The sequence below is a fragment of the Burkholderia sp. HI2714 genome (genome assembly GCF_002223085.1).
GTDB classification, from domain to species: Bacteria; Pseudomonadota; Gammaproteobacteria; order Burkholderiales; family Burkholderiaceae; genus Burkholderia; species Burkholderia lata_D.
Window position 1 is genome coordinate 169,902 of record NZ_NKFM01000055.1, and the last position, 95,487, is coordinate 265,388.

General features: G+C 68.6%; 90 protein-coding genes and 2 pseudogenes (1 of these 92 cut by a window edge). 43 read left to right on the forward strand and 49 right to left on the reverse strand.

Annotation, left to right across the window (positions count from 1 at the left end; genetic code table 11):
* Together CFB82_RS30150 and CFB82_RS30155 are read left to right on the forward strand one after the other, a co-directional pair.
* Positions 1-98, forward strand: partial view of an aromatic-ring-hydroxylating dioxygenase subunit beta gene (locus CFB82_RS30150; protein ID WP_089486499.1) — the final stretch only. It extends 406 nt beyond the left edge of the window; 98 of the gene's 504 nt are visible here — the last part of the coding sequence; the start codon falls outside the window, past its left edge; it ends in the stop codon at positions 96-98.
* A gap of 294 nt (positions 99-392) precedes the next feature.
* Positions 393-779, forward strand: coding sequence for a tautomerase family protein (locus tag CFB82_RS30155; RefSeq protein ID WP_089486429.1), 387 nt, complete (start codon positions 393-395; stop codon positions 777-779).
* Between the two features lie 77 nt (positions 780-856).
* Here CFB82_RS30155 and CFB82_RS30160 read toward each other — a convergent pair whose 3' ends face one another.
* Positions 857-2,422 carry a sensor histidine kinase gene (locus CFB82_RS30160; RefSeq protein ID WP_089486430.1) on the reverse strand — a complete coding sequence of 522 codons (1,566 nt, stop codon included), beginning with the start codon at positions 2,420-2,422 and terminating at the stop codon, positions 857-859.
* 145 nt (positions 2,423-2,567) lie between these two features.
* Here CFB82_RS30160 and CFB82_RS30165 point away from each other — a divergent pair, with 145 nt between their 5' ends.
* The 5 genes from CFB82_RS30165 to CFB82_RS30185 all read left to right on the forward strand — a co-directional run bounded on the left by CFB82_RS30165 (position 2,568) and on the right by CFB82_RS30185 (position 6,730).
* On the forward strand, positions 2,568-3,761 hold the full coding sequence (locus CFB82_RS30165; protein ID WP_089486431.1) for an acyl-CoA dehydrogenase family protein: 1,194 nt from the start codon (positions 2,568-2,570) through the stop codon (positions 3,759-3,761).
* 95 nt (positions 3,762-3,856) lie between these two features.
* Complete coding sequence (locus tag CFB82_RS30170) at positions 3,857-4,234, forward strand: hypothetical protein (RefSeq protein WP_011356094.1); 378 nt, start codon at positions 3,857-3,859, stop codon at positions 4,232-4,234.
* A gap of 8 nt (positions 4,235-4,242) precedes the next feature.
* On the forward strand, positions 4,243-4,764 hold the full coding sequence (locus CFB82_RS30175; protein WP_089486432.1) for a nuclear transport factor 2 family protein: 522 nt from the start codon (positions 4,243-4,245) through the stop codon (positions 4,762-4,764).
* 38 nt (positions 4,765-4,802) lie between these two features.
* Entirely contained in the window at positions 4,803-5,927 is a 1,125-nt protein-coding gene (locus CFB82_RS30180; RefSeq protein ID WP_089486433.1) for an amidase, read from the forward strand.
* A 59-nt stretch (positions 5,928-5,986) separates the two neighbouring features.
* Positions 5,987-6,730 carry an SDR family NAD(P)-dependent oxidoreductase gene (locus CFB82_RS30185; RefSeq protein ID WP_089486500.1) on the forward strand — a complete coding sequence of 248 codons (744 nt, stop codon included), beginning with the start codon at positions 5,987-5,989 and terminating at the stop codon, positions 6,728-6,730.
* A gap of 52 nt (positions 6,731-6,782) precedes the next feature.
* Here CFB82_RS30185 and CFB82_RS30190 read toward each other — a convergent pair whose 3' ends face one another.
* Positions 6,783-7,415: a response regulator transcription factor gene (locus CFB82_RS30190; RefSeq protein WP_043178278.1), complete on the reverse strand. Its 633-nt coding sequence runs from the start codon at positions 7,413-7,415 to the stop codon at positions 6,783-6,785.
* A 353-nt stretch (positions 7,416-7,768) separates the two neighbouring features.
* Here CFB82_RS30190 and hpaC point away from each other — a divergent pair, with 353 nt between their 5' ends.
* The gene (gene hpaC, locus CFB82_RS30195; protein ID WP_069252858.1) at positions 7,769-8,314 is read left to right on the forward strand and encodes a 4-hydroxyphenylacetate 3-monooxygenase, reductase component; all 546 of its coding nucleotides are present in this window, start codon (positions 7,769-7,771) and stop codon (positions 8,312-8,314) included.
* A gap of 20 nt (positions 8,315-8,334) precedes the next feature.
* Here hpaC and CFB82_RS30200 read toward each other — a convergent pair whose 3' ends face one another.
* Positions 8,335-9,603, reverse strand: coding sequence for a YbfB/YjiJ family MFS transporter (locus tag CFB82_RS30200; protein ID WP_089486434.1), 1,269 nt, complete (start codon positions 9,601-9,603; stop codon positions 8,335-8,337).
* Between the two features lie 225 nt (positions 9,604-9,828).
* Positions 9,829-10,374: an RBBP9/YdeN family alpha/beta hydrolase gene (locus tag CFB82_RS30205; protein WP_089486435.1), complete on the reverse strand. Its 546-nt coding sequence runs from the start codon at positions 10,372-10,374 to the stop codon at positions 9,829-9,831.
* Between the two features lie 117 nt (positions 10,375-10,491).
* Between CFB82_RS30205 and CFB82_RS30210 the strand changes: the two genes are divergently transcribed.
* From CFB82_RS30210 to CFB82_RS30215, 3 genes are all read left to right on the forward strand, one after another.
* On the forward strand, positions 10,492-10,947 hold the full coding sequence (locus CFB82_RS30210) for an Lrp/AsnC family transcriptional regulator (RefSeq protein WP_011356102.1): 456 nt from the start codon (positions 10,492-10,494) through the stop codon (positions 10,945-10,947).
* Positions 10,948-11,332: 385 nt separating this feature from the next.
* Entirely contained in the window at positions 11,333-11,455 is a 123-nt protein-coding gene (locus CFB82_RS44155; RefSeq protein ID WP_006766865.1) for a hypothetical protein, read from the forward strand.
* Between the two features lie 58 nt (positions 11,456-11,513).
* On the forward strand, positions 11,514-12,467 hold the full coding sequence (locus tag CFB82_RS30215; protein WP_089486436.1) for a leucyl aminopeptidase: 954 nt from the start codon (positions 11,514-11,516) through the stop codon (positions 12,465-12,467).
* 16 nt (positions 12,468-12,483) lie between these two features.
* Here CFB82_RS30215 and CFB82_RS30220 read toward each other — a convergent pair whose 3' ends face one another.
* Together CFB82_RS30220 and CFB82_RS30225 are read right to left on the reverse strand one after the other, a co-directional pair.
* A complete protein-coding gene (locus tag CFB82_RS30220; RefSeq protein WP_089447162.1) occupies positions 12,484-12,993 on the reverse strand; it encodes a GNAT family N-acetyltransferase in 510 nt (169 codons plus the stop codon).
* A gap of 43 nt (positions 12,994-13,036) precedes the next feature.
* Positions 13,037-14,068 carry an AraC family transcriptional regulator gene (locus CFB82_RS30225; protein WP_089486437.1) on the reverse strand — a complete coding sequence of 344 codons (1,032 nt, stop codon included), beginning with the start codon at positions 14,066-14,068 and terminating at the stop codon, positions 13,037-13,039.
* 327 nt (positions 14,069-14,395) lie between these two features.
* Here CFB82_RS30225 and CFB82_RS30230 point away from each other — a divergent pair, with 327 nt between their 5' ends.
* From CFB82_RS30230 to CFB82_RS30250, 5 genes are all read left to right on the forward strand, one after another.
* Positions 14,396-16,111: a GMC family oxidoreductase gene (locus CFB82_RS30230; protein WP_089486438.1), complete on the forward strand. Its 1,716-nt coding sequence runs from the start codon at positions 14,396-14,398 to the stop codon at positions 16,109-16,111.
* Positions 16,098-18,548, forward strand: coding sequence for a flavin-containing monooxygenase (locus CFB82_RS30235; RefSeq protein ID WP_089486439.1), 2,451 nt, complete (start codon positions 16,098-16,100; stop codon positions 18,546-18,548). The genes CFB82_RS30230 and CFB82_RS30235 overlap by 14 nt, the downstream gene beginning before the upstream one ends.
* A gap of 209 nt (positions 18,549-18,757) precedes the next feature.
* Positions 18,758-19,312: an arsenate reductase/protein-tyrosine-phosphatase family protein gene (locus CFB82_RS30240; RefSeq protein WP_089474233.1), complete on the forward strand. Its 555-nt coding sequence runs from the start codon at positions 18,758-18,760 to the stop codon at positions 19,310-19,312.
* A 353-nt stretch (positions 19,313-19,665) separates the two neighbouring features.
* Positions 19,666-19,998 (forward strand): type II toxin-antitoxin system RelE/ParE family toxin, encoded by a 333-nt coding sequence (locus CFB82_RS30245; RefSeq protein ID WP_089486440.1) that lies wholly within the window; start codon positions 19,666-19,668, stop codon positions 19,996-19,998.
* Positions 19,995-20,324 carry a helix-turn-helix domain-containing transcriptional regulator gene (locus CFB82_RS30250; RefSeq protein WP_089486441.1) on the forward strand — a complete coding sequence of 110 codons (330 nt, stop codon included), beginning with the start codon at positions 19,995-19,997 and terminating at the stop codon, positions 20,322-20,324. The genes CFB82_RS30245 and CFB82_RS30250 overlap by 4 nt, the downstream gene beginning before the upstream one ends.
* A 16-nt stretch (positions 20,325-20,340) precedes the next feature.
* On the opposite strand, the gene CFB82_RS30255 is transcribed toward CFB82_RS30250, so the two are convergent.
* Positions 20,341-22,359: a VTT domain-containing protein gene (locus CFB82_RS30255; protein WP_089486442.1), complete on the reverse strand. Its 2,019-nt coding sequence runs from the start codon at positions 22,357-22,359 to the stop codon at positions 20,341-20,343.
* Between the two features lie 102 nt (positions 22,360-22,461).
* Positions 22,462-22,914, reverse strand: a complete 453-nt coding sequence (locus CFB82_RS30260) for a hypothetical protein (RefSeq protein WP_069250854.1) — start codon at positions 22,912-22,914, stop codon at positions 22,462-22,464.
* A 323-nt stretch (positions 22,915-23,237) separates the two neighbouring features.
* On the opposite strand from CFB82_RS30260, the gene CFB82_RS30270 reads away from it, so the two are divergent.
* From CFB82_RS30270 to CFB82_RS30280, 3 genes are all read left to right on the forward strand, one after another.
* Entirely contained in the window at positions 23,238-23,882 is a 645-nt protein-coding gene (locus tag CFB82_RS30270; protein WP_089486443.1) for a response regulator, read from the forward strand.
* Positions 23,879-25,663: a sensor histidine kinase gene (locus CFB82_RS30275; RefSeq protein ID WP_089486444.1), complete on the forward strand. Its 1,785-nt coding sequence runs from the start codon at positions 23,879-23,881 to the stop codon at positions 25,661-25,663. The genes CFB82_RS30270 and CFB82_RS30275 overlap by 4 nt, the downstream gene beginning before the upstream one ends.
* 273 nt (positions 25,664-25,936) lie before the next feature.
* Positions 25,937-26,614, forward strand: coding sequence for a hypothetical protein (locus CFB82_RS30280; RefSeq protein WP_089486445.1), 678 nt, complete (start codon positions 25,937-25,939; stop codon positions 26,612-26,614).
* Between the two features lie 12 nt (positions 26,615-26,626).
* Here the strand turns inward: CFB82_RS30280 and CFB82_RS30285 are convergent, their stop codons facing one another.
* From CFB82_RS30285 to CFB82_RS42510, 3 genes are all read right to left on the reverse strand, one after another.
* Positions 26,627-27,937, reverse strand: a complete 1,311-nt coding sequence (locus CFB82_RS30285; protein ID WP_089486446.1) for an MFS transporter — start codon at positions 27,935-27,937, stop codon at positions 26,627-26,629.
* Positions 27,938-28,037: 100 nt separating this feature from the next.
* The gene (locus tag CFB82_RS30290) at positions 28,038-29,054 is read right to left on the reverse strand and encodes an ABC transporter substrate-binding protein (RefSeq protein WP_089486447.1); all 1,017 of its coding nucleotides are present in this window, start codon (positions 29,052-29,054) and stop codon (positions 28,038-28,040) included.
* Positions 29,051-29,245, reverse strand: a complete 195-nt coding sequence (locus CFB82_RS42510; protein ID WP_143750982.1) for a hypothetical protein — start codon at positions 29,243-29,245, stop codon at positions 29,051-29,053. The genes CFB82_RS30290 and CFB82_RS42510 overlap by 4 nt, the downstream gene beginning before the upstream one ends.
* Before the next feature lie 47 nt (positions 29,246-29,292).
* Here CFB82_RS42510 and CFB82_RS30295 point away from each other — a divergent pair, with 47 nt between their 5' ends.
* Positions 29,293-29,958: a response regulator transcription factor gene (locus CFB82_RS30295; RefSeq protein ID WP_089486448.1), complete on the forward strand. Its 666-nt coding sequence runs from the start codon at positions 29,293-29,295 to the stop codon at positions 29,956-29,958.
* A complete protein-coding gene (locus CFB82_RS30300) occupies positions 29,945-31,366 on the forward strand; it encodes a sensor histidine kinase (protein WP_089486449.1) in 1,422 nt (473 codons plus the stop codon). Before CFB82_RS30295 ends, CFB82_RS30300 begins: the two co-directional genes overlap by 14 nt.
* Before the next feature lie 20 nt (positions 31,367-31,386).
* Here CFB82_RS30300 and CFB82_RS30305 read toward each other — a convergent pair whose 3' ends face one another.
* The 4 genes from CFB82_RS30305 to CFB82_RS30320 are packed head-to-tail and all read right to left on the reverse strand — an operon-like array spanning position 31,387 to position 36,060.
* Complete coding sequence (locus tag CFB82_RS30305; protein WP_089486450.1) at positions 31,387-32,151, reverse strand: ABC transporter ATP-binding protein; 765 nt, start codon at positions 32,149-32,151, stop codon at positions 31,387-31,389.
* Complete coding sequence (locus CFB82_RS30310; protein WP_089486451.1) at positions 32,148-33,005, reverse strand: ABC transporter ATP-binding protein; 858 nt, start codon at positions 33,003-33,005, stop codon at positions 32,148-32,150. Before CFB82_RS30310 ends, CFB82_RS30305 begins: the two co-directional genes overlap by 4 nt.
* Before the next feature lie 11 nt (positions 33,006-33,016).
* A complete protein-coding gene (locus CFB82_RS30315; RefSeq protein ID WP_089486452.1) occupies positions 33,017-34,828 on the reverse strand; it encodes an ABC transporter permease in 1,812 nt (603 codons plus the stop codon).
* A 38-nt stretch (positions 34,829-34,866) separates the two neighbouring features.
* On the reverse strand, positions 34,867-36,060 hold the full coding sequence (locus CFB82_RS30320) for an ABC transporter substrate-binding protein (protein WP_089486453.1): 1,194 nt from the start codon (positions 36,058-36,060) through the stop codon (positions 34,867-34,869).
* Between the two features lie 355 nt (positions 36,061-36,415).
* On the opposite strand from CFB82_RS30320, the gene CFB82_RS30325 reads away from it, so the two are divergent.
* Genes CFB82_RS30325 through CFB82_RS30340 form a run of 4 tightly spaced genes read left to right on the forward strand, consistent with a single transcriptional unit; the run spans position 36,416 to position 40,028 of the window.
* Positions 36,416-37,432, forward strand: coding sequence for a LysR family transcriptional regulator (locus CFB82_RS30325; protein ID WP_089486454.1), 1,017 nt, complete (start codon positions 36,416-36,418; stop codon positions 37,430-37,432).
* Positions 37,429-38,862, forward strand: a complete 1,434-nt coding sequence (locus CFB82_RS30330; RefSeq protein ID WP_089486455.1) for an NAD(P)-binding domain-containing protein — start codon at positions 37,429-37,431, stop codon at positions 38,860-38,862. Before CFB82_RS30325 ends, CFB82_RS30330 begins: the two co-directional genes overlap by 4 nt.
* A 45-nt stretch (positions 38,863-38,907) precedes the next feature.
* Positions 38,908-39,438 carry a CMD domain-containing protein gene (locus CFB82_RS30335; protein ID WP_089486456.1) on the forward strand — a complete coding sequence of 177 codons (531 nt, stop codon included), beginning with the start codon at positions 38,908-38,910 and terminating at the stop codon, positions 39,436-39,438.
* On the forward strand, positions 39,435-40,028 hold the full coding sequence (locus CFB82_RS30340; RefSeq protein ID WP_089486457.1) for a peroxidase-related enzyme: 594 nt from the start codon (positions 39,435-39,437) through the stop codon (positions 40,026-40,028). Before CFB82_RS30335 ends, CFB82_RS30340 begins: the two co-directional genes overlap by 4 nt.
* A gap of 45 nt (positions 40,029-40,073) precedes the next feature.
* On the opposite strand, the gene CFB82_RS30345 is transcribed toward CFB82_RS30340, so the two are convergent.
* Entirely contained in the window at positions 40,074-40,505 is a 432-nt protein-coding gene (locus CFB82_RS30345; protein WP_089486458.1) for an Lrp/AsnC family transcriptional regulator, read from the reverse strand.
* 298 nt (positions 40,506-40,803) lie between these two features.
* Between CFB82_RS30345 and CFB82_RS30350 the strand changes: the two genes are divergently transcribed.
* Together CFB82_RS30350 and ctlX are read left to right on the forward strand one after the other, a co-directional pair.
* Positions 40,804-41,883 (forward strand): ornithine cyclodeaminase, encoded by a 1,080-nt coding sequence (locus tag CFB82_RS30350; RefSeq protein ID WP_089486459.1) that lies wholly within the window; start codon positions 40,804-40,806, stop codon positions 41,881-41,883.
* Positions 41,884-41,942: 59 nt separating this feature from the next.
* Positions 41,943-42,953: a citrulline utilization hydrolase CtlX gene (gene ctlX / locus CFB82_RS30355; RefSeq protein ID WP_089486460.1), complete on the forward strand. Its 1,011-nt coding sequence runs from the start codon at positions 41,943-41,945 to the stop codon at positions 42,951-42,953.
* A gap of 250 nt (positions 42,954-43,203) precedes the next feature.
* On the opposite strand, the gene CFB82_RS30360 is transcribed toward ctlX, so the two are convergent.
* From CFB82_RS30360 to CFB82_RS30385, 6 genes are all read right to left on the reverse strand, one after another.
* A complete protein-coding gene (locus CFB82_RS30360; RefSeq protein ID WP_089486461.1) occupies positions 43,204-43,710 on the reverse strand; it encodes a GNAT family N-acetyltransferase in 507 nt (168 codons plus the stop codon).
* Positions 43,707-44,012 (reverse strand): type II toxin-antitoxin system TacA family antitoxin, encoded by a 306-nt coding sequence (locus CFB82_RS30365; protein ID WP_069250837.1) that lies wholly within the window; start codon positions 44,010-44,012, stop codon positions 43,707-43,709. Before CFB82_RS30365 ends, CFB82_RS30360 begins: the two co-directional genes overlap by 4 nt.
* Positions 44,013-44,340: 328 nt before the next feature.
* Positions 44,341-47,085: an Hsp70 family protein gene (locus CFB82_RS30370; RefSeq protein ID WP_089486462.1), complete on the reverse strand. Its 2,745-nt coding sequence runs from the start codon at positions 47,083-47,085 to the stop codon at positions 44,341-44,343.
* 5 nt (positions 47,086-47,090) lie between these two features.
* The gene (locus CFB82_RS30375) at positions 47,091-48,932 is read right to left on the reverse strand and encodes an Hsp70 family protein (RefSeq protein WP_089486463.1); all 1,842 of its coding nucleotides are present in this window, start codon (positions 48,930-48,932) and stop codon (positions 47,091-47,093) included.
* Entirely contained in the window at positions 48,929-49,516 is a 588-nt protein-coding gene (locus tag CFB82_RS30380; RefSeq protein WP_069250834.1) for a DUF2760 domain-containing protein, read from the reverse strand. The genes CFB82_RS30375 and CFB82_RS30380 overlap by 4 nt, the downstream gene beginning before the upstream one ends.
* Before the next feature lie 251 nt (positions 49,517-49,767).
* Positions 49,768-50,208 (reverse strand): Rrf2 family transcriptional regulator, encoded by a 441-nt coding sequence (locus tag CFB82_RS30385; protein WP_089486464.1) that lies wholly within the window; start codon positions 50,206-50,208, stop codon positions 49,768-49,770.
* A 156-nt stretch (positions 50,209-50,364) separates the two neighbouring features.
* Here CFB82_RS30385 and CFB82_RS30390 point away from each other — a divergent pair, with 156 nt between their 5' ends.
* The 5 genes from CFB82_RS30390 to CFB82_RS30410 all read left to right on the forward strand — a co-directional run bounded on the left by CFB82_RS30390 (position 50,365) and on the right by CFB82_RS30410 (position 55,438).
* Positions 50,365-51,279, forward strand: a complete 915-nt coding sequence (locus CFB82_RS30390; protein ID WP_089486465.1) for an NAD(P)/FAD-dependent oxidoreductase — start codon at positions 50,365-50,367, stop codon at positions 51,277-51,279.
* A gap of 114 nt (positions 51,280-51,393) precedes the next feature.
* Positions 51,394-52,353 carry a LysR family transcriptional regulator gene (locus CFB82_RS30395; protein WP_089486501.1) on the forward strand — a complete coding sequence of 320 codons (960 nt, stop codon included), beginning with the start codon at positions 51,394-51,396 and terminating at the stop codon, positions 52,351-52,353.
* Between the two features lie 128 nt (positions 52,354-52,481).
* Entirely contained in the window at positions 52,482-53,612 is a 1,131-nt protein-coding gene (locus CFB82_RS30400) for a DSD1 family PLP-dependent enzyme (RefSeq protein WP_089486466.1), read from the forward strand.
* A gap of 109 nt (positions 53,613-53,721) precedes the next feature.
* Positions 53,722-54,693: an ornithine cyclodeaminase family protein gene (locus CFB82_RS30405; RefSeq protein ID WP_069250830.1), complete on the forward strand. Its 972-nt coding sequence runs from the start codon at positions 53,722-53,724 to the stop codon at positions 54,691-54,693.
* Positions 54,694-54,715: 22 nt separating this feature from the next.
* Positions 54,716-55,438, forward strand: coding sequence for an HAD family hydrolase (locus tag CFB82_RS30410; protein ID WP_089486467.1), 723 nt, complete (start codon positions 54,716-54,718; stop codon positions 55,436-55,438).
* 130 nt (positions 55,439-55,568) lie between these two features.
* Here CFB82_RS30410 and CFB82_RS30415 read toward each other — a convergent pair whose 3' ends face one another.
* Positions 55,569-56,186, reverse strand: a complete 618-nt coding sequence (locus CFB82_RS30415; protein ID WP_089486468.1) for a glutathione S-transferase family protein — start codon at positions 56,184-56,186, stop codon at positions 55,569-55,571.
* Between the two features lie 88 nt (positions 56,187-56,274).
* Complete coding sequence (locus tag CFB82_RS30420; protein WP_089486469.1) at positions 56,275-56,643, reverse strand: hypothetical protein; 369 nt, start codon at positions 56,641-56,643, stop codon at positions 56,275-56,277.
* Positions 56,644-56,724: 81 nt separating this feature from the next.
* Between CFB82_RS30420 and CFB82_RS30425 the strand changes: the two genes are divergently transcribed.
* Complete coding sequence (locus CFB82_RS30425) at positions 56,725-57,192, forward strand: MarR family winged helix-turn-helix transcriptional regulator (protein WP_089486470.1); 468 nt, start codon at positions 56,725-56,727, stop codon at positions 57,190-57,192.
* A gap of 36 nt (positions 57,193-57,228) precedes the next feature.
* On the opposite strand, the gene CFB82_RS30430 is transcribed toward CFB82_RS30425, so the two are convergent.
* The gene (locus tag CFB82_RS30430) at positions 57,229-57,822 is read right to left on the reverse strand and encodes a TetR/AcrR family transcriptional regulator (RefSeq protein WP_069250827.1); all 594 of its coding nucleotides are present in this window, start codon (positions 57,820-57,822) and stop codon (positions 57,229-57,231) included.
* A gap of 117 nt (positions 57,823-57,939) precedes the next feature.
* On the opposite strand from CFB82_RS30430, the gene CFB82_RS30435 reads away from it, so the two are divergent.
* Entirely contained in the window at positions 57,940-58,992 is a 1,053-nt protein-coding gene (locus CFB82_RS30435; protein WP_089486471.1) for a saccharopine dehydrogenase family protein, read from the forward strand.
* Positions 58,989-59,750: an isocitrate lyase/PEP mutase family protein gene (locus CFB82_RS30440; protein ID WP_089447130.1), complete on the forward strand. Its 762-nt coding sequence runs from the start codon at positions 58,989-58,991 to the stop codon at positions 59,748-59,750. The genes CFB82_RS30435 and CFB82_RS30440 overlap by 4 nt, the downstream gene beginning before the upstream one ends.
* Positions 59,751-59,815: 65 nt before the next feature.
* Here CFB82_RS30440 and CFB82_RS30445 read toward each other — a convergent pair whose 3' ends face one another.
* Together CFB82_RS30445 and CFB82_RS30450 are read right to left on the reverse strand one after the other, a co-directional pair.
* Positions 59,816-60,157 carry a hypothetical protein gene (locus tag CFB82_RS30445; protein ID WP_218829078.1) on the reverse strand — a complete coding sequence of 114 codons (342 nt, stop codon included), beginning with the start codon at positions 60,155-60,157 and terminating at the stop codon, positions 59,816-59,818.
* A 15-nt stretch (positions 60,158-60,172) separates the two neighbouring features.
* The gene (locus CFB82_RS30450; RefSeq protein ID WP_143750983.1) at positions 60,173-60,751 is read right to left on the reverse strand and encodes a hypothetical protein; all 579 of its coding nucleotides are present in this window, start codon (positions 60,749-60,751) and stop codon (positions 60,173-60,175) included.
* Positions 60,752-60,929: 178 nt separating this feature from the next.
* Between CFB82_RS30450 and CFB82_RS30455 the strand changes: the two genes are divergently transcribed.
* Positions 60,930-61,487 carry a carboxymuconolactone decarboxylase family protein gene (locus CFB82_RS30455; protein ID WP_089486473.1) on the forward strand — a complete coding sequence of 186 codons (558 nt, stop codon included), beginning with the start codon at positions 60,930-60,932 and terminating at the stop codon, positions 61,485-61,487.
* A 48-nt stretch (positions 61,488-61,535) separates the two neighbouring features.
* Complete coding sequence (locus tag CFB82_RS30460; protein WP_089486474.1) at positions 61,536-62,381, forward strand: helix-turn-helix domain-containing protein; 846 nt, start codon at positions 61,536-61,538, stop codon at positions 62,379-62,381.
* A 30-nt stretch (positions 62,382-62,411) separates the two neighbouring features.
* Here CFB82_RS30460 and CFB82_RS30465 read toward each other — a convergent pair whose 3' ends face one another.
* Complete coding sequence (locus CFB82_RS30465) at positions 62,412-63,623, reverse strand: MFS transporter (RefSeq protein WP_089486475.1); 1,212 nt, start codon at positions 63,621-63,623, stop codon at positions 62,412-62,414.
* Between the two features lie 70 nt (positions 63,624-63,693).
* Here CFB82_RS30465 and CFB82_RS30470 point away from each other — a divergent pair, with 70 nt between their 5' ends.
* Positions 63,694-64,743 (forward strand): AraC family transcriptional regulator, encoded by a 1,050-nt coding sequence (locus CFB82_RS30470; RefSeq protein ID WP_069250821.1) that lies wholly within the window; start codon positions 63,694-63,696, stop codon positions 64,741-64,743.
* A gap of 84 nt (positions 64,744-64,827) precedes the next feature.
* Here the strand turns inward: CFB82_RS30470 and CFB82_RS43440 are convergent, their stop codons facing one another.
* The gene (locus CFB82_RS43440) at positions 64,828-64,995 is read right to left on the reverse strand and encodes a hypothetical protein (protein ID WP_174944989.1); all 168 of its coding nucleotides are present in this window, start codon (positions 64,993-64,995) and stop codon (positions 64,828-64,830) included.
* Positions 64,996-65,051: 56 nt separating this feature from the next.
* Positions 65,052-66,953 carry a DUF3857 domain-containing transglutaminase family protein gene (locus CFB82_RS30475; protein ID WP_373558860.1) on the reverse strand — a complete coding sequence of 634 codons (1,902 nt, stop codon included), beginning with the start codon at positions 66,951-66,953 and terminating at the stop codon, positions 65,052-65,054.
* 288 nt (positions 66,954-67,241) lie between these two features.
* Between CFB82_RS30475 and CFB82_RS30480 the strand changes: the two genes are divergently transcribed.
* Complete coding sequence (locus CFB82_RS30480; protein ID WP_069250820.1) at positions 67,242-67,430, forward strand: hypothetical protein; 189 nt, start codon at positions 67,242-67,244, stop codon at positions 67,428-67,430.
* Positions 67,431-67,619: 189 nt separating this feature from the next.
* Positions 67,620-67,778, forward strand: a complete 159-nt coding sequence (locus CFB82_RS43445; protein ID WP_156814615.1) for a hypothetical protein — start codon at positions 67,620-67,622, stop codon at positions 67,776-67,778.
* 136 nt (positions 67,779-67,914) lie between these two features.
* On the opposite strand, the gene CFB82_RS30485 is transcribed toward CFB82_RS43445, so the two are convergent.
* Entirely contained in the window at positions 67,915-69,885 is a 1,971-nt protein-coding gene (locus CFB82_RS30485; RefSeq protein ID WP_089486477.1) for an APC family permease, read from the reverse strand.
* Positions 69,886-70,374: 489 nt separating this feature from the next.
* Here CFB82_RS30485 and CFB82_RS30490 point away from each other — a divergent pair, with 489 nt between their 5' ends.
* A complete protein-coding gene (locus tag CFB82_RS30490; protein WP_069250818.1) occupies positions 70,375-71,238 on the forward strand; it encodes a crotonase/enoyl-CoA hydratase family protein in 864 nt (287 codons plus the stop codon).
* Between the two features lie 48 nt (positions 71,239-71,286).
* On the opposite strand, the gene pdeR is transcribed toward CFB82_RS30490, so the two are convergent.
* The 4 genes from pdeR to CFB82_RS30510 all read right to left on the reverse strand — a co-directional run bounded on the left by pdeR (position 71,287) and on the right by CFB82_RS30510 (position 79,784).
* Entirely contained in the window at positions 71,287-73,290 is a 2,004-nt protein-coding gene (gene pdeR / locus CFB82_RS30495) for a cyclic di-GMP phosphodiesterase (protein ID WP_089447123.1), read from the reverse strand.
* Between the two features lie 566 nt (positions 73,291-73,856).
* Complete coding sequence (locus CFB82_RS30500) at positions 73,857-77,507, reverse strand: hydantoinase B/oxoprolinase family protein (RefSeq protein ID WP_089486478.1); 3,651 nt, start codon at positions 77,505-77,507, stop codon at positions 73,857-73,859.
* Positions 77,508-77,628: 121 nt separating this feature from the next.
* The gene (locus tag CFB82_RS30505) at positions 77,629-78,927 is read right to left on the reverse strand and encodes an MFS transporter (protein ID WP_069250815.1); all 1,299 of its coding nucleotides are present in this window, start codon (positions 78,925-78,927) and stop codon (positions 77,629-77,631) included.
* A gap of 83 nt (positions 78,928-79,010) precedes the next feature.
* Positions 79,011-79,784: a putative hydro-lyase gene (locus CFB82_RS30510; RefSeq protein ID WP_089486479.1), complete on the reverse strand. Its 774-nt coding sequence runs from the start codon at positions 79,782-79,784 to the stop codon at positions 79,011-79,013.
* Positions 79,785-79,989: 205 nt separating this feature from the next.
* Between CFB82_RS30510 and CFB82_RS30520 the strand changes: the two genes are divergently transcribed.
* Positions 79,990-80,922: a LysR family transcriptional regulator gene (locus CFB82_RS30520; RefSeq protein ID WP_011356169.1), complete on the forward strand. Its 933-nt coding sequence runs from the start codon at positions 79,990-79,992 to the stop codon at positions 80,920-80,922.
* A 243-nt stretch (positions 80,923-81,165) separates the two neighbouring features.
* On the opposite strand, the gene CFB82_RS30525 is transcribed toward CFB82_RS30520, so the two are convergent.
* The 10 genes from CFB82_RS30525 to CFB82_RS30570 form a co-directional block, all read right to left on the reverse strand.
* A complete protein-coding gene (locus CFB82_RS30525) occupies positions 81,166-81,480 on the reverse strand; it encodes a hypothetical protein (protein ID WP_235986538.1) in 315 nt (104 codons plus the stop codon).
* A gap of 33 nt (positions 81,481-81,513) precedes the next feature.
* Positions 81,514-81,840: an antibiotic biosynthesis monooxygenase family protein gene (locus tag CFB82_RS30530; RefSeq protein ID WP_069250811.1), complete on the reverse strand. Its 327-nt coding sequence runs from the start codon at positions 81,838-81,840 to the stop codon at positions 81,514-81,516.
* A gap of 65 nt (positions 81,841-81,905) precedes the next feature.
* Entirely contained in the window at positions 81,906-82,892 is a 987-nt protein-coding gene (locus CFB82_RS30535; protein ID WP_089486480.1) for a flagellin N-methylase, read from the reverse strand.
* On the reverse strand, positions 82,886-83,695 hold the full coding sequence (locus tag CFB82_RS30540; RefSeq protein WP_089486481.1) for a MetQ/NlpA family lipoprotein: 810 nt from the start codon (positions 83,693-83,695) through the stop codon (positions 82,886-82,888). The genes CFB82_RS30535 and CFB82_RS30540 overlap by 7 nt, the downstream gene beginning before the upstream one ends.
* Positions 83,692-84,741: a formylglycine-generating enzyme family protein gene (locus tag CFB82_RS30545; protein ID WP_089486482.1), complete on the reverse strand. Its 1,050-nt coding sequence runs from the start codon at positions 84,739-84,741 to the stop codon at positions 83,692-83,694. Before CFB82_RS30545 ends, CFB82_RS30540 begins: the two co-directional genes overlap by 4 nt.
* A 16-nt stretch (positions 84,742-84,757) precedes the next feature.
* Complete coding sequence (locus tag CFB82_RS30550) at positions 84,758-86,716, reverse strand: arylsulfatase (protein WP_089486483.1); 1,959 nt, start codon at positions 86,714-86,716, stop codon at positions 84,758-84,760.
* A 211-nt stretch (positions 86,717-86,927) separates the two neighbouring features.
* Entirely contained in the window at positions 86,928-87,647 is a 720-nt protein-coding gene (locus tag CFB82_RS30555; protein ID WP_089486484.1) for an SDR family oxidoreductase, read from the reverse strand.
* A 135-nt stretch (positions 87,648-87,782) separates the two neighbouring features.
* Positions 87,783-89,090 carry an MFS transporter gene (locus CFB82_RS30560; RefSeq protein ID WP_089486485.1) on the reverse strand — a complete coding sequence of 436 codons (1,308 nt, stop codon included), beginning with the start codon at positions 89,088-89,090 and terminating at the stop codon, positions 87,783-87,785.
* A 155-nt stretch (positions 89,091-89,245) separates the two neighbouring features.
* Entirely contained in the window at positions 89,246-90,139 is an 894-nt protein-coding gene (locus CFB82_RS30565; RefSeq protein WP_089486486.1) for a DMT family transporter, read from the reverse strand.
* 241 nt (positions 90,140-90,380) lie between these two features.
* Positions 90,381-91,292 (reverse strand): LysR family transcriptional regulator, encoded by a 912-nt coding sequence (locus CFB82_RS30570; protein WP_089486487.1) that lies wholly within the window; start codon positions 91,290-91,292, stop codon positions 90,381-90,383.
* Between the two features lie 127 nt (positions 91,293-91,419).
* Here CFB82_RS30570 and CFB82_RS30575 point away from each other — a divergent pair, with 127 nt between their 5' ends.
* Entirely contained in the window at positions 91,420-92,439 is a 1,020-nt protein-coding gene (locus tag CFB82_RS30575; protein WP_089486488.1) for a zinc-dependent alcohol dehydrogenase family protein, read from the forward strand.
* A 53-nt stretch (positions 92,440-92,492) separates the two neighbouring features.
* On the opposite strand, the gene CFB82_RS30580 is transcribed toward CFB82_RS30575, so the two are convergent.
* The 4 genes and pseudogenes from CFB82_RS30580 to CFB82_RS30595 form a co-directional block, all read right to left on the reverse strand.
* The gene (locus CFB82_RS30580) at positions 92,493-93,683 is read right to left on the reverse strand and encodes a porin (protein WP_089486489.1); all 1,191 of its coding nucleotides are present in this window, start codon (positions 93,681-93,683) and stop codon (positions 92,493-92,495) included.
* 51 nt (positions 93,684-93,734) lie between these two features.
* The gene (locus CFB82_RS30585) at positions 93,735-94,523 is read right to left on the reverse strand and encodes an ABC transporter substrate-binding protein (protein ID WP_089486490.1); all 789 of its coding nucleotides are present in this window, start codon (positions 94,521-94,523) and stop codon (positions 93,735-93,737) included.
* 50 nt (positions 94,524-94,573) lie between these two features.
* A pseudogene (locus tag CFB82_RS30590) lies at positions 94,574-94,720 on the reverse strand (amidohydrolase); the annotation flags it as partial.
* Positions 94,721-94,920: 200 nt separating this feature from the next.
* A pseudogene (locus tag CFB82_RS30595) lies at positions 94,921-95,487 on the reverse strand (transposase); the annotation flags it as partial.

The following is a 95,487-nucleotide window of genomic DNA, read 5'->3' on the forward strand; positions in this document are numbered from 1 at the left end:
TGCATGTCGATGCGGAAGGCGAGATGCGGATCGCCGAGAAGGTCGTGCGCCTGATCGATTCGACCGAAACGCTCAGCGCGATCGGCTTCCTGCTGTAAGCGGCCGCCGGTTCGCCGTCGCCAACGCAACGGTGAGCCGGTCACCTTCACCTGTGAGCGGCCACCGGTTCGCCATCGCCAACGCGAAGGTGAGTCGGCCACCTTCACCTGTAAGCGGCCGCCGGTTCGCCATCGCCAACGCAAAGGTGAGTCGGCCACCTTCACCTGTAAGCGGCCACCGGTTCGCCATCGCCAGTGCAACGGTGAGTCGGCCACCTTCACCTGTAAGCGGCCACCGGTTCGCCCATCGCCAACGCAACGGTGAGCCGGTCACCTTCACCTTTCCGGACGACCATGCCCACACTCGAAGTTTTCCTGCCCGCCGGCCATGACGAAGCCCGCAAGGCCGAACTGATCGCACGGCTGACCGGCGCGACCGTCGATTCGATCGGTGCGCCGATCGAATCGGTGCGCGTGCTGCTGACCGAATTGCCCGCGACGCACATCGGCCTGGGCGGGCGCAGCGCCGCGGACGGCGCGCCGCCGTCGCTGCCGGTGATCGTCGCGATCCTGATCGCGGGCCGCACGGATGAACAGAAACGCGCGCTGATCGCCGCACTATCGGAGACGAGCGCCAGCGTGCTCGACGCACCGCTGCAAGCCACCCGCGTGATGATCAAGGACATTCCGAACACCGACTTCGGCATCGGCGGCCAGACCGCGCGGGCGCTGGGGCGCTGACCATGCGCGGCGTGCGAGCCTGCCCGCTCATGCGCGACGACCGCCGGGTGGCGGCGGCATCGCGCACGCCCCCGCGACTATGCGCTTGCATCCGCCTTCATCCCGGCGAGCGGCAGCGTCACGCGGCAGTCGAGCCCGCCGCCCTCGGCCGGGCTGGCAGCGATCCGGCCGCCGTGGCGCGTCACGATGCTCTTGCACAGCGACAGCCCGATTCCGTTCCCGCCGGCCTTCGACGACGAGAAACCGTCGAACAGCCGGTCGTGCGCGCCGGCCGCGATACCGGGGCCGTTGTCGATCGCGCGCAACTCGGCATGCCCGCCGACGTTCGCGGTGCCGAGCGTCAGCGTGCGCGGCACACGTTCGCAACCGGCGAACGCCTCGATCGCGTTGAACGCGAGATTCAGGATCACCTGACCGATCAGCACGCGCTCGCAGCGGATCGGCAGCGGTGCATCGGCCTGCACGATCGTCACCGTCACACCGGCCTCCTTCGCGCGCAGCTCGATGAAATACGCGACGTCCGCGAGAATGTCGCGCAGGTCGGCGAGGGCGACGACCGGCTCGCGCTTCACGATGAACTCGCGCACGCTCTTGATGATCAGCGCCGCATGCTCGGCCTGCCGGTCCGCGCTGCGCAGCCCCCAGATCGCGTCGTCGATGGCGCCGCGCGCGTTCAGCCGCTGCACCGCGCCTTCGATGAAGTTGCGCACGGCCGCGAGCGGCTGGCTCAGCTCGTGCGCGATCACGCTCGCCATCTCACCCATCGCGTTGTAACGGCCCGCGTGTTCAAGCGTGCGCGCTTCCGCGCGGCGGGCGTCCTCGATCGCGACTTCATCGCTCACGTCGCGAAACTGCACCAGCAGCCCGTCGAGATCGCCCTCGATCTCGACCTGCCGGCACAGGATGCGCAGCCAGCACGTCGAGCCGTCGCGCCGCACGATCCGGTAGCGCTGCGGCGCGGACGGGTACGCGGACGGCGCATCGCGCAGTTGCGCGACGAGCCGGTCGCGGTCGGCCTCGGAGCAGTAATCGAGCACCTCGCCGAGCGCTTCGTCGGGTGCGAGCCCGAGCACGCGGCGGCCCGACTCGCTGATGAACTGCACGCCGCCGTGCGGCGTGACGACCGCGATGCCTTCGTCGAGGTCCTGCATGAATTCGCGCAGCCGCGCCTCGTAGCGGCGCAGTTGCTGGCGCACCGCCTCTTCCGCGCTGATGTCGCGGAACTGCACCATCACGACGTCGCGCCCGCGCAGCGGCACGTAGGTGGCGGTCGCCTCGGACAACATGTCGACGCCCGTGCGCGACCGGTAGCACCACTCGTACACCTGCGGCCCGTCGACGAGCGCGCGATCCCACGCGCTCACGGCGATCTCGCGCTGGTATTTCGGCTCGGGACGCGTCATGTCCGGCGCCTTCAGCGGCAACAGCTCCTCGACGGAAAAACCGAGCGCGATGCACGCGGCGCGGTTCGCCCACACGATCGCCTTGGTGTGCGCGTCGTGCAGCAGCACGCAGGTCGTCAGCGCGTCGAGCAGCCGGTGGAAATCGTCTTCGTCGGGGAAACTCATGATCGGCTTCGGATGAGGTCGCGCGGCATCGCGCGACCGGAAACCCAACATAGCACCGGCGCGCGCCGCCCGCATCTGAAGATTTCTTTAGTGCGGCACGGAACGTCACCAGTCGCACGGCCCAACGCACCAATTGCTGCGCGTTTTCGGCGTTTCTAGACTGGCTGCATCGTCGTGACCACCCCGCATTCGAACCCCCATCCGCCCCCAGGAGACAGCCATGCCCCACGCCGCCCTCGCCCTCGACACCGCACCGAGCGCTCCCCACGCGGCCAGCGAACCGGCCGCCCGGCTGTCGCCGCTCGACGCCGTGATCGAGACCGTCGCCGCGCGCCGCGAAGAATTCGACCGCCTGTCGCACGTACCGCGCGACGTGATCGCGCTGTTCAAGCAGGCCGGCATCTATCGCGCGGGCACGCCGCGCCGGTTCGGCGGCGATGCGCTCGCGCCGACCGCGTTCCTCGACATGATCGAGCGGATCGCGACCGCCGACGGCTCGGCCGCGTGGGTCGCGAGCTTCGGCTCCGCGAACGTGTATCTCGCCGCGCTGCCGCTCGACACCCAGGCCGAGCTGTATGCGAGCGGCCCCGACCAGGTGTTCGCGGGCGGCCTGTTCCCGGTGCAGCCGGCCCAGCCCGCAGCAGGCGGCTGGCGCGTGAACGGCACGTGGAAATTCGCGAGCGGCTGCAAGGGGGCCGACTGGCTCGGCGTCGGCATCGCCGTGCCGGGTGCGCAGGACGCCGCGCCGAACAAGCCGCGCACGGCCGTGTTCCGCGCCGACCAGGTCGAGATCGTCGAGAACTGGAACGTGGTCGGCATGCAGGGCACCGGCAGCCACGACCTGCGCGTCGACGACCGCTTCGTGCCCGAAGCGTGGACCTTCATGCGCGGCGGCGAGCCGACCGTCGACGAGCCGCTGTATCGCTATCCGACCGTCGCGTATGCGGCGCAGGTGCTGGCCGTCGTGAACCTCGGCCTCGCACGCGCCGCACTCGACGTCGTGAACCGCATGTCGGGTGGCCGGCAGACGACGACCGGCGCGCCGCGCCTCGCCGATCGCGCGTACTACCGCATCGAACTCGCGAAGGCCGAAGCGCAACTGCGCTCGGCGCGCGCATTCTTCTACGACGCGACCGACGGCGTGTGGCAATCGATCCTCGCCGGCAATCCGGTGACGCCCGACCAGGTCAGCCTGTTGCGGCTCGCGGCCACGCAGATCGCACGCGAAGGCGCGAGCGTCGTCGAACGCGCGTACCGCCTCGGCGGCACGGCGGCGATCTATCGCACGCACCCGCTGCAGCGGCTGCTGCGCGACGCGATGGTCGTCACGCAGCACGCGTTTCTCGGCGAAGGCAACTTCGACGGCGCCGGCGCGGTGTTCACCGGCGTCACGCCGTTTCCCGGCTATCTGTAACCCGCATCGACCGAATTGTTTTTGAACACGCATGAAGCCGAAGCGCCGTCGCCGGCCGGTTCATGCGCACCACCGATTCCTCTGGAGAACCTGATATGTCCGATTCGAATCCGCTGCCGCTGCGCGTCCTGTTCTGCTGCGGCGTGTCGCAAAACTTCTTCGACCTGCCGCGCGAGAAGATCGGCGAAGTGTGGCAGGCGTACGGCGCGATGCTCGCCGCCGTCGAAGCGATGCCCGGCGTGCGCGTGCTCGGCGTGATGGATGACGACCGCCTCGTGGTCGGCCAGGCCGACGGCGCACCGTGGACCTTCTACATCATGGCCGACGTCGCCGACTTCGACACGACGGTCGCCGTATGCAACCTGTATCGCACGACGCCGGTCGGCGAATACAACCTGTGGCGCTACGGCAAGATCGAAGCGCGCGTCGGCCGTGCGCTGACGGTGCCGCCGGCTGCGAAGCCCGCGGCGTGAGGCGCGCGATGACCGACCTGTCCCCCGGCCTGATCGATGCGCTCGCGCAGCGCCTGGCGGCGCTCGACGCCGAGCGCGCGGTGCGCGCGACGATCACGCGCTACATGGCGCTGTGCGACGTGCCCGAGGATGCCGGCGACGGCCCGTCGCTCGCCGGTCTGTTCACGCCCGATGCCGTGTGGGAAGGCGTCGGCCCGCAGTATGCGCAAAAGTTCGGCCGCCTCGAAGGCACGGACGCGATCGTCGCGATGCTGGGTCGCTACCTGCCGCCCGATCCGCACTTCTCGGCGAACCTGCACTTCCTGACGTCGGAGTCGATCGAGATCGGCGCCGGCAACACAAGCGCGCGCGGCCGCTGGATCATGCTGCAGGCGTCGCGCTACGCGGACGGCTCGGCCGAGTTGATCGCCGCGCGGCTGACCGTCGATTTCGCGCCGGCCGCTAACGGTTCTGCGTGGCTGATCCGCCATTTCCGCACCGAACGCGTGCTCGACGGCCCGTGGCCGCTCGCAACCGCGCCACGGTCCTGATTCCTGCTCCTTTCCACCGCTTGCTCACGATACCGACCATGACAGGCTTCATCGACACCTTCACGCTCGGCGGCCCCGGCCCCACGATCGCGATCAAGGACACGATCGACATCGCAGGCTATCCGACCCGGGCGGCGAGCCGTGCGCTCGCCGACGCACCTCCCGCCACGCAACACGCGGACGTCGTCCGCCTGCTGCTCGACGCGGGCTGGCAGATCGCCGGCAAGGCGAACATGCACGAGCTTGCGTTCGGCATGACCGGCATCAACGACTACACGGGCACGCCAATCAATCCGCAGGACGCGACGCGCATTCCGGGCGGCTCGTCGAGCGGCTCCGCTTCGCTCGTCGGGCTCGGTACGGTCGATGCGGCGCTCGGCACCGACACGGGCGGCTCGATTCGCGGGCCGGCTGCCTGCTGCGGCGTGGCCGGGCTGAAGCCGACGTTCGGCCGCGTGTCGCGGCGCGGCGTCGCGCCCGTCGACACCACGCTCGATTGCGTCGGGCCGTTCGCGCGCGACATCCGCACGCTGGTTGCGGTGATGGCCGCGATTGCACCGGGTTTCGATCGTACGCAAGCGACAGCCTCTGCCGCAGGCTGCACGATCGCGCGCATCACGGTCGATGCCGATCCGGCCATCGCCGCCGCGCTCGACGCGGCCGTACGCGCGTCGGGCCTGCACTCACACGCGGCCGTGCTCGACGACATGCCGGCGTCGTTCGCCGCCGGGCTCACCGTGATCAACGCGGAAACGTCGCGCGCGTTCGGCCATCTCGTCGAAACCGGCAAGCTCGGCGCCGACCTCGATGCGCGATTGCGTGCGGCCGCAACGACTGCGCCTGCGGCATTGAAAGAAGCCGAAGCCGTACGCGCCCGCTTCACCGCACAGGTCGACGCCGCGCTCGAACACGCGGACGTGCTCGTGCTGCCGACGCTGCCCGCGCTGCCGATCACGCTGCAGCAGGCGCGCGATGGCGTATCGGTGATCGCGATGTCGTCGCTGATCCGGCCGTTCAACCTGAGCGGCCATCCGGCACTCAGCCTGCCGCTGCCGCTCGCCGGTTCGCCGCTGAAGGCCGGTCTGCAGATCGTCGGGCGCACGGGTGCGGACGAGCAGGTCTGCGCGATCGCGGCACACTTCGAAGCGGCACTCGCCGCATGAACCACGATGCGGGCGCGGCGGCATCCGGCACGCGCTCGCGAACCACGGAAGCACACACCATGTCAGACCGAGTCGTCCTCGTCACCGGTGCCGCGCGCGGGCTCGGCGCCGTCATCGCCGAACGTTTTCATGCGGCCGGCTACCGCGTCGCGCTGGCCGATATCGCCGCCGACGCCATTCAGGCGCACGCACGCGAGCTCGACCCGAGCGGCGAACGGGCGATCGCGCTGCCGCTCGACGTCACGTCGAAACGCGATTTCGAAGCCGCGCGCGATGCGCTCGTCGCACGCTGGGGCACGATCGACGTGCTCGTGAACAACGCGGGCGCATCGAAGGTCGTGCCCGCGATGGAGATCACGGCCGAGCAGTTCGACCAGGTGATCGACGTGAACCTGCGCAGCGTGCTGTTCGGCTGCCAGGTGTTCGGCCAGTACTTCGCGACGCGCGGCGCGGGCCGTATCGTCAACATCGCGTCGCTCGCCGGACAGAACGGCGGCTCGGCGACGGGCGCGCACTACGCGGCCGCGAAGGGCGGCACGCTGACGCTGACCAAGGTGTTCGCACGCGATCTCGCCGCCCAGGGCGTGACCGTCAACGCGATCTCGCCGGGCCCGCTCGACTTGCCGATCGTGTATGAAAGCGTCGCGCCGGAGAAGCTGCGCCAGGTGCTCGCGAGCCTGCCGGGCGGCAAGCTCGGGTCGGCCGGCTTCGTCGCGGAGGCGGCCGTGCTGCTCGCATCGGGCGACGCGCATTTCGCGAACGGCGCGTGCTGGGACATCAACGGCGGGTTGTACATGCGCTGAGCGCCAAGCACCGAGCACTGCATGCAACGCCTCGCCGCACCCCGGCAAGGCCCTATCGCGACGACTCCCCGTCGTCGCCCCACACGACCATTACGTCGCGCACAAGCGCGGCGATCGACGTCGCGCCGAGCTTCTCCTTGATGCTCGCGCGATGCACGTCGACGGTCTTCACGCTGATCGACAGATCCGACGCGATCTGCTTGCTGCCCTTGCCGTCCACCACGCCGCGCAGCACTTCCTTCTCGCGCGCGGTCAGCGCATCGAGCCGCTGGCGCAGCTCGCGGTGACGCTGGCTCACCGCATGCCGCTGCTGCGCGAGCCGCAGCGCGCGTTGCACGCGCTCGAGCATCTGCTGCGAGTTGTACGGCTTCTCGACGAAATCGATCGCGCCGTTCTGCAGCGCGCGCACGGACATCGGGATATCGCCGTGCCCGCTGACGAAGATCACCGGCAGCGTCGCGCCGCGCGCGTTCAGTTCCGCCTGCACGTCGAAGCCGCTCTTCTCCGGCATCCGCACGTCGAGCACCAGGCACGCGGGCAGGTTCACGTCGAAGCGCGCGAGAAAATCCGTGGCGTTCGCGAATCCTTCGGACGCGATGCCGACCGATTCGAGCAGCCACGCGAGCGACGTCCGCATGCCGTTGTCGTCGTCGACGATGTATACGATCGGTGCGGGTGACGTCATCGCGGGTGTCTCACTGAATATCGGTATCGGTATCGCACGCGCCGCGTACGGGGCCGGGTGCCGGCGCGTCGCGCGCGTCGTTCGCAGGGAATGTGCGGCACATCATAACGAGCCGAAAACCCGCTGAAAACCCCTTCACGTGCCGCATGACCGCGCAATCCCGATTTTTTTCGCGCGGTGCGCCGCGCATCTAGGTAGAACCTTTAGACGTGTTGGCGAGAACGCCATCTCCATCGTCAATCGTGCGAATGGTCGCCGGCATTTTCGCGTCGTACGCTTGGGTCATCGTCGGCGATCCGGCGCTGCACCGGCAGCGCTACGCGATCGCCGCTTTCGTCCAACCAGGAGCGCCCATGTCTTCCACGACCGATATCCAGCGACCGGCACGCGTCGAGCCGAGCGACGCGCAGAAGGCCTTCCGGCAAGCGATGGCCCACCTCGGCGCGGCCGTCAACGTGATCACCACCGCCGGGCCGCACGGCCGCTGCGGCATCACCGCGAGCGCCGTGTGCTCCGTCACCGACACGCCGCCGACGCTGCTCGTGTGCCTCAACCGGTCGAGCGCGATGCGCGCGACGTTCGAACGCAACCGCCACGTCTGCATCAACGTGCTGCCGGCCGAACACGAGCAACTCGCACGGCATTTCGCGGGGCTCACCGACCTGCCGATGGAGCGGCGCTTCGACCTGCCCGTGTGGGATCGCGGCGAGCAGGACGTGCCCGTGCTGCGCGACGCGCTCGCGAGCCTGCAGGGCACGATCGCCGACATGAAGGAGGTCGGCTCGCATTCGGTGATGTTCATTGAGGCGACGTCGATCCGCGTGCGCGACGACGGCGACAGCCTGATCTACTTCAGCCGTGCGTTTCATCGCGTGTCGCGCACGGCGTGCGTGCGGTGACTGGCGCGTTTGGCGCGTGACTACGCGGCGGCTCGCAACGCACGCTGCCCGGCCGCGAGCGCGGCGCCCGCGAACAGCGTCAGCGCCGAATACACGAGCCCGCGCGCGAGCCCTGCACTATCCGACACCCAGCCGATCGCGACCGGCCCGGCGATCTGCCCGAACGCAAAGACCGTCGTGAACGCGCTGATCCCCTTCGCCCATCCGTCCGGCGGCAGGTTGTGGCGCACGAACGCCGTCGTCGATGCGACGGCCGACAGGAACGTCGCGCCGAACAGCACGCCCGACGCGAACGCGGCCGCCGGATGCACGAACATCGCCGGCATCAGCGTCGCGATGCCGAGCAGCGCGTTGAGCACGGCGAGCGCCTGGCCGCCGCGCATCCGGTCGAGCAGCCCCGACCACAGCCGCGCCGACACGACGGTCGCGACGCCGAGCATCACGTAGAACGCGGCGACCACCGTGCCGCTCATCCCGGCGCCGCGCAGCAGCGCGACGATGAAGGTCATGTAGCCGATATAGCCGACGCCGAACAGGCCGTAGCCGGCCAGCGCGAGTGCGAAGCGCACGGGGCTCGCGGTCGCGGCCGCCGTCGCATCGCCGCGCGGCGCAGTCGGTGCCGCGTGCACGCGCTCGATGCGGCGTGCGGCCGACACGGCCACCGCCGAGAACAGCACGCACGCGAACGCGAGCGCGAACCACGCGGGTTGCCAGCCATGGACACCCTGCGTAAGCGTGGCCGGCACGAGCAGTGACGAAGCGACGATGCCCCACCCCGTGCCGCCGTAGTAGAGCCCGAGCAGCAGCCCCGCATCGCGCGGCGACGCCGATGCGAGCCGCGCGGCCAGCACGCCGCCGCTGATGAAGATCAGCGCGCTGCCGACACCGGTCGCGAGCCGCTGCACGAGCAGCGCATGCATGCCGGACGTGAGCCCGCACGCGGCCATCAGCAATGCGGTCAGCACGCATCCGGCCGCCAGCAGCGAGCCTGCTCGCCAGCGCCGCGACAGCAACGGAAACGCGAGTGCACCGACCAGGTAGCCGGCCGCGTTCGCCGTGTTCAGCGCGCCGGCCTGCGCGAACGTCCAGCCGAGATCGGCCTTCATCGGCGGCAGCAGCAGCGCATACGAAAAGCGCGCGAGGCCGAGCGCGATCGCGCTGCCGAGCGACAGGCGGATCGCGAGCCGCCACGCGGCGATGCGATCGGGATCACGTTCCGGGAAGGTGCCGGTCACGCCGGTGTCCGGCCGCGACGGGCCGGCCTGCTCCGGTTGCGGCGCTGCGCGCATCGCGTGTCTCCTTGGTCGTTCGAAGCCGCGGCAAGTCGTGACGGCGGAACCGGTGTTCCGCACGCGCCAACCCCGACTGTCGAGGCTTCCGATTCTGTCGACGATCATACTTGAGCCGTCGCGGGCCGGCATGCGTTGGCGGCAGGAACCCGGCCGCGGCAGCCGGATCGTCGATGCATCGCGCGCCGCAAGCCATCGCGGGCGCACGTCGGCCGCCTGCCCGCGCTACCCCCGCAATCCCGCGATGAAGGCGGTGAACAACGCGCGTCCCTCGGGCCATTCCGCCAATCCCGCTTCCGTATTCAGATGGCCGCGCGGGCCGAGCAGCAACGGCGTCGCACCCCGCTCGCTTGCCCATGCAATGCCGCGCCCGGCCGGGTCGTACCCATCATCCGAACTGGCGATCGCCAGCACCGGCAAGCCGCCGAAATCGCCCTGCGGCACATGCGCGAACGCCCTGGCCGCAGCCGGAAAGCGCGGGCCGCCCGGATCGGGCACCGCAACGAGCCACGCAGCGCGCACGACGCGCGTCGACGCCGCACGCCAGTGCGCGAACAGCAGGCACCCCAGCGAATGACAGACCACCACCGGCGGCGTCGCGGCTTGCGCAACGGCTTCATCGAGCGCCGCCATCCAGTCGCGCAGGTCGGGCGCATCCCATGACGCCGGCGCCATGCGCGCGGCGCCCGGAAGCGCGGCCTCCCAGTGGCTCTGCCAATGATCCGGTCCCGAGTTGCCGATCCCCGGCACGATCACGATCGTCTGGTCCATCTCCGTCTCCATGAATAAGCGAGTTCGCAGTCTGGCCTGCCGGAAACCGGCCGGGAATGGTAAATCATCGGATATTGAGACAATATGCCGATGAATTAACGGAGCGGGAAAGCGGACATGTCGAACGGAGAGCTCGATCGCCTGGATCTGTCGATCCTCGAGGCGCTTCAGGAAAATGCGCGGATGCCGCTGTCCGAAGTGGGCCGCCGCATCGGCCTGTCGCAGCCGGCCACGTCGGAGCGCGTCAAGCGGCTGGAAGAACGCGGCATCATCGCGGGCTACGGCGCACGGATCGACCCGGCCGCGCTGGGGTTGGGAATGATGGCCATCATCCGGCTGAAGACGACGCACGAACACATCAAGCCCGCGCTGCGCGCGTTCGCGGAGATGCCGCACGTCATCGAGGTCCACCGGATGACCGGCGAGGATTGCTTCCTGCTGAAGGTCCTGGTGCCGACGCCGGGACAACTCGAAACCATCATCGATGCGATTGCCCGCTTCGGCGCGGTCACGACGTCGCTGGTGCTGCGATCCGAGCCGGCCAAACCGCTCGGCAAGGCGCTGCTCGGTTGACACGGGCATCGGGGCCGCTGACGCGCCGCCGATGACCGGCGACGCGTTCGCGCGCATGCAAGGTCACCGCCAACACCACTGGTCGCGGCGATTGAATTCCTGATGAAAAATCGCCGAATGCAATGCACCGCATGAGATTCCGGTCATTGAAAAAAAGCCATCGAATCCGTCATTCGCTTTATCCGTGTTTTAGCGCACGCGACCCGCAAATCCCCCGTGTTTAGCACGTCTCGGCTAAAAACCTTGCAACGCATTGCATTCGTAAATTCCTCAGACTAATATCAACGCCACTCGTCGCGCATTCACGAAATGCGTGATGAGGAGTGGCAACTTTTTAGCCGCGCTTTCATGTTGAATCACTCATGTTCACCACAGGAGAATTGACATGCAGGACACCCAGCAGATCGAATTGCTTGACTGGATGCAGGAAGACACGCACCCCGAGGCCGTCGACATGATGGTCGAGGACGCCGTTGTGCCGTTCGGCACCGCGCTCTGGCCGGTCTGAGCGGGCCACCCGTTCTCGCGGAAGGGCCTCGGCCCTTCCGCCGTTTCCGGAGACACGCATGCTGAACCTGCACCGCGCACTGGGCTTCCACCCCGCGCTGCGCGACAAGCTGGCGCGCGGCGAGTCGGGAAAACTGCTGGTCGGCCATGACACCCGCAACCGCGACATCGCGTTGCGCGCGTTTTCCGCCCTGCCCGATTCGCTCGACGCGACCACACTCTGCCTCGAAAGCACCCCGCCCGCCGATATCGCCGCCGCGCTCGATCGCGCCGATCTGTTCGTGCTGCTGTACGACTCGTCGTGCCTGCCGACACCGTCGCCGAGCGGGCCGCCGTTCCTCGCCGCGATCCGCCCCGCGATCGTCGAGCACTGGAGCAAGTCGGTCCTGTTCAAGGATTACGGCCCGCATCTCGACGAGGCATTCGCCGAATCGCTCGACGACATCGCGGCGCGCAACGGCCGGCTGATCGCCGCGGCCGCGCGCGCATCGCAGATCCGCTTCATCGATGAAGCGGGCAACACGCTGACGGGCTCGCTCGCGCCGGACCAGAAATGGACGAGCGTGGACGGAATGGGCAACCTCGACGTCGTGCCCGGCGAGATCGCGACGCACGTCACCGATCTCAACGGCTCGGTCGTCTTCAGCGGCACGTTTCTCGGCACCGTGCCGTTCGCGATCAAGTACAAGGTGGCCGAGCAGCTCGCCACGTTGCGGGTCGAGAACAGCATGATCGTCGGATTCGACACGGACAACGATGGCTTCCGCCGCGATTTCGCCGCCTATCTCGACCGGCATCCGAATCACCGGCGGATCGAGGAATTCGGCATCGGCACGAACCTCGGAATTCGCGGGCTGTACGGCCGCAACGCGGGGTTCGAGGAACGCCATCCGGGCCTGCACCTCGGGCTCGGCGGCGGCGAAAACGGCAGCCATCATCTCGACCTGATCTTCGCGCGCGGCACGCTCGCGCTCGACGACCGGATCGTGTTCGACGGCGCGTTCGCCGTCTGACGAAGCGGCCGCGTGCTCAGGCTTCGGCGGCCGCCGTGTCGCCGAGCCACTTGTACATCACGAGGCTGTCGACGAAGCCGAGCCGTGCATGACGATACGCACGCGGCAGGCGCCCGACGATTTCAAACCCGAGCTTCTGCCACAGCGCGACCGCCACCTCGTTCGTCGACACCACCGAGTTGAACTGCATCGCGAGGAAACCGCGCTCGCGCGCGACCTGCTGCGAGTGCTCGCACATCAGGCGCGCGACGCCGCGGCCGCGCGCGGCCTCGCTCACCATGTAACCGCAGTTGCTCACGTGATTGCCGGGGCCGCCCGCGTTCGCCTTCAGGTAGTACGAGCCCAGGACCACGCCGTCCTCTTCGGCGATCCACGTGCACAGCGGCGCATCGAGCCACAGTGCGCGCGCCGCTTCCTGTGTCGGCGCCGCATCGAATGCATAGGTTTCCTGAGCGGCGACGATGGCGCGGTAAGTCGGCCAGAAGCGCGGGAAATCGTCGTCGGTCATCGGGCGAATCGTGATCATGCGGAGGCTCTCGTGATGGGAATGTCGGCGATCGTACCGTGATTCAGGAACGGCCGCTGTCCCGTTGCGCCGCGCTGCGATACGCGCCCGGCGGCACGCCGTACCAGCGCTTGAACGCCTGCGAGAAGCTCGACAGGTCGCTGAAGCCGAGCCGCTCCGCGACTTCCGCGAGCGACAGGCGCGCGTCGCCGAGCAGCGTCTCGGCCATCGCGCCGCGCGCCTGCGCGAGCAGTGCGCGGAACGTCGTGCCCTCCTCCTGCAGCCGGCGCTTGAGCGTGCGCGGGCTCGTGTTCATCAGCCGCGCCATGTCCTCGAGCGAGAACGGCGCGTGGCCGGGCGTCGCGCTCAGGTACTGGCGCACCATCTCCGACGTGCCCACGCGCGCGCGCCGCGCTTCGAGCAGCTGGCCGCACATCTGTTCGCACATCGACACCGTCAGCGGATTCGCATGCGGCAGCAGCCGGTCGAGAAACACGCGGTCGAACGCGAGGCTGTTCGCGCGCGCCGAGAAGGCAGGCTCGACGCCGGCGATGCGCGGCACCGGCATGGTCGGCGTGCGCGCCGCCTGCACCGAGAAGCGCGACAACGCGAATGTGTCGTCGCCGATTTCCTGCAGCAGCACGGCCGCGGCCGTCATGTCGCGCTCGACGAGAAAGCGGCTCAGCGTGCCATCGAGTTCCGGCGCGCCGAAATTGAGCATGCACGTGCCGCCTTCCTCGCGGTACGTGATCATCGTGAACGCAAAGGTGAGCGGCAGGAAGCGCAGCGCCAGCGCGAGCGCGTCGCGTGCGGTCGCGCTGGCGATCAGCCCGTAGCCCCACACCCCGTACGCGGAGAAGTGATAACGCTGGCCGACCTCGAACCCGAGGCCCGGCGCGCGCCCGAGCGCACGCAGCAGGTTGCCGGTCAGCCGCAGTTCCTGCGCGGCCGTCACCTCGACCTTCGGATCGTCGAGCTGCGCGTCCGCGAGGCCCGTGCCGGCCAGCAGCGTCGTGTGCGGCACGCCGCGTTCGTCGCCGAAATCGACCAGCAACCGGGCGCTGGCCGGACTCCGGGTGAAATCCCAGAAGCTCATGCGGAGAAACCCTCGAAGCGCCGATTTGGCCCAAATACTAAAGCAATTGTCCCGAAGCAGCATTGGTGTTTTCCCATGCGGCCAGCACCATCGGCGTCATCCAGTCGTCATCCGAACGACGCCATCGCCCTCCGGAGGAGACACCATGCGACCGAGTCGCCCGACCGATCCCGCAGCCCGCTTCGCATGCCGGCGCGACGCTTTCGCCGCGTTCGCCGCGTTCGCCCGCGACCCCGCCTCGCCACTCGCGCCCCGCCTGCCGCGCACCGGCCGCTCGTGCACGCTGCCGCGCCCCGCTTGACCCATCGACCCTCGGAGGACGAATCCATGAGCAAGACTTTCGACTACATCGTCGTTGGCGGCGGTTCGGGCGGCAGCGTCGTCGCCGGGCGGCTGACCGAGGACCCGGCCGTGACCGTCTGCGTGCTCGAGGCCGGCGGCCGCGGCGACGGCACGCTCGTCAACGTGCCGACCGGCGCGGTCGCGATGATGCCGACCCGCATCAACAACTGGGCCTTCGACACGGTGCCGCAGCCGGGCCTCGGCGGGCGCATCGGCTACCAGCCGCGCGGCAAGGTGCTGGGCGGGTCGTCGGCCATCAACGCGATGGTCTATATCCGCGGCCATCGCGTCGACTACGACGGCTGGGCCGCGCTCGGCAACGAAGGCTGGAGCTACGACGACGTACTGCCGTACTTCCGCCTGAGCGAGCACAACGAGCGCTTCGACGATGCGTGGCACGGCCGCGACGGCCCGCTGTGGGTGAGCGACCTGCGCACCGGCAACCCGTTCCATGCGCGCTACCTGGAAGCCGCGCGGCAGGCCGGCCTGCCGCTCACCAACGATTTCAACGGCGCGCAGCAGGAAGGCATCGGCATCTACCAGGTCACGCAGAAGCACGGCGAACGGTGGAGCGCGGCGCGCGCGTACCTGCTGCCGCACGTCGGCCGCCGCGACAACCTGACGGTCGAGACGCATGCGCAGGTACTGCGCATCCTGTTCGACGGCACGCGCGCGATCGGTGTCGAGGTGCGGCAGCGTGGCGAGGTCCGCACGCTGCGCGCGCGGCGTGAAGTCGTGCTCGCGGCCGGTGCGCTGCAAACACCGCAGTTGCTGATGCTGTCGGGCGTCGGCCCGGGCCGCGAACTTCGGCAACAGGGCATCGCCGTGCACGCCGACCTGCCCGGCGTCGGCCGCAACCTGCAGGATCATCCGGATTTCATCTTCGGCTACCGCACGCGCAGCGTCGACACGATGGGCGTGTCCGCGGGCGGCGGCCTGCGCATGCTGCGCGAGCTGGCGCGTTTTCGCCGCGAACGGCGCGGCATGCTGACGTCGAATTTCGCGGAAGGCGGCGGCTTCCTGAAGACGCGCGCCGGGCTCGATGCGCCGGACATCCAGCTGCACTTCGTCGTCGCGCTCGTCGACGATCATGCGCGCAAGCTGCACACCGGCCACGGGCTGTCGTGCCACGTGTGCCTGCTGCGGCCGCGCAGCCGCGGCTCGGTCACGCTGAACAGCGCCGATCCGCTCGCGGCGCCGCGCATCGATCCCGCGTTCTTCGACGACCCGCGCGACCTCGACGACATGGTCGCGGGCTTCCGCCTCACACGACGGCTGATGGAAGCGCCGGCACTCGCCGGCTGGACCACGCGCGACCTGTTCACCGCGAACGTCAACACCGACGATGAAATCCGCGACGTGCTGCGGCGGCGCACCGACACCGTGTATCACCCGGTCGGCACATGCCGGATGGGGCACGACGCGCTCGCCGTCGTCGATCCGCAACTGCGCGTGCGCGGCCTGCAGGGGTTGCGCATCGTCGATGCGTCGGTGATGCCGACACTCATCGGCGGCAACACCAACGCACCGACGATCATGATCGCCGAGAAGGCCATCGACCTGATTCGCGGCGTGTGCCGCACGTCCGCACAACCGCAAGGCGAAACCGTCAGGACAGCGACGGATCTCAATACCGTTCCTGCCCCGTGCGCCGCGCACGATACCATCCAGCCCGAGGAAACCCGCCATGTTGTCGCCTGATACCTCTCGCGCCGCCGAATCCGCCGCACCGCTTGCGGCGATCATCATCGGCGCCGGCTTCGCCGGCATCGGCATGGCGATCGCGCTGCAACGTGCCGGCATCCACGATTTCGCGATCGTCGAACGCTCGCACGACGTCGGCGGCGTGTGGCGCGACAACCGCTACCCGGGTGCCGCCTGCGACGTGCCCTCGCACCTGTACTCGTTCTCGTTCGAGCCCAATCCCGCGTGGTCGCGCGTGTTCGCGCCGCAGCCGGAAATCCATGCGTACCTGCAGCATTGCGCGCGCAAGTACGGCCTCGCACGCTACCTGCGCTTCGGCGCCGAAGTCGCGCACGCACGCTACGACGAAACCGCCGCGCTGTGGCGCGTCACGCTCGCCGACGGCACGACGCTCAGCGCCGCCGTGCTCGTCAGCGGCACCGGGCAGCTGAGCCGCCCCGCGATGCCCGACTTGCCCGGCATCGACACGTTTCGCGGCCGCGCGTTCCACTCCGCGCACTGGGATCACGACTATTCGCTTACGGCCAAGCGCGTGGCGGTCGTGGGCACCGGCGCGTCGGCGATCCAGTTCGTCCCGGCGATTGCTGGCGACGTGAAGCAGCTGGTCGTATTCCAGCGTTCGCCGGCCTATGTGATGCCGCGCCCCGACCGCGCGTACCGCCCGTGGGAGAAGGCGCTGTTCCGCCGGCTGCCGTGGGCGATGAAACTGCATCGCGCATCGATCTACCTGCGCTACGAATCGCGCGCGATCGCGTTCACGCGTCTGCACAAGCTGATGAAGGTCGCGGTCGGCCGGCCGTTCCACACACTGCTTGCACGCGATGTGCCGGACCCGGCGTTGCGCGCGCAACTCACGCCCGACTACCCGATCGGCTGCAAGCGCATCTTGCTGTCGAGCGACTACCTTGCCGCGATGAGCCGCGACAACGTCGAGCTCGTCACGCAGCGCATTCGGCGCGTGACGGAGGACGGCATCGAGACCGTCGACGGCGTGCACCATCCGGTCGACGCGATCGTGTACGGCACGGGGTTCGCGGCGACCGAGTTCCTGTCGCCGATGCACATCACGGGCCGCGACGGGCTCGACCTGAACGACGCATGGCGGCGCGGCGCGCAGGCGTATCTCGGGCTCACCGTGCCCGGCTTTCCGAACTTCTTCATGCTGTACGGCCCGAACACCAACCTCGGCCACAACTCGATCGTCTACATGCTCGAAAGCCAGATCGCGCACGTGATGCGCTGCCTGCGCACGATGCGGTGCGACGGTGCGCGCGAGATCGACGTCGACGCGCGCCGCTACCGGCGCTTCAACGTCCATGTGCAGCAGCGGCTCGAAGGATCGGTGTGGAGCAACTGCAAGAGCTGGTACGTCGACGCGTCGGGACACAACAGCACGAACTGGCCGGGCTTCACGCTGACCTACCGGTGGATCACGCGCTTCACCGGGATGTCCGCCTACCGCTTCACGCATCCGTTGCCCGAGTCGGTCGCACCGGCGCGCGACGTGGTGATCGCGCCGCCCGCCGGCCGGCTGGAGGCACTGACCGCCGCATCGCTGCGCGGCTTCCTGCGGCTGGCCTTCCGGCCGCTGATCGGGCCGCCGTTCGGCGCGCGCATGCAACGCCGCGTCGTCGCGCTGCTGTCGCCGCTGATGCCGGGTACGGGCGGCACGCTGCGCTACCGCACGTCCGCGCATCGCGTGCCGGTCGAAGTCGTGGCGCCGAAACGCGGCGACGCGGGCGGCGCGATCCTCTATCTGCACGGTGGGGCATTCTGTCTCGGCGGCCCACATACGCATCGCGGCGTGACGACGCGGCTCGCAAATGATGCGGGCCTGCCGGTGTGGGTGCCCGACTACCGGCTGGCCCCCGAGCATCCGAGCCCGGCCGCGCTCGACGATGCGCTGGCCGTCTACGACGCGATGCGCGCGCAGGGCCACGCGCCGCACCGGATCGTGATCGCCGGCGATTCGGCCGGCGGTGCGCTGGCGCTGGCACTGGCCATCGCGCTGCGCGAGCGCGGCGAGCCGGCCGCCGCCGCGCTGCTGCTGATCTCGCCCGTGACCGATCCCGCGCTCGGCGGCGAGACGCTGGCTTCGCGCCGTCATGACGATCCGATGATCCGTCGCGGCTGGCTCGAACAGGGGCTGCGCTGGTACCACGGCGCCGGTTCGGCTACGACCCGCGGCCCGCTCGACACCGACCTGCGCGGCCTGCCGCCGATGCTCGTCCAGGCCGGCGACCAGGAGGTGCTGCTGTCGGATGCGCAGCGGCTGGCCCGTCATGCGCAGGCCTGTGGCGTGCCGTGCCGGCTGGAGGTTCATGCGGCGCGCTGGCATGTGTTTCATCTGCAGGCGTTTTACCTGCGGTCGGCACGGGAGGCGTTGCGGACGCTGGCGGGGTTTGCGGCGGAGCGGGTGGCGGCGATGGCGTGACGATGAAACAGTCATGCGCCGCGATCGGGGCCGTGGTTCGCGGCTTCCCCGATCGGGCGCACGGTGCACGCGCCGTCACCCGGCCCGCTTGCCGCGAAGCGACACCGTCTTGCAAAAACCGGCTGTTTATTTTTTTCCGTCGCATGCGGCCGTCATGATCTCCCGCAAGCCCTGGCGCGCCGCCGGGGTTTCCCCCTCGAGGAGACATCATGAAAAGAAGGCACACCCTCAACACGCTGGCGCTGCTCTGTTGCGTCGGCATCCAGTGCGCGACGTCGGCGTTCGCCGACGAGCCGAAAAAGGTGGCGTTCGTCGACACCGGCAACACCGGGCGCAGCGTGATGGCCGAAGCGATCGCCGGCCAGTTGATCGCGCAGCGCCACGCGCACATCGCGGTGATCTCACGTGCGGTCGACGAAGATCCGTATGACGAAAAGCCCGAAGAAAACGGCGTGATCCTGATGAAACGCCGTGGCATCGACACGTCCGCGCATCGTTCGGTGCAGTTGAACGCCAACGACATCAAGCATTCCGACGTGATCCTGACGATGACCGACAAACACAAGGAGAAGGTGCTCGCGCTCTATCCGTCGGCCGCCGGCAAGGTGTTCACGCTGGCCGAGTATGCGTCCGGAAAGCACGTCGACGTACCCGACGCGTGGGGCAAGCCGATCGATTTCTACGAATCGGTCACTGCGCAGCTCGACACGTACATCCCGGCGGCGCTCGACAAGATCGCGACGGCCGCGCCGGCGAAGCAGTAATGTCAGGAGGCCTGTCGGCTCGCCTCGCGCGACGCGCCGGCACCGACAGGTTTGCTGTTCACGTTGTTCCCCTACACCCCCGCCACCGCGCGTGCCCCTCACCGGGCCATTGACTTTGGCCATCCGGCCGAATCGTCACCCTGCGCACCGGATGAAAGAATGATCTTCGTCCGGGAAGCCGGCTTCGCGGCCTGACATCCCGCACTTCGAAGGCACCGTATGCGCAGCAACGCGCATGCGGTGTCGTGTGTTGCCCCCACTCGGCAATGGGCGCACGCCCCCGCGCGCACCACCCGGCAGCTCGCACGACCACGCCATTCACCTTACTTCCTTTTTGTAGCTTATAAGTTACAATGCTCTCCAAGTTCGAACTTCTTCGCTATCGGCGCGACGATGGTCGCGAGCCCTTCACCGAATGGTTGAACGCCGTGCGCGACAAGCTTGCGCAGGCACGGATTCGCGAACGCCTGCGCCGCGTGCAGACAGGCAACTTCGGCGATTGCGAGCCCGTCGGCGAAGGCGTGATCGAACTGCGCGTCCACGTCGGCGCCGGCTATCGCGTGTATTTCGGGCGGTACGGCGGCGCACTGGTGCTGTTGCTTTCAGGTGGCGACAAAAGCAGTCAACCCGACGACATCAGGCGCGCAAAGGAACACTGGTCGAACTGGAAACGGAGGCAAACATGACCAAGCTCAAAGGTGCGGTATCGCACCACGACGCGGAAGTCGCCGAACTCGGCGCCGACCGCGAACTCGCGGTGGCCTATCTGCGCGTCGCGATGGAGTCGCTCGACGATCCCGACAACCGCGCGGCCGGCCTGCTCGCGCTGCGTACGGTCGCGGAAGCGTACGGCGGGCTCGGCGCCGTCGCGGCCGAAGCCGGCATCAGCCGCGAATCGCTGTATCGCACGCTCTCGCCAAATGGCAACCCGACACTGAAAACCCTGCTCGCGGTGCTCAAGACCGTCGGCCTGCGCCTGTCCGTCGTCCCTGCACTGCCGGCGCACGCGTAAGCGGCACACCACCCGCTCACGGCCGAACCATCCACACCAGCAGCATCTCCGCCGGCGCGTTCGTCATCCCCGCCGGCGAACGCTCGATCGCCGGCTCGACCGACAGCGCCTTCGCAATCGTCGCCGCATCATCGATCGTCGTCGTGCGCACGATCGTCATCAGCCGCGCCGGCCGGTGCAGCGTCTCGCGATACAACGCGCCGTACCACAGCGGCCGCATGCCGAGCGCGTCCTGCAACACGTACGGATAGCGCCACAGCCGCAGCACGAGGCGGCTTTCCGGCTGCCCCGGATCGACGCGCACGAACACGCGGCGCGTGCTTTCGCCGTGCGTGTAGCGCGGCAGCACCGGCAGCGCATCGGCCGGCGCCTGCGGCAGCAGCCAGCGCAGCGCGGTGGCCGGCGACCACGGCGCCGCGCGCTGCCAGCCGGCCTGCGCGAGATGCCGGTCGAGCGTGTCCGACGTCGCGCTCCATTGCAGCGGCAGATATTCCTCGCGGTCGCCGCCGATCTCGGTGCGCCGCACCGGCACGCGCTGCCACCCGCCGCGCAGCCATTGGTCGACGGTCATCGCGACCACGTCACCGACATGCGGGCGCGCCGCGCGGTCGAGCTGCCATTGCGCGGGAACCGTCCATACGCCGGCCGTCGCGAGCACCACCGTCACCGCAACGAGCGCGCCCCTCGGCTGCACGTGCTCGCGCACGCGCCAGTACGCATAGGCGCCGGCGAGCAGCGCGAACCAGGCGAGCCCGAGACTCCAGCCGCCCAGCAGGCCCGACAACCACGTGTCGCCCACATACAGCCGCGCGAAGCCGCCAAGCACGATCCATAGCACCACCGCCGTCACGACCGGGATCTGCCACCGCGCGGGCCGGTCTTGCGCGAGCACCCAGCCAAGGCCGCTGCTCGCGAGAATCGCGAACGCGGCTTCAGCATCGGGCAGCGGCACGTGCAACGCGCCGGGCGGCAGGCTCGCGGGCGTCGCGCCGGGTATGCCCGCGCCGAACACCGGCACGAGCACGACGGCGACGCCGACCGTCACGAGCCACCACGCGGCCGTCAGCCAGCAACGGTGGATCATCAGCCAGACGAGAAACGCGGCCGCGACGATCAGCCCCGTATCGTGCCCGTGCAGCACGGCAAGCGCGCGCATCGTGTCGTCCACCGGTGGCGTGCGCAGGTTCTGCAGGAACGCATATAGCGCGATGTCCGCGTGCATCAGCGGATCGTTCGCGACGACATCCTGCACGATCCCCGCGAACAGCCACACGCAGCCGATGAACAGCAGCGCGAGCACCGGCACCGCACCCGGCAGGCCGCGCACGTAAGCGATCGCGTCGTGCAGCCGCGCGCCGAAACGCGGCCAGCGGTGCGCGCATGCGTGCACGCCGTCGACGAGCGCACGGCGCAGCAGCGGCCAGCCGCGCCGCAATGCGACCCGCACGCCGATCCACACGAGTGCGACCAGCGCCGCGACGACCAGCAGGATCACGGCGACCCGCACGCTGATCGCCGCGGCCAGCGCGGCCGACGCGCCGAACAGGATGCCCGGCGCGACGTGCACGGGCGCCCAGATGAGCGCCGAGACGACGTTGACCGGATAGAACGAGCGGCGCGGCAGCGTCGCGCAGCCGACCACGACCGGCACGACCGCGCGCACCGGCGCCAGAAAACGCGCGAGCACGATGCTCTTCATGCCATGACGCAGCACGAACTCCTCGCCGCGCGCGAAGGCGGCCGCATAGCCGAAGCGCGCCCATGCGTTGCGGATCACGCCGCGATAGTGCCGCCCGAGTTCATAGCTGATCCCGTCGCCGATCACGGCGCCGACCGCCGCGACACCGATGGTCGTCCAGGCGTCGAGCGCGCCCGCGCCGATCAGCGCACCGGCCGCGAACATCACGGCGCCGGCCGGCACGACCGTGCCGATCAGCGCGATCGCCTCGGCGCAGGCCGCCATGAACACGATCGCGAGCACGAGCAGCGGATGTGCGCCGATCGTGCCGATCCATGCGTGGATCGTGTCGCTCATCGCACGCGCCTCGGCGGAGCGACCCGGTGTGCGAACACCGGGCCGGTGATGGCATGGGGAATGTTCATCGGGCGGTGCGCGCGGTCGCGCCGGCGTGACGGATCAATCGAACTCGTGCTGCCGCGCGTCGGCCTCGAGCGGCGCGTCGTGGTAGCCGACCGTCGCGATCTCCTGCAGATAGCGCGCGAGAAACGCACCGATCGAGCCGGCGGCCTCGTACTGATGCACGTGGCGAAATTCGTGGGTCAGCAGGCGGCGCGTGTCCTGCCCGCGCAGCACATACACCGCATGGCCGAGCGTGAGCCCGATCGTCCCGGGCGCCAGGAGCCCCGAGTCGCGAGCAATCGCGGCCAGCGACGGCACCTCGGGGAACGGCATGCGGTCGACGGTCACCACGCGGATCCGCTCCGGCTGCACGACGCCCACCGTGCGCGCGTCGTCGGCTTGCGCCGGCGTCAGCGGCGCACCCTGCGCGATCCCGCGCGCCGCCTCGGCTTCGGCCCATGCGACGGCGGCGGGCAGCGCGGACGGCAGGATATCGGCAAGATCGATCATGACGGGGCTCCTCGAGGGGATTGCAGTGGCATCGGGCACCAGTTTAGTCCCGAATCGCGACGGTTCGCGGCGCGGCTCGCGACGCGCCGCGCCGCCTCTTCACCGTCTCAATAATAATCAGGGAATACCCTTATTTTCGCCAGCTCCGTCGCAACCCTTTTCCCCGTAATTATTTCGTTTCAGTACACATTCCGCGACCGGATATCTCGAAAATTTCCCGGATGTGTACCGTTTTTTGATTCGGCGGAATATATTGATCAGAAGAACGGCCGCGGCGACTACCGGACAACAGTGCGCAGCGTCATCCCGAAGAGGATCGCTAGATGATCAGGGTAATTCTGGCTGACGATCATGCAGTCATGCGGGACGGACTGCGTTACATCCTGGAAACGGCCGGCGGTTTCGAAATCGTCGGCGAGGCGAGCGACGGCTCGGCCACGCTTGCGCTGGTCGAGCGCGGCGCCGCCGACGTGCTGCTGCTCGACCTGTCGATGCCCGCGCCGACCGGCATCGAGCTGATCCGGCTGGTGAAACGCCACGCGCCGTCGCTGCGCACGCTCGTGCTGACGATGCATGCGGAGGCGCAATACGCGGCGCGGGCGTTCAAGGCCGGCGCAACCGGCTATCTGACGAAGGACAGCGCGACCGCCGAGCTCGTCGAGGCGGTCGGCAAGGTGGCCGCGGGCGGCGTCTACGTGAGCCCGTCGGCGGCCGAGAGCCTCGCGCTCACGCTGCGCACGCCGGCCGCGACGCTGCCGCACGAACGGCTGTCCTCGCGCGAGTTCGACGTGATGCGCCGCATCGTCGCGGGCCAGACCGTCACGCAGATCGCGACCGCACTCGCGCTCAGCGCCAAGACGGTCAGCACCTACAAGACGCGCATCCTCGAAAAGATGGCGCTGCCGCACGAAGCCGCGCTGGTCCGCTACGCGGTGCGCCACGAACTCGACCCGGGCGGCGACGCATGACCGCCACCTTCGGCTTCCCGCCCCCGGACGACGACGACCCGGACGCGTCGCGCCTGTTCATGTCTTCGCTGCCGCCGGGCCGGCGCGAGCGGCGGCTCGCGCTCGCGACCGTGCTCATCTCCGCCGTGATCTTCGCCGCGCTTGCGCCGTTCGCGGGCAGGCCGCTTGCGCCGGGCTGGGCGTTCATTCCCGTGTACCAGTCGGCGATCGTCGTCAACGACATGGTGACGGCCGGCCTGCTGCTCGGCCAGTACGCGATCCTGCGCGAGAAGCCGCTGCTCGTGCTCGCCGGCGGCTACCTGTTCACGGGTTTCATGGCCGGCACCCACATGCTGACCTTTCCCGGGCTGTTCGCCCCGACCGGCCTGCTCGGCGCCGGCGACCAGACCACCGCCTGGCTGTACCTGTTCTGGCACGGCGGCTTTCCGCTGGCGGTCGCCGCGTACGCACTGCTGCGCGCGAAGTCGCGTGCATTGGGCCCGATCCCGGCCCCGCAGCGCCGCGCGGCGATCCCCATCGTGCTGTGCATCGCGGCCGCGAGCGGAGCGACGGTCGCGCTCGCGCTGCTCGCGACCGCCGGCCACGACTTGCTGCCGCGCATCATGAACGGCAACCGGATGGCCGCGACGATGACGAACGCGATCACGATCGTCTGGGGGCTGAACCTGGCCGCGCTGATGCTGATGTGGCAGCGGCGGCGACGCCATTCCGTGCTCGACCTGTGGGTGATGACGGTGCTCGTCGCGTGGCTGTTCGACATCGCGCTGTCGTCGATGCTGAATCACGGGCGCTACGACCTCGGCTTCTACGCCGGACGCGCGTATGGCCTCGTCGCGTCCGGCGTCGTGCTGTTCGCGATGCTGTTCGAGAACGGCCGGCTGCATGCGCAGACGGTGCGCGCGCTGGCCGGCGCGCGCTACCAGCATCTGCTCGTCGCGCAGAAGAGCGCGCAGCTGAACGACGCGAACGAACGGCTCGAACAACGCGTCGCCGCGCGCACCGCGCAACTGAGCGCGTCGAACCGCGACCTGCGGCGCGAAGTCGAGGACCGCGTGCGTGCCGAGCGGGCGCTGCAGGCGTCGCGCGAGGAGCTGCGCGAGATCGCCGCGATCAGTGCGAGCGCGCGCGAAGCCGAGCAGCGCCGCATCGCGCGCGAGCTGCACGACGAACTCGCGCAGACGCTCGCGACGCTGAAGAACGATCTCGAATGGCTGATCGACCGCGTGCCGCAGGACGATGCGCAGCTGGCGCGCAAGATCGCGGCGATGCACTCGCTGGCGCGCGGCGCGGTGGCCGCGACACGCCGCATCGCATCGGACCTGCGCCCGCTGATGCTCGACGATCTCGGCTTCGCCGCGGCGATGCAGTGGCTCGTGGAGGATTTCCGGCACCGTCACGGCATCGAATGCACGCTGCATGTCGAGCCGCCCGAGCTGCAGCTCGACGAACCTTACGCGACGGCGGTGTTCCGCATCGCGCAGGAAGCGCTCGCGAACGTCGCGCGGCACGCGGCCGCGTCGCATGCGAACGTCGAACTCGTGCATGCGAGCAATGCGATCGAACTGACGATTCGCGACGACGGCGCGGGATTCGATCCCGGCGTGCCGCGCAAGTCGGGATCGTTCGGGCTGGTCGGGTTACGCGAGCGCGCGTATCTCGTCGGCGGCACGCTGCGGATCGCGACGACGCTCGGCGAAGGGACGACGGTCGAGGTGGAGATTCCGCTGTCGCCCGTGAAGGTGACGGCCGCGCATGGTGGGGTTGGGGGGGCGCGCGGGTAGGTTCTGGCGAAGACGATGCTGCAATCGGGTGCCGCAATGATGCCCCGCCGCTGGCCGGTCAGTGGTAGTCGTCGTCGCGTTGATGACGATCGGCCAGGATCGTGAAGCGTCAGCCGTTCAGACCGTCAGCTTGTGAAATGCCCCTGCCCCATCCGCCAATCCCTGCGCACTACGCCCGGTGACGGCAACCGCATGGCGCTACAATCCTTCGCCGTCACCATCCCGCGTTCCTTGCGCGTCAATGCGCCAGCCGATCGCATCCCCTTCGCCACAATGAAAACACTCCGCAGCTACGCACTCATCTTCTGCGCGGTCGCAGGCGGCTGGCTTGCCGTATCGCTGCTGTGCTGGCCCATCCTGCTCGCGCTGCAGGCCCTTGCGACGATCGTATTCATCCCGCATCCGGCCGGCAGCTACATCGGGCTAGGGTTCGTATCGACCGCGCGGCTCCTGGATTTTCCGACGAGCTTCGTCGGCGCGTTTTCGGTGCCGTTCATGAACATGCCGCTCGGGTTCATCGCGATCGCGTGGTGGTTCGGCACGGCACTCATCCTGCAGCCTACCTACGCACGCTACCGCGTCATGGTGCCCGGCCGCCCGTCGGCGCGGGCTGTCCTGTGGCGCGGCGCCCGCTCGTGGCTGATCTTCACGACGGTGCTCCTCGTCATCGCAACGCCCTTCCTGCGGCGCTACGAGATCGTCACACCGGACCACCTCTACGTGCGACACCTGTTCGACTGGCACGAGCGCGCGTATCCGCTCGCGTCGCTGAAGGAGATCCGTGTCGACAATCCCGGCACCAGCCGCGGCATCATCACATGGAACTTCATCTTCGACGGCGACGACTTCACGACGACCGCCCCCGACATCCACGCGCTCAAATACCTGCTGTCGAACACGCACGCCACAGCCAACTTCACGGTCGTCGGGAACGAGGTGATGAAGCGGTAACGCCGCGCGCCGTCACGCGCGCGCCGCCACCATCCCCCGCTCCGACCGCGTCCACGCGACCAGCGCGCCGATCCCGAGCAGCGCGAGACACACGATCGGCACGATCATCGGGCCGAACGCCGTGCCCGTCACCTTGCCGGCAAACGGCATCAGGTTCTGGCTGAAGAAGCCGCCGAGGTTGCCGATCGAGTTGATCGCCGCGACGCTCGCCGCCGCCCGCGCGCCGGTGAAGTAGCGCGGCGGCATCGACCAGAAGCACGGATACAGCAGCGGGATGCATGCACCGCCGAGCACCAGCGCGATGAAGCGCAGCGGCGTCGACGGCAGCACGAGGCTCAGCAGGAAGCCGAGCGCACCGAGCGCCGCGACGATCGCGATCGTGCGCAGGATGCTCTTCGCGCGGCGCAGCTTCGCCGGCAGCCACAGCAGCAGCAACACCGCGAGCGCCCACGGCAGCATGCTCAGGAAGCCGTTCATGCTGCTCGACACGCCGAACGATTTCACGAGCGTCGGCAGCCAGTAGGTCACGCCATACAGCGACGTCGACATCAGCATGTAGGTTGCCGCGAACAGCATCACGCGCGGATCGAGCAGCGCCTTCCACGGCTGCCCATGCTCGGCCTGCGCGGGCTTCTCGCGTTCGAGCGCGGCCTCGACGATCTGCTTCTCGCGGTCGTCGAGGAAACGTGCGTCGCGCACCGACGCGGGGAGCACACGGAACACGACGACCGCGACGATCACCGCCGGGATGCCCGTCGCCACGAACACCCACTGCCAGCCCGCCAGCCCCCACACGCCGTTCAGGCTCAGCAGCACGCCGCCGACCAGCGAGCCGAGCATGTTCGCGAGCGCGCTGCCGAGCGTGAAGATGCCGAGCACCTTCGCGCGATAGCTCTGCGGGAACCACAGCGTCAGGTAGTAGATCACGCCCGGATAGAAGCCGGCCTCGGCGATGCCGAGCACGAAGCGCAGCGCGCAGAACGCGGGCATCGACGTCGTGAAGCCCATCAGCACGGTGATGAGCCCCCACGTCAGCATGATCCGCGCGAGCCATACGCGCGCGCCGTAGCGATGCAGCGCGAGCGTGCTCGGCACCTCGAACAGCAGGTAGCCGATGAAGAACAGCGACGACGCGAGCCCGAACGCGGCTTCGGTCATCCCGAGGCTGTGCACCATCTGCAGCTTCGCGAAGCCGACGTTCTGCCGGTCGATGAACGCGATCAGGAACATCACGACGAGGATGGGCAGCAGGCGCCGCGCCATCTTCGACATGATGCGCTGCTCTTCGGCGGACGCGGGGTCCAGGGTTTCGGTGGCGTTCACTTGAGGCTCCTTGCGTGAAACGGTTGCATAGCGGTTGGATCGGCGCTGCGCGCGACAATCGCGCGGGCGCGGGGCATGTCGATGAAAGGGCGCGGCGGCATCAACCCGACCGGTAGTCGTCGAGCATCGGCGCGAACATCTCGTGCCACGCCCGCGGCTTCGCCTTGATCGTGCCGGCGAGGTACAGGAATTCGACGTAGTCCATCAGCTGGTTCGGCAGCACCGAGAAGCGCGTGTCCGGCGCCGCGAGCATCCGCATCACGTCGTCGTGCGACACGCCGACGCCCGACGACGCCGCATAAAGCGCGGCCGCCGCGCGCGGGTCCTGCGCGATCAGGCGGTTCGCTTCGTCGAGCGCGCCGAGAAACGCGACGGCCAGCGCGGGCTCCGTATCGACGAGCCGCTTCGGCGCGAACACGACGTCGAGCGTCATCGGGCCGAGCACGTCGACCGAATTCACGACGCGGTGAATGCCCGGCTGCCGCAGCTCGAGCGTCGAGAACGGCGGCGACGTGAAGTGCGCGGTGACGCCGTTCTCGCGGCGGATCAGCGCCTGCATCGCCTGCGGATGCGGCAGGTTCACGGTGATCGAATCGAGCTGCGCGAAATGCTTCGGGCCGAGCTGCCGGCTCGCGACCATCTGCAGCACCACCGCCGACAACGACGTGCGGATGCCCGGCACCGCGATCCGGTCGGCCGGCGTGAAGTCGCGCAGCGACACGAGGCCCGGCCGGTTCGCGTTCAGCGACAGCGAGGTAGTCGACAGCCCGCTGATGCCGATCACCTCGACGTTCGGAATGCCGCGCGCCCGTGCCCACAGCTCGATGAAACCCGGCGCGCCGGCCCCGGCGAAATCGAGCGTGCCGGCCATCATCGCGTCGTTGACGGAATTGCCGCCGTCGAGCAGCACCCAGTCGACCGCGACGTCGCGCACGCCGTGGCGCGCCGCGTGCCGCTCGAACAGCCGCTGCTTCTCCATCACGAGCAGCGGCAGGTACAGCACGCCATAGCCTTTGGAGATCCGCACCGTGCGCGGCTTCGCGCGCACGAGCGACGGCGCGGCGAGCACGCCGAGGCCGGCGGCGATCAATGCGCGGCGGCGCGGCGACATCGTCATGCGTGCACCGCCGTGCAACGGGCGGCAAACGGCCACGCGAAGGCCCGCGTCGCGCCATGCCGCGCGTTCGTCGTGCCCGTGACATGCTGCATGTTGCCGTCTCCTTGAATATTTCTGGTATTAATGCCGTCCTTGCGTGCTGCATCCGGCTCGACACAGGTTATCGAGCGAGTCTGAGAAAATGCTGACATCCCGGCCTCGGGAAAACCCCTAACCCACCCACCTGCGAAACGGCACCATGCGCATTCTCGTCGTGGAGGACGATGCCGAAATCGGCGCGGCGATCCGCAGCCGCCTGGCGCGGCTCGGCCATGCCGTCGATCTCGAAACCGACGGCGCGACCGCGCACGGGCTGCTGCGCGTCGAGCGCTTCGACCTCGTCGTGCTCGACGCGAACCTGCCCGGCATGGACGGCTTCACGGTGCTGCGCCACCTGCGCGCATCGGGCAGCACGACGCCCGTGCTGCTCGTCACCGCGCGCTCGGCGATCGACGACCGCGTAAGCGGCCTCGGCCTCGGCGCCGACGACTACCTGGTGAAGCCGTTCGACTATCGCGAGCTCGATGCGCGCGTGCAGGCGCTCCTGCGCCGCAACAGCGGCCACGCGAACGACGTGCTGACGCTCGGCGGCCTCGTGATCGACCGCAGCAGCCGCCTCGCGGAACTCGACGGCCAGCCGCTGTCGCTGTCGCGCCAGGAGTTCGCGCTGCTCGAAATCCTCGCGAGTCGCCCGCAACGGATCTTCTCGAAGGACGAACTGCTGAACCAGCTGTTCAGCTTCGGCAACGAGCCGACCATGAACGCGGTCGAGCAATACGTGACCCGCGTGCGCAAGAAGCTGCAGGGCAGCTCGGTCGAGATCCGTACCGCGCGCGGGATGGGGTATCAGATTGCGGCGCACTGACTGGTTCCCGAAGACGCTGTTCGGGCGCACGCTGCTCTTCATCGCGCTCGTCGTCGCGACCGGCGCACTCGCGCTCGCGGCGATCGCGCGCTACTACGCGGGCGTCGCGGCAGAACGCGCCTACGACCAGTTGCTTGCGGGCGCATCGATCCAGGTCGCGGAAAACCTCTACGTGCAGGGCGGCGTGCTCGCGCTGAATCCGCCGGTGGCCGCGCTGTCGACGCTGTCGCGCTATGACCTCGTCTATTACAAGGTGGTCGATTCGCGCGGCATCGTCGTGGCCGGCTACAACGATCTCGCGAGCCCCACGACGCTCGCCGCCGCGAAGCAGGGCCCCGCGTTCGCGAATGCCATCTACCAGGGGCACCGGGTCCGCACCGCGACCATCGCACGCTACATGCCCGAGGAAAGCACGCCGGGCTGGGCGCTCGTCACCGTTGCGCAGACAACCAATGCGCGCCAGCAACTGACGAACGACATGAGCATCAAGGTATGGACGCTGATCCTGCTGATGAGCGTGCTCGCGATCGGCGCGAGCGGCCTCGCGATCCGGCGCGGCCTGCGCCCGCTCGCGCAGATCGGCACGATCATCGCCGCGCGCGACCCGGCCGACCTGCGGCCGGTGGCCGTCGACACGCCGAGCGAAATCGACGCGATCATCGGGTCGATCAACGGGCTGATGCGCCGCCTCGCCGAGCGGATCAATGCGATGCAGCGCTTCATCGCCGACGCCGCGCATCAGATGCGCACGCCGCTCGCGCGGCTCGACGCGCAGATCGAACTGCTCGACGGCGAATCCGATCCCGCGCGTCACGCGGCGCGGCTCGATGCACTGCGCGCGACCTCTTCGGACGTCGGCCGGCTCACCGGGCAGTTGCTCAATCATGCGATGGTGATTCATCGCACCGAGGCCGTGCCGCTGCAACCCGTCGAACTCGTCGCGCTCGCGAAGGAGGTGCTCGGCCGCACGATTCCGCTCGCGGGCGAGCGCGATGTCGCCGTCGCGTTCGCGAGCGACGCGCCGCTCGCGTGGATCGACGGCGACGCGATCAGCCTGCAGGAAGCGCTGTCGAACGTGCTGCACAACGCGCTGCTGCACGGTCATGCGGACGACATCGTCGTCTCGGTCGCGACGCAGGGCAACGCCGGCGATGCCGTGACGCTGACCGTCACCGACAACGGCCGCGGGATTCCGCGCGAGCACTGGGATGCCGCGCTGCAACCGTTCGTGCGAATCGCACCGGACGGCAGCGAGCGGCGCACGGGGTCGGGCCTCGGGCTCGCGATCGTGCAGGAAGTGATGAAGGCGCACGGCGGGCGCGTCGGGTTTGCGTTTCCCGAGGCGGGCGGGTTCGCGGTGGTGCTGACGTTTCCGCGCGCGGTGACGACGCACGCGAATCGCGCGTGAAACGAAGTGCCAGGCGCCCCCTACGCCGCCACCGCCTCCCCGCCAAGATACGCATCGCGCACGCGTTCGTCGTCGAGCAGCGCCTTCGCGGGCCCTTCGAGCACGACGCGCCCCGTCTGCAGCACGTACCCGTAGTGCGCGATCTCGAGCGCCAGGCTCGCATTCTGCTCGACCATGAACACCGTCACCCCTTGCCGGTTGATCCCATCGATCAGTTCGAGCACCTTGTCGACATAGAGCGGCGACAGCCCCATCGTCGGCTCGTCCATGCAGATCAGTTTCGGCCGCGCCATCAGCGCCCGCGCCATCGCGAGCATCTGCTGCTCGCCGCCCGACAGCGTGCCCGCGCGCTGCGTCAGCCGCTCGCGTACCCGAGGAAACAGGTCGAGCACCCGCTCATAGTCCTCCGCCACTGCCGCGCGGTCGCTGCGCGTGTACGCGCCCATCAGCAGGTTCTCACGCACGCTCATGTCGCCGAACAGCCGCCGCGCCTCGGGCACGGCCGCGATCCCGCGCCGCACGCGCTGCGGCGTGGCGAGCGCCGTCACGTCGTCGCCGTCGAAGCGCACGACGCCGCGGCGCGGCCGCATCAGCCCGAGAATCAGCTTCATCGTCGTCGACTTGCCGCTCGCGTTGCCGCCGAGCAGGCTGACGATCTGCCCGCGACCGACTTCGAAGTTCACGTCGAAATGCACCTGCACCGGCCCGTAGAACGTGTCGAGGTGTTCGAGTTTAAGCAGCACGTCGGTCATGGTCGTGTCGGGTCCGGAAGAAAGTGCCGTCATGCGGCCGCCTGTGCCGTGCGGCCGGCCGGCGCGCCGCCCGCGTGCCGGCGGCCGAGGTACGCCTCGATCACGCGCGGATCGTGCCGCACGTCGCGCGGCGCGCCTTCGGCGATCTTCACGCCGTTGTCGAGCACCATCACGCGGTCGGACACGCGCATCACGAGTTCGAGCTTGTGCTCGATCAGCAGGATCGTCAGGCCGCGTGCCTTCAGCGACTGGATCAGTTGCAGCATCTCGGCCGTCTCCGTCTCGTTCATCCCGGCCGTCGGTTCGTCGAGCAGCAGCAGGCGCGGATGCAGCGCGAGCGCGCGGCCGATCTCCACGCGCCGCCGGTTCGCATACGACAGGCTGTGCGCCGGATGATCGATGCGCGGCGTCAGCCGCTCGCCGAAGCCGGCGACGATCGCGCGCGCCTCGTCGCGCAGCGCGGCTTCCTCGCGCCGCACCGATGCGGGCCGCACGAGCGCGCGCAGCACCTCGGCCGCCGCGCCGAGCGCGGGCCAGCCCGGCCGCGCCGCGCGCAGCCGCGCATGCGCGCCGATCAGCACGTTGTCGAGCACGCTCAGGTTGCCGAACACGCGGCCGTGCTGGAACGTGCGCGCGATGCCGAGCGCCGCGAGGCGTTCGGGCGCGGTGCCCGTGATGTCGCGGCCGTCGAACGTCACGCGGCCGGCATCGGGCCGGTCGGCGCCCGCGATCAGGTTGAACAGCGTCGACTTGCCCGCGCCGTTCGGCCCGATCACGCTCAGCAGTTCGCCTTCGGCGAGTGACAGGCTCGCGCCGTCGAGCGCGGTCACGCCGTCGAAGCGGCGCGTCAGGCCCTGCACGTCGAGCAAGGGTCGCTTGGTGGTCATCGCATTCCTCCTCACACGGTGCCGAGCAGGCCCTGCGGCCGGAACCGGACGAGCAGCAACAGCACGAGGCCGTAGATCAGCATCCGGTAGTCGGCCGCCCAGCGGAACAGCTCGGGCAGGCCGATCAGCGCAATCGCGCCGGCGATGCCGCCGAGCACGTTGCCGAGCCCGCCGAGGATCACCATCGTCAGCGCGAGGATCGACACCTGCGAATCGAAGGTCTGGTGATTGATGTAGCTGTACAGGTGCGCGGCGATCCCACCGCTCACGCCGGCCGCGACGCCGCCAACGGCAAACGCGATCGCCTTGTAGCGGTTCGGTGCGATGCCGTGCGCACGCGCGGCGACGTCGTCCTCGCGCACCGCGCGCAGCGTGCGACCGAGATGCGAGCGCAGCAGCCGTACCTGCACGAGCGCGAACACGATGAGCACCGCGAACGTGAACCAGTACGCGGCACGCGCGCTCGTCGCCCACGGCAGCGGCGCGATGCCGGTGATGCCGAGCGGGCCGCGCGTGAGACCGTCCCAGTTCAGGATCACGAGGCTCACCACTTCACCGATGCCGAGCGTCGCGATCGACACGTAGTGCCCGCGCAGCCGGAACGCCGGATAGACGAGCAGCGTGCCGAGCACGGCGGTGATCACGCCCGCGCACGGAATCGTCACGGCCGGCGACCAGCCGAGATCCGACGACAGCAGCGCCGACGCATACGCGCCGATCACCAGCAGCGCCGCGTGGCCGAGCGAGATCTGCCCGACCGTGCCCGCCACCAGCGTGAGGCTCAGCGCGAGCAGCCCGTATAGCCACGCGTTGGTCAGCGTCTGCAGCACGTACGGCGATGCGCCGAGCCACGGCAGTACGGCCGCCAGCGCGACCAGCGCGACGAGTACCGGGCGCGGCACGCGCACGGCCTTCGCGGCCGCGAGGAAAGTACCCGTCATCGGCTCGGGCGGCAGCGCGCGGTTCGCGCTGAACAGCCCGTTCGGCCGCCACACGAGGAACACGATCAGCAGCCCGAACGCGAACAGGTCACGGTAGCTCGTGCCGAACAGCGCGACGCCGTAGCTTTCGACGAGACCGAGCAGCAGGCTGCCCGCGATCGCGCCCGGCACGTTGCCGAGCCCGCCGATCAGCAGCGCGACCACGCCCTTCAGCGTGGCCTGGAAACCCATCGCAGGATCGATGCTGTTGTAGTACATGCCGACCAGCAGCCCGCTCACGCCGCCGAGCGCGCACGCGATCGCGAACACGGTCTGGTTCACGCGATCGACGTCGACACCCATCTGCAGCGCCGCGTCGCGATCCTGCGCGGTCGCGCGCACGGCCCAGCCGAGCCGTGTGAAGCGCAGGAAGCCGTACAACAGCACGGCCGCCGCGATACCGATGCCCGCGATCAACAGGTCGAGCGAGCCGAGCGTCGCGCCGGCGATCCGCAGATGCCAGTCGGGCAGCGGCGTCGGCACCGCGCGCGGGTCGGCGCCGAATGCGAGCTGCGCGAGCTGGTCGAGGATGAAGCTGATGCCGATCGTCGCGAGCAGCGGCGCGATGCGTGCCGCGTGACGCAGCGGCCGCAAGCCGATTCGCTCGATCGCGATGCCGAGCGCGCCGCAGCCGACGACGACCGCCGCCAGCGCGACCGGCAGCGGCAGCCCGAAGCGCGTCAGGCACAGCCAGCCGATGAACGCGCCGACCATGTAGACCGAGCCGTGCGCGAAGTTGATCAGGTGCGACACGCCGAAGATCAGCGCAAGCCCGACCGCGAGCAGCGCGTAGATGTTGCCGACGATGAGGCCGTTGAGCGTGTAGTCGAGCCAGGAAGCCATCACGATGCGTCCGTCACTTGCAAGCGGTTCATGCGGAATCAGCGTGCCGCGAGCTGCGGTTTCGCGCCGTCCCACAGCGCCCACTGCCCCTGCTTCACGACCAGATACACGGTACGCGCGCCCGCGACGCGGCGCGTCTGCGGATCGAAGCGCACCTTGCCGAAGATCACGCTCGGCACGTCGCTGATTTTCGCGAAGCCGTCGTGCGCGGCCTGGCGCGTCGTGCCGTAGCGGCGCAGCACCTCCGCCGACAGGATCAGCGCGTCGTATGCACGCGCGACGAACGAATCGGGATCGGCATGGAATTTCGCGCGATAGCGCTGCACGAATGCCTGCACCTCGGGGCGCGGTTCGGCCGGGAAGAAGTTCGATTCCGTATAGACGCCTTCGACGGCTGTGCCGCCCAGTTCGAGGAACTTCGGCGAGTACACCGAACCGACCGCCGCGATCGGCAGCGTGAGCCCCGACGTGCGCGCCTGGCGCACGATCTGCGCACCGTCCGCATAGTACGAGATCAGCACGATCGAATCGGGCTTCGATGCGCCGATGCGCACGAGCGTCGAGCGGAAATCCTTCTCCGCCGGCTGATAGCCTTCGGCCGCGACGACCTGCGCGCCAAGCCCCGTCACTGCCTTCGCGAAGATGTCCTTGCTGGTGCGGCCCCAGTCGGTGTTCAGGTACAGCACCGCGATCCGCTTGAAGCCGAGTTCCTTTACTGCGTAGCGCGCAAGCAGCGGCTGTTCCTCGGCCTGGCTCAGCGCGGTACTCCACAGATAGTCGCCGCCCTTCGTGAAGTCCGGATGCGAGTTCGTGAAGCCGAACTGGATCAGTTGCCCGCGCTGGTAGATCGGCGACGCGGCCATCGACGTCGCGCTGGAGAAGTCGCCCAGCTCGATCGCGATGCGCGGATCGGCGACGAACTTCTGCGCGATCGCCACGGCCTGGCGCGGGTCGCTGCGGCTGTCCTGGAAGTCGACTGCGAGCGGGCGGCCATGAATGCCGCCGCTGCCGTTGATCTCGTCGAGCGCGAGATCGAAGCCGCGCTTCCATTGCTCGCCGTACTGCGCATCCTGTCCCGTGAGCGGCCCGCTCACGCCGATCACCACCGGCTCGCCCGACACGCCCGCCGCGAGCGCGCCGCCCGCCGACAAGCCCCATGCGGCAGCGAGCGCCGCCACCGTGCCCAGCACGCGTCGCCATGCGCCGCGTGCGTCGTTCCCCGAAACGTTCATGCGTCCCCCAGCTTCAGTCAGTCGAAAAGAGTGAGGGCATGTAACCATCCGGTTCAGGACGATCCAACGAAGTTTTGCGCATATCGATATCGTGCGCGGCGCGAAGCGGGTGAGGCCCGCGAACGACCCTCCGCACACCCCGCATCGCGCGATGTATCGGCATAGATCGCATCACCTTGATTCGATTGGCGTTTCGTTCACGGCGCCGATCGAAACCCACGTTCAAGCACGCGTAATCGTCTATCGCAACGATCGGGCCGTTCGCAGTTTTCGCGCTGTCGATAGCAAAAAACATTATATGAATCGCGCATGATCACCCTCCTACAATGCGCAAATCGCATCATCGGAAGGTGTCATGGAGCTGCATCAACTCGAAGCCTTTTCCGCGGTCATGTCCGCCGGCAGCGTGACCGGCGCGGGCGAACTGCTCGGCCGCTCGCAGCCGGCCGTCACGCGGCAGATCCAGGAGCTCGAAGCCGATCTCGGCTACGCGCTGTTCGACCGGCACGGCCCGCGCGTCACGCCGACGCGGCGCGCGTTCCTGCTCTACGAGGAAGTCGAACGTTCGCTGGTCGGCCTGCGTGCGATCGAGGCGCGCGCCCGGGCGCTCGGCGACGAAACCGCCGAACCCGTGCGCATCGCGGCGACACCTTCGCTCGCGGCCACGCTCGTGCCGGCCGCGCTCGCCGCATTGCCCGACGGCGCGCAGGCACCGCACTACCAGTTGCGCAGCGAATCGGCCGAGCATGTCGTGCACGAGGTGCTGGCCGGCACGGCCGATATCGGTGTCGTCACGCTGCCGATGGCGCACGCGGGGCTCGACGTGCACTGGATCGCGCAGACGCCGTGCGTCGCCGTGCTGCCTGCCGGCGACCCGCTCGCGGCGCAGCCGCGCATCGCGCTGCGCGACCTCGCGCGGCGCCGCATCGTGACGGTCGCGAACCGGCACCGGCTGCGCCAGCGGATCGATGCGGCATTCGCGGCCGCGCGGGTCGATGCACGCGTGTTCATCGAAACCAATGCGTCGCTGAATGCGGTGATGGCCGCGCGTGCAGGCATCGGGATCGGCATCGTCGATCCGGCAACGGGCGTGGCACTGCCGGTGGATGGCGTCGTCGCGCGCCCGCTCGATGTCGACATCCCGTTCGCGTTCGGCGTCGCGACGCCGGCCGGCAAGGCACGCACGTCGGCCGTCGATGCGCTGCTCGACGCGCTGCACCGTACGACGCGCGCGCTGCTCGACGACGTGATCTTTCACGACGCGGCCGCGCACGACGCGCTGCTGCGCGGCGACCGGCTGCGCGCCGAGCGCGCGCCGCGTGGTGCAGCCCGCACGACACGTGCACGCCGGACACGCGCGGAGGCGGCATGACGACGACGCCCGATCAATTGCAAGCACTCGAAGCCCGGCTCGCGCAAGACCTGCGCTGGCTCGACCTGCCCGCGCCGTCGTGGGTGCCGCCGCGCGAGGCCGACGGCACACGCGTGCTCGACGTCGCGATCGTCGGCGGTGGCATGGCAGGGCTCGCGGCGTCCGCCGAACTGCGCCTGCTCGGCATCGACAACCAGTGCGTGATCGACCGCGCGCCGGCCGGCTACGAAGGCCCGTGGGTCACGTTCGCGCGGATGGACACGCTGCGCTCGCCGAAGCAGCTCGCGGGCCCCGCGCTCGGCCTGCCCGCGCTGACGTTCCGCGCGTGGTTCGAAGCACAATACGGTCGCGACGCATGGGACGCGCTCTACAAGATTCCGCGCACGCAATGGATGGACTATCTGCGCTGGTACCGGCGCGTGCTCGACCTGCAGGTGCGCAACGACACCACGCTCGTCGCGCTGCGCCCGCGCGACGACGGCCTGCTCGCGCTCGACGTGCGCGGCAACGGCGAAGCGCAGACGCTGCTCGCGCGGCACGTGGTGCTCGCCACCGGCCGCGACGGGCTCGGCGGCCCGTACGTCCCCCTCGTCGCGCAACGCGCGCCGCGCACGCGCTGGGCCCATTCGTCCGAGCCGATCGACTTCGCGGCGCTCGCGGGCAAGCGCATCGGCGTGGTCGGCGCGGGCGCGTCCGCGTTCGACAATGCGGGCACCGCGCTCGAAGCCGGCGCCGCACGCGTCGACCTGTTCTTCCGCCGCACGGACATTCCGCGCATCAACAAGCTGACGGGCATCGGCAGCCCGGGCCTCGTGCACGGCTACGCCGATCTCGACGACGCGACGAAATGGCGCTTCATGCACTACGCGCTGACGTCGCAGACGCCGCCGCCGCGCGACAGCGTGCTGCGCGTGTCGCGTCACGAACATGCGCATTTTCATGCGGGCAGCCCGATCGAGACGCTCGCGGAACACGCCGACGGACTCGACGTGACGACGCCGCGCGGGCGCTACACCGTCGACTTCCTGATCTTCGCGACCGGCTTTCATTCGGACTGGACGACACGCGCGGAATTCGCGTCGTTCGGCGCGCAGGTGCGGCGCTGGAAGGATCGCTACCGACCGGAGCCGGGCACGTGGATCGACGAGCTCGCCGAGTCGCCCGACCTCGGCCCTGCGTTCGCCTTCCAGGAGCGCGAGCCCGGCGCATGTGCGGCCATCACGCGAATTCACTGCTTCAACCATGCGGCGAGCCTGAGCCACGGCAAGCTGTCCGGCGATATCCCCGCCATCAGCGCGGGCGCCAAGCGGCTCGCGCGCGGAATCGCGGGCCGGTTGTTCGACGCGGACCGCGATCGCCACTACGACGCGCTCGTCGCGTACGCGAACGCCGAACTGCAAGGCGACGAATGGTGCGACGCCGACGCATGAGCGCACGTCCATCGATCACATTGACGACGAAGGGAACCCGAAACGATGACTGAATCCATCACGCCGGCCGATGCGCCGGACACGATCGATGCGGTGGCTGGCCTGCGCGATGGCGACGCCGTCGCCGCACTGCGTCGCGCACGCGACAAGGTGCTGCTCCATACGCGGCTGAGCGAAGCGGCGCTGTTCGATCCCGCGTTGCCCGATCTTTCGTTGATCGAACGACTGCATGCGGCGCGGTATGTCGCACACCAATCGAATGCGCGGGCATTGGCCGACACTTATCGCGCACGACTGATCGATGCAGGCGGCACGCTCGACGATATCGCACGCGCGGACGCCGATGCATTCGACACCTTGCCCCGCCGCACCGGCGCGATCCTGACGCATGCACGCCTGCTGACGCGCGCCCCCGTCGATGCACGCCCGTCCGATCTCGACGCGCTGAAGTCGGCCGGACTCACGACGCCCGCGATCGTCGCGCTGTCGCAGCTCGTGGCGTTCGTCGCGTATCAGTTGCGCGTCGCGGTGGCCGCGCAGGCGCTTCAGGCACGTGCTGCAACGGAGGCCGCATGACGACGACCACTCACGGCTTCACATCCGACACGCTCGGCTGGCGGGCGTGGCTCGACACCGTTTCGCTCGATGCCGCGACGCCCGACCAGCTGGCCGTGCTCGAAGCGAGCCACCCGCAAGCGAAGACGTCCGACTATTACCTGCTGCTCGTCCATCGTCCCGAGATCCTGCGGCAACGCTCGGGCGTATTCAACGCGATCATGTACGGCCCCGGCGGGTTGTCGCGCGCGGAGCGCGAACTGGCGAGCACGGCCGTGTCGCGCGTGAACGGCTGCGTGTACTGCGCGTCCGTGCATGCGCAGCGCTTTACCCAGCTCGCGAAGCGCACCGACGCGATCGAGCAGGTGTTCGACGATCCGTCGACGGCCGGCACGACGGCGCGCGAACGCGCGATCATCCGCTATGCGATCGCGCTGACGGAGCGGCCCGATACGGTCGACGCGAGCGATATCGCCGCGCTGGAAGCCGAAGGGTTGACGCGTGAGGAGATTCTCGACCTGTCGCACGCAGTCGCGATCTTCGCGTGGGCGAACCGGTTGATGCTGACGCTGGGCGAGCCGGTGTTTCCAGAATCGGCGACCAGCGCCTGACGCCCGCGCAATCCTGAGCGCTGACGCAGGCGCCGCCTGCCCGCGTCACGCCTTGTGCGTCGACAGCAAAATACTCGTCTCGGTATTCGCGATCCCGTCGATCAGCCGGATCGCACCGAGCACGCGATCGAAGTGCTCGAGCGAATCGGCATGCAGCTCGGCGACGAGATCCCAGCGCCCGTTGGTGCTGTGAATCGACGCGACGTTCGGATACCCGCGCAGCACCTTCACCACTTCCGCGCCGCGATTGCCCTGCACGGCGATCGACATCAGCGCGCGGATCCGGTGCCGTTCGGCCGCCGGCTTGAGCCGCACCGTATAGCCGACGATCACGCCGTTCTTCTCCAGCCGCGTCAGCCGGTTCTGCACGGTCGCGCGCGCGACGCGCAATGCCTTCGCCAGCGCGACGACGGGCAGTCGCGCGTTGTCGCGCAGCAGCGCGATGAGCTGCCGGTCGACGTCGTCGAGGGTGATCATGAGCGGAGCTTCCTGTTGAACGTGAACCGGCCGCAGTGTGCCGGAGCCTTTGCATGCCGACCCGTGCGACTTGGTCAAAGTGCCATATCTGGCCAGCAATTTGCCAAGTCTATCGATAAATCTGCCACTTTTGCCGTCTTTTTGTTGGCTCGACTCGCGGAAATAATGACTCCATCGACCGGCGGGACATGCCGCGCCGCCGCTTTCCAGGAAGCCGGGACGCGCGCCGATGCACCGCCCGGTCGACCAGAACGCCAGGGACACCCGTACCGGCACTGAGAAAACTGGAGACAGACGTATGACCCGCTTCCTCGACGTTCCCGCCACCGCCCGCCTGATCGCCAAAACCGGCGTCACGACGTTCCTGCGCGAACTCGTCGACACGCTGCGCGCCGATTACCTGCACTGGGCCGACTTCGACAAGTCGCCGCGCGTCGCGTGCCACTCGCGCGACGGCGTGATCGAACTGATGCCTGTCGCGAACGCGTCGCTGTTCGCGTTCAAGTACGTGAACGGCCACCCGGTCAACGCCGCGCGCGGGATGCACACGGTGATGGCGTTCGGCGCGCTCGCCGAAGTCGATACCGGCTACCCGCTGCTGCTCGCCGAACTCACGCTGACCACCGCGCTGCGCACGGCCGCGACGTCGGTGCTCGCCGCCCAAGCCCTCGCTCGCCCCGATTCGCGCACGATGGCGCTGATCGGCAACGGCGCGCAGAGCGAATTCCAGGCGATCGCGTTCCACACGCTGCTCGGCATCGACGAAATCCGCGTGTTCGACGTCGATCCGCACGCGACCGACAAGCTCGTGCAGAACCTCGCCGCCTACCCCGCGTTGCGCGTGGTACGCGCCGCATCGACCGCCGACGCCGTGCGCGGCGCCGACATCGTGACGACCGTCACCGCCGACAAGGCGTACGCGACGATCGTCACGGCCCACATGATCGAGCCCGGCATGCACCTGAACGCGGTGGGTGGCGATTGCCCGGGCAAGACCGAACTCGAAGCGGGCGTGCTGCGTGCGGGCCGCGTGTTCGTCGAATTCGAGCCGCAGTCGCGCATCGAGGGCGAGATCCAGCAGATGCCGGCCGACTTCCCCGTCACCGAGCTGTGGCGCGTGCTGCTGGGCGAGACGACTGGCCGCGAACGCGCGGATGAAGTCACGGTGTTCGACTCGGTCGGCTTCGCGCTCGAGGATTACTCGGCGTTGCGCTACCTGTATGCGCTCGCGCAGCAGCACAACGCGGGCGTCGAGATCGCGCTGATTCCGCCGGCCGTCGACCCGAAGAACCTGTTCGCGCTGATCGACGACCCGGCCGCGATCGCGCTGGGCCACGCGGCGTACGTGACCGAAGCCGTCGCCGCGTTCGCGCGCTGACCGTCCTCCCCGGGCGGCCCGTGCGCCGCCCGGCCCCTTGCCTTTCGCTCCTGCCTTCCATGAATCTCGTATCGATCCAGGCGCCGGCCGCCGTCGTGATGATCCGGCCGCACCGCTTCCTGCCGAACCCGCAGACCGCGGCCGACAATGCGTTCCAGCGCACGTCCGGCGGCGGGGCGAACGACACGTCGTCGGTGTCGGCCGCGGCGCGCGACGAAGTCACGGCCGCCGCGCAAACGCTCGCCGACGCAGGCGTGCGCGTGCACGTGTTCGACGACCACGGCGAGCGCGACACGCCCGACTCCGTGTTCCCGAACAACTGGTTCTCGACGCATCCGGGCGGCCACGTTGCGTTGTATCCGATGCACAGCCCGAACCGCCGCCGCGAGCGGCGCGCCGACGTGATCGAGATGCTGAAGGCCGAGTACCGCGTGCAGGACGTGATCGACTACTCGGGCCTCGAATACGACGACGTGTTCCTCGAAGGCACCGGCGCGATGGTGCTCGACCACGTCGCGCGGATCGCGTACACCGCGCGTTCGCGCCGTGCCGACCCGGTCGCGCTCGAACGCTTCTGCACGAACTTCAATTTCGAGCCGATCTGTTTCGATACGGCCGATGCCGCCGGACGCCCGATCTATCACACGAACGTGATGATGAGCGTCGCGACCGAGTTCGCGATGGTCGGCCTCGAACTCATCGCCGACAGCCGCCGTCGTGACGAAATCGCGCAGCGGCTCGCCGAAACGGGCCGCACGGTGATCGCGCTCGATGCATCGCAGATCGCGAATTTTGCGGGCAATACGCTGGAATTGTCGGGCAAGGAAGGGCGTGTGCTCGCGCTGTCGCGGCGCGCGTACGACTGCCTCACGCCGGTGCAGCGCGCGACGATCGAGCGTTCGGCACGGCTGCTGCCGCTCGACGTGCCGACGATCGAACTGGCCGGCGGCTCGGTGCGCTGCATGCTGGCGGGGATTCATCTGGCGCGGCGGGCGGCCATGCAGAACGCACTGGACGTGCCTGCAATCGAATTGGCCAAACCGCAGCGTGCGCGGGAACCGCGGACCTGACATTGAGAGGCGAAAAGCCCGCAACGTTTGTTGTTTGATACGCCAGTGCGGAGCAGTCTCGGTACGGCTGCCACCGAGCGCAGCAAACGGCGCTGCCACCGGTACCGACACGCACGTCTGTGCGGCCGTCGCGGTCAGTTGGTCGAGCAGGTGGGCTTATCAGGCTCCGTCCTCGGCAGGCGTCATGTCGATCAGCCGGAGCAAGCTGGTACGCAATGCCATGGTCGGTCGGGACATGTTCGATGCGCGCTCACGTCAACGACGCGCGCAAATCGGTCAGTGTGATCATGACTGTCATAGGGTCAAGCGGCGACGGCTCGAATCCGACCTGCAGATAGAAGCGCTGCGCGTCGGCCGACAGTGCATGTGCGAGCAGCCCGCGAATCCCGATGGTGTCGGCCGCCTGCATGACCCGTAGCCCGGCGTCACGCAGCAGCCCGCGGCCCAGTCCGCGGCCCTGCCAGGCCCGGTCTACCGCGAGCCTGGCCAACACAACGACCGGTACGGGGTCCGGCATGTTGCGGCGAAACCATCCGGGCGCGGCCGCGACATCCACCGCACCAGACGCTAGCGCGTAGTAGGCAACGACGCGCTGGTCATCACACACCACGAAGGTACGTGACGCACCGCTCACATGGTTACGCAGGGCTCTCCGCTTGAGCCAATCGTCCCGGCTCGGCTCACCCGAATCGAAGGCGTCCAGGGCGCCCGCCTGCACATGTTCCAGCGTAATCGGGGTGGGCGCGCGCAGCGTCATGCGACGGGGCCGGCCGAGCCGTCCCACGGCGCGGGCGTCTGCATCGTGCGCCGCAACTGGGGATTCGGCGCCGGTGACGCCTCGAGCCGCGCGACGAACGCGGCATACGCGTCGGGACTGGCACGTACCAGCGTCGCCTCGAGCAGGGTTTCCTCGGCGGCCGCGCGAGCGGCGGACAGGATGAAGTCGGTGCGGTTCTGCCCGCGTGCGGCGGCCGCGCGATCGATCAGGTCGCGTTCGTCAGGCTGCACGCGCAAGTTCAGGGTGTCGCGCTTGGTCGGGGGGCTATGGGTAGCGGACATGGAGGAGCCTCCGGTCAACAAGAGTTCTTGGATACCCATATTGTACTGACGTTGTCAGTACAATTCCACCGGCTATCAAGGTTCAGAACGCGGTCTACGCGTTTTGACACGTTAAACAAATGCCGCTAATACCCTTTAGCGGCATTGAAAGAATCGAAAGAAAAACCCGGCCGGGGCATACAAGGCGGGAACAGAATTCGTCTGCGAGTATCGCGCCCTGTTCAAGCGCATAGTTGGCTAGCGGCTAGGCGGCCGGACCGGCCCAGCTAAGTTGCTTGCATCTTCACTACCCTGTCCGAACGACGCCTAAACGTGTAGCGGTACGCGCTCACCCCGCGAGCAGCTTCAACCCCGCCGGCAGCGTTTCGCCGAACACGCGCACCGTGTCGGCTTCGTCGAACGCGATGGCCTCGCGCACCATGTCTATCCACGCCGCCGATGCATTCGCGGCCGACAGGCGCTTGATCACGGCCTCGCGTGTGTCGTCCGGCAGGTCGCGCGAACGGTCTCCGGTCATCCGCGCGATCTGCGCCGCCGCGAACGCGGCAGGTTCAACCTGTTTCCAGTCGAGCGCAAACAGCGCATCGAGCCAGCCGGTGGCGACTTCCGCCGGCACGACACAGTGCGCGCTGCCGTAGAACGGCCGGCGCGCACCGATGCGCCCGAGTGCCCACGCACAGAGCGCACGCTCGGCCGGCTTCTGCAATTGCACGATCAGCCGCTCGGCCAGCTCGACCTTGCGCTCGACGGGCAACCGTTCGAGCGACGCGGACAGCCGCGTCATGTCGGCCGGCCCGACTTTGGCCGGATCGAACGGCAGCTTGCGCCGCTTGTCGTCGGTCGGTTCGAGGAATGCGATCGCGTCGCGCACCTGTGTCTGCGCATCGTCGTCGAGGCCGCCGGCCACGCGCCGCCACAGCGTCCACCACTCGGACCACACCTGAGCGTCGGTCACGTATTGAATCCCGTCGTCGAACAACGGCCACAGCTGCTCGATGCGCCACGCGTCGAGCGGATGGCCGAAGCCCGGGCGCAGGCAATAGCCGGCAAGGTTCAGCCACGCGCGCTCGTGATCGGCCGAGCGGCGCCGCCGCCGCGCCCGCGCGAGCAATGCATCGAACAGTTCGCGTGCGAGCGCGACGTCCCACTCTTCGCGCGCGCCGAGCACCTGTTCAAGTTGCGCGCGCAACCGACGCGTGTCCTTCGGCGTGACGCCCGCGACCTTGCTGCCGAACGAGCGCTCGATCAGCTCGATCGCCTGGTCGACACGCGGATGTCGGGTAGGCGAGGCATCGTCGCCGTGAACCGGCGCGTCGCCGCGCAGCTGGAATTCGAGCCGCCAGCGGCGCGCCGCATCGTCGGTCGCGATGCAGTGCATTTCGAGCGTGCCGACCTCGGTCAGCGACGCGGTGAGCTTCACCGGTGTTTCGCGCGCATCGCCGCCCGTTTTCGCGTCGACGACTGTCGCGATCGGCGGCAGCCGCACGAAATCGCCGCCGTCGAGATCGACGAGATCGCCGGGCCGATACGCGGTGTCGGCCACCGTCGACACGAGGTGGAAACGCACCGGCTGCCCGAGTTGCAGCGCGAACGTGCGATCGTCGAGCCGGATCTCGTGGCCCTCCTCCGTGCCGCGCGGCAGCAGGCACACGCCGCGCGCGGCCGCGCCTTCGGCACCATCGTCGAGCACGAGGAAATAGCTGCGCGCGGAACCGCCGCCGATGCGCGGCGCATGACCGGCGCGCGCGAGCCCGTAGGCCACCGCACCGCGCGCGACCGCGACGTCCGGATGCGCGTTGTGCAGCACGTCGAGCGGCGCACCGCGCCACGCGCCGAGCGTCTGCGCGAGACGGCCGGCGAGCGCGCCCGCGCGGAACACGCCGCCGTTGAGCAGCAGCGTATCGGGCAGCGGGCCTTCCGCATGACGGTTCAGGAACGCGGCGACGTGCCGCGTGACGGCCGCGTCGCTTGCATACGGCAGCCCGAATTCGACGATCGCGGCGCGCGCACGGCGCGGCAGTTCGCCGGCCTCGACCTGCGGAAAGAAACCGTCGACGACGATCTGCTCGACTTCCTGCCGCGTCAGCTCGGCCGAGCGCGCGCCGCCGACGAGCTTGCTGCCCGCGCCGAGCAGCGTGACGTTGACGGATTCGGGTGCATCGTCGCCGAGCAGCCGCTCCTTCGCGGCACGGCAACGCTCGACGAGCTGCGACAGGCTCGCGGCGGACAGCCGCGTGCCGGGCTCGGTCAGCCGCGACTCGACCAGGCGCGCGAGCGCGAGGTCCATGTTGTCGCCGCCGAGCATCAGGTGGTTGCCGACGCCGACACGCGTGAAGCTAGGCTCGCCGTCGTCGCCCGGCGCGACATCCACCAGCGTGAGGTCGGTCGTGCCGCCGCCGACGTCGCAGATCAGCACGCGGCGCGCGGCGGCAAACGACGCGCGCAGCGTGTCGCGCTGCCCGTACAACCAGTCGTAGAACGCGGCCTGCGGCTCTTCCAGCAGCCGCAGCGCGGGCAGCTTCGCACGCCGCGCGGCTTCGACCGTCAGTGCGCGCGCGCCGTCGTCGAACGACGCGGGCACCGTCAGGATCACGTCCTGTTTGGCGAGCGGCGCGTCGGGAAAGCGCGCATCCCACGCGTCACGCACGTGCGCGAGATAGCTCGCGCTCGCGTCAACCGGCGACACCTTGTCGACGCCGTCGGCTGCGCCCCACGGCAGGATCGCCGCGAGCCGGTCGACCGACGCGTGCGACAGCCAGCTCTTCGCGCTCGTGACGAGCCGGCCCGGCACCTGCGCGCCGAGCGTGCGCGCGTAGCGGCCGATCACGGCCGGCGTCGCACCGGCCGCGCTCGCTTTCGCGTGGGCCGCCCACGGCAGCCGCAGCGTGTCCGGCGGCAGCTCGCCCGCCGCCGGGTGATAGCGCACCGACGGCAGCAGCGGCTGTGCCGCCACCGCGCCGGGGCCGACCAGCTGCTCGACGTCGAACACGCGGATCGCGTCGGAACCGGCCTCGACGTATGCGACGACCGTATTGCTCGTGCCGAGGTCGATCCCGACCGTATAGCGCTTCATCGCGCTCAGGCGGCGCCGCGCACGTCGAACTCGACCTTCCAGCGCTCGTCCGTGCCGCTCGGGATCGCCTCGAGTTCGAGCGTGCCGGCTTCGGTCACGCGCGCATGCAGCTTCACGGGCACGACCTCGCCGACCGTGCGCCCTTCGGCGGGCAGCGTCGCCTGGATTTCTTCCAGCTCCTGCAGCTCTTCCGGCGACCAGTAGTCGAGCAGCGTGCCGACCTGGTCCTGACGGCGCACCGACGAACCGAAGAAGCGGAACTGCACCGGTTCGCCGACGACGAGGCCGAACTCCTGCGGCGGCAGCGCCGCATCCGAGCCCTCCTCCATCCCGAACGGCGCGACGCACAGCGCCTGCACCGGCGGTTCGAGCCCCGGCACGGCCGGCATCGCCGATTCGATCGCGACGTAGTACGCACGCGCCGTGCCGCCGCGAATGCGCACGCCACGGCCGCGCTTCACGTAGCCGTAGTACGCGGCGCCGCGCGCAACCGCGAGATCGAGATCCGCGCCTTCGAGCAGGCGTGCGGGCGGCGCACCTTCGGCGGCGAGCCAGCTGTTGAGCGTATCGAGCACGCGCTGCGTGAGCAGCGTCGACTTGAACACGCCGCCGTTGAACAGCACGGCGGTCGGATGCAGGAACGTCGCGCCCTGCGGCAGCGTGCGCTGCACACCTTCGAGCGAGTCGAGCGCCGCGACCTGGCGGCCGAGGAACGCCGCGAGATGGCGCGTGATGCCCGCGTCCTGCGCATACGGCAGGCCGAGCTGCGTCAGGCCGACACGGGCGCGGCTCACCGGGCGCGCGGCTGCGTCGACTTGCGGGAAGAAGCCTTCGAGAATCGTCTGCGTGAGTTCCGCGCGCGTCAGCTCCGTGCGGATCGACCCGCCGATCAGCTTCGAGCCGCGGCTCGGCACGACGAGCGGCACCGCGTCGGTCGTCGGGTCGGACAGCAGCGTTTCCTTCGCGGAACGGCACGCGTACGTGAGCGCGCGCAGTTGCCACGGATCGGCCTGCGTGCCCTGCTGCGCGAGCTTGCGCGCGACGATATGCGCGAGCGCGAGGTCCATGTTGTCGCCGCCGAGCAGGATGTGCTCGCCGACGGCCACGCGATGCAGTTCGAGATTGCCGTCACGCTCGACCACCGCGATCAGCGACAGGTCGGTCGTGCCACCGCCGACGTCGACGCACAGGATCAGGTCGCCGACCTGCACCTGCTTGCGCCAGCCGCCCTGGCTCTTCTGGATCCAGCTGTACAGCGCGGCCTGCGGCTCCTCGAGCAGCGTCATCCGCGAGTAGCCGGCGGCGCGTGCGGCCTCGGCCGTCAGTTCGCGCGCGGCCGGGTCGAACGATGCGGGGATCGTCACCGTCACGTCCTGGTCGGCGAACGGCGCGTCGGGATGCGTGTGGTCCCACGCTTCGCGCAGGTGCGTCAGGTAGCGGATCGAGCTTTCCAGCGGCGACACGCGCGACACTTCCGGCGGCGCATCGCTCGGCAGGATCGCCGCGCGGCGATCGACGCCCGGATGGCACAGCCAGCTCTTCGCGCTCGACACGAGGCGGATCGGCGTGCCGGCGCCGCGCGTGCGCGCCATCTCGCCGACCGCGAAGCCGCGCGAGGCCGTCCACGGCAGCGTCAGGTCGCCCTGCGTGAGTTCGCTTTCATGCGGCAGGTAGAGGAACGACGGCAGCAGGTCGCGCGACTCCAGCGCGCCGGGCGCGGTGAGCTGCGCGATCGGCAGCACCTGCTGCGTGATGGTTTCGCCGTCGCTCGCGGCGCTGTCGACGTACGACAGCGCGCAGTGGGTCGTACCGAGATCGATACCGATCGAATAGCGCGGATCGCTCACAGTTCCACCTCCGCCGGTGCGACGACCGAGGCGTCGTGGCTGCCCGTCAGCTTCGGCAGGCGCACGTCGGCGACACGCCAGCCGCGATGGCTGACGGTGCCCGTGAACGGCGCGGCGCCGACCACGTTGCCGGTCACGCGCACGGCCGTCGCGTCGAAGCCGGCCGGCAGCGTCACGCGGCTGCCTTCGGCTTCGTCGCGCACCGGCACGATCGTGAAGTGTTCGCGCAGCGCGGCACGGCAGCCGTCGTGCACGAGGCGTGCGGCCGCACCGATGTCGGCGTCCGCGTAGCCGGCGATGTCTTCCTCGACGAAGTCGATGAAGCGCGCATCGCGCTGCAGCAGGCCGAGCAGTTGCAGCGCAGCCTGCGGGCTCGCTTCGCGCAGCTCGGGCGCCGGCGCCTTCACGGGCGCGGCGGCAGGCGCCGGGGCCGGTGCGGCGGCGGGTGCCGGCGCGACCGGTGCCGGGGCGCCATCGCGCACGCGCAGCACACCGGCCGCGAACTCGCGGTTGCCGAGCACGGAGAAGAACGTGCCGACGGCCAGTGACAGCCGGCCGAAGAAGGACAGGTTGGATTCGGGCATGAGGTCTGGACTCCTGTGGGCTCGCGACATGGCGAGCGTTTCTTGCCTGGGCGCCCGGCGGCGGCGTGCGGATTGCGCACTGCCGCCGCCCGGCGCGTGATTCGGTCGCGCCCTCTCGGGTGCGGAAAACCCGTATTTTGCCCTGTGGCGGGCGAACGGGGCAGAAGTTGGGGGACAGAACATCGCGGCGCGGCGTTTTCGGCCACGCAGGACGGCACGTCGGGCGCGATCGGCCGCGATGCTGCGGCGCGTCAGCGCGGCTTGCGCCGCTTCGCGTGCTTCGCCTCGAAATCGCGCGACAGCATGCCGAGCGTGACTTCGCCGAAGCGGGCGAGCAGTGTCGTCTCGGCCTCCTTCAGCGTGGCCGACAGGTGCGCATTGACGGCCTGCTCGACCAGGCATTCGGCCTCGTCGTCGGTCACCAGATCGGAGAACAGCGGCGGCTCGCCCACCGCGCGATAGACGTCGAGCAGCGTGATGTCGTCGAGCGCGACGCTCAGCACCCAGCCGCCGCCATGCCCCTTCTCCGACTGCACGTAGCCGCGGTCGCGCAAGCCGCCGAGCAGGCGCCGCACGACGACCGGGTTCGTGCACAGCATCGTCGCGATCGCTTCGGACGTCATCGGGCCGTCGACCTGATCCAGGTGGATCAGCGCATGCAGCATGCGCGACAAGCGGCTATCGGTTCTCACGAGCGGTGCTCCCTTCTCTCGAAACTTTTGAAGTTGCGTGAATGATACCATCGCCCTATCATGCAACTTCTCGTGTTTCGTGAGTTGCATTGAGTTGAGTTGGCCACCCTCGGAGCACGTCCGTCATTCACGCAGGTTCAGGAAAGGAGTGGGTGCATGCATGACCATCATGAAGTGATCGTGATCGGCGGCAGCTTTGCGGGGCTGTCGGCCGCGATGCAGCTTGCGCGGGCGCGCCGCCGCGTGCTCGTGATCGACGCCGGCCGGCCGCGCAACCGCTTTGCCGCGCACGCGCACGGCTTTTTCGGGCAGGACGGCAAGCCGCCCGCGCAGATCGTCGACGAAGCCGCCGCGCAGCTCGCCGCGTACCCCACCGTGCAGCGGATCGCAGGCGACGTGCGCACGGTCGAGCGCGATGCGGACGGCCGCTTCCACGTGACGCTGGCCGACGGCAGCCGCGCGAGCGCCGACCGGTTGATCCTCGCAACCGGCATCCGTGACGCGTTGCCCGCGCTGCCGGGGCTTGCGGAACGCTGGGGCATCAGCGTGCTGCATTGTCCGTATTGCCACGGGTACGAGGTGAGCGGCCAGCGGCTCGGCGTGCTCGCCACGCATCCGCTGTCGGTGCATCAGGCGATCCTGATTCCGGACTGGGGCCCGACGACGTGGTTCACGCAGGGCGTGGTCGAAGCCAATCCAGAAGAAGCCGCGTTGCTCGACGCGCGCGGCGTGCGTATCGAGCCGTCGCCGGTCGTGGAAATCCTCGGCGATGCGCCGCGGATCGATGCGTTGCGGCTCGCCGACGGGCAAGTCGTGCCGATCGATGCGCTGTTCGTCGGCGCGCACACGGCGATGGCGAGCGATCTCGCGCAGCAGCTCGGCTGTGCATTCGACGACGGGCGGCTCGGCCCGGTCGTGCGGGTCGATGCAATGAAGCAGACGAGCGTCGACGGCGTATTCGCAGCCGGCGACGCGTCGACGCCGATGAGCAACGCGACGTTCGCGTCGGCGTCGGGCGTGATGGCCGGGGTCGCCGCGCACCGGTCGCTGATTTTCGGGCTCGGCCGGTAACGGTGCGTGGCGTCGCGGGCCGTGTCGTTCGAAGCGGCCAGGCAATCCGATTCGATGCGCGACCGACGCGATCCACAGCTGCAACGATGGATTCGCGTCGCGATGTGCGGTTTAATGCTCGACACATCCGGCATTAAGAGACATGAAATGCTCGACCTCGACGACCTTCGACTCGTACGCGCGATCGGCACGTCGCGCTCGCTGGCTTCTGCCGCGCGATTGCTCGATCTCACGCCGCCCGCGGTCACGATCCGCCTGCAGCGAATGGAAGCGCGATTGAACGCACGGCTCGCCGTGCGGCAACCGAAAGGAATCACGTTGACCGACGAAGGGCAGCGGCTGTACCAGGAAGCCGTCGACATCCTCGAGCGCGTGGAGGCGCTGCCGGTCAGCATCTCAGGCGACCACGGCGACGTGCGGGGCACGCTGCGCGTCGTCGCCCCGCTCGGCTTCGGCCGAAAGTACGTCGCGCGGATCGTGCGCGACGTGCTGCGCGCGCATCCGAAGCTCGACATCGCGCTCCACCTGTCGGAGAGCCCGTTGACCAGCGCGTCGGGCGCCGACGTGGTCGTTCACGTCGGCAGCCTCAAGTCGTCGTCGTGGATCGGGTATCCGCTCGCGCCCAACGAACGCTTCCTGTGCGCGAGCCCCGCCTATGCGCGCCGCATCAAGGAATTGAACCATCCGTCCGACCTGGCCCGCTACGACTGCCTGTGCCTGCGCGAGAACGACGAGGACATCCCGCGCTGGCGCTTCTCGCAAGGCGGCGATGTCAAGGGCGAACCGCGCCGGTCCGCCGTGATCCGCGTTACCGGCGCGCTGTCGTCGAACGACGGCACCGTCATCACGGAATGGGCGCTGGCCGGCCTCGGGATCGTCGAGCGCTCCGAGTGGGACGTCGCGCCGCTGCTGGCGAACGGCAGGCTCGTCCGGTTGCTGCCCGACTGGCACCTGCCGCCCGCCCCCGTGACGGCGCTGCTGCCGTCGCGCACCGGCCGCTCCGCGCGGCAACGGGTGTTCCTCGAAGCCGCGACGCGGTTTCTCAGCCCGCCGCCGTGGCGCGGCGACGCTTGAGCCGCGCCACGGTCCACGCGATTCTTTCGATTAAACAGTCTTTAATGCCGGATTAGCAGCGCGTTAAACCCGAGACTCATCGACGGCCCTACAGTGTTTGCATCGGCAACCCTCCGAGGCAACGCATCGTGGACCTTCAAACCCTCAACACCCCGGCCGCCCTGATCGACGTCGGCCGCATGCAACACAACATCGGCCGCATGCAGGCGCATCTGGATGCGCTCGGCGTCAGGTTCCGGCCGCACGTCAAGACCACCAAGTGCACGCACGTCGTCGATGCCCAGATCGCGGCCGGCGCGCAGGGCATCACCGTGTCGACGCTCAAGGAAGCCGAACAGTTTTTCGCGCACGGTATCCGGGACATCGTCTACGCAGTCGGCATGGTGCCCGCGAAACTCGGCCAGGCGCTCGCGCTGCGCCGGCAGGGCTGCGACCTGAAGCTCGTCGCCGACAGCCTGCCGGCCGCGCACGCGATCGCCGAATTCGGACGCGCGCACGGCGAGCGCTTCGACGTGTGGATCGAGGTCGACGTCGACGGCCACCGCTCGGGGATTCCGCCCGACGCCGACCTGCTGATCGACGTGGGCCGCGCGCTGGTCGACGGCGGGATGGTGCTCGGCGGGGTGCTGGCACACGCGGGCTCCAGCTACGAATACAGCACACCCGACGCGCTGGCGGCGATCGCCGAGCAGGAGCGCAGCCGCACCGTGCGGGCGGCAGAGCGCCTCCGGGCCGCCGGGTTGCCCTGCCCGGTCGTGAGCATCGGGTCGACACCCACCGCGCTCGCGGCGGAACACCTCGAAGGCGTCACCGAGGTGCGCGCCGGCGTCTACGTGATGTTCGATCTCGTGATGCACAACATCGGCGTGTGCGATCTGTCCGACATCGCGCTGTCGGTGCTGACCACCGTCATCGGGCACCAGGAAGAAAAAGGCTGGGCGATCGTCGACGCAGGCTGGATGGCGATGAGCCGCGACCGCGGCACGCAGCGCCAGGCGCACGACTTCGGCTACGGGCAGGTGTGCACCGAACACGGCGACGTGCTCGGCGACTATGTCATGAGCGCCGCCAACCAGGAGCACGGGATCGTGTCGTGCTCGGGCTCGCCCGACGCCGGCATCGCGCAACGGTTTCCGATCGGCACCCGCCTGCGCATCCTGCCGAATCACGCGTGCGCCACCGGTGCGCAACATCCCGAATATCAGGCGATCGGCGAAGACGGCGGCGCGCAAACGTGGCCGCGCTTCTACGGGTGGTGAACCCGGCCGCGCATCCGCGTCGCTCCTTCGACGAATTGACTATTCGTCCAAATCTGGACAGAATTTAAACCACCCCGATTAGCCTGGCGCCGAAAGCGCTTGCCAGAACATGCCGACCGACGACCGACTCCTGCTTCTCGACCGCGATACCGTCGCGCCCGCCCTCCAGGCCGCGCAAGTGACGGCGGCCGTTCGCGAAGCCTTCGTGCTGCATAGCCAACGGGCCGGACGCGTGTTCCCGGTGGTGCGCGAGAAACTGCACACCGGCGGCGTGTTCGGCATCAAGTCGGGCGATGTCGCGAATCAGGATCTGCTCGGTTTCAAGGCGGCCGGATTCTGGCCCGGCAACCGCGGGCTCGGCGGCGAACCGCATCAGGCCACCGTCGCGCTGTTCGACCCGGCCACGGGCCGACCGCTGTGCATCATGGACGGCAATGCGATCACCACCGCGCGAACCGGCGCCGCCGGCGGCCTCGGGCTGCAACTGCTCGCGCGTCGCGACAGCGCGCGAATCTGCGTGTTCGGCACGGGCGTGCAGGCGCGCGTCCAGCTCGACTACGCACTCGGGCTGCTGCCGCAACGGTGCACGGTGCAGTACGTGAACGTCAGCGGCGAGCCCGACCCGGTGTTCGAATCGGCCTTCCGGGAACGATGCACGATCGGCGTGGCGCGCGACCGGAACGACGCGGTGGCCGATAGCGACGTGGTCATCACGGCAACGCCTGGCGGCGGCCCGCTGTTCGACGCGGATGCGGTCCAGCCGGGCACCCACCTGACCTGCGTGGGCGCCGACACCGCAGGCAAGCGTGAGCTGCCGGCAGGCGTGCTGGAACGCGCGCGCATTTTCGTGGACGATCACGATCAGGCGCGCAGCATCGGCGAATGCCAGTGGGCACCGGATTTGCCACGCACGGAAATCGGTGACATCCTCGCCGGAACCGCGACGGTCGACCGCGCGCCGCACGAGATCACCGTCTTCGACATGACCGGGCTCGCGCTTCAGGATCTGACCGTCGCACGCTTCCTGTATCGGCAGGCCCTCGAAAACGGCACCGGAATCTCCATTCCGTGGCCCTGGTAAACGAAACTCCCCGTCAACCTCCATGCGTCTCACCCAAGTTTCCGCGCTCTCGTTCGACCTGGACGACACCCTGTGGCCGTTCGGGCCATCCGTCGTACGGGCCGAAGGGGAGCTTCGCACGTGGCTGATCGAGCACGCGCCCGGTACCGAGCGTGTGCTGCCCACGCAGCAGGCGCTGAGCGACTTGCGTGAGGAATACGAACGATTGTGCCCCGACCTCGCCGGCGACTTCCGTGCGATGAGAATCGGCTCGATCCGGCTTGCGCTGGAGCGGGCGAACGAAGACGTCACGCTCACCGACCGTGCGTACGCGGCCTTCTATGCCGCGCGCAACCGGGTCGAATTCTATGACGATGCGTTGCCGGCGCTCGCGTGGTTGAGCGCACGGTTTCCGTTGATCGCGGTGACCAACGGCAACGCGGATCTGCGGCTGACCGGCGGCGGCGAATTCTTTCGTGCAACGCTCAGCGCGCAGGCGTTCGGGGTCGCGAAACCCGAGCCCGGGATATTTCATGCCGCGGCGGAAGCGCTCGATGTTCAGCCGGCGGAATTGCTGCATGTCGGCGACGATTACCACCTCGATATCGTCGGCGCATTGAACGCGGGGCTTCAGGCTGCGTGGGTGGTGCGCGATACGCATCCGGAAACGGAGCGTGTGCAGCAGCAGGCTGCGACGCCGCACGTCACGCTCAGCGACCTGTCGATGCTGTGCCGCATGCTCGGCGGGCCTGACGACATGGCGTGAGCACCTGCGTGCGCCGCGTTCGCGACGCACGCTTCACCATCCTGAAACGCGGCGAGACTGCCGCTCGCCGACTGCACACGCGTAGGGTCGGCCATGCCGCCGATGCAACGCATGACCAGCCTCCGCCCGTTCACGCCGCCTTGCGCGCGTCCGCGATCCGCTGCGGCGCCTTCGGCCGCGCATACAACCGTTCGAGATACGCACGCAATTGCGGAAACGGTTCGATCAGGTTGCACTCGCCGGCCCAGTCGATCAGGTAAGCCGTCACGCAATCGGCCACCGTCAGCGTGTTGCCGACGATGAACTCGCGCCCTTCGAGATGCTTGTCGAGGATCGCGGCCATCGTCCTGAAATCCTCGCGCGCCAGTTCGATGTCGGCCGGCGAGCGCTTCTCCGGCGGATAGATGAACGAGTGCCGCGTGATCCGCCACAGCGGCTGCTCGAGCTCCGTCACCGCGAACATGACCCACCGGTAAGCCTCGGCCCGCAGCGCCGGATCGACCGGCAGCAGCGCCTTCTCCGGGTACTTGTCCGCGAGATACAGCACGATCGCGGCCGATTCGGGAATCACGAGGTCGCCGTCCACCAGCACGGGCACCTTGCCGGCCGGATTGAGGCGCAGGAATTCGGGGCGCTTGTGCTCGCCCTGGAGCAGGTTCACCGAGATGAACTCGAAATCGGCATCCAGTTCCTTCAGCCCCCACAGCGCGCGTTGCGAGCGGGTGCCGGCAAATCCGTAAAGCTTCATCGCCAGTCTCCATCCAGAATGTCGGGAAAACTTCCATCTGCCGGCCACGGCGCATCGCCGGTACACGACGCGTGGCCTCGCGCGTCGTTCACGCGCCGGGAATCGCCAGCACCGGCATCACGTCGATCGCCACGCCCGGAAACAGCGTGAAATGCGGATGGCCTTCGAACAGCGCGGCCGCGGCTTCGTGCGAGGCCGCCCGCACGACGGTGAAGCCGCTCATCGCGTTCGCCGTGTCCTTGACGCCGGCGGCATCGATGGTCTTCGTCTTGCCGAGCGGCCCGCCCATCTCGACGATCGCGTCGCGATGCCGGTCGACCCACGCATGCCAGGCAGCGATGCCGTCGCGCTCGCGCGTGCGCCGCTCCTCGTCCGGCATCGCCATCCACGCCTTCATCGCCGGGCTGTCCTTGGTCCCGAGAAATACCGCGAGATACAACTGCTGTTGCGCACTCATGCTGCCCCCTCCGGTGACGGACGCGACGGGCTGCCGCGCCTCGACCTTGACAAGATAGGTTGATATCAACACAATTGCAACATGGCACGAAAAGAAACGCTCCCTTTCGAAACGACGCTGATGGTGCGCGATTGCTGCCTGTGCCTGCACATGCAGCGCGCGGCGCGTAATCTTGCGCGGATCTTCGACGATGTGCTGCGCCCGCTGGATCTCACCAACGGCCAGTTTTCGCTGCTGATGTCGCTGAACCGGCCCCAGCCGGCGCCGATGAAATCGGTCGCGTCGCTGCTCGCGATGGACCGCACCACGCTCACGGCCGCGCTCAAGCCGCTCGAGCGGCGCGGCCTGGTCACGATCATCCAGGATCCGGACGATCGGCGCAGCCGCCTGCTCGAACTGACGCAGGCCGGCCACGACCTGCTGGCCGAAGCGTTTCCGCTGTGGCAGCAGACGCATGCCGAGATCGAACGGCCGTTCGCGCCGGGGGAAGTCGATCAGTTGCGCGGCCAGTTGCGCGCGCTGTCGGTCGATCCGGCCGCGCGCGATTGAACCGAACCGGCGCGCGGTTCGCTGCGGCGAGGCGACTTACTTCCGGCCCTTCTTTGGCAGCAGCAGTTGCGCGAATTCCTGCAGGAAGGCCACGGGCCCATGCGCATGCAGCGCCTGCCCGCTGCTCAGCGCGCCGTCGATCACGGTCGCGAGCCGCAACGCGAAGGTTTCCGGCTCGTCGACACCCATCGCATCCGCCAGCTCGGTCAGCCGGCGCCGCAATTCCTGCTTGTGCGCGACGGCCACCTTGCGGGCCGGATGGTTGCCGTCCGCGTATTCGGCGGCGATGTTGATCTGCGGACAGCCGCGATAGCCGGGGCGCGCAATGCGCTCACCGATCCATTGCAGCTGCGCATCCAGTTCCTCGCGCGGCGTGCGCCGGTACTGCGCGGCCACCGCATCCCAATGCGCCCAGAAATCGGCGTCCTCGCGCAGCAGGAACGCTTCGATCAGGTCGTCCTTCGTCGTGAAGTAACGATAGAGGCTCGTCTTCGCCACGCCCGCCTGCGCGACGATCAGGTCCACGCCGACCGCGCGCGTACCCTCCCGATAGAACAGCTCGCTGGCCGTTTGCAGAATGCGTTCGCGCGTATCGGGCGCGTTCCCTGGTGTGCCTGTTTCCTTTTTCATCCCGACCCGGCCGTGCTGGCCGCCCCTACCGCAACAGTGATCGGATCATAGCACCGCGCGCTTGACGACGCTACAGGTCTGTACTATAAAACAGACCGTTCTGTAGCGGAGTGGATCATGGACGATCGAATGACGGTTGCAGTCTATGGCGCCACGGGTCATACCGGGCGGTTCGTCGTCGCCGAACTGGCGCGGCGCGGCCTGCGCGCGATCCGTATCGGGCGCGATGCCGCGCGGCTCGCGAAAGACGGCGGCGATACGGCGCTCGCGCTCGCACGCGTCGCCACGATCGACGATCCGGCCGCGCTCGACGCCGCGTTGCGCGGCGCGGATGCGGTGATCAACTGCGCGGGCCCGTACCTCGATACCGCGTTGCCGCTGGCCGATGCTGCGCTGCGGGCCGGCATCCCCTATCTCGACCTGACCGCCGAGCAGCCGTCGGTGCTGGCGCTGGCCGAACACAGCGATGCGCGGGCGCGCGCCGCGGGCGTGACCCTCGTGCCGGCCGCGGCGTTCTATGGCGGCCTGGCCGACCTGCTCGTCACGGCCGTCGTGGACCCGCACCAGCCGATCGAGCGCGTCGATGTCGCAACCGGGCTCGACCGCTGGCATCCGACACGCGGCACGCGTGTGACGGGCGAACGCAATCGCGCGGTGCGGCTCGTTCAGAAGGACGGGAAGCCGACGCCGGTGCCGTCGACCGCACGCGAACGCGTATGGCCGTTTCCGTCGCCGATCGGCCGCGTCGACGTGACGCTGCTGCCGTTTTCGGAAGTGATGACACTGTCGCGTCACCTGCGCATCGATACGATCGAATCGTGGCTCGCCACCGTCGCGCTGCGCGACGTGCGCGATGCCGCCACGCCGCCGCCCGCGCCGACCGACGAGATGGGCCGCTCGGCGCAGCAGTTCGTGATGGACGCGATCGTCGTGCAGGGCGGCACGACGCACCGCGCGACGGCGTCCGGGCAGGACATCTACGCGGTCAGCGCACCGATCATCGTCGAGGCAGCCGTGCGCCTGATCGCGGGCGACACCGTGGTGTCGGGCGGCGTGCGCAGTCTCGGCGAGCTGTTCGACGCGCGCGATTTCCTCGCGGCGCTCGATTCGGTGGCAGTATCGTTCGGCACGACAACCGATCCGGTTTTCAACCAGGAGACACAGGCATGAGCAGCAATGAAAAGGGTGCGCATTTCCGGTCGCTTCACCGCGCGGGCCAGCCGCTGGCGCTGTTCAACGTGTGGGACGCCGGCAGCGCGCGCACGGCGGCCGACGCGGGCGCCGTCGCACTGGCGACCGGCAGCTGGTCGGTCGCGGCGGCCAACGGTTTCGTCGACGGCGAGCAGATGCCGCGCGCGCTGATGATGGAAGTACTCGAGCGGATCACGCGCGCGACCGACCTGCCCGTCACCGTCGATCTCGAAAGCGGGTACGGCGAGCGGCCGGAAGATGTCGCCGAAACGATCGCGCTCAGCATCAAGGCCGGCGCGATCGGCTGCAACCTCGAAGACAGCTTCCCGGCGACGGGCGAATTGCGCGACGTCGACGCAGCGGCGGCCCGTCTCGCGGCAGCACGGCAGGCTGCCGATCGCGCGGGCGCCGACTACTTCATCAACGCGCGCACCGACGTGTTCTTCACGGCGCCGGCCGACACGCACGACGAGCGCCTGCTCGATGCCACGCTGGCCCGCGCGCGTGCTTATGCCGCGGCCGGTGCCGATGGCCTGTTCGTGCCGGGGCTGCGCTCACCGGCGCTCATTCGCGCGCTGACGGCCGCGTCGCCGCTGCCGGTGAACGTGATGCGCGTCACGGAAACGCCGACGCTCGCCGAATTCGCGGAATACGGCGTGGCCCGCATCAGCCACGGGCCGTATCCGTACCTGCAGGCGATGAAGACGCTGGCGGAGATGGTCAGGCAAGGCGGCTGACGCGAGTCTCATCGCGATCCAGGGCCGGCCGGCATCGCGATGCCGGCCGCAAGCCGCACCGGCCGTCACAGATCGCCGGGTTTCTCCCAGACCTTGACGTGCTCCATCGCCCGCTCGACGTCGTCCATGTCGTCGGCGCCGAGCGACCGATCGAATTTCGCGGTGATGATCTTTCGCACCTCCGCCAGCCGCCGGGTCACGCGGCCCTCGTCGATGAACCGGTTGGTTTCCCGCGCATAGTCCGGATCCGGGCCGGCAGCGGCTGCCGGACCAGCGTGATAGTAGCGACCGATATTGCGCAACGAGATGAGGATGTACTCGATCTCCGCGAGCACACGCAACGCCTCCTCGCCGGACAGTTCGATCGTTTCGTTATCCTTCTTCATCTCGCGTTCCGTCGTGCGCATGCGTCGATTGCCTCGCTATTTCCGGACGTCGATACCGTTGCGCCCGACGGTATCGTCGAACTCGATCTCGCGAACGTCGAATGCGGGATCGGGTACCCTGCCGGCCAGCACCTGAAAAAGATCGCGAACATATTTCTCCTTGTCGGTCACGTCGTCCAGCGGAATCGCGTGCGGCACGATGCCACGCCAGTGCGCCAGCCATGAACCCGACACCAGCACATACTCCAGTGCGTCGACGACGCGCGACCGGGATTCGGCGCCGTATTGCCCGAATCGGGTTTTCATCTGCTGGAGCAGCCACGCCCGCCCGTCATCGGAGTTGATGTAGAAATCGTCCAGCTCGTCATCGGTCATGATGAGCAAGCACGTGTACAGCGACGACAGATAGTTGAAGTTGATTACCGTCTTCATTGAGCCAAGCGCATTCACGAATGCAGTTGTTGCGTAGAAAAATCCGGGAAGCCCGCCGCGCCGCGCATGCAAACGGCCAACGCGGCCGCGTCCGCCCCCCAGCACCGGCCAACGATCGCCCGCCCTTTCCGGCCACCGGCGCCAGCATCGCGCCACGGATGCTCGCACATCATACGATCGCATGCGCGCGCCACGCGAATCGGCCCGCTGAACCCGGGTGTGCCGCGCGATCGATTCGCGCCGTTCGCAGCCCCATCACGCCAGGTGATTACATCCCATGTAATTGGCGCACGACACGACTGCTCCTACGCTTCGGCTGTCGCGCCGCCATTCCGGCGGCGCTCATCGCCCCGGAGACATCATGTCCGCCTATCCGCTTCACACCATCGACTCCGCGCCGGCCGAATCGAAGCCCGTCCTCCAGCAGCTCCAGCAAACCTTCGGCATGATCCCGAACATCGCGGCGGCCATGGCCGCGTCGCCGGTGCTGATCAACGGCTTCATCGGCCTGTTCGAGCGCGTGCATGCGAGCAGCCTCACCGAGCCGCAGATCCAGACGCTCCTGCTCACCAACGCGGTCACGAACGCGAGCGAATGGCCGGTCGCCTTCCATACCGCGCTTGCGCTGAAACAGGGTGTGACCCACGCCGACGTCGATGCGATCCGCCGCGGTGGCCTGCCCGCCGATGCGACGCTGGCCGCGCTGTCGGCCACGGCACGCAAGCTGATCGACACCCGCGGCCGCCTGCCCGATGCCGACCGGCAGGCGTTCCTCGACGCCGGCTTCAGCGCCGAACAGTTGCTGGAAGTGATCGCGGTGGTCGCCGCATCGACGATCACGAACTACGTCGGCAGCGTGACGAAGCCCGCGCTCGAAGCGCCGTTCGACGCATTCGCATGGCAGGCGAACGCCGCGTGAGTCCGATATAGTCGATCGCGTCGCTCACGGAACGCCCAGGGAGACACGATGAACGCCAGCCGCCGCGAACCGCACGCGCCGCCGCACGCACTCGGCCAGTTGCTGCGCTACTGGCGCGACGTGCGCGGCGTGAGCCAGCTCGACCTGTCGCTCGACGCGGGCATCTCGCAGCGCCAGATCAGTTTCATCGAAAGCGGACGCAGCGTGCCGGGCCGCGACACGCTGCTGACACTCGCGCAAACGCTGGACGTGCCGCTGCGCGAGCGCAACGCGCTGTTGCTCGCGGCCGGGTATGCGCCCGTGTATTCGGAAGCGCCGTGGGATGCGCAGGAGATGCAGGGCGTGATCGGCGCGCTCGAACGGGTCGTGCGCCAGCACGATCCGTTTCCGGCGATCGTGATGGATCGCCACTGGAACGTGCTGATGACCAACGACGCGGCGCCGCGCTTCTTTAGCTGCTTCATCGACATGGCCGCGCGCGACGGCCCGCGCAACCTGCTGCGCCTGATGTTCGATCCGCACGGCATGCAGCCGTTCCTGGCCGACTGGGAGACGGTGTCGCGCAGCCTGCTGCAGCGCGTGCAGCGCGAATCGGTCGGCCGCGTGATCGATGACGACACACGGCAACTACTCGACGACCTGCTCGCGAGCCCCGATGCACCGCGCGACTGGAAAACGCCGCCGACACCGGCCGCCGCACCGTCGCTGCCGGTCATCCCGATCGGCTTCGTGCACGAAGGCGTCGTGCTGCGTTACGTCTCGCTGGTCACGACGGTGGGAACGCCGCAAAGCGCCGCCGCGCAGGAACTGCGCATGGAATGCATGTTCCCCGCCGACGACGCGACCGAAGCGCGCCACCGGCAGTTGCTCGACACGCACGCACCGGTGCGCTGAGCGGCGGGCCGGGCGGCCCGCCGGTGCCGGTCATTCCGCCAGCGCGGACACCACGCCGACACGCTTCGGCACGCCGGTCACGATCGTCGCAACCGCGACGGCCAGCACGACGGCTGCGGCAACGAACACGCCGGCCGCCCCGTTCGCGTCGAACACGACGCCACCGGCCGCCGCGCCCGTCGCGATCGCGAGCTGGATCGCCGCGACGATCAGCCCGCCCGCGCTCTCGGCTTCATCGGGCACGGTGCGCGTGACCCATGTCGACCACGCGACGGGCACACCGCCGAACGCCATCCCCCACAACGCGACGAGCACCGCGTCGATCATCGGCGCTCGACCGAGTGCGACGAGCGCGACGCCGAGCACGACCATCAGCGCGGGCATCCCGATCAGCATCGGCCGCAACCGGTGTTCGAGCACGCGGCCCGCGAGCGACGTGCCGACGAAGTTCGCGATGCCGTAGCCGAGCAGGATCGCCGACAGCCCGTTCACGCCGACGCCCGCGACCTGTTCGAGGAACGGCCGCAGGTACGTGAAGAACGCGAAATGCCCGGTGAACACAAGGATCGTCGCGAACATGCCGAGGCCGACGGTCGGCCGGCGCAGCACGTCGATCAGCGTGCGCAGCCGCGTCGTGCCGCTCGGCGGCATCGACGGCAGCGTGAGGATCTGCGACACGAACGCGATGCCGCCGAGCGCGGCCGCGATCAGGAACACGTTGCGCCAGCCGATCAGGTGGCCGAAGTAGCTGCCCATCGGCGCGGACGCGATCGTCGCGACCGCCACGCCGCTGAAGATGATCGACAGCGCACGCGGCACCATCGACGTCGGCACGAGCCGCATCGCGGTCGCGGTCGCCATCGTCCAGAAGCCGCCGAGCGCGATGCCGAGCACGACGCGGCCGATCAGCAGCACGCCCAAGTTGGGCGCGAACGCGACCGCCAGGTTCGACGCGACGAGCAGCACCGAGAACACGAGCAGCACGCGCCGCCGGTCGATCGTGCGCGTCAGCGCCGAGATCAGCAGGCTCGTGACGAGCGCGACCGTCGCGGTGGCGGTGACGGCCTGCCCGGCCACGCCTTCGGTCACGCCGAGGCTGTCGGCCATCGGCGTCAGCAGGCTGGCCGGCAGGAATTCGGCCGTGACGAGCCCGAAGACGCCGAGCGTCATCGCGAATACCGCGCCCCAGGCCGGTTCGCGGGGGGCCGCCGTCGAGGCGGCCGTGGAGATTCCGGGATTCATGCGTGGTTCCGTGTCGGTTAGGGAAAGTACTGATGAGGGCGTATCGTAAGGAACCACGTCAGGACGGTCTATGACATACAATCCGTTCTTATTGATCGATCGTCCGAATCTCGATATGTCCGAGCCCCTGCTTCCCCCCATCCCCGACGTGCACGACCTCGTCAGCGAGCTGCTGCTGGGGATGCGCCTGAGCGGCGTCCAGTACCGCCGCATCCAGGTCGCGCGGCCGTTCGGGCTGAATTTCGGCCACGTGACGGGCCGCGCGCAGTTCCATTTCGTCGGGCGCGGGCCCGTGCTGCTGCGCGACGCGTCGGGCGACACGATGCGGCTCGAAGCCGGCGACGCGATCCTGCTGCCGCACGGCGGCATGCACGCGCTGGTGTCGGACCCCGATGCACCGTGCCGCGAGATCAACGGCTTCGAGGTCGCGAAGATCTGCGATACGGTCGCGTCGGTGGCATCGGCCGGCGTGTCGCCCGCCCGTTGCGCGACGACCGAGCCGGGTGCCGGCGATGCGCTGATCTTCAGCGCGTGCATGGAGCTCGATCTCGGCGGCATGCAGCCGCTCGTCGGCACGATGCCGGAGTTCATGCACGTCGGCACGCTGCTCGCGCGCTACCCGGAAATCCGCCCGATGCTCGATGCAATGGAGCGCGAAGCGTGCTCGGCCCGCGCGGGTTTCGCGGGCATCCTCGCGCGGCTCGCGGATGTGGTCGCGGCGTTCATCGTGCGCGGCTGGGTCGAATGCGGATGCGGTGATGCAACGGGCTGGGTGCAGGCGCTGCGCGAACCCAAGCTCGGCCGCGCGATCGTCGCGCTGCATCGCGATCCGGGGCGCAACTGGAGCGTGGCGGAACTCGCGACCGAAGCGGGCGTGTCGCGTTCGGTGTTCGCCGAACGCTTTCTCGCAGCCACCGGGATGACGCCGGTGCGCTACCTGACCGAGCTGCGAATGCGGCTCGCCGCGCAATGGATCACGCGCGACCACGAGACGATCGAGGCCGTCGCGTACCGGCTCGGCTACGGCTCGCTCGCCGCGTTCAGCCGCGCGTTCAAGCGCGTGGTGGGCAAGCCGCCGGGCGCCGTGCGCGCGGACGGCGAGGTGCGCGTCGAAGCGTAATGCGTAAGGTGTCACGCGCCACGCGTGATGCTCGCGCCGGCCGCCACGCGTCGTTCAAGGCGCCGCCACGCGTGATGGCAGCACTCAGTCGCTGCGCGCCTCGAGCCTATCGACCAGCGCCGTCGCGCACTGCACGGCAAGCGCCGCGCACTGCTCCGCATCCACGACTGCGCCGCTTGCGACGGTGCCCTGCACGATCCGGCCCAGCAAATCCTTCGAGAGATCGGCGATCTCGTAGTCCCGTTCCGTCATGATGTCCCTCCTGCGCATCGATCGATTGCCTCGACGCGCGCACTTCCCCTGCCCGTTCAACGCCCTTTCGCCCGCACGACGATCTGCGCCTGCGTGTCGCGTTCGATGCGCTCGAGCGACGCGCGCAGCGCCGTGAATTCGTCCGCCGTACACACCTGGCGGCCGAAATCCGCCGTCATTCGCCGCGTGACCTGCACGACGCGCGCGGCCGCGTCGAATACGTAGTGCGACGTGAAGTCGACGAAGCGGTCGTGCACGGCCGTATCGGCCGGCAGGTCGGTCACCGCGACGTCGGCCGGCAGCGCGATCTGGCCGGTCTCGTCGAACGTGCCGCCGATGCAGCCCCACGGCTGCGTGCGCACGGGCTCGGCGAGCCAGTTCTCGACCTGCGTCGCGATGCCGCCCGTCACGCTCGACAGCGCGGGCAACGCGGTCGTGCCGTCAGGCCACACGAAATGATCGAGCGTGCCCGACATCGTCACGTCGAACGGCCCGTCGGTGACGCGCCGGTCACTGGTCGACAGCTCCGCGCGGCCGCGCAAGCCGCTTTGCCGCAGCCGGTTGTTCGCCAGCTGCGCGATGCCATCGGGCGTCGCGCGGTGAAACAGGTTGCGTTCGAGTTCGGCCGTCCAGCCGTCGTCCTCGGTGTACGCGTGAAAACGCGTGGCGCCCGGCCCCGCGGCATCGATCTCGACCCGCGCGATGCGGCCGCGCGGTTGCGTGGCCGGCGTACGTGACAGCACGCCCGTATCGACCAGCAGCGCGGGACGGTCCATCACGATCGGCGGCAGATAGCCGAATGCGATGCCGGCCGTCGTCGTGTCCGCATAGCGCGCGAGATCGGGCAGCCACGTGATCGCGTGATTGATCGCACCGCCGCCGTAGCCCGGCACCGACGGCAGCGTATAGACCGACCCGAGATTGAGCAGCACCGGTTCGCTGCGAATGCCGACCGCCGCGAGCAGCGCGCCGAACAGCGCGACATGATCCTTGCAGTCGCCGTAGCGGTTGCGCAGGATGTCGGTCACGCGATGCGGCGCCGCGGCCGTTTCGCCGAGAAACAGCCCGACGTAGCGGATGTTCGCCTGCACCCAGTCGTACAGGATGCGCGCCTTGTCGCGCGGATCGGCGACACCCGCGGTGAGCGTGCGCGCCAGCTGCGCGACGGCCGGATCGTCCGCACCCGGATCGACGGCCGCGTTGCGGTAGCGCGCGGCGAACGCCGCATAGTCGGGCAGCGTCGAGACGACGAGCCGGTCGCCGTAGGTCGCGTAGCCGACCGCGCCGCTTTCGATGCGGTCGTACGGGCCGTGCCGGTAGTCGAATTCGTAGCGCGTGCGCCCGTTCGCGGTGACCGGCGGCAGCGCGACGTAGCCGCGCGCATCCGCGTACAGCGGCATGTCGGCCGGCACGTCGAAGATCAGCCGCTGGCTGTCGACCGGTTCGCGCGACGGCTCGACGGTGTAGCCGAAGTAGCCGCGATTGACCGGCTTCGTGCGGGTCTTGCGGAACGCCACCCGCGTGCTCGACCCGGCTTCGACGCCGGGAAACACGACGGTGCGCAACAGTCCGTCCTGAAACGTCGGCGCGCCGGCCGAGCGCGGTTCCTGCACGTCGCGGATGCCGTCCGCGCCGACCGGATGCGCGACCCCGTCGCGGTCGATCGTCTCGGCCGCGAGCAGGTCCACCTTCTCGAGATTCTTGTCGAACCACACGTAGCGCTGCGCGACCGCGTCGATGCCGTTCGCATTGTTCGCACGCAGCGTCGAATCGTCGTGCTCGTCGAGCGAGCCGTCGTGCTGGATCACGAATTCGTGGACATCGTTGACGAGCGTGACGGGCGCTGTGTCGCCAGCATCGACCGTATCGGCCGCAGCCGGCCGCACGGCCGCGACGACGCCGAATGCGACGGCGCACGCAAACGCAAAACCGGTCGGTCGGGAAAGAAAACGCACCACGTCGCGCTCGTTTCGGAACATGGCGGCAACACACCGGCACGGACGATCCGCGCCGCGCTCACGCGCGCCTGTCGCACGCCGCCTTGCAGCCCAGTGTGGGTGACGCATCGGCGAGCGTCAAGCGGCGCGCGGCGATGCGGCACGGTCGCGCCGCGAGGCGCCGCACGCACGCGCAATTGACGGCTGGCGCAACCTATAATCAAATCAGGTCACATTGCGTGCGCGATCTCGCCAGGACAAGCGCCGTCTCGACGAACGCGGCGTGCCCAACATGGGCAAGGAGGCATCATGGCCGTGATCAACAGCGATTTCGAAACCGGCTTCCTCGTGGTGCTATTCACGCTGCTGGGCGTGATCCTGTTCGGCGCGCTGCTGACGAAGCTGCATCTCGGGCGGTGGCATCCGAAACTGATCGGCGCCGCGATCGGCGCGCTCATCGGTATCCTGCTGGTCGAAGCCGTGCCGATGCTGACGTGACGGCGATCCGCCGCGCACGGCGGGATGCGCGGCGCGGCCTTCATTCATCCGATCAAATGCCGCGCAAGCCCGCTCATCCGATCCGTGAGGTCGGACACGAACGCCCGCGCGCCGGCGGCTTCATCCCCGCAGGCTGACCCCAACCACGGCGCTCACCTGGAGCGCAACCTCCTCCCGATCGGAGGCGACATGGTGGAACACGACCTCGTCTCGACCCTCGTCCTGCTTGCGGTCGTCATGCTTGCCGCGCTGTTCTTCGCGGAAGGGCGCAGCCGTAATCGGATTCGCGACCAGTTGCAGCGCAAGCCCGCACGGCGGCCGCGTTCGCATACGCATCGTCATCCGTAACGCGCCGACGCAGTGCGCCGCACGGAAGGCCGGCCGTCATGCGCGCGTCGTTCGAGCGTACGACGCAAGACCGCCGGCGGAGGTTCGACCCGCAGCGGGCACGACACAAAACCGCGTGCGGTCCTGCCGCCCGCCGCTACCCGACGTTCATCGGCAGCAGCACCATCTGCTTGCCCTCGACGTGCAGGCGCGCCTGCAGCTCGACGGGCGTCTGGTTGTGCAGCCAGGCCGTGAGGAAATTCACGCGCCGGAAGATCAGCTTGCTCGCGAAGCACACGGCGTTCGGGTATTCGTCGAGCGTCGACGAAGCCAGGTTCATGAATTCGACGACGGGGTTCGTGCCGAATGCGATCCGGTAGTCGGCCGCGATACCGTTGCGGCGGCAGTGCGCGACATAGTAGTCGAGCGCTTCGGTGATCGCATGGCGCAGCCGTTCGAGATGCTCGTGACCGTCGTACGCCTTCGCGTCGACTTCGCCGACCGCGAGGAAGATCACGTTGCGGAAGTGCCCGGGAAACAGCCGGTTGACCCACAGCAGCGCGTGCATGCTCGCGCCGCGATGCTTGCCGACCAGCAGCACGGCCGTCGGCTGCGACGGGTCGGGCTTGCCCGGCGCGGTGGCCTCGTCGACTTCGGGCGTCTTCCCCGAGAACAGCGCGTCTTCCTTCGCGAGCTGTGCACGCGTATAGGCGTAGTGGCGGTTGATCATGAAGCACAGCGCGATCACCGCGCTCGTCACGAGCACCGTGAGCCAGCCGCCCGCCGTGAACTTCTCGATCAGCGTGATGACGAGCACGGTTGCCGTCACGCTCAGCCCGAGTGCCGACAGGAAGAAGTGCTTGAACCAGCCCTGCTCGCGGCGATGGCGCCACCAGTACGTGCACAGCCCGAGCAGTGACAGGCTGAACGTGAGGAACACGTTGATGCTGTACAGCACGACGAGCACGTCGACGCTGCCGTGCGTCCACAAGAGAATCAGCAGGCTCGACAGCCCGACGACGATGATGCCGTTCTGCCGCACGAGGCGCGTCGACAGATCGCGGAAATGGCGCGGCACCCACGAATCCGACGCCATGTTCGACAGCACGGCCGGGCCGTCGAGGAAGCCCGTCTGCGCGCCGACCATCAGCAGCCCGGCCTCGAACGCGAGCACGGCCGCGAGCAATGCGTGGCGCGCGAATGCCGAGCCGAGCCCGAGATGGTCGATCACGCTGCCGAACACGACCGCGTTGAGCGTCTGGCCTTCGACGGGCCGTGCGTGCCACAGCATGTACAGCAGGATGATGCCGCCGGCCGTGAACGCGAGCGACGTCGACATGTACCACATCGTCACCTTGCCGTTCGGCACGCGCGGATCGGCGAGCATGTTCACGTTGTTCGACACCGCCTCGAGGCCCGTATAAGTACCGCCGCCGAGCGAGAACGCGCGCATCAGCAGCGCGAGCAGCACGAACAGGCCGAGCGACTGCGACATGCCGTGCGCTTCGTGCACGGCGTCGGGCACCACCATCGCGAGGCTGCTGCCGTGCACGGCGACGCCATACACGATCAGCCCGAAGTGCAGGATCACGAAGCCGATGAAGATCGGCAGCAGCACCATGATCGATTCGCGCATTCCGCGGAAATTGAGCCCCGTCATCATCAGGATCAGCACGATCTCGGTCGTGAGCTTGAACGCCTGCGCGCTCACCGGCAGCAGGCTGAAGAACGCGTCGACGCCGCTCGCGAGCGACGTCGCGACGGTCAGCACGTAGTCGACCAGCAGCGCCGCGCCCGACACAAGCCCTGGCTTCGAGCCGAGCAGCGCTGTCGCGACGCGATACCCGCCGCCGCCCGTCGGGAACAGCTCGATCACCTGGTTGTAGCCGAGCGCGATGATGAACACGGTCGCCGCCGTCGCGAGTGCGAGAAACAGCGCGAGCGCATGGTGCTGGCCGAGCGCGAGAAACGCCTCCTCCGGGCCGTAGCACGACGACGACAACCCGTCGGCGCCGAGCCCGACCCAGGCCAGCAGCGGCGTCACGGCGATCGCATGCCGCGTGCGCGGATCGAGCGGGTCGAGCGGCTTTCCGACGAGCAACTGCCACACTTTCTGGAACGTGGTCATGGTCCCCTCCCGGCACGCCTGGCGCCACGCGCGGCGTGATCCTTTAACGCTAATCGACGCACGGGTGCGGCGCCAGTCCGCATCTTCCATAGGAGCCGCACAGCGGCCCGGCACTGCTTTCAGCATGTAAGCGGACAACGCCGGCGGCCACGCGCCGGATCGGCCGTTTACACGCATTCGCGCAACGCGGCGAACCTGCACGGCACCCTTTCCGGCCGCCTTCGCACGCCTGCCGGCCCCGCCCGACGCACTGTCCGACGCACCGCCCACCTTCGCCCGATACCGGCCCGCCCCGCTCGCCGCCGCCCTCCCCGCCCGCACCGATGCGACCGCCACCCGCGTCCCGGTCGTGCGTGGTTCCTCGCAATTCGACTTTTGTGCGCGCGCAACAATGGCGATGCCTCGCGCCCGGCGCCCTGCAGGACACTCGCCTCCCGCTCGGCACCGGGCACGACGGTCTTCAAAAACCACATCTCACGAGGACATACCATGCAACTCCAATCCCATCCCGCGTGCCGCCCGTTTTATGAGGCCGGCGAACTCACGCAACTGACTGCCTTTTATGAAGAGGGACGTAATGTCATGTGGATGATGCTGCGATCGGAGCCGCGGCCGTGCTTCAACCAGCAACTCGTTACCGACATCATCCATCTCGCGCGCGTCGCCCGCGACTCTGGCCTGCCGTTCGACTTCTGGGTGACGGGCTCGCTCGTCCCCGAGCTGTTCAACGTCGGCGGCGACCTGAGCTTTTTCGTCGACGCGATCCGCAGCGGCAAGCGCGACCTGCTGATGGCCTATGCGCGCTCGTGCATCGACGGCGTGTACGAGATCTACACGGGCTTCGGCACCGGGGCGATCTCGATCGCGATGGTCGAGGGCAGCGCGCTCGGCGGTGGCTTCGAGGCCGCGCTCGCGCATCACTACGTGCTCGCGCAGAAGGGCGTGAAGCTCGGGTTTCCCGAGATCGCGTTCAACCTGTTCCCGGGCATGGGCGGCTATTCGCTCGTCGCGCGCAAGGCCGATCGGGGCATTGCGGAGGAACTGATCTCGACCGGTGAAGCGCACGCCTCCGAGTGGTATGAGGATCGCGGGCTGGTCGACCAGACGTTCGATGCGGGCGACGCGTATCTCGCGACGCGCACCTTCATCGACGTGACGAAGCCGAAGCTGAACGGGGTGCGCGCGATGCTGCGCGCGCGCGAGCGGGTGTTCCAGCTGACGCGCTCCGAGCTGATGGACATCACGGAAGCGTGGGTGCATGCGGCGTTCACGATCGAGCCGAAGGACCTCGCGTACATGGAACGCCTCGTGATGCTGCAGAACCGGCGCGTGTCGAAGCTGCGCACGGTGTAACGCGGCGGGCGCCGCCGCTGGCTGGCGGCGCCCGTTCGTGAACGAAGCTCAGGCGATCAGCCTGAGCTTCCTCGTCTCCGCGAGCCACGCCTCGAACGCCTGTGCCGGCATCGGGCGGGCGTAGTAGTAGCCCTGCGCATGATCGACGTCGAGCTGCTTGAGGAATTCGGCTTCCGCATGCGTTTCGACGCCTTCGGCGACCACCGCGAAATTCAGCGCCTTCGCGAGCGACACGACCGAGCGCACCAGCGCCTGCGAGCGCGGATTGCGGTCGATGCCCGTGATGAAGCTGCGGTCGAGCTTGATCGCGTCGAGCGGCAGGCGCGACAACTGCGACAGCGACGAATAGCCGGTGCCGAAATCGTCGAGATGGATCTCCGCGCCGAGCTGGCGGAACTGTCGCATCAGCCCGTTGGCCGCATCCTCGTCCTCGATGAAGCAGCTCTCGGTCAGCTCGATGTCGAGCAGGCCGGGCTTGAGCCCCGCGGCGTCGAGGATCGACGCCAACTGGTGCACGATGTTCATGTCCTGCAACTGCCGCGCGGACACGTTCACCGCGATCCGGATGCCGAGCCCCTTCGCCTTCCATGCGGCGGCCTGCGCGGCCGCGGTACGCATCACCCAGCGCCCGAGCGGCGCGATCAGGCCCGACTCCTCCGCGAAGCGGATGAACTCGACCGGCGCGACGAGCCCGCGATCGGGCGACTGCCAGCGGATCAGCGCCTCGACACCGTGCACGTCGCCGGTCGCGATATCGACGACCGGCTGGTAGTGCAGCACGAACTGCTCCTCTTCGAGCGCCTTGCGCAGGTTCGTGTCGAGCCACATGTACTTCGCGACCTTCTGGTTCATCTCCAGCGAGAACACGCGATACGTATGCTTGCCCTCCTCCTTCGCGACGTACATCGCGGTATCCGCGCTGCGGATCAGCGTCTCGAGGGAATCGCCGTGCTGCGGATGCATCGCGATCCCGATCGAGCAGCTCGTGTAGACCTCCATCAGCCCGAGATGAATCGGCGTGCGCAGCCGTTCGAGAATGATCTGCGCGGTCGCCTCGAGCAGCGGCCGCGTGCCGTGCTCGAACAGCACGAGGAATTCGTCGCCGCCGAGCCGCGCGAGCGTCGCGCCGGACGGCAGGCAGCCGCTGATGATCTTCGATACGTCCTGCAGCAGCCGGTCGCCGGTGATGTGCCCGTAGTGATCGTTGACGCGCTTGAAGTTGTCGAGATCGAGGAACAGGATGCCGACCTGCCCGCGCGTCTCGGCGGTCTCGGCGGCGATCGCCGCGTGGATGCGCTCGCTGATCGCATGGCGGTTCGGCAGGCCGGTCAGCACGTCGGTGTTCGCGAGTTCGATGAGCCGCTGCTGCGCGTTGCGCTCCTCGGTGATGTCGATGCCCGAGCAGATCAGGAACTGCTCCTCGACGCCGCTGCCGCTCTGCACGAACTTGTTGCGGAACTGGAACAGGCGCGGCCCGTTGACCGTGTTGATGTAGCGCTCGACCGCGAACGAGTGGTTGCTCGCGAAAAAGCCCGTGATGTTGGTGCGCGACTGCGCGCCCTGCTCCGGGCTCATGAACAGCTCGAACGCGCTGCGGCCGATCACGTCGACCTCGCGCTTGCCCGTCACTTCCTCGCACAGGCGGTTGAAGCGCTGCACCCTCCCGTTGCGGTCGAGGATCACCACGAGCGAATTCACTTCGGACACGACCTGCTCGGCGAACGCGAGCCCGTGCGAGAGATCGCCCGCGACGGATTCGGCATCGGAATAGGCGCAAGCCGTTCCGGCCCAGTCGGTCGTGTCGACCTTCCTGCCGACGAGGTGGAGCTTGACCGGTTCGCCGAACAGCGCGATGTCGAGCACGAGGTGCGACGTGACGCCGGTCAGCGCGCGGACACACGCGGCCTGTTCGCCCGTCAGTGCAACGGCGACGTTGGTCAGGCCGCGGACGGCCGCCAGTTCGAGTGCGTTGCTGTCGCTGCCGAGACGCCAGCAGGGGCTGCGCGTACCGACGTGCGCCTCGAGCACCGCGCTATCGTTTTCGTCATCCATGGAGACGCCCCGATCCAGAAAAAAACGCACAGTGTAGACGGAGGCGGGCCGGCCGACCGCCGCTCCGGGCCGCGCGTCATGCGCGCCCGGCAAGGCGGCCGTGAGTGCCGTGATGATGGGCCTCGTCCCGTACTTTGTTTCCCGCTAATGCGACCCGGCGTTCGCGCGTCATGCGCGCAGGTGCTGCCTAACGAATGATGAGAGCCATCTTATCAAATGACGATCAGGAATGGCACTCACAATTAGAGCAGAGTGTCAAGGAATTGGGACTCGATTGGCAAGCCGGATTTTTCATGATTGGCAGGCTGATCCATCGCGGTTGCGGCGGTGCGCAACGGGCTCGGCGAGTCGGGCTGAGTGCCCCGCCAGGCGGGCGTTTACGGCCGATTTCAGGATTCTGCGGCAGCGCATTGGCAGGCGCGTGGAGACAGGGTCGGATCGCCTTCCGGCGACCCGGCTTTCCGTCGATTTTGATTCCGTTCGTGCGTCAATGCGCGGCTTTATTCCACAGTCCGTTGCAATGCGGTTCGAGCACCGGCGCGGCGCGCCGGCACCGGCTGCACGGCTCAGCCCGCCGCGCCGTATCCGCCGCCGCCCGGGGTTTCGACGACAAATACGTCGCCCGGCGCCATCTGCGCGCGGCCGATATGGTCGAGCGCCTCGACCGTGCCGTCCGCGCGCTCGATCGTGTTGCGGCCGAGCGCGCCGGCCTCGCCGCCCGCCGCGCCGAACGGCGCGTGGATCCGGTTGTTCGACAGGATCGACGCGGTCATCGGCTCCAGGAAGCGAATCCGCCGCACCGCGCCGTCGCCGCCGCGCCAGCGCCCGCCGCCGCCCGACCCGGCGCGGATCCGGTGCGAGTCGAGCCGCACCGGGTAGCGCCATTCGAGCACCTCCGGATCGGTGAGCCGCGAGTTCGTCATGTGCGTCTGCACCGCGCCGACGCCCGCGAACCCGTCACCGGCACCACTGCCGCCTGCAATCGTCTCGTAGTACTGGTAGCGATCGTTGCCGAATGTGAAGTTATTCATCGTTCCCTGGCTCGACGCGACGCAGCCGAGCGCGCCGTACAGCGCGTTGGTGATCGCCGACGAGGTCTCCACGTTGCCCGACACGACCGCCGCCGGATACTCGGGGTTCAGCATCGAGCGCGCGGGCACGATCACCGTGAGCGGCTTCAGGCACCCGGCGTTCAGCGGGATGTCGTCGCCGACCAGCGTGCGGAACACGTACAGCACGGCGGCCATGCACACGGCCTTCGGCGCGTTGAAGTTGTTGTCGAGTTGCGCGGACGTGCCCGTGAAATCGATTTCCGCGCGCCGCGCCGCCCGGTCGACGCGGATCGCGACGCGAATCTCCGCACCGTTGTCGAGCGGATAGCGGTACGCGCCGTCCTGCAGCGCGCCGATCACGCGCCGCACGGCTTCTTCCGCGTTGTCCTGCACGTGCCCCATGAACGCGAGCACGACGTCGCGGCCGAACTGCGCGACCATCCGGCGCAGCTCGTCGACGCCCTTCTGGTTCGCGGCGACCTGCGCGCGCAGGTCGGCCATGTTCTGCTCGACGTTACGCGCCGGGTAGCGGCCCGATGCGAGCAGCGCGCGGGTTTGCGCATCGCGCAGCGTGCCGGCCGACACGAGCTGCCAGTTGTCGATCAGCACGCCCTCCTCGTCGATGTGGGTCGAGTCGGGCGGCATCGAGCCCGGCGTCGTGCCGCCGATGTCCGCGTGGTGGCCGCGCGAACCGACATAGAACAGCGGCGCGTCCGAGCCGTCCGCGAACACCGGCGTGATGACCGTCACGTCCGGCAGGTGCGTGCCGCCGTGATACGGGTCGTTCAGCATGAACACGTCGCCGTCGCGCATGCGGCCGCGGTTGCGCTCGATCACCGTGCGGATGCTCTCGCCCATCGAGCCGAGGTGCACGGGCATGTGCGGCGCGTTCGCGATCAGGTTGCCGTCGCCGTCGAAGATCGCGCACGAGAAGTCGAGCCGCTCCTTGATGTTCACCGAGTACGCGGTGTTCTGCAGCCGTAGCCCCATCTGCTCGGCGATCGACATGAACAGGTTGTTGAAGATCTCGAGCCGCACCGGATCGGCATCGGTGCCGAGCGAGCGGCGCGTCGGCAGCGGCGTCGTGCGTGTCAGCACGAGGTTGCCCTGCGCGGTCATCTGCGCACGCCAGCCGGGCTCGACGACGGTCGTGCCGTTCTTCTCCGCGACGATCGCGGGGCCGTCGATCGCGTCGCCGGCCAGCAGCGTGTCGCGCACGTAAAGCGCCGCGTCGTGCCATTGGCCGCCGGAATAAAAGCGCACCGCGGAATGGGCGCGCAGCGCGGCTGCGTCGCCGTTGCCCTGGCTGCGCGGCGCGAGCGGTGCGATCTCCACCGGCGCGTCCGAGCGGCCGATCGCCTCGACCGACGCGAGCTCGGCGACGAGCGGCGTGCCGGGCATCAGGAACGCGTAGCGTTGCCGGTAGGCGGCCTCGAACGCCTGCTGCATCGCTTCGACGCTGCCGGCCGGCACGTCGAGCGCCGAATCGGTGCCCTGGTAGCGCAGGTGCACGCGCCGCTCGGTCGCGATCCGCTCCGGCGGCACGCCCTGTTCGAGCAGCGCGCCCACGGCTTCGTCGGCCAGCCGGTCGAGCGCGGCATTCAGCGCCGGCAGCGAATCGTCGGACAACACGGCCTCGACCGCGCGCTCGCGCATCGCGGTCTGGTCGGCGAGGCCCATTCCGTATGCGGACAGCACGCCCGCCAGCGGATGCGCGAACACCTGCGTCATGCCGAGCGCGTCGGCCACGCCGCACGCGTGCTGGCCACCCGCGCCGCCGAAGGTCGTCAGCACGTAGCGCGACACGTCGTGGCCGCGCTGCACGGAAATCTTCTTGATCGCATTCGCCATGCTGCCGATCGCGATTTCCAGGAAGCCTTCGGCGAGCGCCTCGGGCGTCTCGCGCCGCCCGGTCGCCGCGTGAATCTCGTCGGCGAGCGCCGCGAACTTCGCGACCACGCCGTCGCGGTCGAGCGGTTCGTCCGCGTGCGGGCCGAACACGCGCGGGAAATGATCGGGCTGGATCTTGCCGAGCATCACGTTGCAGTCGGTCACCGTCAGCGGGCCGCCGCGCCGGTAGGCCGCCGGCCCCGGGTTCGCGCCGGCCGACTCGGGCCCGACGCGCAGCCGCGCGCCGTCGAAGCCGAGCACCGAGCCACCGCCCGCGGCCACCGTATGGATGCTCATCATCGGCGCGCGCATCCGCACGCCGGCCACCTGCGTCTCGAACACGCGCTCGAACTCGCCGTGATAGTGCGACACGTCGGTCGACGTGCCGCCCATGTCGAAGCCGATCACGCGCTCGAAGCCGGCCGCCTGCGCGGCGCGCACCATCCCGACGATGCCGCCGGCCGGGCCCGACAGGATCGCGTCCTTGCCCTGGAATGCGTCGGCGCGCGTCAGCCCGCCGCTGCTCTGCATGAACTGCAGGTTCACGCCCGGCATCTCGTGCGCGACCTGCTCGACATAGCGGCGCAGGATCGGCGACAGGTAGGCGTCGACGACGGTCGTATCGCCGCGCGACACCATCTTCATCAGCGGCGACACCTCGTGCGACACCGACACCTGCGTAAAGCCGATGCGGCGCGCGAGTTCGGCCAGCATGCGTTCGTGCGCGGTGTAGCGATAGCCATGGATCAGCACGATCGCGAGCGCACGCATGCCCGAGTCGAACACGCGGCGCAGCGACGCTTCGGCACCCCGAACGTCGAGCGGCACGACGATGTCGCCGTGTGCGCCGATCCGCTCGTCGATCTCGACGACGGATTCGTACAGCGCGTCGGGCAGCACGATGTCGAGATCGAACAGGCGCGGCCGGTTCTGGTACGCGATGCGCAGCACGTCGCGAAAGCCGCGCGTCGTCGCGAGCGCGGTGCGTTCACCCTTGCGTTCGAGCAGCGCGTTGGTCGCGACCGTCGTGCCCATCTTCACCATGTCGACGCGCTCGGGCGTGATCGGCTCTCCGGCCGCGAGGCCGAGCAGGTGGCGGATCCCGGCCACGGCCGCGTCGCGGTACTGCTCGGGGTTCTCCGACAGCAGCTTGTGCGTGACGAGCGTGCCGTCGGGCCGGCGCGCGACGATGTCGGTGAACGTGCCGCCGCGGTCGATCCAGAATTGCCAGCGTGCAGCGTCGGAGGGAACGGGGGAAAGGTGTCGGTCAGTCATGGTGTCGGGTCGATGCGTCGTGGAATCGAGGGATGAGCGCTGCCGCACGGCGCGCGTCGCGCGCCGTGTCACGGGGTCGGTCAAAGGGGAAGAAAAACGAAGGGCGGGCCGCCCTTGCCGCTTATGCGGCGTCGAGTTCGCGGCCGCGTGTCTCGGGCAGCGTCAGCGCCGCGACGATCACCACGCCGTACGCGGCGACCGCGAAGATGCCGATGCTCGTGCCGAGCCCGTATTGCTTGGACAGCGCGCCGATCAGGAACGGGAACAGCGCACCGATCGCGCGGCCCACGTTGTAGCAGAAGCCCTGGCCGGAACCGCGCACGCGGGTCGGGAACAGTTCGGTGAGGAACGCGCCCATCCCCGAGAAGATGCCCGATGCGAAGAAGCCGAGCGGGAAGCCGAGCCACAGCATCGACGCGTTGGTCAGGTTCAGCGACGTGTATGCGAACGCGATCACCATCGAGCCGACCGCGAACAGGATGAAGTTCGGCTTGCGGCCCAGACGGTCGGTCAGGTACGCGCTCGTCAGGTAGCCGACCCACGAGCCGAAGATGATCATCGCGAGATAGCCGCCGGTACCCATCACCGTGAGGTGCCGCTCGGTCTTCAGGAAGGTCGGCAGCCACGTCGTGATCGCGTAGTAGCCGCCCTGCGCGCCGGTCGTCAGCAGCGCCGCGCGCAGCGTCGTCGTGATCAGCTTCGGCGCGAAGATCTCGGTCAGGCGCGGCGCATCGGCCACTTTCGCCTGCGCGGCCTTCTCCTTCTCGTAGACGTCCGGCTCCTTCACGTAGCGGCGGATCGCGACGACCAGCAGCGCGGGCGCCAGCCCGACGAGGAACAGCGCGCGCCACGCCTGCTCGGCCGGCAGCACCGAGAACAGCAGCGCATACAGCAGCGCGCACAGCCCCCAGCCGATCGCCCAGCCCGACTGCACGAGGCCGACCGCCCTGCCGCGATCGCGCGCGCGGATCACTTCGCCGATCAGCACCGCGCCGGCCGTCCATTCGCCGCCGAAGCCGAAGCCCATCAGCGCGCGCGCCGCGAGCAGCTGGTGGTAGTTCTGCGCGAGCCCGCACAGCGCGGTGAACACGGCGAACCACAGCACGGTGAGCTGCAGCGTGCGCACGCGGCCGATCCGGTCGGACAGGATGCCGGCGATCCAGCCGCCGGCCGCCGACGCGAGCAGCGTGATCGTGCCGATGAAGCCCGCGTCCGCGAGCGAGATGCCCCAGGTCGCGACGAGCGTCGGGATCACGAACGACAGCATCTGCGTGTCCATCCCGTCGAGCATGTAGCCGACCTTGCAGCTCCAGAACGCGCGTCGCTCGCGCGGCTGCGCGTCCCCGTACCACGAGAACAGGCCGTTGCGCTCGGGGCTCGCGGGCTCCGCGGCGTGCGCCGCGAGGGTCTTGCTTTCCATGGTGGTGCTCCTGTCGTTATGCGCCGTCAAATGATTGTCGCGCGTGCGGCGTGCCGTGCGGGTCGGGTTGTCGTCGTCCGGGCTCAGAACACGGCCAGCGACGCGTTCGTGATGTCGGTCATCAGCATGTGGCCGGGCGTGTGCGCGATCGCGATCGGCAGCTTCGCGTCCATCAGCGCGGTTTGCGGCGTCACGCCGCATGCCCAGAACACCGGCAGCTCGCCGTCGCGGATCGTCACCGCGTCGCCGAATTCGGGCGCGTTCAGGTCGGCGATACCCAGTACGCGCGGATCGCCGAGATGGATCGGGGCGCCGTGCACGCCCGGAAAACGGCTCGTGATCTGCACCGCGCGAATCGCGTCGGCGCCGCGCAGCGGCCGCATCGACACGACGAGCTGGCCGCCGAAGATCCCCGCGCGGCGATTCGGAATCGACGTGCGGTACATCGGCACGTTGCGCCCCTCCTCCACATGACGCAGGCCGATCCCTTCGCGCGCCAGCATGTCCTCGAACGAGAACGAGCAGCCGATCGCGAATACGACGAAATCGTCGCGCCACAGTGCTTCGAGCGACTCGACGCGTTCGGTCAGGTGGCCGTCGCGGTAGACGTTGTAGCTCGGCACGTCGGTGCGGATGTCGAGATCCTCGCCGAGCACGTCGACCCGGAACGCGCCCGGTTCGCCGACGCCCAGCAGCGGGCAGGCTTTCGGATTCGCCTGACAGAAGCGCAGGAAATCGTGCGCATACGCATCGGGCAGGATCGCGAGGTTCGCTTGCGCGTACGGGCCGCAGTGGCCGGCGGTCGGGCCGCGGAACGCGCCGTGGCGCACGGACTGGCGGAATTCGGAAGGCGTCATGAGGTTCTATCGCAGATCGGTATGTCGTCGGGATGACGGTGGCGTGTCATCGGATACAGCGAAGAGTAGAAAAGAAAAAATTTTGTCGCCAACGAGTTTTTTTGCGCTTCGTGTATAGAATTTCTTAACGGGTCTCGGGGTTTTCCCCGGCTCCGTTCACTTTTCCTCACCGGCAAAGTGCGCGCTCACCCTCCGTCCGCCCGCCATGAACACGCGTTTTCTCGAAACCTTCGTCACGCTCGCGAAGCTGCGCAACTTCCGCACGACGGCCGCCGCGCTGCACGCGACGCCGGCCGCGATCTCGCAGCGCCTGAAGGCGCTCGAGGACGAACTGCAGACGGTACTCGTCGACCGCGACAGCCGCGAATTCCGGCTCACGCCGAACGGCGAATACCTGCTCGGCTATGCGAAGGCCGTGGTCGAGGCGACGCAGGAGCTGCAGGCCGCCGCGTCCGGCGAGAGCGCGCTGCGCGGCAAGCTGCGGCTCGGCGTGATCGAGACCGTCGTGCACAGCTGGCTGCCGCACTACATGCGGCGGCTGGCGGCCGACTATCCGCAGCTCGAGATCGACCTGACCGTCGACGTCAGCGTCGTGCTGCAGCGCCGGCTGATGGCCGGCGAACTCGACCTGATCATCCGCGTGGAGGGCAGCGACGAGGCGTCGGTCGTATGCGATGCGCTCGCGAACTATCCGGTGCGCTGGATCGCGCGCGCGGGGCTGCTGCCGAACACGCGCACGGGTCTCGCGCGGCAGGTGCTGCGCCAGCCGATTCTCACCTACGGGCGCGGTACGGCGCCTCATCGCGCGCTCGAAGATATCGTCCGCACGCTCGCGCATGCGCACGGCGTGCCGTTGTCGGACACGCGCATCACCGGGTCGCCGTCGATCTCGGTGATCGTGCAGCTCGTGCGCGACGGTTTCGGCGTGGCGGCGATTCCGGTGCTGTTCGTCGATGCGTTGATCGAAAGCGGTGAAGTCGTCGAGCTGCCGCTGCAGCCGTCGCCGCCGTCGATCGTCGTGTCGATGTCGCGGCGGGCCGATGCGCCGCGGTTCGTGCATGGCGCATCGATTGCGGCGCGGGCGGCTTGTCATGAGTATTGCGAGAAGAGCAAGCGGTTGCTGGTCGAAGCGCTTTGATGCGGTGCGGGCCGGCGGATGGCGAGGCCGGGCATCGATCACCGCAAGGCCATCGACGCGCAGACGTCGGTCAAGAATGCGATGTTCCCGATCGGGCAGCGTGCGGCGCGGGCGGAGCCGAAAGACGGCAAAGCGCGACGCGCCGACTGAATCCACATCACCATAAAGTCGAAGGGCACGGCCACACGAACGCGCGGCCGTGCCCGAGTCACCCGGCATCAATCAGCCGGGGGCTCTCCTGCTTCAGTGCGACCGTCCCGTATCCGTCCCCGGCGCGAACTCGATTCCCCGCAGCACTTCCGCGAACTTCGTAGTCCGCAGCACGGCGAACTGCTCATGCGCAGCCATCGCCGCGCTCGTGTTCTTCAACACGTCACGCACTGCAACCAATCGGTTCGGATCCGCACCGACGTCGCCGTTGCCGCTGACCGTCGACGTAATCGCCCAGATCGTCACCGTACCGTCGCGTTCGACGCGACCCGTCAGGTTCCGCAGGCAGGCCGTCGCCGGCGCCCACGGCAGGCCCGTGGCCGAATTGTTGCCCGCCGGATTATTCATCCGTAATACGAAATAAATGAATCAGACAGCCAATCAGGCGGCTTGGCCTGCATGCGGCTGCGTGAGCTTGCCGTCGCCATACTCGCGCAACACTTTCGAAATCACGACGCGATAGCCGTCCAGCCAGCGCGCCTGCTTCGTCTTTGCCTCGAGATGTGCCGGGTGCTGCATCAGCTGGTGCAGTGCCGCCTCCGACTCCCAGTAATAGACGTTCTGGATCAGCCCCGATTCGGCGTTCTCCCACGTCTCCTCGCCGAGATAGCCGGGCGTTGCGCGCGCCATGTCGGCGATCTGCCGGTCGAGCCGATGGAATTCGTCGTCGTATTGCCCGGCGCGGAAAATGAAGGTCGACGCGTACATGCCTGCTCCATCGAAAGCGATTGAAAGAGCGCCGATTGTAAGGCACGTGCGGCAGGCCGCCGTCGTTACGTGGCGATCGTATCGAGGTCGGGCAGGTCGGCGAGCCACGCGTCGATGCGCGGTGCGTCCTCACGGCTGCCGGCCGCCGGCGCCGGCATCGCAGCCAGTGCGTACCGTGCCCGTTCAAGCGCCTGCGCGAAGCCGCGCAACTCGCGCGTCGCGGGCCGATCGTCGGCATGCCGGCGCGCGAGTGCTGTTTCAATGTTCATGCCGATCAACGCGAGTTGCGCGTCGATGAACGCGATGCAGCGTGTGCGGCAATACGCGGATATCGGTGCGACGGCCAGCAGGACTGGCACGATCGACACGGTCAGGTAGCCGCCGGGCGCAAGCCGCGACAGTGCATGACGCACATCCTGCCCGCCGCCGACCAATGACGCGAACACCGCATCGCGCCACACCGCACGCTCGAACACCAGCGCTTCGCGATACGCGTCGAGCGCCGCACGGTCCGCGACCTGTCCGGCCGTCACCAGCGGAATCGGGAATGACGATTCAACGGACGATTGCGGGCTCGCCGTTTCGACGATGCAGTTCGCGCCGAGCCATCCCGCGTCGTCGCGCCGCGCGGCCAGCACGCGGGACTGCAGGCGGTCGGGCAGCATCGGATCGAGCGGCACCGCGCGGCAGATCGACGGCTTGTCCGCCTGCACACTGCAGCGTCCGTCGTCGGCCAGCGCCGCGCAACGGCCGAGCGACGGATAGTCGTAGCCCTGCAGCGTCAGCGCGATCCATTCGCTCCCCGGGCCGCCGGCGCGATGAAACAACCGCGCCGCCAGCGCATCGGAAGTCGCGACGTCTTCCGCATCGAGCGCATGTTCGCGGCCGCCCGCCCACCAGCGCTCGCCCGCTCGACGCTGCGGCACGCGGCGGATCGTCAGCGCACCGACGAAGCGATGCCGATGTCGGAACAGTTCGCGCAACGACAGCGTCGGTGCGCTGTTGCAGCAGCGTCCGCATGCGTTGCACGCGAGCAGCCAGGTGTCTACCACGGCCGCCGCACCGAATCCTGGTAGCGCGTGAGGATGAAGCGCGCGACGTCGTCCGAGTGATACGCGGCGACGAGCTGCGCGACCCACGGCTTCGTGCGATCGGCATCGCGCACCGTCAGCACGTTCGCATACGGCGAGCGCGCATCCTCGATGCTGATGCTGTCGCGCGCGGGCTGCAGCCCGGCACGCGCGGCATCGTCGCTGTCGATCGCGACGAACGCGGCCGTGTCGAGCGCAGCATAAAGGCGATCGCGACGCAGCGCGACGAGCTTCAGCCCGAGCCGGTTGCCGGTCACGTCGCGCAGCGTCGCACGCAGCCCCGCCCGCTCGCGCAGCGTCACCAGCGTGTCGTTTTGCAGCAGCACCAGCGCGCGTGCCATCCCGCGCGGATCGGCGGGAATCGCGACCGTCGCACCGGGCTGCAGTTCGTTCAGGTTCTTCAGCGTGCGCGAATAGAGCGCCATCGGCAGCGTGACGGTCGGCGCGATTTCGGTCAGCGCGTAGCGTTTCTGCGCGCGCGTCGCGGCAAGCTGTTGTGCATCCTCGAAGCTGGCTGCGTCGATCCGGCCGTCGGCCAGCGCCGCGTCGATGCGCGACGCATCGTCGAATTCGACGACGTCGATGCCGAATCCTCGCGACGCGGCGACCCGCTTCACTTCATCCAGGATCTGCGCATGCACACCGCGCGTCACGCCGACGCGTACCGCCGGCGCGGCCGATTCGGCGGCAACGGCCAAACCCGAATGAACGACCGCGCACGCCGCCATCAGCCACGCGCCCACGCAAACCATGACGCGCTTCATGACGCATCCCTCAGAATCGTGCGAAACCCGATATGCGACGCGCCGAGATCGGCTTCCTGCTGTTCGCGCGACGACGCGCGATAGCGCACGCAGTAGTCGCGCGAGCACAGGAACGAGCCGCCCTTGATGACCATCGGCGTATCGTGCCGGCGCGTCGGCGGCGCGACGGCCGCCGTGTCGCCGTTCGTATGCGACTGATGCGGGCCCGTGTACGTGTCCTTGGTCCATTCCCATACATTGCCGATCATGTCGTAGAGCCGGAACCCGTTCGCCGCGTAGCAGCCGACGGGCGCGAGCCCCGCATGGCCGTCCTCGGCCATGTCGAGCACCGGGAACACGCCCTGCCAGTAGTTCGCGGCCGGCTTGCCCTGCGGATCGCGCGGCGCCGCGTCGAGCGATGCGTCGTCGCGGCCGGCCTTGCCCGCGTATTCCCATTCGGCCTCGGTCGGCAGGTCGCGGCCGAGCCAGCGCGCATACGCGAGGGCATCGCGCTGCGTGACGAGCGTGACGGGCAGGTTGCCGAGCCCGTCGACACCGCTGCCCGGCCCGCGCGGATGACGCCACGACGCGCCCTTCACCCACGACCACCATGCCAGGTCGCGCGCGTTCATCTCGTCGCGCGTCGGCACATGGAACACGGCCGCCCCATCCTGCTGCTCGGCCTCGGTCACGTAGCCGGTCGCCTGCACGAACGCGGCGAACTGCGCGATCGTCACGTCGGTCTGGTCGATCCAGAACCCGCCGACTCGCGTGCGGCCGTCGCCCGCCGGGCGCTCGTCCGCATAGCCGCGCGTGCTGCCGAACACGAACGCGCCGCCGCGCAGGTGCACCATCCCGGCCTTCGGGTCGTCGCGCCATCCGGCCGGCAGCCCCGAATAGCGCGCGCACTGTCGCTCCGAGCCGAGCGGTGCGAGCGCGCGGCCGCGGTTCGCGTCGTCGAATGCGCCGCCCGCCGGTGCGACGGGACTCGCATAGCCGGCCGCGAACGCGGCGGCGAACAGCGTGCCGGCCAGCGCCGCGCCGATCGTCCAGAACCGGAACCGCATCGTGTCGCTCCCGGGCTCAGTAGTAGCCGCGCGGACGCAGCGGTTCGACACCGCCGACGTTGCTCATGTAGGTCTTCCACTGGTCGACGAGCGTGCTGATCACCGACGGGTTCTGCGCGGACACGTCGGTCGTCTCGCCGCGATCCGCCGCGAGGTCGTACAGCTGCCAGTGACCGTCGAGCGGCCCGAGCGGCGGCTCGGTCCACAACGCCTTCCAGCGGCCGTCGGCGCTGCGCAGGTACGCGCGGCCGTACGCTTCTTCGCCGAACGGCGCGGTATGCACCTCGCCCGTCGCCGTGCCCGTCAGCACCGGCAGCAGCGACTGGCCGGTGACCGGATACACGTAGCGGTTGTTGTAGATCACCTTGCCCTTGTTCTGGTCGACGCCCGTCAGCGTGTTGACGAGCGGCGGCGCCGGCTGCGACGGCGGCGTGACGCCCGCGACCGCGAGGAACGTCGCCGTGTTGTCGGTCACGTGCGTGAACGCGCGCAGCGTCGGCAACTGCTGCGTCTGGCCCGGCAGGCGCACGATCGTCGGCGTCGAGACGCCGCCTTCGGCCGAATAGCCCTTCGTGAGCCGGAACGGCGACGCGCTCACTTCGGCCCAGCGCAGCCCGTACTGCAGGCGCTGTGCGTTCTGCTTGCCGTTGTCGGTGCCGAGCGTCGAGTAGATCGGGTCCTGCCCGTTCGCGGTGTCGGTCGCCGTCGGGTCGGCGCCACCGTCGATCGGCCAGCCTTCCGCGCCGTTGTCCGACTGGAACATGATGAACGTGTTGTCGTATTCGCCGATGTCCTTCAGGTGCTGGATCAGCAGGCCGATGTTGTAGTCGAGGTTCTCGACCATCCCCGCATAGATCTCCATGTAGCGCGCCTGTGCCTTACGCTCGGCCGGCGACAGGCTCGACCACAGCTTGTCGACCTTGCCGGGGCCGTAGTCGCTGTAGCCGTCCGCGGCCGAATGCACCGCGCTGATGTATTTCGCGGCGGCCGTGCCGTTGTTCGCGGTCGCGGGTGTTGCAGCCGTGGTTTCAGGCAGGCCGTCGAACGGCTTGAAATCGGCGGGGATCAGGCCGAGCGCCTTCTGCCGCGCGATTCGCGCGTTGCGGATCGCGTCGTAGCCGGCGTCATACACGCCCGCGTACTTGTGCAGCCACGGCTCGGGCACCTGCAGCGGCCAGTGCGGCGACGTATAGGCCGCGTACGCGAAGAACGGCTTGCCGTCGCGCTGGTTCGAATCGATGTACGAGATCAGCTTCTGCGTATAGAAATCGGTCGAATAGAACACGGCCGGGCTGCCGCCCGTGCCGCCCGGCTGCCCGGGCTGGCCAGGCTGCACGTAGCGGCCGTCTTCCGTGTAGTTCGACGAGCCGGCCGGCTCGTGCGCGAAGTGATTCGTCGCCGCGCCGCCGAGCAGCACGTAGCTGCGCTCGAAACCCCACTGGTCGGGCGTCTGCCCGCTGCCCGTCGCGCTGCCGACGATCCCCGAGCCGATGTGCCACTTGCCCGCGATGTACGTATGGTAGCCGGCATCCTTCAATAGTTGTGCGAACGACAACGCACGGTCGTTCAGGTAGCCCTCGTAGCCGGGCAGCCCGCGCCGTTCGTCGGTCGGTACGCCCATCGTGCCTTCGCCGACGAGATGGTGGTCGGTGCCGGACACCAGCATCGCGCGCGTGATCGCACAGACGGTGCCCGTGTGATGGTTCGACAGGATGCGGCCCGACGCGACGAGCGCGTCGAGGTTCGGCGTATTGATCTCGCCGCCGAATGCATGGATGTCGGAATAGCCGAGATCGTCGGCCATGACGTACAGGATGTTCGGGCGTTTCGCGGCCAGCGGCGGCGCGGTGTTCGCCGGTGGCGACGGGGTATCGCTGTCGACGCCGCCGCACGATGCGAGCGACAGCGCGCCGGCAATCGCGGCGCAGACGACACGGAAACGAAAAGCATGCAACGGCGACGCGGACTTTTTCATTGTTGTGAACGCTCGATCTACGGGATCGGCGATCTTAGCGTCGCGTGCGCGACACCCAAAGTCCGATTCGTCACATGCTAACGGGGTGGCGGAATATGCGCGCAAGCAGAATACCCGCCATCAGCGCGCACACATGTGCGCGCCCGCGATGCGCGCCGAAACCGGCCGCTGCCGGGCGCCGCCCACGGCGCCCGATGCGCCGACGTCGGCGTCAGCTGCGCCCGCCGAGACTGCCGCCACCGTCCACGGCCAGCACCTGCCCGGTGACGAAGCCGGCTTCGTCCGACAGGAAGAACGCAATCGCCGCGGCCACATCGTCGGGCGTGCCGAGCCGGCGCGCGGGAATCGTCGCGAGCACCTTGCGTTCGGCTTCGCTGCCGACCGGCCGCGTTTGCCGGAACAGTTCCGTCTCGATCGGGCCCGGCGCCACCGCGTTGACGGTCACGCCATGTTCGGCCAGTTCGAGCGCCCACGTGTGCGTGCAGCCGACGAGCGCACTCTTCGCGGCGGAATACGCGGTGCGATCGAGGCTGCCGAAAATCGCGCGGCTGCAGATGTTGACGATGCGCCCGTGGCCGCGTGCCTTCATCGCCTCCGCGAAGTGCTGCGTGACCTGAATCGCGGCCCGCACGTTGAGATCGAACACGGTCTGCAGCGAATGGAAATCGATCTGTCCGAGCGGTTGCGGCAACACGATGCCCGCGTTGTTCACGATGCCGTCGACATCGTGCTGCTCGCTGATGCGTGCAAGCGCGGCCGCTGTCTGTTCGATGTCGGCGAGATCGCATGCATACAATTCGCCGGGGAAGTCGATGCCCTGCGCGTGACGCGCAAGACCGATGACGCGATGGCCGCGCCGTGCGAGCAACGCGCTGATCGCGAGGCCGATGCCGCGCGATGCGCCGGTGACGAGATACGTGCGAGATGACATGCGTGCTCCCGAAGTCCGTTCACGTGAGTAGCGTGGAGAGAAGTTTCCGGGGCGGAAGCCCGGAACCTGCGCTTTCGTCGGACGATTCTACGTGCGTACGGGACTTACGTCGTGTCGCATCGGCGCGCGCGGCAGTCAGCCGGCCCGCCCCACCGCGACCGGCGTCGCGCGTCGCAACGCGATCCGCAACGCCAGCACGCCGCCGGCCAGCAGCGCGACCGCGACGAGCAGCAGCGCGAGGTCGTACGAATGCGTGACGTCCTTGATCCGCCCCATTACCGGCGGCAGCGCGAGCCCCGCGATGTTCGCGACCGCGTTGATCAGCGCGATCGACGCGGCGGCCGTGAGACCCGACACGTATTCGGTCGTCACGGCCCATAACACGGGCGTCGCAGCCCAGTTGAAGCCGACCGCGAGCACGAGCAGCGCATACGCGACGGGCAGCGTCGGCGTATAGATCGCCGCGATCAGCAACGCGCCGGCCAGCAGCATCGGCACGCCGAGATGCAGCGCGCGTTCGCCGCCGAGATCCGAATGCCGGCCGTTCACGTACATCGCGACGCACGCGAACAGGAACGGCAGCGCGGACAGGCTGCCCACCGCGAAACTCGATTGCCCCGACAGGCTCTTCACGAGCAGCGGCAGGAACAGCGTGAGGCCGATCGTGCCGAACGCCTGCAGCAGCCAGAACGCGGCGAGCGCCCATACCTTGCCGTCGCCGAACGCCCGCCGCAGCGCGACGCCGTGCGACAGATGCTTGCGCGGCGCGCTGTCGCGCAGTGTCGCTTCGAGCCACGCCCGCTCGTCGGCCGGCAGCCAGCGCGCATGGGCGGGCGTGTCGGGCAGGCGGCGCAGCACGACGAAGCCGAGCAGCAGCGCGGGCACGCCTTCGAGCAGGAACAGCCAGCGCCAGCCCTCGATGCCGAGTACGCCGTTCAGGTTCAGCAGCGCGCCGGACAGCGGCAGCCCGATCACCGACGCGAGCGCCGCACCGATGTAGAAGAACGACATCGCGCGTGCACGATCGCTCGGCGGATACCACGCCGACAGGTAGTAGATGATGCCCGGTGTGAACCCCGCTTCCGCTGCGCCGAGCAGCAGGCGCATCGCATAGAGTTGCCCCGGCGTATGGACGGTGCTCATCGCGGCCGCGACGATGCCCCACGTGATCATGATCCGCGCGATCCAGCGGCGTGCGCCGACCCGCGCGAGGAACAGGTTGCTCGGCACCTCGAACAGGATGTAGGTCACGTAGAACAGCCCCGCGCCCAACCCGTACATTTCGGCGCTCAGCCCGAGGTCGGCGTTCATCTGCAGCGCCGCGACCGAGATGTTCGAGCGGTCGATGTACGCGACGAGGTACAGCAGCATCAGGAACGGAATCAGGCGCAGGTTCAGGCGTCGCATCGTCGCGGCGTGCAACGGCGGGGCGGCAGCGGTCATCACGGTGTCTCCTGGTTCGTCTCGCCCCTCGTGCGCGACGGTGCGGCCGCCGCGTGAGGCGCGGCGTCATCCAGGCCAGTCTAGGAGCCGCGTGAATTTCGCGTCAATTAACGGGACGTCGTCTCGATATGTGAGATGCACGCGGCGCGTTCGGTTCAGTAGCGCATCACGAGAAACAGGCCGGCGGCCGCGAGCGCCATGCCCGGCCACGCGAGCGCGCCGATCGTCTCGCCGAGCGCCACGCGTGCGATCAGCGCGGTCGCGGGCGGGATCAGGAAGAACAGCGCCGACACGCGCGACGCCTCGCCGTACCGCACCATCGCGAGCAGCAGCGAGATCGCGATCAGCGAGTTGCAGATGACGAGGTACGCGAGCGAGCCGGCGAGCCCGGCGGTCCATTGCACGTGCATCGGCTCGAGCGCGAACGCGAGCGGCGCGGTGACCGCCAGGCCGACCGCGTACTGCACGAGGTTCGCGGTGACCGGATGCACGTCGGTGCCGAAGCGCTTTTCCCACAGCGTGCCGCCGGTGATGCACGCGAGCGCGAGCAATGCGAACGCGAGCGCCCACGGCGACGCGACATCGACCGACGAACGCGCGAGGATCACCAGCACCGCGCCCGCGGCGCCGAGCGCGAGCCCGATCCAGCGCAGCACGCCCACACGCTCGCCGGCAATCATCGGCGCGAGCAGCCCGACGAGGATTGGCTGCTGCGACGTGACGAGCGCGACGGCGCCGGCCGACATGCCGAGCTTCAGGCTCAGGTACGTGAACGCGAAATAGCCGGCCTGCAGCAACAGGCCGACCACGACGAGATCGCGCCATGCGCGCCCCGTGCGCGGCAACGCGGGGCGCAGCCACAGGAACGGGCCGGCGAGCAGCGCGACGACGCACGCATAGCGCAGCGCGAGGAACGTGAGCGGATCGGCATAGCGCAAGCCGAGCTTCAGGAACACGAAGCCACTTGCCCACAGCAGCAGGAACAGCGCGGGCGCGATGCGCAGCCAGCCCGGTGGCCGTGCGGCTTTCGGCGCATCGGTCGCCGTCATGCCTGCTCGCGCCGGGTGGTCGCAGGGAAGTCTGCCCCGCTTGCGCCGGGGCCACGCGCAAACGTGCGCATCAGCGGCACACCGGGTGACAGGCGAGGTTCGGTACGGTCACGGCCATGACGATGACGACCGGCTGTTCCCTCTTCATGACGGCGTGCCCCCGGTAGATTCGGCGTGCGACGATCATACGCCGCGTCAGTCGATCATGCTTCGTGGGGAAGTCGCGATAACCGCGCCCGCGTCAATCATCCGACGCCAGCATGCGCGGTATCTCGTCGACGAGCGCATCGATGACGACGCGCACCTTCGACGGCACCTGGCGCGATGCCGGCCGCACCGCGAACACTTCGGCGCCCGACACGCTGTTGCTGTCCATCACGAGCGCGAGGCGGCCGTCGCGCAGGTAAGGCGCCATCAGCCAGCAGGGCAGCCACGCGAGGCCCGCGCCGGCGGCGGCCGCATCGGCGATCGCCTGCAGGTCGTCGAGCCGCAGGCGGCCGGCCGGGCGATGGTCGTGCACCGCGCCGTCCGCGCCGACGACCCGCCATGGCGTCGGTTGCCCGCCGCGCGAATACGCGATGCCGACGTGCGACGCGAGTGCGTCGAGCCCCTCCGGCCGGCCGTGACGATCGAGATACGCGGGCGACGCGCAGATGCCCATGCGCTGCACGCCGAGCTTGCGGCCGACCAGCGCACTCGTGTCGGCCAGCTCGCCGATACGCACCGCGATGTCGAAGCCGTCGTTGACCAGGTCGGCCACGCGGTCGCTGAACGACACGTCGATCTCGAGCCGCGGATGGCGCTCGACGAGGCGCCGCATGACGGGCGCCACGCACTGCCGCCCGAACAGCACGGGCACGCTGACGCGCAGCCGCCCCGCCGGCTCGCGCTGCCCCGCGTCGAGCGCGGCCTCCGTCTCGCCGAGTTCGGCCAGCAGCCGCCGGCACTGCTCGTAATAGACGAGCCCCTCATCGGTCAGGCCGAGCTGGCGGGTCGTGCGCTGCAGGAGCCGCGCGCCGAGGCGGCGTTCGAGCCGCGCGACGACCTTCGCGACGGCCGAGCGCGTGACGCCGAGCCGCAGCGCGGCCGCCGCGAAGCTGCCCGACTCCACCACGTCGACAAATTCGGCCACGCCTCTCAGCCGCTCGTCCATGCCATTCCGCTCCGGTTGGGCCATAGGGTTGTATCCACACTGGCGACAGTCATCGGCCAAATTCTCGCCAATGCGTCCCCGTGCGCAACACTATGATAGTCCGCTCTATCTCGAAAAAGGAGTCGACATGCACGCATGGCAAGTGAAACCGGGCGACGGCGTGGCCGGGCTTCGGCGCATCGACGCGACACGCCGCGCGGTCGGGCCGACCGACGTCGTCGTGAAGATCCACGCCGCCGGGCTGAACTACCGCGACCTGATGTTCGCGCGCGGCGACTATCTCGGCATCGGCACGGACGCGCTGATCCCGGTGGCCGACGGCGCCGGCGAAGTCATCGAAGCCGGCCGCGACGTCACGCGCTTCAAGCCGGGCGATCGCGTGATCAACACGTACTTTCCGCACTGGATCGACGGGCCGCCCACGCCGCAGAAAGTCTCCGGGTCGCCCGGCGCGCAATTCGACGGCGTGCTGGCCGAGCATTTCGTCTCCGACGAAGCCGCGCTGGTGGCGATTCCCGCGCATCTGAACTATGACGAGGCGGCGACGCTGTCGTGCGCCGGGATTACCGCGTGGAACGCGCTGTTCGCCGACGGCGGCCTGAAGCCCGGCGCGACCGTCGTGCTGCTCGGCACCGGCGGCGTGTCGATCGTCGCGCTGCAGCTCGCGCATGCGGCGGGGTTGCGCACGATCGTCACGTCGTCGAGCGATGCGAAGCTCGAGCGCGCCCGCGCACTCGGTGCGGACGCAACCATCAACTATCGCGCGACGCCCGAATGGCAGCACGAAGTGCTGCGGCTTACCGGCGGCGCGGGTGCGGACCTGGTCGTCGAAGTCGGCGGCAAGGATACGCTGCCGCGCTCGGTGGCCGCGACGAAGCTGGGCGGCATCGTGTCGGTGATCGGCGGCCTCAGCAGCTTCGCCGGCCCCGAACTCGGGCTGCTGTCGCTGATCGGCGGGATCCGGCAACTGCACGGGATCATGGTCGGCAGCCGCGCGATGCTCGACGATGTCGTGCGCCTCGTCGACGCGAAGCAGATCAGGCCGGTGGTCGATCGCGTGTTCGGCTTCGACGAAGCACCGCAGGCGTATGCACACCTGCAGTCGGGGCAACACTTCGGGAAGGTCGTGATCCGCGTCGCGCAGTAAGCGCTTCGAGGCGGCGGGCAGTCCGGCCCGCCGCCTCGTCCGTCATCGCGCCGTCAGAACTTGTGGCGGATCCCCGCGTGAACCATCAGCTGCTTCGAGGTCGACGACAGATCCGCCGCGCCGGGAATATAGGCCTGGTCGAGCGACGAGCCCGTCGCATCGCCCGCGATCCGCTGGTACGCGCCCATCAGGTACACGTCCGTGCGCTTCGACAGGTTGTAGTCGGCCATCAGCCCGAGCGAATGGATCTTCGGCTTCGCGCTGCCCGTCGTCGCGTCGTAGCGCACCGTCGTGTACACGTACTGCGCACCGACGAACAACGCCGGCGTGAACTGGTATTTGCCGTTCACCTCGAAATTCTGGTACTTGATCGACGACACCGTGCCACCCGCGAGCGGGCCGGTCACCGGCTCGATCGTTTCGTCGCCGAACAGGTAGCCGACATTCGCGGTCGGCCGCGTGACGTTGCTGTTCGTGTAAGCGAACCCGACCGTCGCGGGCCCCGCCGTGTAGTTGATGCCCGCACCGAAGATCCGCAGCCGCGCCGATGCAAAGTTCGCATCGGCGCCGACCGACCCCGAGCCCGCGATCGCGCCGCCCGACGTCGCGCCCGGGTTGTCCGCATTCAGGAAGGCCGCGCCGACCAGCAAGCCGCCCTGCTCGTACTGCGCGCCGACGCTCCACTGCCGGTTGTTCGCGAAGCCCGTGTCGTTGCTGAAACTGTACGTGCCGCCGAACGAGAAACCGGCGAAATCCGGGCTCGCATACTTCACCGTGTTGTTCACGCGAAACGTGTTGCCGGTGTTGTCGTTGTCGAGCGGATGCGAGAACGGATAGACGCCCCAGCTGCCGTTCGCGGTCGTCGGCGCGAGATAGTCGACCACCGCATCGTATTGGCGGCCGAGCGTCAGCGTGCCGAACCGCGCGCTGCCGAGCCCGACGTACGCCTGCCGCCCGAACATGCGGCCGCCCTGCGCGAGCGTGCCGTTGTTCACGTTGAAGCCGTTCTCGAGCTGGAACAGCGCGCTGTAGCCGCCGCCCAGGTCCTCGGTGCCCTTCAGCCCCCAGCGGCTGCCTTGCGCGAAGCCGCTTGCCATCTGCCACGCACTGTGGCCGCCGACGTTGTTCGTGTAGTCGATGCCCGCATCGACGAGCCCGTACAACGTGACGCTACCTTGCGCGAACGCGAACGCGGGCGCTGCACACAGCGCCGGAACCGCGACGAAAGCCAATCTCCAGTTCATTCGTTTTCCTTATTTATATTGTCGTGACCGCCCGTTTCCGGGCGTCGCCGCTTACTTCGCGCCGTAAATATCGAAGTCGAAGTACTTCTTGTTGATCCGCTGGTACGTGCCGTTCGCGAGGATCGTCGCGAGCGCGCGGTTGAAGGCGTCACGCAGGTCGTTGTCCTGCTTGCGCAGCCCGAGCCCGTCGCCCTGCCCGAAGTACTTCACGTCGTCGATCGCCGCGCCGACGAACGCGAAATCCTTGCCCTGCGGCTTCTTCAGGAAGCCGTCGCTCGCCGCGATCGATGCCTGGAACGCCGCGTCGAGCCGGCCCGTCATGAGATCGGCGTAGACCTGATCCTGGTTCTGGTACGACACGACCTGCACGCCGGCCGGCTGCCAGTTCGCGACCGCGTAGTCGGCCTGCGCGGAACCCTGCTCGACGCCCACGCGCTTGCCCTTCAGCGCGTCGGCCGTCGGCAGCAGCGGCGAGCCCTTGCGCGCGATGAGGCGTGCCGGCGCATTCGAGATCCGGTTCGTGAAGGCGATCTGCTGCTGCCGCTTCGGCGTGATCGTCATCGACGACGCGATCACGTCGAACTTGCGCGCGAGCAGCCCCGGGATCATCCCGTCGAAACTCGACTCGACCCACACGCAGCGCGCACGCAGCTCCGCGCACAATGCGTTCGTGATGTCGATTCCGAAACCCGTCAGCGTGCCGTCGGGCAGCTTGTATTCGAGCGGCGGGTAAGTCGGATCGACCGCGAGGCGGATCTCCTTGCCCGCCCAGTCGCCCGCATGCGCCGCCCCTGCCGCCAGTGCCACCGCGAGCGCCGCCATCCGTTTCCACTGCTTCATTGCCAGTCTCCTTCCTTGTGTGAATCGTCAGTCAAAATCGTGCCAGCACGTCACGCGAGGTAGCGCTCCGCCAGTGCAATCCAGTAGCTCGCGCCCGTGGCGAGGCACGCGTCGTTGAAGTCGTAGCCGGGGTGGTGCAGCCCGCATCCGGCGGCGCCGTCGCCGTTGCCGATCGACAGGTAGCTGGTCGGACATGCGAAATTCAGGCGCCTGCTTCGAGCTGCGCGCAGCGCGAGCTCGTCGCGAGTTGAATCGCGCACGTCAACGCCACCGCCCATCGAAATGGCGAGCGCAAGGGTACGTCAACTCGTAATTGCCGGGCTATGGTGAGGTAATAATGCGCGAAAGCCGCACTTTTGACGCACCGAAGCAAGCGCAACAAGACTGGCCCGATGCCCAGTCGGGCAATCGCGCGCAGCAACCAGCGCAGGTTGAAGCCCGTCGCGCACAGCACCGCATGCAACGCATCGCCGGTGGCACCCTTGAGCCAGCAGCGCCGCAGTCCGTGATCCTGTTTGACATGGCCGATGATCGGTTCGACCGCCTGACGTCGCTTGAGCCACTTGCGCTGCTTCTCGCTCAGCGTCTTGTACTTGCCGCGGTGAATCAGTTTGACCGCGCCGAGTTCGGCGTCGACTCCACGATAGCCCAGGTCGGCCAGCACCGTCTTCGGCTGCGGATCGCCTGGCACGGCTTCCAACAGGATGCGCGTCTGCTCAAGCTGTGCGGCCAGCGTGTGGCCGTCGTACGGGTTGCCCGTGAAGGTACGCGCGCCGACGATCAGGCCGCTCTTCTCGGTGATCGCCAGACTCGTCTTCACGCCGAATTCGTATGGCTGGCGCGCTTTGCCTTTCGAGATGCATTCGACTTCCGGCGCATGCAGAGCATACAGCTTGTTTTTGTCCTTCTTCTGCTGGCGGCAGATCCGCCATGCCCGTTCGAGCCAAACCTTCAGCGTCGCTTG

Coding starts and splice junctions, on each gene's coding strand:
- CFB82_RS30565 (WP_089486486.1), bottom strand. CDS start 90,139: ATGACGGCGACCGATGCGCCGAAAGCCGCACGGCCACCGGGCTGGCTG.
- CFB82_RS30550 (WP_089486483.1), bottom strand. CDS start 86,716: ATGAAAAAGTCCGCGTCGCCGTTGCATGCTTTTCGTTTCCGTGTCGTC.
- CFB82_RS30270 (WP_089486443.1), top strand. CDS start 23,238: ATGATCAGGGTAATTCTGGCTGACGATCATGCAGTCATGCGGGACGGA.
- CFB82_RS30280 (WP_089486445.1), top strand. CDS start 25,937: ATGAAAACACTCCGCAGCTACGCACTCATCTTCTGCGCGGTCGCAGGC.
- CFB82_RS30430 (WP_069250827.1), bottom strand. CDS start 57,822: ATGAAAAAGGAAACAGGCACACCAGGGAACGCGCCCGATACGCGCGAA.
- CFB82_RS30445 (WP_218829078.1), bottom strand. CDS start 60,157: ATGCGCACGACGGAACGCGAGATGAAGAAGGATAACGAAACGATCGAA.
- CFB82_RS30480 (WP_069250820.1), top strand. CDS start 67,242: ATGGCCGTGATCAACAGCGATTTCGAAACCGGCTTCCTCGTGGTGCTA.
- CFB82_RS30345 (WP_089486458.1), bottom strand. CDS start 40,505: ATGATCACCCTCGACGACGTCGACCGGCAGCTCATCGCGCTGCTGCGC.
- CFB82_RS30420 (WP_089486469.1), bottom strand. CDS start 56,643: ATGAGTGCGCAACAGCAGTTGTATCTCGCGGTATTTCTCGGGACCAAG.
- CFB82_RS30405 (WP_069250830.1), top strand. CDS start 53,722: ATGCCGACCGACGACCGACTCCTGCTTCTCGACCGCGATACCGTCGCG.
- CFB82_RS30310 (WP_089486451.1), bottom strand. CDS start 33,005: ATGACCACCAAGCGACCCTTGCTCGACGTGCAGGGCCTGACGCGCCGC.
- CFB82_RS30350 (WP_089486459.1), top strand. CDS start 40,804: ATGACCCGCTTCCTCGACGTTCCCGCCACCGCCCGCCTGATCGCCAAA.
- CFB82_RS30525 (WP_235986538.1), bottom strand. CDS start 81,480: ATGAATAATCCGGCGGGCAACAATTCGGCCACGGGCCTGCCGTGGGCG.
- CFB82_RS30240 (WP_089474233.1), top strand. CDS start 18,758: ATGAAAAGAAGGCACACCCTCAACACGCTGGCGCTGCTCTGTTGCGTC.
- hpaC (WP_069252858.1), top strand. CDS start 7,769: ATGTCTTCCACGACCGATATCCAGCGACCGGCACGCGTCGAGCCGAGC.
- CFB82_RS30325 (WP_089486454.1), top strand. CDS start 36,416: ATGGAGCTGCATCAACTCGAAGCCTTTTCCGCGGTCATGTCCGCCGGC.
- CFB82_RS30370 (WP_089486462.1), bottom strand. CDS start 47,085: ATGAAGCGCTATACGGTCGGGATCGACCTCGGCACGAGCAATACGGTC.
- CFB82_RS30470 (WP_069250821.1), top strand. CDS start 63,694: ATGACATACAATCCGTTCTTATTGATCGATCGTCCGAATCTCGATATG.
- CFB82_RS30510 (WP_089486479.1), bottom strand. CDS start 79,784: ATGACGCCTTCCGAATTCCGCCAGTCCGTGCGCCACGGCGCGTTCCGC.
- CFB82_RS43440 (WP_174944989.1), bottom strand. CDS start 64,995: ATGACGGAACGGGACTACGAGATCGCCGATCTCTCGAAGGATTTGCTG.
- CFB82_RS30450 (WP_143750983.1), bottom strand. CDS start 60,751: ATGCGATCGTATGATGTGCGAGCATCCGTGGCGCGATGCTGGCGCCGG.
- CFB82_RS30545 (WP_089486482.1), bottom strand. CDS start 84,741: ATGCGGTTCCGGTTCTGGACGATCGGCGCGGCGCTGGCCGGCACGCTG.
- CFB82_RS30585 (WP_089486490.1), bottom strand. CDS start 94,523: ATGAAGCAGTGGAAACGGATGGCGGCGCTCGCGGTGGCACTGGCGGCA.
- CFB82_RS30575 (WP_089486488.1), top strand. CDS start 91,420: ATGCACGCATGGCAAGTGAAACCGGGCGACGGCGTGGCCGGGCTTCGG.
- CFB82_RS30315 (WP_089486452.1), bottom strand. CDS start 34,828: ATGGCTTCCTGGCTCGACTACACGCTCAACGGCCTCATCGTCGGCAAC.
- CFB82_RS30205 (WP_089486435.1), bottom strand. CDS start 10,374: ATGGACCAGACGATCGTGATCGTGCCGGGGATCGGCAACTCGGGACCG.
- CFB82_RS30165 (WP_089486431.1), top strand. CDS start 2,568: ATGCCCCACGCCGCCCTCGCCCTCGACACCGCACCGAGCGCTCCCCAC.
- CFB82_RS30225 (WP_089486437.1), bottom strand. CDS start 14,068: ATGAGCTTCTGGGATTTCACCCGGAGTCCGGCCAGCGCCCGGTTGCTG.
- CFB82_RS30520 (WP_011356169.1), top strand. CDS start 79,990: ATGAACACGCGTTTTCTCGAAACCTTCGTCACGCTCGCGAAGCTGCGC.
- CFB82_RS42510 (WP_143750982.1), bottom strand. CDS start 29,245: ATGTCAGCATTTTCTCAGACTCGCTCGATAACCTGTGTCGAGCCGGAT.
- CFB82_RS30415 (WP_089486468.1), bottom strand. CDS start 56,186: ATGAAGCTTTACGGATTTGCCGGCACCCGCTCGCAACGCGCGCTGTGG.
- ctlX (WP_089486460.1), top strand. CDS start 41,943: ATGAATCTCGTATCGATCCAGGCGCCGGCCGCCGTCGTGATGATCCGG.
- CFB82_RS44155 (WP_006766865.1), top strand. CDS start 11,333: ATGCAGGACACCCAGCAGATCGAATTGCTTGACTGGATGCAGGAAGAC.
- CFB82_RS30490 (WP_069250818.1), top strand. CDS start 70,375: ATGCAACTCCAATCCCATCCCGCGTGCCGCCCGTTTTATGAGGCCGGC.
- CFB82_RS30540 (WP_089486481.1), bottom strand. CDS start 83,695: ATGAAGCGCGTCATGGTTTGCGTGGGCGCGTGGCTGATGGCGGCGTGC.
- CFB82_RS30160 (WP_089486430.1), bottom strand. CDS start 2,422: ATGCGGGCGGCGCGCGCCGGTGCTATGTTGGGTTTCCGGTCGCGCGAT.
- CFB82_RS30180 (WP_089486433.1), top strand. CDS start 4,803: ATGACAGGCTTCATCGACACCTTCACGCTCGGCGGCCCCGGCCCCACG.
- CFB82_RS30395 (WP_089486501.1), top strand. CDS start 51,394: ATGCTCGACACATCCGGCATTAAGAGACATGAAATGCTCGACCTCGAC.
- CFB82_RS30330 (WP_089486455.1), top strand. CDS start 37,429: ATGACGACGACGCCCGATCAATTGCAAGCACTCGAAGCCCGGCTCGCG.
- CFB82_RS30215 (WP_089486436.1), top strand. CDS start 11,514: ATGCTGAACCTGCACCGCGCACTGGGCTTCCACCCCGCGCTGCGCGAC.
- CFB82_RS30570 (WP_089486487.1), bottom strand. CDS start 91,292: ATGGACGAGCGGCTGAGAGGCGTGGCCGAATTTGTCGACGTGGTGGAG.
- CFB82_RS30295 (WP_089486448.1), top strand. CDS start 29,293: ATGCGCATTCTCGTCGTGGAGGACGATGCCGAAATCGGCGCGGCGATC.
- CFB82_RS30190 (WP_043178278.1), bottom strand. CDS start 7,415: ATGACGTCACCCGCACCGATCGTATACATCGTCGACGACGACAACGGC.
- CFB82_RS30580 (WP_089486489.1), bottom strand. CDS start 93,683: ATGAACTGGAGATTGGCTTTCGTCGCGGTTCCGGCGCTGTGTGCAGCG.
- CFB82_RS30380 (WP_069250834.1), bottom strand. CDS start 49,516: ATGCCCGAATCCAACCTGTCCTTCTTCGGCCGGCTGTCACTGGCCGTC.
- CFB82_RS30220 (WP_089447162.1), bottom strand. CDS start 12,993: ATGATCACGATTCGCCCGATGACCGACGACGATTTCCCGCGCTTCTGG.
- CFB82_RS30500 (WP_089486478.1), bottom strand. CDS start 77,507: ATGACTGACCGACACCTTTCCCCCGTTCCCTCCGACGCTGCACGCTGG.
- CFB82_RS30235 (WP_089486439.1), top strand. CDS start 16,098: ATGTTGTCGCCTGATACCTCTCGCGCCGCCGAATCCGCCGCACCGCTT.
- CFB82_RS30200 (WP_089486434.1), bottom strand. CDS start 9,603: ATGCGCGCAGCGCCGCAACCGGAGCAGGCCGGCCCGTCGCGGCCGGAC.
- CFB82_RS30485 (WP_089486477.1), bottom strand. CDS start 69,885: ATGACCACGTTCCAGAAAGTGTGGCAGTTGCTCGTCGGAAAGCCGCTC.
- CFB82_RS30390 (WP_089486465.1), top strand. CDS start 50,365: ATGCATGACCATCATGAAGTGATCGTGATCGGCGGCAGCTTTGCGGGG.
- CFB82_RS30335 (WP_089486456.1), top strand. CDS start 38,908: ATGACTGAATCCATCACGCCGGCCGATGCGCCGGACACGATCGATGCG.
- CFB82_RS30505 (WP_069250815.1), bottom strand. CDS start 78,927: ATGGAAAGCAAGACCCTCGCGGCGCACGCCGCGGAGCCCGCGAGCCCC.
- CFB82_RS30560 (WP_089486485.1), bottom strand. CDS start 89,090: ATGACCGCTGCCGCCCCGCCGTTGCACGCCGCGACGATGCGACGCCTG.
- CFB82_RS30255 (WP_089486442.1), bottom strand. CDS start 22,359: ATGAGCGACACGATCCACGCATGGATCGGCACGATCGGCGCACATCCG.
- CFB82_RS30250 (WP_089486441.1), top strand. CDS start 19,995: ATGACCAAGCTCAAAGGTGCGGTATCGCACCACGACGCGGAAGTCGCC.
- CFB82_RS43445 (WP_156814615.1), top strand. CDS start 67,620: ATGGTGGAACACGACCTCGTCTCGACCCTCGTCCTGCTTGCGGTCGTC.
- CFB82_RS30245 (WP_089486440.1), top strand. CDS start 19,666: ATGCTCTCCAAGTTCGAACTTCTTCGCTATCGGCGCGACGATGGTCGC.
- CFB82_RS30425 (WP_089486470.1), top strand. CDS start 56,725: ATGGCACGAAAAGAAACGCTCCCTTTCGAAACGACGCTGATGGTGCGC.
- CFB82_RS30435 (WP_089486471.1), top strand. CDS start 57,940: ATGGACGATCGAATGACGGTTGCAGTCTATGGCGCCACGGGTCATACC.
- CFB82_RS30275 (WP_089486444.1), top strand. CDS start 23,879: ATGACCGCCACCTTCGGCTTCCCGCCCCCGGACGACGACGACCCGGAC.
- CFB82_RS30230 (WP_089486438.1), top strand. CDS start 14,396: ATGAGCAAGACTTTCGACTACATCGTCGTTGGCGGCGGTTCGGGCGGC.
- CFB82_RS30455 (WP_089486473.1), top strand. CDS start 60,930: ATGTCCGCCTATCCGCTTCACACCATCGACTCCGCGCCGGCCGAATCG.
- CFB82_RS30175 (WP_089486432.1), top strand. CDS start 4,243: ATGACCGACCTGTCCCCCGGCCTGATCGATGCGCTCGCGCAGCGCCTG.
- pdeR (WP_089447123.1), bottom strand. CDS start 73,290: ATGGATGACGAAAACGATAGCGCGGTGCTCGAGGCGCACGTCGGTACG.
- CFB82_RS30340 (WP_089486457.1), top strand. CDS start 39,435: ATGACGACGACCACTCACGGCTTCACATCCGACACGCTCGGCTGGCGG.
- CFB82_RS30260 (WP_069250854.1), bottom strand. CDS start 22,914: ATGATCGATCTTGCCGATATCCTGCCGTCCGCGCTGCCCGCCGCCGTC.
- CFB82_RS30465 (WP_089486475.1), bottom strand. CDS start 63,623: ATGAATCCCGGAATCTCCACGGCCGCCTCGACGGCGGCCCCCCGCGAA.
- CFB82_RS30170 (WP_011356094.1), top strand. CDS start 3,857: ATGTCCGATTCGAATCCGCTGCCGCTGCGCGTCCTGTTCTGCTGCGGC.
- CFB82_RS30460 (WP_089486474.1), top strand. CDS start 61,536: ATGAACGCCAGCCGCCGCGAACCGCACGCGCCGCCGCACGCACTCGGC.
- CFB82_RS30305 (WP_089486450.1), bottom strand. CDS start 32,151: ATGACGGCACTTTCTTCCGGACCCGACACGACCATGACCGACGTGCTG.
- CFB82_RS30210 (WP_011356102.1), top strand. CDS start 10,492: ATGTCGAACGGAGAGCTCGATCGCCTGGATCTGTCGATCCTCGAGGCG.
- CFB82_RS30320 (WP_089486453.1), bottom strand. CDS start 36,060: ATGAACGTTTCGGGGAACGACGCACGCGGCGCATGGCGACGCGTGCTG.
- CFB82_RS30360 (WP_089486461.1), bottom strand. CDS start 43,710: ATGACGCTGCGCGCGCCCACCCCGATTACGCTGGAACATGTGCAGGCG.
- CFB82_RS30530 (WP_069250811.1), bottom strand. CDS start 81,840: ATGTACGCGTCGACCTTCATTTTCCGCGCCGGGCAATACGACGACGAA.
- CFB82_RS30410 (WP_089486467.1), top strand. CDS start 54,716: ATGCGTCTCACCCAAGTTTCCGCGCTCTCGTTCGACCTGGACGACACC.
- CFB82_RS30155 (WP_089486429.1), top strand. CDS start 393: ATGCCCACACTCGAAGTTTTCCTGCCCGCCGGCCATGACGAAGCCCGC.
- CFB82_RS30440 (WP_089447130.1), top strand. CDS start 58,989: ATGAGCAGCAATGAAAAGGGTGCGCATTTCCGGTCGCTTCACCGCGCG.
- CFB82_RS30185 (WP_089486500.1), top strand. CDS start 5,987: ATGTCAGACCGAGTCGTCCTCGTCACCGGTGCCGCGCGCGGGCTCGGC.
- CFB82_RS30290 (WP_089486447.1), bottom strand. CDS start 29,054: ATGACGATGTCGCCGCGCCGCCGCGCATTGATCGCCGCCGGCCTCGGC.
- CFB82_RS30365 (WP_069250837.1), bottom strand. CDS start 44,012: ATGTCCGCTACCCATAGCCCCCCGACCAAGCGCGACACCCTGAACTTG.
- CFB82_RS30555 (WP_089486484.1), bottom strand. CDS start 87,647: ATGTCATCTCGCACGTATCTCGTCACCGGCGCATCGCGCGGCATCGGC.